We start from the raw sequence: 113,969 nt of genomic DNA on the forward strand, positions 1-113,969 counted from the left end.
AGGTCCTTGGCAATGGCTTCCTGTGCCTGGCCCAGCAGCTCACTCCGTTCGGCCTTGTCGGTGGTGACCAGCTGCTTATTGACAACCTCTGTCACGGCCGGGTTTTCGTAGTGGTTGCCGAGGAAGTTCCCGGGGATGAAGAACGGCGTGAGGTAGTTGTCCGCATCTGAGTAGTCAGGGAACCAGCCGAGCTGGTAGACGGGGTAGGCATCTGCCCGGCGTTCCTTGGTGTAGGTGGTCCACTCCGTGGACTTGAGGTCAACCGTGAAAAGCCCCGATTTCTCGAGCTGTTCCTTAACCAGGGCATACTCGTCCGCGGCGGAAGTGCCGTACCGGTCGGTGTACTGCAGCTTCAGGTCCACCACGGACGTCACTCCGGCGTCGGTGAGAACTTTCTTGGCCTTGTCCAGGCTGGGTTTGCCGCTGCCGTCGCCGTAGAGGCTTTTCAGCGGCTCGGTTGCACCTTCGAATTCCTTTGGCACGTAGGAGTAGACCGGGGTGTACGTGTTCTTGAAGACCTGCGACGCGATGACGTCCCGGTCCACCAGGTGCGCAATGGCCTGCCGGACAGCCAGTGCCTTGGCGGGATCAGCGTCGGGCGTTTTGGCGCCGAACGGCATGGTGTCGAAGTTGAACACCATGTAGCGGAGTTCTCCGCCGGGACCCTTGTGGACCTTCACCTTGCTGTCCGATTCAAGGTCAGCCACGTCGGTGGCGGTCAGGATCCGGCCGGCAACGTCAATGTTGCCTTGCTGGACATCGAGCTTGAGGTTGTTCGGGTCGGCGTAGTGCTTGAGAGTAGCGCCATCGTTGGCTGCTTTGCCCAGCAGGCCCTGGTAGTCGGGGTTGGGTTTGAAGCTGACCAGTTCGTTCTTCTTGTAGCTATCGATGGTGTACTGCCCGGCGAAGGGCTTTGCTGCGACGATGGCGTCGTCGTCCAGGATCTTGTCCGCGGGAAAGACTTCCTCGTCCACGATGGGGCCCGGGTTGGAGGCCAACACTCCTGGAAAGACCTGGTCGTTGCCGGCTTTCAACGTGAAGACCACGGTGCCGGGGTCGGTGGCCTCGATCTTTTCCATGTTGGCCAGCAGCGACGCGGGGCCGTTGGGGTCGTCGATCTTCTTGACCCGGTTGAAGGAGAAGACGACGTCGGAGGAGTCCAGTGTGTGGCCGTTGGCGAACTTCAGGTCCGGCTTCAGCTTCACCGTGTATTCGGTGGGGCTGGTGAAGGAGGCCGACTCTGCAATGTCCGGGGTGGCGTCGGCGGTTCCCGGAGCGTAGTTGAGCAGGAAGGGGTAGATCTGGTTCATCACCATGAAGGATCCGCCGTCGTAGGAGCCGGCGGGGTCGAGCGTGACCACTTTGTCAGTCGTTCCATAGGTGATGGCGCCGCCGCCGGCGCCCTCGGTTGCCGTTCCGCCACCGCCGGAAGGACCCGTGCAGGCCGTCAGTGCGAGGGCGGAGATGCCTGCCAGCGCGATGGCGCCGTGCAGAGCTTTGTTGCTCTTCGTCATCTGTGAACTTTCTGTTCGATGAGTACGCGCCCGCCGACGATGGGGGTGCCTCTGCTCAGGCGGGCAGCGCGTTACTGATGGGTAGATTCAATCAGAGAGTCAACCCTTGGTACGGCCCATTCTGTGAGTTGAGACACAAAATTTACCTGGCGCATCCGCAGCCCCGGTTCCAGAGGCAGTCCGCAAACAGGGAGACAGACAAAACGCCGCCCCGGGATACCGGGGCGGCGTTAGGAAAAAGTGTTCAGTTACAGCGCGGCGCGCTGCAGGGACCGGGCAACGTCGATGGTTGCCTGGCCGAGGACGCGGCTGCCTTGGTAGAGGACAACCGTCTGGCCGGGCGCCACGCCGCGCAGGGGGTCGGTCAGCCTGATGACCAGCTGGCCGGCGGCGCCGCCTTCTCCTGCTTCCATCCGGGCAGTCGCCGGCACGGGGTCGCCGTGCGCTCGCACCTGCGCGTAGCAGTCGAATTCCGCACCGGACTCCACCTCCGCGATCGGCAGGCCCGCCCAGGAGACCTTGATGCCCCGGATCTCGTCGATGGCCAGGAGCGCCTCCGGTCCCACCACCACCTTGTTTTCCTTCGGCCGGATCTCCAGGACGAAGCGCGGTTTTCCGTCGGCGGCCGGTGTGCCGAGCTTCAGGCCGCGGCGCTGGCCGACGGTGAACGCGTTGGCGCCGGGATGCTCACCTACTTTGGTGCCTGTTTCGTCCACGATGTCGCCGGTGGTCATGTCGATCTTTTCCGCGAGCCACCCGGCGGTGTCGCCGTCGGGAATGAAGCAGATGTCGTGGCTGTCGGGCTTGTTGGCCACCGAAAGTCCGCGGCGCTCGGCCTCGGCCCGGACCTCGGCCTTGGACGGGGTGTCGGCGAGCGGGAACATGGAGTGCTTGAGCTGTTCATGGGTCAGGACGCCGAGGACGTAGCTTTGGTCCTTGGCCCAGTCCGCGGCGCGGTGCAGCTCACGGTTCCCGTCGGCGTCTTCGATCACCTTGGCGTAGTGTCCAGTGCACACGGCGTCGAAGCCCAGGGCAATGGCCTTTTCCAGCAGGGCCGCGAACTTGATCCGCTCGTTGCAGCGCATGCAGGGGTTGGGCGTACGGCCGGCTGCGTACTCGTCGATGAAGTCCTGGACGACGTCTTCCTTGAAGCGCTCGGAGAAGTCCCACACGTAGTAGGGGATGCCCAGGACGTCACACGCGCGCCAGGCGTCGCGGGAATCCTCGATGGTGCAGCAGCCGCGGCTGCCGGTACGCAGGGTGCCTGGCATCCGCGACAGCGCGAGGTGGACCCCGACGACGTCATGGCCCGCCTCAACGGCGCGGGCGGCGGCTACGGCGGAGTCAACTCCGCCGCTCATGGCTGCTAGAACTCGCATGCTGGCTTTCTGTCGGGGAAGGCTGCGGCCCCATGGCCGGGACCGTGCGGACCGCCGGGCAGGGTCCCGGATACGATCGTCGCCTATCTATTCTACGGCCTCGTGTAAAGGAGCCCGGTGCGGCAGCGTGGTCAGCTGGCAGCCCGTCCCTGCCGGGCGATGGTGCCTGCAGTCTGGATGGAGGACTCGTGACCGGCCATACCCGCTTGCCGGGCACGTGCATAGGCGTCCGGAAGGGCATTCAGCAAGGCATCGACGTCGGCGTCGGTGGAGGCATGGCCGAGAGTGAACCGCTGCGCGCCCCGCGCCGTTGCCTCGTCAAGTCCCATGGCCAGCAGGACGTGGGACGGACGCGGCACACCGGCCGTACACGCCGACCCTGTGGATGACTCCACCCCGGCAAGGTCCAAAAGGAAAAGGAGGGAGTCCCCTTCGCAGCCCGGGAAGGTAAAATGCGCATTGCCCGGGAGCCGCCCGATGCCTGGCGCTCCGCGCAGGACGGCCTCCGGAACCCGCTCGAGCACCCCTTTGATCAGGCGGTCGCGGAGGGCCGTGATCCGGGCGGCTTCCCGGGGCAGCGCCGCAGCAGCAGCCTCCGCCGCCGCTGCGAAACCTGCAATCGACGCCGTATCCAAGGTGCCGGAGCGGACGTCCCGTTCCTGCCCGCCTCCGTGCTGGACGGGGGTCAGCTTGACTGCCCGCCCCAGCAGGAGGGCCCCCACACCCACCGGTCCCCCGATCTTGTGCCCGGAGATGGACATGGCATCCAGGCCGGACGCCTTGAAATCAACGGGGAGCGAACCGAACGCCTGCACGGCATCCGAGTGCACGGGAACGCGGGCGGCGTGGGCCAGTTCAACGATCCGGTGGACCGGCTGGATGGTGCCCACCTCGTTGTTGGCCCACATGACGGTGACCAGCGCGATGGTGTCCGGATCCCGGGACAGCTCACCTTCAAGGAACTCGAGGTCCACCACGCCGTCCCCGTCCACCGGCAGCCACGTCACGTCGGCGCCCTCGTGCCGCTCCAGCCACTCCACGGTATCCAGGACCGCGTGATGTTCGACGGCGGAACAGAGGATGCGCCGCCGCGCGGGGTTCTCTGCCACCCGGGCCCAATACAGGCCCTTGACAGCCAGGTTGTCCGATTCGGTGCCGCCGGACGTAAAGATCACCTCTGATGGATGGGCGCCGGCGGCAGCGGCGACGGCCTCCCGGGCATCCTCGACTGCCCTGCGTGCCCTTCGGCCGGAACCATGCAGCGAGGAGGGGTTTCCGGTGCGGGCAAGTTCACGCGTCAGGGCAGCCAGAGCCTCAGCCGATAGCGGGGTGGTGGCAGCATGATCGAGGTAGACGGGCACCTTGCAATTCTAGCCCTTGGGCCGGTTGCCGCCCGGTGCCGGAGGCCCTGCCACCTGATCTGCCGGGACAATCCGGGCACAGCAGTAATCCGGCATATCCGCTCCCGCCACGCGCTCCTCCGAGGTGCCGGAACCCACCGCCGCGCCCCGCAGGAACGCGCCGTTCATGGAGCACACCACGCCGGTGTGCGTCCGGGAAAGCCGGTGGAAGGGGCAGTTCGGCAGCAGGAACCCGCCCTCGCCGTCCGGTTCCGGCCGATATCCGGTTGCGGCGAGGAACCGCTCCAGGGATTCGGCTCCCTCGGCCAACTCCCGGCCTTTGTGGAAGGCGATGTCCCGGAGTGCCTCTCCTGCCGGTTTGCCGGTCTCCTGGGACCTCTCGATGGCGGCGGGCAGGAGCTCGCCTGCAAGGTCGTAATTCCGGTCAGGCACCGAGGCGCCGATTTCGCCCGCTGTGCTCCGGTACAGTGCGCACTGACTACAGCAGAAAAGACCTGCCGGCAGCTGGCTCTCCAGCGGCCGGCTCTTCCTTTTGAATGCCCAGGAAGCTGGATGCCCAGGAAGCTACTTCGACGGCGGCAGCACCGGCAGGAACGAGGCCACGTCTGCCCGCGCTGCGGCGAGCGATGCCGCATCGCGGCAGGACACGGAGACATAGACGGACGAACCGGCGGTGGCGAAGAGCCGGGCCAGGACGACTACTGCCTTCCCGCCCCCCGGTGCAGCCTGCTCCAAGGCCAGGACTTCCACCCGGCGCTCCGGCGCTTCCCGGTCATTTCCCCAGCGCAGGGTGTCTGCCTTCAGGGTGCCCGGCAGCAGGGTCGAATCGAGGTATTCGAAGAGCGCCACCGTTGATTCACGGTCATCGCCCCGGGCAAGGGCGCCTTGATTGCTGCGGACTTTGGCAGCCACGAGGCACCCGTCCGCTTTTGCGTACTGGCTCTCGCCGGCGACATTGTCCTTAACCTGCTTCCAGCCGGGCGCATCCTTCAACCCATCCGATATCCCCACGGGGACGTCGCGGGCAAGGGTCCCGCCGGCTGCGAAGGGAAGATCCTGCCCGGCCACGGCGTCAGCGTCATGGCCGGGCGTAATGGTGGGGGTAGCCAGGACCGGAGTGCTTTCCACCACCTCGGGTGCCGCCGGATCCCGCACATCCACGCTGCATCCGCTCAAAAGGACGGCGCCCAGGGCGCCTGCCAGCGCCGCCCCCAGCCACTTCCCGCCGGCCGCCCGTACCGTCGTCGGCATTGTCATGTCCCCCGCTGCTTCATGCCACGGCCCCGCCGGCCGTGCATCCACGAGTCTAGACTGCAGCTCCCGCCGGGAACCTGCACAGCCCAAGCACTCGTTGTCAGGACAGGGCGGGCCGCCGTGCTGGCTAGACTGGGCTGGCTTGGCTCCCCCGTGGGCCGGCCATACAGAAAAGGATGAGTGCTTGACCGAGAGCAGCAGCTCCCACTACCAGGTCCTTCAGGTAGCCGTTACCGCCACTGAGAAGGAAATCAAGGTGGCTTACCGCCGTGCTGCCCGCACCGCCCATCCCGACCATGGCGGTGATGCTGCCGCGTTCCGCCGGGTGACGGCCGCATATGAAACCCTCATTGATCCCCAGCGCCGTAAAGCCTACGACCGCTCGTATGCGGCGGGCCCTGTCCGGGGCAGTGCTGCCGATGATGAGCCGCACTTTGATGCTCCCCCCGCCGGCAGCCGGGCGTCGGCCACAGTCCACCGGCCCGGCAGCACCCGCAACACCGCGGGGGATCCGCCTGTGTACGTGCCACCGTTCACGCCCGGCACTGTTCCGCTGATTCCACCGGCTCAGGCCAGCCAGCAGGTGCACGGGATGCCCCGCAAACGCGGCATTTTTGGAGCCGAAGCACGGATCCAGCGGGAGATGCGCACCGTCCAGCTCCTGACTCGGCAGGTGTTGCCCGCCATCCCCGCCGCCCGGCTCATCAACGGCCTGCAGTCGCCGGCGGACAACAGCCACATCGACCATGCCGTGCTGTCGGGCTACCGGCTCGCCCTGATTAACTCCATGCTCCTGCCCAAGGGCGCGTACGCCTGGGACGGCAGGACCCTGAACCATGGGACGCGCACCATCGCGCCGCCGCAGCTGGCCCACCTTGTACGGGCGATGCAGGACATCTTCCCGGAACTGAACGTCACCGGCTGGACAGTGGTTTTGAGCCCCAGCGGGAACCTGCACGAGCCGGTCATCGACCATCACCGCCGCCCCGCAGGTGCACTCGAAACAGTCCAGATCGTCAACGGAGCCGGCATGGTGCGCGGGCTCAAGGAATTCCTTGCCTCCGGGCCGGCGCCCAATACCGTGAACGTGCCCGTCCTGGCCCGGCTGCTGCGCGGCATGCACTGACAGCGGTCGCTAGGATGGGAATGTGTTCCGCATCCTCTTCCACGCCCCTGAAATTCCCGGCAATACAGGTAACGCCATCCGGCTTGCCGCCATCACCGGGGCTGAACTGCATCTCGTGGAACCACTGGGTTTCGATTTTTCAGACGCCAAGCTGCGCCGCGCCGGGCTCGATTACCACGACCTCGCCGTGGTCACCGTGCACAAGACCATCGAGGACGCCTGGCAGCACCTGCAACCCGAACGCGTCTATGCGTTTACTTCCGATGGAGCGGCGAGCTATACGGACATTGCGTACCAGCCGGGCGACGTCCTGATGTTCGGGCGGGAGTCCGTGGGCCTCCCGGAGGAACTGAAAACGGACTCCCACGTCACCGCCACGGTGCGGCTGCCCATGCTGCCTGCCCTGCGTTCCCTGAACCTGGCCAACGCCGCTTCCATTGCCGTCTACGAGGCGTGGCGGCAGCAGGGGTTTGCCGGCGCGCGGATCTGAGGCCTTGCCTATGGCGGCCGGAGGAACCTGAAAAATTTTCCGGCGCCGCCCATCCACCCATGCAGCAGCCCCGAATCACTCCTGAGAACATTCCACGGGATCGAGGAGCGGCAGGTGACACTTCTGGAAGCAGGGTCCAGGACCAAACGCCGCAGCCGTACGGGCACTGCTGAGGATTCACCGCCGGGAGACTTATGCTTGGAAGTAATGGAAACTCCCAACGCGCCACATTCCGAGGCTCCTGCCGCGGTGACCGATCCGCCGGCTGACCTCAGCCAACGCCTTGTAATTCTTTTGGAAGGCATAGCCCGTGGGGACCAGGCGGCCTTTGCGGAGTTCTACCGGCTCACGTCCCGGAGGGTGTTCGGCATGGCCCGCCGGGTGCTGATTGACCCTGAGCTTAGCGAGGACACTACCCAGGAGGTCTTCCTGCAGGTGTGGCAGAACGCGGCGAAGTTCGACCGCCAGGCAGGGAGCCCGTTGTCCTGGTTGATGACTATTTCGCACCGGCGCGCGGTGGACAAGGTCAGGTCCTCGCAGTCCTCCACGGACCGGGAAGCGAAGTACGGTGCCAGCACGCAGGACATCGATCATGACAGCGTTTCCGATGAAGTTGGAAGCAGGCTGGAAGCTGAAGCCGTGGCCCGCTGCCTCGGAACATTGACCGAAACACAACAGGAGTCCGTACGCCTCGCATACTACGGCGGGCTCACCTACCGGGAGGTCGCAGAACGGCTGAACGCGGCAGTACCCACCATAAAGTCCCGCATCCGCGATGGACTGATCCGATTGAAGACCTGTCTGGGGGTGAGTTGAGATGACAGAAATGAACCATGGGCGCAACGGCCGCTCGGGCTCGTTCGGCGATACCGTTGCCATGGACCTCGCGTCCGGCAGGGCCGTTGACCTGGCTGAGCTGTATGCCCTGGACGCCGTGACGGATCACGAACGGCAAGCCATTGAGGATTACATCTCCACCGCCCCGGAAGCGGAACGGCTCGCATTCCAGGAGCGGGTGCGGCAGGCGCGCGAAACGCTCGCCAGGACTTTCCACGTTGAAGAGGAACCTCCGGCCGATCTGTTCAACCGGATTGTGGCCCAATTGCCGCGCCAGGACGACTTGCTGCCGGACGCCCAAACCGGCGCCGGAGCTGCCGTTCCCCCCGTTGCCGTGCCCGTAGCCGGCGACGAGCTCGCCAAGGCCCGCCAGCGCAGGGAAGAACGGCGCCGGCCCGGTGCCCGCCGATGGCTTGCGGGAGTGGCAGCAGCTGCGGCGATCGCATTGGGCGGCGTCGGAGTGGGGTCATACCTCGCGGACCAGAACGACCCCCTGAACCAGGTGGTCCGTGCCGGCGACCTTCGCGAGGCATCGGTGGATGTGTCCGGGGGCGGCACCGCCACCCTCCTCATCTCCTCCTCCGAGGACGCCGCCGTGGTGAAGATGAATGGCGTCCCCGCTCCGCCTGAGGGCAAGGTCTACCAGATGTGGCTGATTCCCAAGGACGGCTCTGCGCCCGTGTCACAGGGGTTGATGGACGAGGAAGCCCTGTCCAAGCCTGCTGTTGTGCAGGGCATTTCCTCCGCGGCTGCGTTGGGGATAACCGTCGAACCAGTGGGCGGATCCCAGTCGCCCACCCTGCCCACGGTCGCCGCTGCACCCTTGGGAGCGTAGCCGGAAAACGGCAGCATGCTGAAGAACGCCCCGTTTCCGGCCAGGAAACGGGGCGTTCCTGTTACAGAAACAAATCCTAGAAGCCGGCGATGGTTCCGGGACCGTTGACGGCAACAACGTGGAACGCCTCCGCGCTGCGGCCCTCCGGAAGTCCGGCCCGGGCCGCATTTGCCCGCATCCCCTGCCGGACAGTTGCCTCCATGGCTTCCACATCGGGGTGCTGGCTGACGTGGACATGGATTGCCTTCAGCTTCGCTTCCACCTGGCCGGTGACATCCACGAAGTGGTTCTCCCGCTCCTCCGGCCCGGCGTACAGCCAGAGCCACGGCAGCTTGTAGGCTTCAAGCCCTGATTCGGCGAGGTCAGGGTAGGCGAAGGGGTTTTCCAGCGCAGGGTACACGGCCCGGGTGACGGCCTCGCCCACCGCCAGGTGGTCGGGGTGGCTCTTCTGGATGCGCCGCCAGTTCCGTTCCGGATGCATGGACAGTACGATGTCGGGACGGATTTCCCGGATCAGCTTCACCACGCCCCGCATCACCTCGTGCGAGGGTTCGAGGTATCCGTCCCGCTGGTGAAGGTAGTGGATGTCGGTGACTCCCACCAGCCCGGCGGCACGGCGCTGTTCGGCGTCCCGCATGGCGATGATGTTGGCCCGGTGTGCCGGGTCGAAGCCCCCGGCATCGCCGTCGGTCATGATGCAGTAGCTGACCTGCACCCCCGCCGCCGTCCAGGCGGCGATGGTGCCGGCGGCACCAAAGTCGATGTCGTCCGGGTGGGCCGCAAAACAGAGCACCCGCCCAACCCGGTCCGTAACCGGGTTGAACGGGCTCTGTGCCTGCTCGTTGGAGGCAGTCAAGGAATCAGCCTTTTCGCTTCTTGATCTCTTCCGTAGCCTGCGGCAGCACATCGAAGACGTCCCCGATGATGCCGAAATCGGCAATCTCGAAGACCGGCGACTCCGCGTCCTTGTTGACGGCAACGATGACCTTGGAGGTCTGCATCCCGGCCTTCTGCTGGATGGCTCCGGAGATGCCGGCTGAGATGTAGAGCTGGGGGGACACGGTCTTGCCGGTCTGGCCAACCTGTGCGTCGTGGCTGATCCAGCCTGCGTCCGTGGCTGCGCGTGACGCTCCCACGGCTGCACCCAGGGCATCGGCCAGCTCTTCGACGGGTCCAAAGTCGCCGTCAAGGCCGCGTCCGCCGGCCACAACGATCCGGGCGTCGGTGAGGTCCGGCCGTCCGCTGGCCACCTTCTGCTCCCGGGCGCTGATCCGGGCAGCTGCTGCCGCGGCCGGCACCTCTACGGTGACGGTTTCCGGCGTGGAGGGGGCACTGGCAGGCCCGGCGGTGATGTTGTTGGCCTTTACGGTCACTACTGACACGGAAGTGGTGGCCTTGCAGGAAGTGTTGTAGGAGCCAGCCAGGACGGACTTGTGCGCGGTTCCATCCGCGTCCACGGCTATGGCGTCGGTGATAACGCCGGCGTTCAGCCGGATCGCCACGCGGGCAGCAATTTCCTTGCCCTCCGGCGAGTTGTCCAGCAGGACGATGCCCGCGCCGGTGGTTTCCGCGGCCGCGGCGACGTAGGCAGCCTTCGGGGCAACCAGGAAGTCGTCGAGGTCCGGGGCAGAGGGGCGCACCACCGTGCTGACGCCGTATTCCGCGAAGGCAGCCGCAACGCCGTCGGAAAGCTCCCCGTTGAGGGCCACAGCGCTCTCCCCCAGTGAACGTGCCAGTGTCAGCAGCTCAAGGTAGCTCTTTTTGACGGCAGCGCCCGGGTTGTCAATGAATACAAGTACTTTTGCCATGTCTGTGATCCCTCTTAGAGCAGCTTCTGGGCGGCCAGGAAGTCAACCAGCTTGATGCCGGCATCGCCTTCGTCGGTGATGATGGTGCCCGCGGTCCGGGGCGGGCGTTCCTCTGCACTGATGATGCTGGTCCAGGACCCGGCGAAGCCCACCTGTGCCGGGTCAACGCCAATGTCCGCGAGCGACAGTGTGGTGATGCTCTTGCGCTTGGCGGCGATGATGCCCTTGAAGTTGGGGTACCGGGGCTCATTGATCTGATCCGTCACGGACACAACGGCGGGCAGGGATGCTTCCACCGTTTCGGAGAAGGTATCGGCATCGCGCCGCGCCGTCAGTTGGCCACCGCTGACCTCCAGCGACGAGGCAAAGGTGACCTGCGGCAGGCCAAGCCTCTCCGCCAGCTGGGCCGGAACCAGGGAGGTTTCGCCGTCGGTGGAAGCCATGCCGGTGATAACCAGGTCCACCGGTGCGGACTGGCCCAGGTACCGGACAGTGGCCGCCAACGCGAGGGATGTAGCCGCGGCGTCGGAACCGGCCAGCGCATCATCGGTGAGGTGGACCCCCTCGGTCGCCCCGATCTGGAGTGCCTTCTTGATGGCATTGACTGCCCCGGCAGGACCCATGCTCAGGGCGATGACCTGGTTGCCCGCCTTGCTGCCGCCGCGTGCCTCGGCGAGCTGCAGTGCCGCCTCGAGTGCGTATTCGTCGAGCTCGGAGAGGATGCTCTCATCGCGGTCCGTCGTGTACCCCTCCCCATTGAGGTGACGGTCGAACTGGGCGTCCGGTACATGCTTGACCAGGACGATGATCTTCAATGTATCTTCCACTGTATTGACAGCAGCCTTCCATGCTTGTGGACAGCCAGCCGGGTGAGGTCGTGGCCGCGGAATGCCCGGCATACGGGTAGCTCCTAGCTAACCATATAGGCCCGCTCCTGCGCCCTCTTCCGTTAACGCCTGTGTCAGCACTCCCTTGACGCCGGTGCTCGCCTTCCACGCAGAGGGGAAACAACGACGGCGGCGCCCCCCGCCCGAAGGTGGGGACGCCGCCGTCGTACTGCTACTGCGAGATTGGCGCCGCGTACGGCAGTTAGCCCGCTGCGGTGCCCAGCGTGACGTCGAACGTCTGTTCCTGGCCGTTGCGCAGTACGCTGATCTTCACTTTGGAACCGCCGGGCTGCTCACGGACAGCCGCGGTCAGTTGCTCAGGTTCACCGACTGCAAGGTCGTTGAACCTCGTGATCACGTCACCCACCCTGATCCCTGCCTTGGCGGCTGCCGAGTCCGGTTCCACGGTGGCGACGTCCGCGCCTACGGAGAACTCCGAGGACGCGCTCGTGCCCTTCGGCTTGACGCTGACACCCAACTGCCCGTGCGAAGCCTTGCCGGTCTTGATGATTTCCTGGGCAACGCGCTTGGCGTGGTTGATGGGGATGCTGAAGCCGACGCCGATGTTTCCACTCGTGGAGGATGCGCTTGAGCCCGCCGACGCGATGGCCACGTTGACGCCGATAATCTCACCGTTGCTGTTGACCAGGGCGCCGCCTGAGTTGCCCGGGTTGATGGCAGCGTCCGTCTGGATGACGTTGATGGATATCTGGCCCTGTTCTGCAGTCTGCTGGCTCTGTCCACCGCCCGGAGGCGCGAACTGGAAGCCGCCCTCGTCGTCGCCCTCCGCGTTGTCCCCCTCTTCGGGGGCAGCTGCCGACGCCACACTGATGGTCCTGTTGAGGGTGGAGACGATTCCGTCGGTGACGGTTCCGGTGAGACCCAGCGGAGAGCCGATGGCGATGGCAGTGTCTCCCACGTTCAGCTTCCCGGAATCACCAAGGGTGGCCGGGCTGAGGCCCGAGCCGGCGTCCACCTTGATGACGGCGAGGTCCGACAACGGATCCGTGCCCACCAGTTTCGCAGGGATGACCCGGCCGTCACTGGAGCGGACCTCAAGGTTCGCATTCGCCGTCTGGCCGTCGAGGGTGACCACGTGGGTGTTGGTGAGGATGTGCCCCTGGTCGTCCAGCACGATGCCCGAACCGGTGCCGCCCGCACTGCCGGTGGAAGCACTGATGGTTACCACGCTGGGTGAAGCTTTCACTGCTGCTGCGGTGATCTCGTTGACCGAGTCCTGGTTGTTGACGATGACGGTGCCCGGCTGGGCGTTGCTGCTGGTGCTGGCCGGGGCTCCGGTGGTACCGAACCATTCAGCGGAGCCCACCGTGGCCACGCCGCCGCCCACCAGGCCCGCAGCGAGGATGCTGGCCACCAGCGTGCCGACGCCAAAGCTGGCTTTCCGCCGGGGGGCATCCTTGGGATTCGGCGCGACGCCCACCGCTCCGCCCTGGAATTCATGCCCACCATGGGCCTGCTGGCCGTTGTGCTGGTGACCGATGTCCTGATGGCCGTTGTGCTGGTGGCCCTGGGGACTGTGCTGGGGGTACTGCTGCGTATGCTGCTGACCCTGCCCGTAGTACCCGGCCTGGCCGTAGAAAGGCTGGCGCTGGGGATAGTCGGGGCGGGGGGCTCCGGGGAGTTCCTGCGTCGGGTTCGCCCGCTGCGGCTGGTCCAGCCTTTCGGTGGGGTACTGCTGAGGAGCCGGGGCGTGTCCATCCGGCTGGTCTCCTGCTGCCAGGCGTTGGCTTGCCGCGTCCTCCGCACCGCGGGCTTCCGCATGCTGAGCCTCCGCGGAGCCCTCCCCCGGCTGCGGGTGCTGCTGCCAGGGATTCCGGTTGCCCGGACGGTTATCCTCGGCGCCCTGTCCGGGAGTGTGGTTCTCAGTCATGGGACTTCCTTTCATCCTCGTCTGCATTAACTATGAACTCATTGGCTGGAACAAGCTCGGATGTTTGCTGAGAGCTTCCTGATGGCCGCCTCCCGCTTGTTCGCCGTGCCCGTGGGCGTTTCGCTGGTGGCATATTCACTCCGATGGACGGGCTGTGGGGTGCACCATAGAATCAAGATGAATTGCCACAGCGACCTGCGGCTTCACACCAAGCGTGGGGGCGCTGCTGGATTCTGAGACGACTGATTCGTCCCGAATCGGTGTCAGGCGTGCTGAAGGGTTGCACATGCGGTCAAAGTTCAAACGTATACTCGCCGTCGTCGGCCTCACCGGCCTGCTGGCGGTACCCGCCGGCGCGGCCTGGGCAGAGGACCCGGTGACACTGGATCCAGCGACCAAGATCGTCGATTCCGCCGGCGTCCTTGGCGGTGACAAATCCGAGGTCGAGGCCGCCATCAAAAAGCTGGGCACCGATCACGCCACCGTGCTCCACGTGGTCACCGTCAAAAAGTTCGAAAACCCCACTGATCGTGAAGCGTGGACGGATGAGGTAGCCAAGAAGGCCGGCCTGGGACCCAACGCATTGATCCTTGCGGTTGCTACCGACACCAGGCAATACATCCTGAATAAGGGTGGAAGCAAGATCACCACGGCCCAGGTCGAAAACATCAAGAGCAGCGCCATCGGCCCTCAGCTGGCTAACGGCGACTACGCCCAGGCAGCCGTGAATGCCGCCGAGGCAATTGGCGACGCAGCCGGGGGCGGAAGCGGCAAGCTCCCCTCCGGTGATGGCGCCGGCACTGCCGTCCTCGTTGGCACGGGCGTTGTGGCAGCCGGTGGCGCAGGCGCCTACCTGTACTTCCGCAACAAGCGCAAGAAGGCCGCCAGCCAGGCAGCGACCGGCAGCTATGGGCCGCAGGGCGCCGAGCTCGATCCGCTGGCCTCGCTCAGCGTAGAGGAACTGCGCCGCAAGAGCGGCTCCCTCCTGATCGAAGCTGACGACGCCATCAAGTCCAGCGAGCAGGAGCTGATGTTCGCGCAGGCACAGTACGGTGATTCCGCCGTCGGCAACTTCACCAAGGCCCTGGACGAAGCCAAGGGCCACATGACGGAATCGTTCAAGCTGCAGCAGCAGTTGGACGACCACATTCCTGATACGGAAGAGCAGCAGCGCACGTGGCTTGGCGAGATCATCCGCCGTTCGGAAGCCGCCCTGGCATCCCTGCAGGAACAGAAGGCCGATTTCGATTCCCTGCGGGAGCTCGAGAAGAACGCCCCGCAGGCACTCGCAGCCGTCAATGCAGGAGCCCGTGAGGCAGATGCAAAGATTGCCAGCGCGGAGCAGTCCCTCAGCACCCTGCGTGCCAAGTACGCCGAGAGCGCCCTGACCCAGGTTTCGGACAACATCCTGCAGGCCAAGGAACGCCTTGCCTTCGTCCAGAACGCCACCGCCACCGCACAGCAAAAGCTGGGCGAGGGCGAAGGCAGCCTGGCAGCCGTGGCCGTCCGGGCAGCAGAGGAAAGCCTGCACCAGACCAACGTCCTCCTGGACGCCATTTCCAAGGTCTCGTCCAACCTGGACGAAGCCAGGAACAGCCTCGAGGCAGCAGTGGCTGACACCTCACAGGACCTTGCCCAGGCACGGGCCATAATCCAGTCCGGCGCCCACCCCGAGCTGGCCGGTCCAGTGGCCGGTGTGGAAGCGGCACTGGGGCAGGTGAAAGCGGAGATCCAGGGCGGAAAGATCGATCCGATCGCCACACTCCAGCGCGTTGAGACCGCCCACCAGTCCCTCGACCAGGCGCTGACCGGCATCCGGGACCAGCAGGAGCAGGCGCGCCGTGCGCAGGCATCCCTCCAGCAGACCATCATGTCTGCCCAGGCCCAAATCAGTGCGACGTCCGACTACATCACCGCCCGGCGCGGTGGCGTGGGCACCGAGGCGCGCACCCGGCTGGCAGAGTCGCAGCGGAACCTCGACTATGCGCTGTCAATTGCCCGGACCGATCCGGTCACTGCACTGACCTACGCTCAACAGGCTCACGCGCTGGCTGCGCAGGCAGCCCAGCTGGCACAGGCTGACGTGGACCACTTCGACGGTTACGCCAACCAGGGCTACGGCCGGGGCGGCATGTTCGGCGGCGGCGGCGGAGGTGGCGGCCTCGGCGGCGCTATCCTGGGCGGCATCCTCATCAACTCCATCCTTAACGGAGGAGGCGGCGGAGGCTGGGGTGGCGGCCACAGCGACGGCGGAGGCTGGGGCGGTGACTCGGGAGGCTTCGGCGGCGACATGGGTGGCTGGGGCGGAGACTCCGGAGGCGGCGGCGACTTCTAGTACCGGTAGGACCAAGGCGCCCGCGTGAACCGCCGGGCGCCACGGGCGCAGTACACCCACTGTTCACGGATTTCAGTGGTCATCACAGAGCAGGACGAAAGGTAACACCATGGTTAAGCAGTCCATTTTCGGCCGTGTCGCACAGCTGGCAAAGGCGAACATCAACTCCTTGCTGGATAACGCTGAGGACCCGCAGAAGATGCTGGACCAGATGGTCCGGGACTACACCAACAACATCGCTGAGGCGGAGTCCGCCGTCGCGCAGACCATCGGCAACCTCCGCATGCTCGAGGACGACTACAACGAGGATGTCAAGAACTCGCGCGACTGGGGAAACAAGGCACTTGCCGCTTCCCGTAAGGCCGATGAATACCGCGCCAACGGCAATGTGACCGACGCCGAGAAGTTCGACAACCTGGCCAAGGTTGCCCTGCAGCGGCAGATGGCCGCCGAAAATGAGGCCAAGGGCGCCGAGCCGAGCATCGCCTCCCAGCGGGAAGTAGTGGACAAGCTGAAGACCGGCCTGGACCAGATGAAGGGCAAGCTCAACCAGCTGACCAGCAAGCGCAACGAACTGGTGGCCCGCTCCAAGACCGCGGCTGCGCAGTCGCAGGTCCACGACGCCATCAAGAGCATTGACATCATGGACCCCACCAGCGAGGTGGGCCGCTTCGAGGAGAAGATCCGCCGCGAAGAGGCGAAGGTCCGTGGGCAGCAGGAACTGGCGGCGTCAAGCCTCGATGCACAGTTCAACCAGCTCGAGGACCTTGGTGAGCAGGTGGAGATTGAAGCCCGCCTGGCCGCGCTGAAGTCGGGCGGCGCCAAGCCTGCCATCGGCGCAGCCGGCTCCGCCAACTCCGATGAGTCCACCACGACTGAAATCGACTACGACAAGCTCTGACGGATACCAGGAGCAGCCCTCGTGAAGGGCGTTGGGTAAGGGCCGGGGCCGGAAGCTCCGGCCCTTATCCATGCCCAGGTGTGTAGCGTGGTGGCATGGCTTCTTCCGATGTGACGTCCCTGGTGTGGCTGCGTGACGATCTTCGTTTGGACGACAACCCTGCGTTGTGCGAGGCTGCCGCACTCGGGCTCCCCCTGACGGTGGTGTACATCCTGGACGAGGAGTCCGAGGGAATCCGCCCTTTGGGAGGGGCGGCACGCTGGTGGCTGCACCATTCCCTGGCGGCGCTGTCCGTATCGCTTGAAGCCAAGGGCTCGCGCCTGCTTCTCCGCCGAGGGCCCGCGGCAGACGTCATCAGGGAACTGGCGTTTGAAACCGGCGCCGGCCATTTTTTCTGGAACCGTCGCTACGGCCTCCCGGAGCGCACCGTGGACGCCGCCGTCAAGGCCTGGGCAGCCGACAACGGGCTGGAAGCATCGAGTTACCAGGCAAACCTGCTGTTCGAGCCATGGACGGTGCGCACAGGTGCCGGTGGACCGTACAAGGTGTTTACGCCGTTCTGGCGTACCTGCCTGGCCGGCCATGAAGTCCGCGATCCCCTGGAGCCTCCCCGCAGCGTGCCGTCACCTGCCGCTCCGAAGGGCCGCCTGCCGCAGGGCGACGACCTGGACAGCTGGCAGCTGCTGCCCTCCTCCCCCGATTGGAGCGGCGGCCTGGCTGCCACCTGGGAGCCCGGCGAAGACGGCGCGCTGCACCGGCTGGAGGACTTCCTTGCCGGGCCAGCCGAAGACTATGGCACGGGGCGGAACATTCCCGGTGCCGAAGGGACCAGCCGGCTCTCGCCGCACCTGAGGTTCGGCGAAGTGAGTCCCTTCCGCGTGTGGCGGGAAATACGCCGGCGGTTCCCGCACAAGGTGCCGGCCGACGTCGGGATTTTCCGTTCGGAACTTGGCTGGCGGGAGTTCTGCTGGCACCTGCTGTATGCGAACCCGGACCTTGCCACCCGCAACTACCGCGCCGAGTTCGACCGGTTTGAGTGGCAGTCCCTCGGCAAGGAGGAACTGCAGGCGTGGCAGCAGGGGCGCACCGGCTATCCGCTCGTGGACGCCGGCATGCGCCAGCTCTGGCAGACCGGCTGGATGCACAACCGCGTCCGGATGGCCGCTGCCTCGTTCCTGGTCAAGAACCTGCTGGCTGACTGGCGCATCGGGGAGGAATGGTTCTGGGACACCCTGGTGGACGCAGATGCCGCCAGCAACCCTGCCAACTGGCAGTGGGTGGCAGGTTCGGGCGCCGATGCCTCGCCCTACTACCGGATCTTCAACCCGGTAACTCAGAGCAGGAAATTCGACGCAGCCGGGGCTTACCTCCGCGAGTTCGTCCCTGAGCTCGCCGGCCTTGACGCCAAGGCCATTCATGAACCGTGGAAGGCCGGTGTGCCGGAGTACCCGGACCCCCTCGTTGAATTGCCCGAATCGAGGGAGCGCGCCCTGGAGGCATACCAGAGGCTCAAGGATGCCTGAGCGGGTTAGCGGCTGACCTTGCCCATCAGGGAAGCAATAGGCCGCAGGAAAATCGGACGGGCCAGGAACCAGGCCGCCACCATGACCACGACCGAGGCGACGAAGACCCAGAAGCCGAACCAGCCGTCGTCGTCACGCACACCGTACATGTGGTTAAGGTTGCGCAGCGCGCCGGTGGCCAGCACCAGGAAGACGTGCACCACGATGAAGGCCACGAAGTAGATCATTACCGGGAAGTGGACGGCGCGGGCCCATTCGATGGGGAACGCCTTGTTGAGGCCCGCCGCCTTTTTGGGCCAGGCCGAGGACATGCGCAGGCCGGTGATGAAGGCGAGCGGCGCGGCGATGAATACCGTGACAAAGTAGGCCAGCAGCTGCAGCGCGTTGTAGTTGACCCAGCCGTTCTCCGTTGGCCAGTCGAGCGACGCGTACTGCAGGGCCGCCGAGAGGGCGTTCGGGAAAACGTCCCAGCTCGTGGGGACGATGCGCATCCACTGTCCGGTGGCGAAGAGCAGGACCGCGAACACCAGCCCGTTCAGGATCCACAGCGCGTCCAGGGTCAGGTGGAACCAGAGTTCCAGGCTGATCTTGGTGGGCGCGTTTTTAGTCCGGATCAGGCCCTTGTTGTTACGGGTCCAGTGCCCGCTGGGACGCGTGGTGGTGCGCACCTGCCAGCCGGTGCGGATGATCAGCACCAGGAAGAACGCATTCAGGAAGTGCTGCCAGGCCAACCAGGCCGGAAAACCCACCGGAGCATTGTCGGGAAGCTCCGAGTGGCCCGGGTAGTCCGCCACGAAGGAGGCAACAGCCGGCAGCCCCATCAGCAACTTGGCAAGCAGTACCACCAGGACCAGCGCCACGAGGACGGCGGGCACCCCCCAGTAGAGTCGGGACCGCTTACCCGCGGCGGTGCCGGGCTTCTTCGTGGGTGTGGACATCGAACAACATTCCTCTCGAGAATGACTGGCCAAGTACTCACTGCGCGTGAGGCTCTGCGAAAGAGAATACTAGGAACTACCCGTATCCAAGGAAAAAGAAGACCCCGTCCGGCATATCTGCCGTACGGGGTCTTCACATAGTTGCGGGGACAGGATTTGAACCTGTGACCTCTGGGTTATGAGCCCAGCGAGCTACCGAACTGCTCCACCCCGCGTCGCTGAAACAACACTACCCTATTTTCGCGGCAGGTTTTTCCACCCTGCATTCCGGCGCCGAAACGGGTCCGCGGAGGGACCCCTTCCGGCCGCTAAACCCTACCCCCGATCCGGCATCGGCGTTGGGGTTGGGACGTTCGTTTTGGGCTAAACAGAAAGGCCCGGACACTGTTTCCAGTGTCCGGGCCTTTCGCCAGTTGCGGGGACAGGATTTGAACCTGTGACCTCTGGGTTATGAGCCCAGCGAGCTACCGAACTGCTCCACCCCGCGTCGCAAGAACTACTTTACCGGCCGGTGAACATCGGGCCAAATCGAAGCGGCGTGATCTCCGTTACGCCGGCCCGGCACCCGCCCGCAAAGGGGCAGGTGCCGGGCCGCCGTCGTCGGATCTAGCTGCTCGCTGAAGGCGAGGGCGTAGCTTCAGGCGTGGCAGTGGCTGCCGGCGCCGGGGTGGCCTCCGGGGCTGCTACCGGGATCTTGGCCTCGGCGTCCACTGCCCTTTGCAGCGCAGCCTGGATCCGCTTCTGGGCCTCGCCGTAGGCGGCGAAGTCACCGGCGGCCAGTGCTGCCTGCCCTGCCTGGATCGCCGCGTTGGCTTCCTCCAGTGCCGCCTTCAGGTCCGCCTTGGCGTCCGCTCCCCCGGGAGGAGCAGCCGGAGCCCCGGGATCAGCCGGGGTCTGCCCGTTGTTGTCCGAGTCGCCGGCGGCAGCACCGGAGTCTCCGCCGAAGAGTTGCTTCAGCGCCTCATCCAGCGTGGGCGCGAAGCCCACCTTGTCGCCAAAGGCCACCAGGACGCGCTGCAGGGTGGGGTACGACGTCTCGCCGGTGGACTTGAGGTAGACCGGCTGGACGTACAGGATGCCGCCGCCCACAGGCAATGTCAGCAGGTTGCCGTTCAATACGTCCGATGCACCCTGGCGCAGCAGGTTGAGGGCCTGCGACACGGTGGGGTCGGAGTTGAACTTGTTCTGCGCCTGGCCCGGGCCGGGAACCTGGATCTCCGGCGGGATCTGCAGCAGCCGGAGCTTGCCGTAGCTATCGGCCTTGACGCCTGCCTGGTTGCCGGCATCCGAGTCCGCTGCCAGGAAGCCGTAGAGGACGTTGCGTGCGTTGCCGTTGACGATCTGCGGAATGAAGGAGGACGTCAGCTGGAACGCGGGCTTGTCCTGGTCCGGCATCTGCAGCGACATGTAGAACGGCGGCTGCTTGACGTCCGTGTCCACGGTGGGATCCGCGGGAACACTCCAGGCGTCGTTGGTCTTGTAGAAGCTGGAGGGATCGGTGACGTGGTACTCGCCCAGAAGCTGGCGCTGGACTTTGAACAGGTCCTCCGGATAGCGGACGTGGCTCATAACGTCGCCCGACATCTCCGAATAAGGCTTCAGTGAAGTGGGGAACACCTTCTGCCAGGCCTTCAGCAGCGGGTCCTGGTCATCCCAGGCGTACAGGGTTACGGAGCCGTCATAGGCGTCCACCGTGGCCTTAACCGAGTTCCGGATGTAGTTGACCGTGCTGTTGGGCAGGGCAACCGCCCGGCCTGACGTGGTCTGGGAGTCCGCGGTGGCGTCCGACAGCTGTTCCTGCTGCGAGTACGGGTAGTACTGGCTGGTGGTGTAGCCGTCCACGATCCACTTGACGCGGCCGTCCACAACTGCCGGGTAGGCGTTGCCGTCAACTGTCAGGTAGGGCGCAACCTTCTCGACACGATCGCGCGGGTTGCGGTCGTACAGGATCTGCGACTCGGGGTTCACGCCGTCCGAGAGCAGCAGGTCCGACGACTGGAACTTAACGGAGTACAGGACCTTGTTGAAGAAGCTGCCCACGTTGGGCCCGCCATTGCCTTCAAAGGTGTACTGGGTTTCCCCTTCGCCCTCGCGCCCGGACGGCCTGTCCTGCTCACGGGCGGGGGCACCGTCCGGGGCACCTACGATCGAGTAGTCCGGGGACGATTCGCCGAAGTAGATCCGGGGCTCGTAGCTTGAATCATCACCGAGCACGCCCGTGGACGGGATGCCGGACTGGAGGAACTCGGGCTTGCCGTCCACGGTGAACTTGTTGCCCTTTGCGGCCACGACGCCGTAGCCGTGCGTGTACACCACGTGCTGGTTGAGCCAGCCCTGCTGGTTCGTGGCAACGTTCGTGGGGTTCAGCTCGCGGACCGCGATCACGGTGTCCTGGATCTTGCCGTCCACTTCGTAGCGGTCAACGTTCAGCGCTTCCGGGAACTGGTAGTACGGGCGGTACTGCTCGAGCTGGGAGAACGCGTCGGAGATCAGGTTCGGGTCCAGCAGTCGGATGTTCGCGGTGGTCTGGGCGTCCGGCGCGAGGGCTCCGGTGCTTGCGGTGTTGGTGGCGTCGTAGCGGCTCACCTGGATGGTGTCCAGGCCGTAGGCGCTGCGGGTGTTGTCGATGTTGCGCTGAATGAATTCCTTTTCCAGCGTTTCCTCGGAGGGCCGCACCTGGAACTGCTGGATGACCCAGGGGTAGACGCCGCCGGCGAGAATGGAGGTGATCACCAGCATGGCTGTGCCGATAACAGGCAGGCGCCAGCGTCCGATGACGGCCGCGACGACAAACAGGATGGCAACGAGTACGGCGGCCACGGCCAGGATGGCTTTGGTGGGGATCACCGCGTTGACGTCCGTATAAAGGGCACCGGCCCAGCGGCCGTTGTTGCTCTGCACCGCGGAGAAACGGTCCAGCCAGAAGTTCACGCCCAGCAGCACCAGGAAGGCGGCACCGGTGACGGCGATGTGGATCTGGGCTGCGCGGCTCGTGAACACGCCGCGTTCCATCAGGCGGATGCTGCCGTAGAGGTAGTGCGTGAGGATGCCAGCGATGCCTGCGATGACCACAACGCTGATCAGGAAGCCGGTGACGAACCCAAGGAACGGCAGGACCATCAGATAGAAGCTGATGTCCATTCCGAATTCGGGGTCCTGCTTGCCGAAGCCCTCCTGGTTGAAGAAGAGCAGGACCTTCTGCCACTGGCTTGCGGCGGCGCTGCCCGCGAAGAGTCCGAAGAGGACGGGCAGGCCCACCATGACTACCCGGCGGACGGGTTCCAGCTGGGCCTGGTAACGGTTGAGGTTGTCCCGGATGTCGGAGTCCGGGGCGTAGACCGGCCGGGCGTGGTAGGCGATGCGTATCGCGAAGAACACGGCGGCGAACATCATGGCGAATCCGGCAGCGAAGATGCCGATCCTGGCCAGGTTCTCGGTGACGAAGACTTCAATGAAGCCCAGCTGCCGATACCAGAGGACATCGGTCCAGACATTGGCGAAGAAGATGAAGCCCACAACCACGAGGGCAACGACGATCAGGGTGGGCGTCAGTGCGCCGCGCCGTGATGGGGGTCTGCCTGTGGACATGGTGCTGGCGGGACGGGACAAACTGGGTACCTCATAGCTGGTCGTCAGATATTCGAAGCGTGCGTGCGAGCGACGAACTCCACCGGTCAAACGGCTGGTTTTGCCCGTCATAATTGCCACGAGTGGCGGTAAAGCTTAGTTCCTGTCGAGTCTAGTTGCGCCCAGTCTAGTTGTTTGCGCAGCCCGGCAGGCCGGATGTGTCCTGGCCGCTGCCGGCGCGTTCGACGGCGGCCCTGGCCTCTGCCAGGTTCTCGACCCGTACCACCTGCAGGCCGTCGGGGATGTGGCCTGCCACCTGCTCGCAGTTGGCAGCGGGCGCCAGGAACAGGGTGGCTCCCCCGGCGCGTGCAGCCTGCATCTTCTGTCCGATCCCGCCGATGGGTCCCACCGCCCCGTCCGGTGTAATGGTGCCGGTCCCCGCGATGTGCTTGCCGCCGGTCAGGTCACCGGGGGTGACGGTGTCGATAATGCCGAGCGAGAACATCAGGCCGGCGGACGGACCGCCTACCTTCTCCAGGGAGATCTCCACGTCAAAGGGGAAAGTGAACAGGTACTTGAGCATGACACCGAGGATGAACCGGCCCTGGCCGTTGTCCTTCGGGGTGATGGTTTCGGTGACCGGCTGCCCTTCGCGCTCCAGGACGACGGCGGCGGGGGCGCCGTTGCCCGCGGCCAGTTCCTCCTGGATGACGGACAGCGCGGTGATGTCCTTGCCGTTGATGGATTTCAGGATGTCCCCGGGCTGAATCTTGCCCGCCGACGCTGATCCTTCGGAAAGGTTCGCTGCCTGAAGCTGCTGGCCGAAAGGGATATCCAGCTCGTTGAGTGCCGAGGCCACGGCGTTCTCCTGCGAGGTGGTCATGGCCACGGCGCTTTGCTCCTCGGCTTCCTGCCGGGTGGTCCCCGTGGGATAGAGGAGCTCCACCGGGTGGACAGCCTTGGTCCGGTCCAGCCAGGCTGAAAAGGCACCGATAATGCTGACTGGCCCGTTGGGGCCGCCGGCGACGTACACGGTGGTCAGGTCGAGGTTCCCCGCAGCGGGGTACGATTCCCGGCCGGTGACTTTGATGACCGGGGTTCCCTGGCTTTGCCCCAGCGTGTTGTACGTGGGGCCGGGTGATTCCACAACATACGGGACGGGAATCGTGGCGACGCCGATTCCAAGGCCCAGCGCGGCCATGCCTGCCAGCATCATGGTGGACACCCGCGGGTCCCGCGGCGGTGTGCCGGCCTCTTCAGGTGCGGTCCCGCCGTCGGCCGTTATGCCTGCCTCTTTTTCCCAGGAAAAGCCATCGTGGGGAAGCTCAGGGGCGTGGTCCTCGGAGGGGTAGCCGCCACGGGTTGTAGTCACCCCACCAACACTACGCGGTGGCAGACAGGGACAGCTCTTTGCCTACAGCGAACGACAACGCAGTGCGGCAGACAGCCGACCATGGCCGGGGTACGGTGAAGGTTGATCAACAGTCACACCGACGATCGGCGGGATCATGACCTCCAATCCACTTAATCCGTCCAACGGCGACGATACCCCCAAGGATCCGTTGACCGAGATGCTGCAGAACCTGATGGGCGGCAAGGGGATGGAAAATTTCGACCCCGCCGAACTCGCCAAGGCTGCCGGCCTGCCGAACGACCCCAATCTGCTGGCGCACATGTTCTCCCAGGTGCAGGCCATGATGAGTGCCCCGTCCGAGGGGCCAGTCAACTGGACCCTGGCGCACGACAATGCACGGCGCGTCGCAGCAAGCAGCTCGGACCCATCGGTGACCTCCCAGCAGTCGCGTGATGTGGACGAGGCCCTCCGCCTGGCCGAACTGTGGCTGGACCCTGTCACGGATCTGCCGGCCACCGGCCTGATCGGCCGGGCCTGGTCCCGCGCGGAATGGGTCGAGGCCACGCTGGGCACCTGGAAGAGGCTGACGGAACCCGTGGCCAACAGCATCGCCAACGCGCTTTCATCCGCCATGACGGAGCAGATGCCCGAGGAGATGAAGTCCATGATGGGCGGCGCTTCCTCCATGCTCCAGAACATGGGCGGAGCCATCTTCGGCATGCAGCTGGGGCAGGCCATCGGCGCCCTCTCCGCCGACGTGGTCAGTTCCACGGATATCGGCGTGCCCCTTGCCGACCTTGAAATGGCGCTGCTGCCGGCGAACGTTGCCGCGTTCGGTGAGGGCCTGTCCCTGCCTGAAAACGACATCCGGCTCTTCCTCGCCGTCCGCGAAGCGGCCCATGCCCGTCTTTTCGTCCAGGTTCCCTGGCTGCGGGGGCATCTGCTCGGCGCTATCGAAGCCTATGCGCGCGGCATCCACATCGACACCTCGCGCATCGAGGAATTGGCCCGGGACCTGGACCCGAGCAACCCCGAAGGGATCCAGGAGGCCCTGTCCCAGGGCGTCTTTATGCCCCAGCGGACCCCTGCCCAGGAACAGGCCCTCGAGAAGCTGGAAACCGCGCTCGCCCTCGTGGAGGGCTGGGTGGACGAACTGACGGCCGCGGCGACCGAAAAGATGTTGCCCTCCGCCGGCGCCCTGCGCGAAACCGTCCGGCGCCGCCGCGCCACGGGCGGCCCGGCCGAGCACGCCTTCGCGTCACTGGTGGGCCTTGAGCTGCGTCCCCGGCGGCTGCGTGACGCCGCCACGCTGTGGGCCACCCTGAAGGAAGAGCGCGGCATCGAGGGCCGCGACGCCATCTGGCACCACCCGGACCTGCTGCCCACCGCCGAGGACCTGGACGATCCCAAGGGCTTCAGCGGGCGCCGCAAACTGGCCGAAGCCAGCGACAGCGAAGTGGATGATGCCCTGCAGAAACTGCTCAGCGGCGGCTTCGACGAGGCGCCGGGCTCGGATGCCGGGAAAGACGCCGGGCCGGACAAAGACGAAGATTCACAGGACGACGACGGCGGGGACAAGCAGCCGAAGAGCTGAGGCCTGCGGTGGCCGCCGGGGTGGGGCCTAGTCGGCGTCGTCCGGCCAGGGTTCCTGCTCCGGCACGCCGCCTCCCCCTCCGTTGTCCGTGAGGCCGCGTGCGGTGGCGAAGGAGACGCCTTCAAGGAACGCCTTGGCGCGTTGGGTCTCCGGGTAGGCCTCCAGCAGCTTCCAGAAAGCGGCATTGTGTGCGGCCACCAGGAGGTGGGCGAGTTCGTGGAGCAGCACATAGTCGATGACCCATTGCGGCATGGGGCGGAGCTTGTCCGAGAGGCGGATGGTCCCATCCGCAGGGGTGGCTGACCCCCACCGCGAGTTTTGGTTGCTGACCCAGCGCACTGACGTGGGGACAGCGCGTCCGCCCAGGTAGTGCGCCGAGAGGTGCGCGGCGTGCGCCGCGAGGGCTGCGTCCGAGGCGGGCCGTTTCCTGCCTGATGCGGCGCGCCGCTCCCCCTGGCGCTGAAGCTTTGCCAGCATGCGGTGCACCCACTCTCTTTCCTGTGCTGCCGTGAAGCGGGCCGGGATGGCAACAACGGCGGTCCCGTTTTCCCAGAAGGCTGCCACGGTGCGCGTGCGGCGGGCGGAACGCCTGACCTCCACGGGAGCACCGTCAGCCGTGGTAAGGGCGGCGCCAGCGGCCCCGTCACGCCGGTTCCGCGGCCCGGGAGACCGGGTCATAGGGACGTGCTTTCCGTAAGGACCCGAAGGATGTCTTCCCCGTACTTTTCCAGCTTGGAGGGGCCCACCCCGGCAAGTCCTGCGAGTTCTTCCAGGGACGCAGGCCGGGCCTCGGCGATGGCTGTGAGCGTTGCATCGGTGAAGACCACGAAGGCCGGGACCTCGGCGGACAGTGCCACTTCGCGGCGCCAGGTCCTTAGCGCGTCAAAGGTCTGTTCCTCGTATGTAGGCGGGCAGGCATTGCAGCGTCCCACCTTGCGTTCCGCCCCGGTTGCGAGCATGCTTCCGCAGACCCTGCACATGGCGGGGGCCGCTGCTTTCCGGCGGGGTGCCGCGCCTTTGCCGCGCGTGTGTGAGCTCACCACGGAATCCGGCCGCAGGCCGTCGAGGAACCGGGACGGCTTACGGTTGGCGCGGCCGCCGGGCGTGCGGGCCGTGCTCCAGGACAGCGACAGGTGCTCGCGCGCCCGGGTGATCCCGACGTACAGGAGCCGGCGTTCCTCGTCGACGGACTCGGGCGAGTCGGCGAAGGAGATAGGCATCAGGCCTTCACTGAGCCCCACCAGGAAAACCGCATCCCATTCCAGGCCCTTGGCGGCGTGCAGGGATGCCAGCGTCACCCCCTGGACAGTGGGCGCATGCTGGGCCAGTGAACGTTCCTGGAGTTCGTTGACGAAATCCGCCAGTCCGAACTGTGCGCCCCGGACCTGCACGAGTTCATCGGCAAGGGCCACGAGTGCCGCCAGGGATTCCCAGCGCTCCCGCAGCGCCCCGCCGCTGTGGGGAGCGGAATCCGTGTAGCCGAGGGAGGAGACAATATCGCGGACAAGCTGGCCAAGGGGCTCCGGCGAATCGGTCTCCGTGACTGCCCTGGTTGCCGCCCTCAGCTGGAGGATGGCGTCCCGGACCTCTTTACGCGCGAAGAAGCGTTCCCCTCCGCGCAGCTGGTACCCGATCCCTGCTGCGGCGAGGGCCTGCTCGTAGGCCTCGGACTGGCCGTTGGTGCGGAACAGGATCGCCACCTCGCTGGCGGGAGTGCCGGCGTCGAGAAGGACCTTGATCTTCTGGGCGACGGTAGCGGCCTCCGCTTCGTCATCTGAGCACTCGGTGAAGTGGGGTGCCGGCCCGGCAGGCCGCTGCGCCACGAGCTGCAGGGGCGTTGCCCAGGCGGCATCGGCGGCCGGTCCGCCGCTTCGCCGGCCTGCCAGCAGATCGTTCGCCAGCTTTACCACCTGCGGTGTGGAGCGGTAGTCCCTGATCAGCTTGACCACGTTGGCCTGTGGGTAGCGGGCCTTGAAGTCGAGAAGATGCCGGGGCGACGCTCCGGTGAAGGAGTAGATGGTCTGGCTGGCGTCGCCCACGACGCACAGTTCGTCGCGGCCGCCCAGCCACAGTTCCAGGAGCCGCTGCTGCAGCGGGGACACGTCCTGGTACTCATCAACCACAAAATGCCGGTACTGCTCGCGGACGGTGGCAGCTACCTTCTCATCCTCCTGGAGGATCCCGACGGTAATCAGCAGCACGTCCTCGAAGTCGATGACGTTGCGGTCCGTCTTGACGTCCTCGTAGGCCTGGAACACCCGGGCCACCGCGGTGAGGTCAAAACCGCCCGGGGTTCCCCTGCCCTGCGCGTTTTCCAGGTAGTTGGCCGGGGTCAGCATGGAGACCTTGGCCCACTCGATCTCGGACGCGAGATCCCGGATGGACGCCCGGTCCGTACTGAGCCGCAAGCGCCTGGCCGCCTCGGCTAGCATCTGCGCTTTGTGGTCCAGGAGGTTGGGCAGCGTGCCGCCAACAGCCTGCGGCCAAAAGAACTGGAGCTGGCGCAGGGCGGCAGCGTGGAAGGTGCGGGCCTGGACGTTGCCGGCCCCGAGGTCCCGCAGCCGGCTGCGCATCTCGGCGGCGGCCCGCGCCGTAAATGTCACGGCCAGCAGCCGTTGCGGGGAGTAGACGCCGGAATGCACGCCATAGGCGATGCGGTGGGTGATGGCGCGGGTTTTCCCCGTCCCGGCGCCGGCGAGAACGCACAGCGGGCCGTTCAGGGTGCTGGCCACCTCGCGCTGTTCGGCGTCCAATCCGCCCAGGATGCGGTCCTCGAGCGAGGCTGCTCCGTCAATATGCTCTGTAGTCACTTCTGCTGCTTTTGTGTCTCGACTACCGAATGCTTGGAGTCTGGTGGATATGGGGTGTCAGGCGGCGGGGCGGTCCTCGATCCGCCCGCCGAACCAGTGCTCAATGAGCGCCCGCGCGATGGAGAGCCTGCTGGAAATGGTGATCTCACCGCTGAGCACGGCGTCCTGGAGTTCCTCCCGGCTGAACCAGCGCGCCCTGGTGACCTCCACGCCGTCGGGCGTTGCCTCGGCATCTTCGGTGACGGCGGTAAATCCAAGCATAAGGGAGGCGGGGAAGGGCCAGGACTGCGAACCGAGGTATTGGCAGGCAGTGACACGCACTCCCACTTCCTCAAGGACTTCCCTCACCACTGCCTGCTCCAGTGATTCTCCGGGCTCAACGAACCCAGCCAGGGTTGAGTAGTTTTTTGCGTCGGGGGCACCGCCGCCGCCCAGCAGCACCCGGCCATCCGGGCCCACCACGGTGACGATGATGGCAGGGTCCGTACGCGGATAATGTTCCGACGAATCCGCGGGGCACCGGCGTACCCAACCTCCTGCTTCAACCAGCGTGGGCGTCCCGCAGCGCGGGCAGTGGGTGTGGCCGGCGTGCCAGTTGGTGATGGCGCTTGCCTCTACGAACAACGCAGTGTCCGTTGTGCTCAGGCCGGCCGCCACATCACGGAACCCGGCCCATGCCGCATCGGCGGGGATGCCCGCGGTGCCCGGCTTAACAGCCTCCGGAAGGACAAACAGCAGCAGCTCGGTGCCGGCAGGAAGGTCCGCGCCCGGCAGGGCTGAGCCCAGGTAGACCACAAGCTCCGGAGTCACCGCGGCCGCTGACAGGCCCTCCAGCATCGCCTTGGCGCCGGCAGTGAAAAGGCCGCTGCCCTGCACCAGTCCCTGCCGGCCGGAAAGGACAATGGCCAGGGTTTCAGTCCGTGCCAGGAGCTCCTCCACCATGCCGGGCCTGGCCCGCACAACAGATCCCCGGTCTACCAAGGCTGGCGGGACGGGAAGCAGGGTGTCCCGGAGGTGGTTCGCCGGCAACAGTGCCGGCACCCCCTGATGGACCGGTGTGGCAAACTCCGCATGGCTCATGAGTCCACCGTACTGACTGGGACCGACAATGCACATTTCCGGACGGGCCGCGGACCTCCTCCGGGGGTACCCGGATTTGGATGTATGGGTACCCGGATTTGCATGTATCTGAAGACTCGCCGCCGTCAGACCGGTGTCTTGGACGGCGGGCAATCTACCGTGGAACGGTGAGAAGAAAACCGATTGAACTGGCAGCCGTCGCAACCGCGGCAGTCCCCGGACTGACCCCAACGGCCGTTAGCTCTGCCCCGGATGATCCCGCGGACTTCGACTCAGCCCTGCTCCTGGATTCCGAGGGCAAGCGCTGGCGGGTGCGGTCGCCGCGGCATGCGGAGGCCAGTGCCAGGCTGGAGACCGAGTTCCTGGTGCTGCGGGCATTCGCCCCTGGCATCCGTGCCGAACTTCCCTTCCTGATGCCCACGGTGGCCGGCAGCGTCCGGCTGGGAACCCTGAGCACGTTTGTCTACTCGCACCTTGCCGGGAGCACCCGCAGTGTTGAGGAACTCACCGCGGGCCCGGAGACCCTGGCCCGGGAAATCGGGGTGGCCCTGGCCGCTATCCACGACCTGCCCCGCGCTTTGGTCAGCAACGCAGACCTGCCCAGCTACACCCCCAACGAGTTCCGCCAGCGCCGGCTGAATGAACTGGACCAGGCAGCCACTACCGGAAAGATTCCGCCGGCCCTGCTCCTGCGCTGGGAACACGCCCTTGAGGACGTGTCCCTGTGGCGCTTCAATCCGTGTGTGGTCCACGGCGACCTGCACGAGGACAACCTTCTGGTGGAAGGCCAGCGCGTCACGGCCGTCACCGGGTGGACCGATCTTCGCATCGGCGACCCCGCGGACGACTTTGCCTGGCTGGTGGCGTCCAACGAGCAGGACTTCGTGGACGCGGTCCTGGCCGGCTACACAGCCAGCCGCCGGGACACCCCGGACAACCATCTGCTGCGCAGGGCCGCGCTTTCTGCCGAATTCGCCTTGGCCCAGTACCTGGTGAAGGGGATCGCCGCCGGAGATCCCGGCATGGTTGCCGAGGCTGAAAGCATGCTCGAAACCCTGGCCAGCGATATCGCAGAGCACGGCGGGCAGCCCATCAGCGTGGAGCCCCTGCCCTCCCCCGCGGTTGCCGCGGGGACCGCAACGCCGCTGGCGGGATCCTCCACCGTGGCCGGGTCCACTGCGGGCGCTTCCGGGGTCGGCCCGTCCGACGGCGGTCCCCTGACCGGGGCGCCGGCCGTTACGGTTGTTCCCGTGCCGGCCGAGCCCGCCGTTAAGGTTCCCGTGCCGGTGCAGCCTGCCGTGCACGTAACCCCCATTCCGGTTGAGCCGCAGCCTGGCGCAGGCAACGACTTGGATGCGAAGGGTTCGGACGACACCTCCACCGCCGCGATCTCCATCGTCAACGCCAAGCAGACGTAGCGGGACGCAAGCCTTTCGGCGCCGGCCTCCGGGGCGACCGTCACGGCGAGCGAAGCGCGGCCGCGACGATTTCCTCCAGCTGAGCCGCCGTCCCAAGGTCATGGGGCCGCACAACCTCATTGTCGGCAACGTAGAAGAAGGCGGCCCGCACATCGTCCAGGGGAACGTTCTTCAGCCGTGCCCAGGCCAGCCGGTACACGGCGAGCTGCACCGACCGTGCCCTCAGCTGGGTACCGGAGGGCCGCCGCCCGGTCTTCCAGTCCACCAGGTCCCAGCGGCCGTCAGCGTCCTGGAAGACAGCATCGATGCGTCCGCGCACCACCACTTCCCCAACCCTGGTCTCCACCGGCACCTCCACGAAGGCCGGCGACCTCTCAGCCCATGGTGATGCCCGGAAAGTGGCAACCATGGAATCGAGGTCGTAGGCGGCGTCGATGTGGTCGTCTGAGCCGGGGGCTTCCCCGAGGTCCAGCATGCCGGCTGTACCGAAGTATTCCTCCACCCAGGCGTGGAATGCGGTTCCCTTCCGCGCTGACATTCCGGGTTCCCGCGGGACGGGCCGGCGGAGCCTGGCCAGGACGTCTGCCGGGTCCTGGCCCAGGTCCACCAGGGTTGAAGCGGAAATATGGCTGGGCAGGTGGACGTCCTGGCCATTGGACCTCCGGGCCCGCCGTTCCAGCAGCAGGGCCGCTTCCCTGGCCCATCCGGCCGCGGTTCCCGTCAACCCCGTGGCATCGCCGGGCACAGGTTCGCGTTCTGCTTCCGGGAACGCAGACTGCGGATCACCGGTACCGGACTCGAGGGCGGCAAGCACGCGGGCAGCGGCCATTTCCATGGTGTTCCGGCGTCCGCGGGCAAGGCGGAGCCGTTCCCCTGTCCGGGGGTCCACAGGACCCTCCAGCGGATCATATGGCCAGCCGGCGACCTCCGTTTCGGCGGTGAGCGGGCTGTTCTCCGGCAACTGGGCTTCTTCCAGTGACCGGGGATGGATTGTGGCCCGGGCAGGCGATACGCCGCCGGTGCTGAGGAGCGCCTCCAGTTCGGTAAGGAACGGCGACATCTCTGCGCGTCCCGCCCGGGAACCCACCCACGCCGCGCTGGACACCCACAGGACATGTTTTGCCCTGGTATAGGCAACGTAGGCGAGCCGCCGCTCCTCGGATTCCCCGTGGGCCTGGACGGCTGCTTTGAAGTCTTTCTCTGCGTCCAGCCAGCCTTTTTGGTCAGGCTGGTCCAGGTCCCACTGCGGCAGGTCGGCGCGGTCTCCGCGCAGTGGCCACGGCAATGCCGCCGCCCCGCTGCTCCAGCGGGAGTCCTTGTCCGTGGGAAACGCGCCGGCGTTCAATCCCGGGACAAAGACGACATCCCATTCCAGGCCCTTGGACGCATGGACGGTAAGGAGTTGGACCGCTTCCCGGTTCACGTCGCCGGGAGGCGCCTCAAGGCCGTTCTCTTCCGTCGCGGCGGCTTCCAGCCACGCCAGGAAGGCGAGGATGTCCACTCGTTGTGACGTCCGGAGGAACCCCGCCGCGGCGTCCTGGAAGGCGTCAAGGTTGCGGCGAGCCTGGTGGATGCTGACGCCGGGACGGGCTGCCACCTCGATGTCCAGGAGCATGGCCCTTTCCACTTCCCCCAGGAGGGTTGTGAGGTCGTCCCCGAGGTAGCCGCGCAAGTGCCGCAGCTCTGCCGAAAGCCGGAGCAGCCTGCTGCGGGCTTCGGCGCTGAGGGACCTGCCGCTGGAGGATGTCCATTCCTCCCGGGGAAGCCAGTCCAACGCCTCCACCAGGCTCGCGCCGTCAGTCAGGTCTCCCTCGAGGACCGGCGCATCCGCTTCCGCCGGTTCGTCCGCGGACTCCGCGTCACTGGACTTGTCCGGGGCATGACCGCGCCTGCGTGCCAGCTGGCTGGACCAGTCCCGCAACGCCATCAGGTCGGCGGGTCCTATCCGCCATCTGGCCCCCGCCAGCAGCCGCATGAGCGCGTCCGAGCGCCCGGGATCGGCCAGGACACGGAGGGTAGCGACGAGGTCAACCACTTCCGGGGTATCCAGGAGGCCGCCCAGGCCCACGATCTCGTAGGCGATGCCGCGTGCCTCGAACTGTCGACGTATGGTCTCCATCTGTGCCCGTCGGCGGCACAGGACGGCGATGGCCGGCGGCACCGGAGAGCCGTCGGGCTTCAGCTCGAAGTCCGTCATCTGATACTTCAGAACATCGTCCGCGAGCGCGGAGGCTTCCTCGGCATCGCTTCCGAAGCGGCCCAGTACCACGGCGCCCTCGACGGCATGCGGGCTGGGCTGCAGCGGCGGCACCTCCGCGCGGGCAGCTCCCCCGCCACCTGCCGGTGCCCGCTGCGCTTCGGCCTTACTGAGCGAATCCGACATGACGTTGGCCGCCGCCAGGATTGACCGCCCGTTCCGCCAGGCCGTCGTCAGGTAGGACGTGGGTGCAGGTGCCCAGCTTCCGGGCTCTGCCGCCGGCCCGTTGCGGACAGGGAATTCGCGGACGAAGTGGAACAGCTGACCGGCTGAGGCCCCGCGGAAGCCGTAGATGGACTGGTTGGGGTCGCCGACGGCCGTGACTGCATGTCCGCCGCCGAACAGGCGCGAGAACAGGACCAGCTGGGCGTGGGACGTGTCCTGGAACTCATCGAGCAGCACCACCTTGTAGCGCTGCCTCTCCATCTGGGCAGCCAGTGGAACGTCCCGGGAGACTTTGGCTGCAAGTGCCACCAGGTCACCAAAATCAAGCGCGCCGCGGGCCCGCTTGGCCGCCGCATACCTGCCGACCATGTCCGCCACGCTGGCCCTGGTCCGGAGCATGCCGGCGAGCTCGGCCGCTGCCTGCGGAGGGTTCTTTTTCTTGTCGGCCAGGTAGGGCAGCGCTTCAAAGTCCGAGAGCCGTGCCATCAGCCAGGCTTCGACGTCCTCCGGCTCCTGGAGGTGCTCGGCACATTCACCGGCAAGCTGGATGACTGCCTTCACCAGGGTGGACTTTGCGGCACGGAAGTGCGCGTACTCGCCGTCGTACGCTTCCACCACCTCGCTGGCGAGCTGCCACGCCTGCGCGCCGCCGAGGAGGACAACATCGCGTTCCACCCCCAGGCGCAGCCCGTAGTCGGACACGATGCCGCTGGCGAATGAGTGGTAGGTGGACACCTTCGGTTCCAGCGCGTCGCTGCTGATCAGGCCCTTGGGGAAAACCTTGTTTGCGGTGTCCGCGGAAACCAGCCGCTGCAGGGCCACCAGCTTTGCCCGGATCCGGGACGCCAGTTCGCCGGCCGCCTTCCGCGTGAAGGTCACCCCGAGGACTTCTTCGGGCCGGACCCAGCCGTTGGCGACGAGCCAGACTACCCGGTCCGCCATGGTGGCGGTCTTTCCCGACCCGGCCCCGGCAATGACCAGCCGCGGAGACAGCGGTGAGGAGATGATGGCGGACTGTTCCGGGGTGGGCACGTTCTTTTCGCCGAGCAGCCCGGACAGCTCCTCGGGGCTGAACCGTACCTCCGGCGGCTGTAAGGGCCCGCCGGGAAGCGCTGCAGCAGGCGGCAATTCGAGGTCTTGAAGCACCTGGAGGTCCTGGCTCATTCAGTCACTTGCCTTCCGCGCGCACACAACGGGCACACTTCAGGAAGTTTGCAGCCATGGCCGCCATGGCTTCCCTTTGCCGGATCATGCCGTGCCTCAAACCCGCTGCCACCCATCACTTGTGCTGCATCCTTCACCATGTCCAGGGCCCAGTTTTCCTGCGGGTCAAGCGCATCCTGCTGCTGGATTGCCGGGCTTTTCGCGCCTGTTCCAAGCTGGGCCAGCACTGCTCCGCCGGGAAGGCCGGCATCCTGGCTGTTTCCGCTGCCCGTGAAGCCGCCCGCCAGGACTGCCGCCTGGTAGGCGCCCAGCTGGGGGTGCCTGGACAGCTCACTTTTGCCCGGCTGCCGCTTTCCTGTTTTGAGGTCCACGATGACCAGCCTGCCTTCGCCGTCGATCTCCAGGCGGTCCACCTGGCCGCGGAGGATGGCTTCCCGCGGCAGGCCATCGTCCACCCTCACTTCGCCGAGGGGCACCTCGAAATCCTGTTCCACTCCTACGAGGCTGCGTCCCTCGCTCCTCATCACCACAAGGTACTGCGCGAGCTTGCGCACCATCGATTCGGCGCGCTGGAAATCAAGCCTGCCCTCCCAGTTGTCCTTCATGCCCAAGGCGGGCCAGCGGCGGACCAGTTCCGCAACGTACTCGGTGCCGGACGCATCCGGCATCTCCTGGGCGATGGCATGGACCAGTGTTCCCAGACTGCGGGCAAAGTCCGTCGCCGCTTCGCCGCCTGCTGCCTGCACAAACCAGTCCAGCGGCGACTTTTGCACGGTTTCGACTTTCGACGGCGACACGGACACGATTCCGCCGGGCGGCACCACGGGTGCGTCGGACGTGAGAGGGGCGAGCCCCCACCAGCTGGCGGGGTGGGCACCGGGAACCGGCGGCTTGGCGGCCGCGAGATGGGCAAGTACCCTCGCCGCCTCATGGGCCTCTGCCGCCCCGCTTCCGTCCAGTTGTGCATGTTGGCGGAGTTCGGCAACGAGGGCCCGCAGCGTCATGGGGCGTTCCACCGTAGTGAAACCCCTGCTTTCCTGGTCCCGCTCCAAGGGGGCGATGTAATCAAGGAACGACGACGGCTGGTCGTCCTCCGATGAGACGGCGGTGCAGATCAGCAGCTCCCGGGACCGTGACACCGCGGTGGAAAAGCTCCGAAGTTCGTCGTAGCGGATGTCGCGCAGCCGGCTCAGGGGATCGCGTTGCAGCGCGTACTGGACACCATGCTCCACGGCGTCGGCGTAGAGGGTGCTGCCCAGGAGCTCACCGCGAAGCCGGGTGTTGGGCCATACTCCTTCCTGGAGGCCGGCGACAATGACCACAGGCCATTCCCGTCCGGCTGCGCTGGCGGGGGTCATCAGCTCCACGGCATCGTCAACCTGGGCCCGCGCGGCAAGGGTATCCATGGGCAGTTCCTGGTTCAACAGGTACTCCAGGAACTGCTCAGGCCCGGCGCCCGGCATTTGGTCCACGTAACGCTCCGCGGTGTGGAACAGTGCCATCATCGCGTCGAGGTCGCGGTCAGCCCTGGCACCGTGCGGGCCGCCGGTCAGTGCGGTTTCCGTCCAACCGTCGGCGAGACCGGTGGCGCTCCACAGCGCCCAGAGCACAGACTCGGCGTTGGCGCCTGGCTGGCATGCTGCTTCCCGGCCAGCCTGGATCATCCGGGCTGTGCGGCGGGCGGCGCGTCCCTCGATGCCGAGCGTGGCGAGCGCACCGGGCTGCAGAAGCGCTTCGACGAGGAGCGAATCGCTGGCGCGCCCGCCGCCGCCCAAAAGCTCTTCGCGGCGCAGCGACTGCCTAAGGCGGCGGAGTTCAATGGAGGTGGCACCACCGATGCGTGAGGTGAGAAGGGATACCGCGGCCTCAGGAGTCAGGAGCGTGGGGTCCAGGGCGACCGCAAATGCGTCCAGGAGCGGGCGTACGGCAACCTCGTCCCTGACGGCGGATTCCGCCACCGGCACCCGTACCGGGATTCCCTGCCCGGAAAGGTAGCGCTGCAGCTCGCTGACCTGCCCTCCGTTGCGCACAATCACCGCCATGTCCGTCAAATCACGGCCGTGATTGATGTGCTGGTCGAGGATCCGCTGGGCCACGTAACGGAGTTCATGCACGGCCGACGGAACCAGATGCGCCTCAACCGACCCTTGCGGCACGTTTCCCTCCGGATGGTGGAGCCGCCGCGCCAGCTGGCCGCCGGCCCGCTGCGAGATCCGCCCGGCAACGTCGAGCCAGGCATCGGCCAAGGCGGGAGCCAGCCGGTGGGAATGCGAAAGCGGGCGCTCCAGGACCGGGGCTTCCGGCGACAGCAGCCGGGGCAGCTCAGCCACCAGGTCCGGCCGCGCTCCGCGGAAGCCCTGAACCACGGTGTCAGGCGAGGACGCCACGAAACAGTCCCGTCCCCCGGCGATATCCGCCAGCAGCTCGAATACTGCCGGGTTTGCTTCCTGGATGTCATCCACCAGGATCAGTTGCAGCCGTGCGCGTTCTGCAGCCAGGAACTCAGGAACATCCTGGAATATCTGGCGTGCCGCGGTGATGATTCCGGCGGGATCGAACGCCTCCGGCATCCGCAGGTCCAGGACGTCCCGGTACTCGCTGTAGAGGGCAGCGGCCGCAACCCAGTCAGGCCTGCTGCACTCGAGGCCGAGCTGCTCGAGGTCCCCGGCAGTCCGCCCGGACTCGATGATCCGGTCGAAAAGTTGCCGCACCTCGTGGCGGAACCCCCGGGTTTCCAGCGCGCCGTCCAGGTCACGGGGCCAGGGCAGTTCGAGTCCCGGCAGGCTGTGGCCTTCCAGGAGTTCCTTAATGATGAGGTCCTGCTCAGGGCCGGACAGGAGGCGCGGCGGCCTTGACAGCGGAATGACGCCCTCGGCCTTGGCGCGCCGGATCACGTCAAAGGCGTACGATGCCCAGGTCCGCGCCGGCGTGGTACTGAGGCTCCTGTCCAGCCGGGCTGTGAAACGGTCCCGCAGGAAATCCGCCGCCAGCCGGCTCGGCGCCAGGATCAGCATCCGTTCGGGATCGACGCCGTCCCGCAGGACGCGCTTGACGGCAGCCTCGATAAGGACCGTGGTCTTGCCCGTCCCAGGCGCCCCCGGGACCAGTACGGGCCCGGCCCCCTGGGGAACATCAACTGCCGCCTGCTGATCGGACGTCAGTGACGGCGCCGCGGCGTGCAGGTGGCGCGGCGGCAGCAGGCGCAGGGAGGCCGCTGAAGGGGCCCTGTCCTGGACGCCGTTGGCGGTGCCGGAAGCTACGGCGTAGCCGGACTCCGGGCCTTGCCCTTGCTCATCGCGTGGTTCCGTGAAGGGAAGAGTTACTGTCACACCGACATTCCATCATCAGCCACTGACAATCGATGAAGCCGCCGCTCCAGTTGTTCGGCAATGGCGTCCATTCGGTCAAAGTCCGCATCAGTTGGCGTCCACCGGGCGGCCGGAAGATCCACCCGCCAGCGGCCTTCCCGGGTGCGCAGGAACGACTCGTGGTCACCGGCAAGCGGGGTTCCTTCTTCAAGGTAATGCCGCAGGGCTTCGGACTCGTGCCCTTCCGGGGCGTGTCCGCTCGCTTTGAGGACCCGCCACCAGGGAACGCCGCTTCCATAATGGCTCATGACTGAGCCCACTTGGCGGGGTCCGCCCGAGCCGAGCAGTTCGGAGACGTCCCCGTACGAGACAGCGGACCCCGGCGGTACCAGCTCCACTATCGCCAGCACCGCCTCCACGTACTCAATCCGCATTGATCCAATGTAGCCGCAGTGGCGCTCCCGGGAATTGTCGGAGGTGCCCGTTAGCGTTGAAACATGAGCACCTGGAACACCCTCCCCCGAGCAGCTTTCGACCTTGAGACCACCGGACGCAATTCGCGTGCCGCGCGGATTGTCACGGCCTCGGTGACCGTTGTGGACCACAAGGGAGATGTCATCGACGAGCATGAGTGGCTGGCGGACCCGGGCGTCGAGATACCCACCGAGGCCAGCGATGTGCACGGGATCACCACCGAACAGGCCCGGCGGGACGGGCGGCCTGCCCACGAGGTCACCAGGGAACTGGCAGCTGTCCTGCAGGATCTTTTCGACGCCGGCGTCCCGGTCATCGCCTTCAACGCCAGCTACGACTTTACGGTGCTGGCCGCGGAGTCCGCCCGGTATGGCGTGCCCCAGCTCACCCGGTTCCCCGTCCTGGACCCGTACATCATGAACAAGCAGGTTGACCGCTACCGCAAGGGCAAGCGGACCCTGACGGCGCTGTGCGAGGAGTACGGGGTAGTCCTGGACAACGCGCACACATCGGCCGCTGATGCCTTGGCCACGCTGAAGGTCCTGGACGCCATGGCGGGTAAGTTTCCCAAGCTGATGATGCCGGCCAGCCAGCTTCACCAGCTGCAGGTGGACTGGGCCGTCAGCCAGGCAGCAGACTTCCAGGGCTACCTCCGCAAGACCAAGCCGGCCGCAGTGATCGAAGGCGACTGGCCGGTCCTCCCTCCCCAGGACGCCAGCATCGGCGGATTCTAGGCGGACCACCGCCCATGGTGCGAGGCAAGTCACATCCCCCGCGCCGCCCCTCCGTACACGCTCGTGGCTTCTGCTATTCGCTGACTGCGCTTGAATGCGGTGTTCCCTACGCTGCTAGCGTGCCCCAGCCGAATGTTCTTCGGCCTTGGCCGTGTGCAGCTCTTCCTTATTCAACCCGGCGCACTGAAGCGGGGAAGTGAGAGAATAAAGTTTTGCGGTCACCCCTGCCCTGGACGTGCTTGACCAGCACCGGGCAGGTGCCAGGCGCCACCAGCGCAGCCTTGCGGCCCGGTTGACTTATGACTCAATGAAAGTGACAACCTGATGAAAATCAAAGCGATGAAGTGGCTCACTACCGCGCCCGTTGCACTCGCCCTCGCTGTTTCCTTGGCAGCCTGCGGCTCAGGATCCTCGCAGCCCAGCGGTACCCCGACTGACGCCCTCGCCGGCAGTGACCAGCAAACGCTGGACAAGTACACCACTGACGACGTCACCCCGATCGACCAGATCGATAAGACCAAGCTCGGCCTCAACACCGAAGGTAAGCTCGAGGTGGGCACCCTCTCGGATGCCCCCCCGAACATCTTCATTGATCCCTCCGGCAAGTTCACGGGCTACGACAACGAACTGCTGCGCGCTATTGCCGGTAAGCTCGGCCTCGAGGTCGAATTCGTTGCCACTGACTTCTCGGCCCTGCTCTCCCAGGTTTCCACCCGGCAGTTTGACGTCGGGTCCTCCTCCATCTCCACCACGGAAGCCCGCCGCCAGAATGTCGGCTTCACCAACGGCTACGACTTCGGCTTCATGGCCGTTGTGGCCAAGACCGATGGCGACGTCAAGAGTTTTGACGACCTGACGGAGGATCTGCGCATCGGCGTTGTCCAGGGCACGGTCCAGGACGACTACGTCACCAACACCTTGAACATGGAGCCGATCCGCTTCCCGGATTACGCCACCGTGTACGCCAACGTCCGCAACGGCCAGGTGGATGCCTGGGTGGCACCTTCCCAGCAGGCTGAGGGCCAGGTCAAGGAAGGCGACGGCACCGCCATCGTCGAGTCCAAGATCAATACCGAGAACTTCACTGCCTATGCTGTCGCCAAGGACAACCAGCCCCTGATTGATGCGCTGAACTCCGGCCTTGACGCTGTGGTTGAAGACGGGACCTGGTCCAAGCTGACCAAGGAGTGGTACCCGGACCGCGAAATGCCGACTGACTGGAAGCCGGGCAGCAAGGCCGCCACGGTTCCCCAGAGCTGATTGAGCCGGGACGTTTATGGATCTCCTGGACCAGCTTGCTGACACCTTCTTCAATTGGGAGGAAATGGCGAAAGTCATTCCGGCCCTGCTCATGGTGGGTTTGCCCAACACCCTGATTCTGGCTGTGGCCTCGGGCGTTCTCGGTTCCCTGCTGGGGCTGCTGCTGGCCATGATGGGGATCTCCCGCAACGCGGGAGCCCGCTGGGTGGCACGTATCTACACCGATATTTTCCGCGGCCTCCCGGCCATTCTCGTGATCCTGGTCATCGGTATCGGACTGAGCCCGATCGCCCGTGAGATCACAGGATCACGAAACCCTTATCCGCTGGGCATCCTGGCCCTGACCCTGATCGCAGCCGCCTACATCGGCGAGATCTTCCGGTCCGGCATCCAGAGTGTTGAAAAGGGACAGTTGGAGGCTTCCAGGGCGCTCGGATTCAGCTATGGCAGCTCCATGCGACTGGTGGTGGTGCCGCAGGGCATCCGCCGGGTCCTTCCGGCCCTGGTGAACCAGTTCATCTCGCTGCTGAAGGATTCCTCGCTGGTGTTCATGCTGGGCCTGGCCGCCTCCGACCGGGAAATCTTCCGGATCGGAAACGACGCCATGGCTAACACGGGAAACCTTTCACCGCTGGTTGCGGCCGGTGTGCTGTACCTGATCCTGACCGTCCCGCTCACCCACTTCGTGAACTTCATCGACCACCGGCTGCGTACCGGCAAGCCGGAGAAGAAGGAACCGGATGAGCTGGCAGCACCTATCGGCAAGGGGGCACAGGCATGACGGAATTCGCTTCCGGAACCCTGACCGGCAAGAACCTGCACCTCTCATTCGGCCACAACCATGTTCTCCGCGGCATTGACCTGCACGTGGAGAAGGGCACCACGGCGTCGGTGATCGGCCCTTCCGGGTCCGGTAAATCCACGCTGCTGCGGGTCATGAACCGGCTGATCGAGCCGGACCAGGGCGACATCCTGCTGGATGGCCGGTCGGTCCTGAAGGACAACCCTGACGAGCTCCGGCAGCGGATCGGCATGGTGTTCCAGCAGTTCAACCTGTTCCCGCACAAGACCGTGGTGGACAACGTTTCGCTGGCGCTCCGCAAGCTCCGGAAGCTGCCCGCGGACCAGGCGCGCGCCGAAGCCCTTGAGCAGCTGGACCTGGTGGGCCTGAAGCATAAGGCTGACGCCCGCCCGGCCAACCTCTCCGGCGGCCAGCAGCAGCGCGTCGCGATTGCCCGTGCGCTGGCCATGAAGCCGGAAGTCATGTTCTTCGACGAGGCCACTTCGGCCCTGGACCCTGAGCTGGTGAAGGGTGTCCTGGCGCTGATGACGGACCTTGCGAAGGGCGGCATGACCATGGTGGTGGTCACCCACGAGATGGGCTTCTCCCGCAACGTGTCGGACACCGTGACGTTTATGGATGCAGGCGTTGTGGTGGAGTCCGGGCCTCCGGAACAGCTCTTCACCGCGCCCCGTACGGACCGGCTCAGGGGCTTCCTCTCGGACGTCCTGTAACGCCTGAAGCACAAAAGAAATCCCCGGTTGCGCCGCAACCGGGGATTTCTTTGTTGTGCCGAGATGGCACTTAACGGCAGTTCCACGCGCCGGGATTGCCGCGAAGTGCCATCTCGCGGGGAGTTAAGCGGCCGACGGCGGGACTAGCCCTGGGCGGCCGCCGCGGCCTTTGCTGCTGCCGGAAGGGCGTCGTAGATCCGGTTCATGGCGGCGTCGTCGTGCGCTGCCGAGAGGAACCAGGCTTCGAAGACCGACGGCGGCAGGTAGACGCCCGATTCCAGCATCGAGTGGAAGAACGGTGCGTAGCGGAAGGTCTCCTGGGCCTGGGCGTCGGCGTAATTATGGACGCCGTGGGCCGACGTGCCGAAGGCCACGGAGAACAGGTTCCCGGCGAACTGGATGGAGTGGTCCACCCCTGCTGCGTCAAGGGCGGTGGACACGGCTGAGGAGAGCTCCAGGGAGCGGACGTCGATGAACGAGTACACGTCCCGGGTGGCGTGGGTCAGGGTGGCCACACCCGCCGCCATCGCCACAGGGTTACCCGACAGGGTTCCCGCCTGGTAGACCGGACCGGTGGGCGCCAGGTGGTCCATGACGTCGGCACGCCCGCCGAGGGCCGCCGTCGGCATTCCTCCGCCGATGACCTTGCCGAAGGTGAGCAGGTCCGGGGTCCAGGGTTCGGCAGCGTCCGGCGCTCCGCCGGTGAGGCCCCAATATCCGGAGTAGCCGGTGCGGAAGCCGGTCAGGACCTCGTCCACGATGAGCAGCGCGCCGTGCTCGCGGGTGATGCGCGACAGCCCCAGGTTGAAGCCTTCCTCAGGAGTGACCACGCCCATGTTGGCCGGGGCGGCCTCGGTGATGACGGCCGCGATGTTCTGCCCGTGGGTGGCAAAGGCTTCCTTGACGGCCGCGAGGTCGTTGTACGGGAGCACCAGGGTCTCGGCCGTGGTGGCTTCGGTGACACCGGCCGAGCCGGGAAGGGCGAGCGTTGCCACGCCCGAGCCGGCCGATGCCAGGAGGCTGTCAAGGTGCCCGTGGTAGCAGCCGGCGAACTTGACGATCAGGTTCCGGCCGGTGACGCCGCGGGCCAGGCGGACGGCGGTCATGGTGGCTTCGGTGCCCGTGGACACCATGCGGAGGCGTTCTACGGCGGGCACGCGTTCCTGGACGATGGCGGCCAGGTTCGCCTCATCGGGGGTGGATGCGCCGAAGGACAGCCCGCGGTCCACGGCGGCGTGGACGGCGTCCAGCACGGCCGGGTGAGCGTGGCCCAGCAGGGCGGGGCCCCAGGAGCACACCAGGTCCACGTATTCCTTGCCGTCGGCGTCCGTCAGGTACGGCCCTTTGGCGGCGACCATGAAGCGCGGGGTCCCGCCCACGGATCCGAAGGCGCGGACCGGCGAGTTGACGCCGCCCGGCATCAGCTGGCGGGCGCGGTCGAAGAGTGCCTCGTTGCGAGGATTGCTGGAAGTCATGGTTCCTATTCTCTCAGTTAGCCGGCGCGTCAGGTGCCGAGCAGTTCAGCCACCCGGGACGCCACTGCCGTGCCCAGGAGTTCGATGGACCGCATCATGGCCGCGTGCGGCAATGGCCCGCTGCTGTACTTCAGGTCGAAGCGGTCCACCCCAAGGTTCTGCTTCAGCAGGACGATTTTCCGGGCCACAGTCTCCGGTGACCCGACGTATAGGGCACCCTCGGGAGCGCACATCGCGTCGAACTCAGACCGTCCGGCGGGACCCCAGCCGCGTTCGGCTCCGATCCTGTTCCGCAGTGTCAGCCAGTGCGGGAAGAATTCCTCCCTGGCCTCTTCGTCGGTGGGGGCAACGTGCCCCGGCGAATGCGTGGCCACCTGCTGCATCGGGTGCCCGTACTTGGACATGGCTTCGCGGTAGAGGTCAGCCAGCTGCCGGAAGGCCCGCGGCTGGCCGCCGATGATGGCAAAGATGATGGGATAGCCGTACTGTGCGCAGCGGAGCACCGATTCGGGTGTTCCGCCAACGCCGATCCAGGTGGGCAGCAGATGGTGTTCCAGGGGCGGGTAGACGCTGAGGCCGTGCAGGGCCGGCCGGGTGCGGCCTTCCCAGTGCACAGGCTTCTGCGCCCGCACCTTGCTGAACAGTTCCAGCTTCTCCTCGAACAGGAGTTCGTAGTCGGCCAGATCCAATCCAAAGAGCGGAAAGGATTCAACGAAGGACCCGCGGCCCAGCATCACCTCGGCCCGGCCATTCGAGATGGCGTCCACGGTGGAGAACCGCTGGAACACGCGGATGGGATCATCCGAGCTGAGGACCGTGACCGCGGAGCCGAGCCGGATCTGGTGCGTCCGGGCGGCTGCCGCCGCCAGGAAGACTTCCGGGGCGGACACCGCGAAGTCCTTGCGGTGGTGCTCCCCCACGCCAAAGGCGTGGAGTCCGACGGCGTCTGCCAGCTCTGCCTGTTCCAGCAGCTGCCGCAGGACTTCCGCATGCGGCAACGGGCTGCCGTCGGGCTTCACGCCGACGTCGCCGAACGTATTGAGGCCGAGCAGGATCCGGTCATCGCCCACGGGCGCGGTCGGGTTCTGCCCACTGGGTCCCGGCGAAGCTGTGAACCCGGAGGAAACAGCCTCGCTCACCGGGATTCCTTGAGCCAGCCGGCCAGTTCGGCCGCCCAGTACGTCAGCACCATGTGGGCACCGGCCCGGCGGATTCCCAGCACGGACTCGGTGATGGCCGCCCGCCGGTCGATCCAGCCGTTGGCCGAGGCCGCTTCGATCATGGCGTACTCGCCGGAGATCTGGTAGGCAGCCACCGGCACGGGGCTCATGGCGGCGACGTCGGCCACGATGTCCAGGTAGCTCATGGCCGGCTTCACCATCACGATGTCGGCACCCTCCGCCAGGTCGAGCTCCACCTCACGCAGGGCCTCGGTGCGGTTGCCGGCGTCCATCTGGTACGTCCTGCGGTCACCCTTCAGCTGCGAATCAACGGCCTCCCGGAACGGGCCGTAGAAAGCGGAGGCGTACTTCGCGGCATAGGCAATGACTGAGGTGTTGATGTGGCCGGCCTCGTCAAGGGCGGCACGGATCGCGGCGATCTGTCCGTCCATCATGCCGGAGGGGCCCAGCATGTGCGCTCCGGCATCGGCCTGTGCCACGGCCATCCGGGCGTAGATCTCCACGGTCCGGTCGTTGTCCACGTACCCGTCGTCGTCGAGCACGCCGCAGTGCCCATGGTCGGTGAACTCGTCCAGGCACACGTCGCTCATGATCACCAGATCGTCACCCACCTCAGCCCGGACGTCCCGGATGGCCTTGTTCAGCACACCCTCGGGGTCCAGGGAAGCCGAGCCCTCGGCATCGCGGACTTCGGGGATGCCGAACAGCATGATCCCGCCGAGTCCCAGCTCAACAGCCTCGGCGGCGGCACGCTTGAGGGTATCTGTGGTGTGCTGGACAACGCCCGGCATGGACGTGATGGGATTGGGTTCGGCCAGCCCCTCCCTGATGAAGGCCGGAAGGATGAGCTCGGCCGGCGCCAGGCGCGTTTCAGCGGTCAGCCGGCGCATGGCAGGCGTGGTGCGGAGGCGGCGGGGGCGTTGGCTGGGAAATGTCATGTCCTGTCCTTCACGTTGATTCAGGTTGGTACCCAAGGGCGGCTTCGACGGCGGCAACAAGGCCTTCCGGCGTGGGCTCAGCCGCCACCGCGGCCACCGGCAGGCCAAGCGCGGCCGCCTGCTCCGCCGTCGAACGCCCGATCACCACCAGGCGGCAGCGGTGCAGCGGTGTGAGATCAGCGATGCGCCGCACGGCGCTGGGTGAGGCCGCGACCACCGCGTGAATGCTTCCGTCCGCGATCCCGGCAGCGGCTGCTGCCGGTGACAGCAGTGAGTACGACGGCGGCGCCTGGCCCGCTCCCCCGTCTTCCACCGGGACGGCGAGCCTTCGCTCTGCTGACGCCGGGTATTCGACGGTCCGGTAGGCGGTGACCACAGTAACGTTGCTGCCCGCCGCGAGCAGTCCTTCAGCCAGCCGGGGTGCAGCGATGTCGGCCTGCGGCAGCAGGACCCTGCCTCCGCCCGGCCACACCTCGAGCATCCCGGCGGCGGACTGCTCGCCCGAAGGCGTCAGGTGCACCACCAGCCCGTTTGCTTCCAGCAGCCCGCGCGTCGCCGGACCGATGGCAGCGATACGGGTGCCGGCGGGGATCCACTGGCTCAGCGCCACGCCGCGGTCCTGCGCCTTCGCCAGGAGCACGTGGACTGTGGTGGCACTCGTGACCACCAGCCAGTCGAAGGCACCGGCGCCCAGGGCATCGCAGGCTACCTCAAGGGAATGCTGGTCTGCCGCGCGTTCGAAGTCGATGAGCGGCAGGAGGACGGCGCTGGCTCCGGCCTCTTCCAGTGCAGCCACGAGCGAGAGCGAGCGTTCCGGGCTGCGCGTGACCAGGACCCGGGCTCCGCTGAGCGGCTTGCCCGGACCGGATGCACGGGAAGGCGATCCCATGGCCAGGTCAGGAAGCCTGCAGGTCTGCGATGTCGGCGGCCCCGCCGGCAAGGAGGACTTCGGCCAGTTCGATGCCCAGCAGGGTGGCCCCCACTTCGGTCAGCCCGTCGGTCGCGCGCTTGTCCCGGACCGAGGCTGTGCCGTCCACGGCACACACCACGGCCTCCAGGTGAAGCATGCTGCCCTTGCGGTAGGCGTAGGCGCCCACCGGAGCCGCGCACCCTGCCTCAAGCCGGGCCAGCAGGGCACGCTCCGCGGTGACGGCGAGCCGGGTGTCAGGATCATCAAGCGCGGCCAGCGCCTGGGCCAGCACTTGCCGGGACCCTTCGGTTGAACCGGGCCTCGCAGGTGCATCGGCAGTGCGGCATTCGATCGCCAGGGAACCCTGCCCCGCGGCGGGGAGCATAACATCCGTCTCGAGGTATTCGCTGACAGCGTCCAGCCTGTTGATGCGCTCCAACCCGGCTGCCGCCAGCACAACGGCGTCAAGGTCGCAGGACTTGCCCGGAACAACCTGGTCCGTGGTGTTGCCGGGGAGTCCGGAGACCCTGCCGAGGCGGGTGTCCACGTTGCCGCGGATGTCCAGGATTTCCAGGTCCGGCCGGGCAGCGCGGAGCTGGGCGGCCCGGCGGGGCGAACCCGTCCCCACCGTGGCACCCGTGGGAAGATCTGCGAGCTTCAGCCCGTCCCGTGCGCAGAGGACGTCACGGACATCCACACGCCGCGGCGTCGCTGCAAGGCTAAGGCCCACTGCCGCCCCGGTGGGCAGGTCTTTCAGCGAATGGACGGCGACGTCGCACTCGTTCCGGAGCAGCGCGTCGCGCAGGGCGGCCACGAAAACGCCGGTGCCGCCCATTTGCGACAGCGATCCGGTGAGGACGTCGCCGTCGGTCCTGATGTGGACGAGCTCCACGGGGAAGCCTCCAACGGCGGCAAGCTGGTCCGCGGTTTGCTGCGTCTGGGTCAGGGCCAGCTTGCTGGCCCTGGTTCCGATCCGGACAGTCACTGCTGTGCTGCTCCCTGGGTTGCGTCCCGGCCGGCCGGTGCCGCGGGATAGGGGTCATGGCCGGTGCCCACCGTGGTGTCCGCCCCGGCGATGGTGGGCTTTTCGCCCCGGAAGTTTGCGCAGCACCCGGGCCGGCATACGTCGTACCAGGGGCCCAGGTCCGTCACCGCAGGGCGGTCGCTGATGTTGTTTGCCGCCGTGCGTTCGGAGATCAGGTCCACCAGGCCGTTGACGAACTTACGGTGCGTTCCGGGCGTGGGCACGCGGGTGGCGGCCAGGCCCAGGTTGGCGCAGGTTTCCAGGGCCTCGGTATCGAGGTCCCAGACAACTTCCATGTGGTCGCTGACGAAGCCCAGGGGCACGATGACGATGCCCTTGATGCCCTGGCCGGCCAGCTCCTCGATGGCATCGTTGATGTCAGGCTCAAGCCACGGCACGTGCGGGGCGCCGGAGCGGGACTGGTACACCAGTGACCAGGGTGCGGTCAGGCCGGATTCTTCCTGGACCCGCCCGATGACGGCCGCGGCAGTGGCGAGGTGCTGAGCCACGTAGGCTGAGCCTTCCTCGAATTCGCGCGGTTCGCCCTCGGACCTTCCCGCTGCGTCGGCGTCCCGGGTGGGGATGGAGTGGGTGGCGAAGAGGATCTGGATGGGCGCGTCCGGGGTTCCGGCTTCTGCCAGCTTGGCACGGACGTCGGCGAGTCCGGCGGCGGTGCCTTCCACGAACGGCTCCACGAAGCCGGGGTGGTCGAAGTACTGGCGGACCTTGTCCACCTCCAGGCGGCCGTCCAGGCCGGTTTCGGTCAGGGCCATGCCGATGTCCTCGCGGTACTGGCGGCAGCTGGAGTAACAGGAGTAGGCACTGGTGGTGATCATCAGCACCCGGCGGTGGCCGGCGTCGTACGCGTCCTGCAGGGTCTGCGGGATATAGGGAGCCCAGTTGCGGTTGCCCCACAGCACCGGAAGTTCGATGCCCCGGGCGGCCAGTTCGGCTTCGAGTGCCGCCTTGAGCTCGCGGTTCTGCTGGTTGATGGGGCTGATGCCGCCGTTGGCACGGTAGTGATGCGAGACTTCCTCGAGCCGCTCGTCCGGGATCCCGCGGCCGCGGGTGACGTTGCGGAGGAAGGGGATGACGTCCTCCTGCCCTTCGGGGCCGCCGAAGGAGGCGAGGAGGACGGCGTCGTAGTCCTTGGGGGCCATCCGGCCGGACTCCGTGACGGGGTTGACGGCGGTGGTTCCCTGGGGATCAAGGGGACTCATGCGAGGACCTCGGCTACCTCTTCGGCGGAGATCCGGCGTCCTGTGTAGAACGGGATCTCCTCGCGGACGTGGTTGCGTGCTTCCGTGGCGCGCAGGTGGCGCATCAGGTCCACCAGGTCCACCAGGTCGGGAGCTTCCAGGCCGAGGATCCACTCCCAGTCACCCAGGGCGAAGGAGGAGACCGTGTTGGAGATGACCTGCGGGAAGTCGCGGCCCAGCAGGCCGTGGTCGCGAAGCATCTTTCCGCGCTCGGCCTCGGGAAGGATGTACCACTCGTAGGAGCGGACGAACGGGTAGACGCACAGCCATTCCGCCGGCGCCACCCCGCGGGAGTATGCGGGCGTGTGGTTCTTCGCGAACTCGGCCTCGCGGTGGACGCCCATGGCAGACCAGACGATCTCTGTTCCGGCGAAAAGGGTGCTGCGGCGGATATCGCGGATGGCCTGCTGCAGGGCTTCCGGCTTGGGGCCGTGGAGCCACACCATAATGTCGGCATCGGCGCGCATGGCCGAGACGTCGTAGCTGCCGCGGTGGGTTACGCCCGCTTCGGCAAGCCGTTCCAGCAGGGCCTCGAAGTCAGCGGCGGCATTGGCGCTGCGGACCACTGCCTCGGACCGCTTGAAGACCGTCCAAAGAGTGAAGAACTGCTCGGCAGTTTCTTCGGTTTTAGTGACAGATTCGGCAGAAGTGTGGCTCATGGTTACAAGTTTGCCCTTTAGTACCCGTCAAGTCGAAACCAATGAGTTCTACAACTCGTAGAAGTGAGCAAGGTCACATCCGTGCATGCTTGCAGGCACCGACAGGCTGCCGGCTTAGGGGTTGCGCAGGCGGAAAAGGACCAGCCCGGCGGCACCAGCCACGCCTACCAGCCCTGACCCCAGCCAGACCATGGCGCTGCGCGGCTCCGGCTGTGCAGCAAGCCGGGCGTTGCTGCGCGGCGCGCTGCCCGGTGTGCCCGTGGAGTATGGCGTCCATCCGGCGGCCTGCGGCGCGGCGTACGGCGAGGAATACAAGGGCGCTGCGGCGGCCTGGCGGTCCGTTGCAGCCGTCCCGGCAAAGGGTGCTGCCGGGGCGTCGGTTCCGGCTTGGCCCGCCGCTTGGCCATCCCCCGCTGCCGCAAGTTTGCCGGGCTCGGATGCAGGGGCTTCCAGGGTCGCCGCCGGTTCGCCTGCGGGGGCCGCGGCGGTTTCAGGAGTGTCCGAGACCGCGGCCTCCGGAGCCGGCGCTGAAGCAGGAGCCGGGGCGGCGGCGGATGTGGCCGGCGCAGTACGTGACGGTGCCGGAGCCGATGTCGCCGACGGCGTGGCAGGGGTCCGGCTGGCACCCGGCGCGCTGGGCGTCGGCGCGGTGGACGGTTTCGCACTGGGGGTGGGTGCGGCGGTTGCTGAAGGGCTCAGGGTGGCCGTTACCGCCGGGAGAAGCGCCGGTGGCACTGCAATCGCGGAGGCGCTTGCGGATGGGCTGGGGCTGGGAGCTTTGCCGGGATCGGCCTGCTTTCCCTTTCCGGTGCCATTTCCGTTGCCGCCGGATTCCTTGCCCTTGGCGTCTTTCCCGTCGCGGTTCTGGCCGGGGGCGTCCTGCCGGGCGGCCTCGGCCTGGCCCTGCAGGGAGGCTTCCAGGGGGAGGATCTTGTTTTGCTGGGTAATGGGTGCAGCCGGGTCGCCGGGGTCGGGCGTCACCTCGGCTGCTTGGGACGCAGAAACGCCGGTGGCTAGAACCAGTACCGCTCCGATTGCCGCAGCTGCTGAGCCGCGCCGGATTCCCCCATGGATACCGGTCCGGGACATTGAAAGCTCGGACCTGTTGTCAACCATAGTCACCGACCCTAACCAGATCGGCGGGGGAACTTAAAACCGAAAAAAGGGCAAACCGCCGCCCGGGAGAGTCAGGTGTTGGACTCGTGCGGCGCTGACCAGCGACGACGCTCAGCCAGCCACATTCCGAACTTGTGTCCGAGTGTCGGACACCACGGCAGCCAGCCCGTTGCCCGCTACCCAGCCACCCACCAATGCCAGGCCGCCAGCGGAGGTGCACGCTTCCCGAATCGCAGTGACCCGTGCGCGGTGGCCGACGGCCGCAAACGGCAGGGACCCGCGCCAGCGGACAACGTCCCAATCCACCAGGCTTTCCCTGCTGATGCCGACGCCCAGCAGCGCTGCTGCATCGCGCAGGGAAGCGGCCAGAAGGCTTTCATCGGTCTCAGGCCCGGCGGACGGTTCCCCTGCCCCGTCCGCCCTGCCGTAGGAGAGGCGCAGGACATGCCGGCCGGGGCCGGCCGCCTCTGCAAGCCAGTCCCACTTGCCGGTGGCATGGGTCAGCGCCTTTGCTTCGATCCCGGGCGTCTGCGGTGCCACCAGCACACCTGTGCCGCGGGGGCGGCTGTCCAGGCCTGGGTTGTCCAGCACCAGGGTGACAAGCTTGATGTCTGGTCCTGATGCCGGCTTCTTGCCGGCGATGGCGGGGACCGGCCCTTCCAGCAGATCGACCGCGGTGGGGCCGTCAACTGCCACCACCAGCACGCCGGCGTCGAACGTTCCGTTGACGGACTGTACGTGCCATCCCTCGAGTGAGCGGGCGACCGAGACGGCCGGGGTATCAGGCAAGAGCGTGACACCCCTCCCACGGAGATCTTCAACGAGCGCATCCACCAGGGTGTGCATGCCGCCTGCCAGGCCTGCGACGGCGGACCCGGCTTTGGCGGGCTGGCCGGAGGCGGCGGCGTCCGGCACTCCTGCCGCCTTGTGCCCCCCGCGCCGCTGGGCGGCGACGGCGGCGGCGAGGGAGCCGTGTTGCCGGAGCCTGGCGCGGAGTCCGGGAGCCACCATGTCGACGTCGAGCAGTGCAGGATCGGCCGAATGGACACCGCCCACCACCGGGGCTACGAGCCGTTCCAGCACCCGGGCGCCCATCCTGGCCTTGACGAGGGCGGCGACGCTGACCACGTCACGCCCGCTTCCTACCGAAGCGGGCAGGAACCGGTCCAGGGAAGCACGCAGGGAACCCGGGAGGCCAAGTGTCCGCCGGACCTCAGGGTCCCAGGGGTTGGCCGGGATGCCCAAAATCCCGGTTTTGGGAAGTTCGCGGGGGCCTTCGGGGAGCTGCACCCATGCCCCGCCGGGCCTGGGAGCCACGATGTTGCCCGCCAGGCCCAGTTCAGCGGCGAGGCCGGAGACGGCATCGGACCGCGTGGCGAAGGACTCGGCACCGCTGTCCAGGGTCAGGCCGGCCACCACATGGCTGCCCACGCAGCCGCCCCACCCGCTGCCGGCCTCCAGGAGGGTGACCTGGTACCCGGCGGCGGCCAACTCCCGCGCGGAGAGCAGCCCGGAGATGCCGCCGCCCAGCACCAACGCAGTTCCGGCGTCCAGCGGCGCACTGCCCACCGGTTACTCCGGGGAGATGGAGTGGATGAGTTCAACCACCCGGGTCAGGACTGCCGGGTCCGTCTCGGGCGGCACGCCGTGCCCAAGGTTGAGGACGTGCCCGGGGGCGGCGGATCCGGCGGCGATGACCTCGCGGACGTGCGCCTCAAGAACGTTCCAGGGCGCCGACAGCAGGGCAGGATCGATGTTTCCCTGCAACGGAACGGCGCCGCCCAGCCGGCGGTTTGCTTCATCCAGCGGCAGCCGGTAGTCCACGCCCACCACGTCGACGCCCACGTCCCGCATGGCAACGAGGAGCTCGGAAGTTCCCGTGCCGAAGTGGATGAGCGGCGCGCCGAGGTGCCGGACATGGTCCAGGGCGCGGGACGACGCCGGGGCAACAAAGCGGGTGTAATCGGCCAGTCCCAGCGACCCTGCCCAGGAGTCGAACAGCTGCGCGGCGGAGGCGCCGGCTTCCAGCTGCGCCTGGAGGAACATGCCGGAAGCGTCGGCGGCCCAGTTGGCCAGGGCGTTCCAGGTTTCCGGGTCGGCGTGCATCATGGTGCGCGGCCCGAGGTGGTCGCGGGAAGGCTTTCCTTCAACCATGTAGGCCGCCAGTGTGAAGGGTGCGCCGGCGAACCCGATCAGCGGGGTCTTGCCCAGTTCGGCCACCGTCAGCCGGACCGCTTCCCGGATGGGTTCCAGAGCTTCCCATGTCAGCTGGGGCAGCGCCGCCACGTCCGCGGCCGTGCGGACGGGCTTGTCGAGGACAGGGCCCACGCCCGGAACGATGTCCACGCCCACGCCGGCAAGCTTGAGCGGAATGACGATGTCCGAGAAGAAGATCCCCGCATCGACGTCGTGGCGGCGGACCGGCTGAAGAGTGATCTCGGATGCCAGTTCAGGCCGGAGACAGGAGTCCAGCATGGCGATGCCTTCGCGCACCTTGAGGTATTCGGGCAGGGAACGCCCTGCCTGCCGCATAAACCAGACGGGACGGCGGGACGGCTTGCCGCCGCGGTAGGCCGTTATCAGCGGGGAGTCCGCGGTGCGGCCGTCCAGCAGTGGATGGTCAGCGGCAAGTACGCCGGCAGCGGAGACGGCAGGGCTAGGAGTCATGCCATCGATTGTGCCGAAAATCAGCGCCAAAAGATAACGACAGGCTGTCTCCTGTTGGGGCACCGCGGCCGCCGTGGCGGGAATCACAAGCCCCTCCGGCCCTTGACGCGGCAGGTAGTTGTTCTACCGAGGAACGAAAAAGCTATGATTGATCCGTTGTGGTTCTTTTTTCATTGGTGGCTACACACGCCGACATCGATCTTGAGACCGTTGCCCAGTTGAGCAACGGTTCCTCCGGTATTGCCACATCCGCTCTCTCCGGATCACCGGCAGTTAAGGGTGCGGTTGTCCTTGCCACCTGCAACCGCTACGAAATCTACGGCGAAGCGCCGCACCCGGACGACGTCGAGGCCGCCCGCGCCGCCCTTGTAGCCCAGATCAGCGATGTCAGCGGACTCAGCGAATCGCTTGTCTCCCGTTCCTTCAGCACCCGCACCGGCCCTGAAGTAAGCCAGCACCTCTTCGCCGTCAGCGCCGGACTGGACTCCGCCGTCGTCGGTGAACGCGAAATCGCCGGACAGGTCAGGCGGGCACTGATCACCGCCCAGCACGAAGGCACCGCCAGCTCCGGACTGGTGCGGCTGTTCCAGGCCGCATCCAAGACCGCCAAGGACGTCGGCGCCCAAACAGCGCTCGGTTCGCGCGGCCTATCCATCGTGTCGGTGGCATTGGACCTGGCAACAGACCTTTCCGAGAACCAGGACTGGACCACCAAAAAAGTGGTGGTCTTCGGGACCGGTGCCTACGCCGGCGCAACCATGGCACTGCTGCGCGAACGGGGCTGCACGGACATCTCGGTCTTTTCTTCCTCCGGCCGTGCCGAGGGATTTGTCGCCACCCGTGGCGGCACCGCCCTCGACGCCGAATCACTGCATCCCGCAGTTGCCGCCGCGGACGTCATGATCGGGTGCAGCGGTTCCGACACCCGGGTGGAGGCCGATGAACTGGCCCAGGTCCGCGCCAATTCCCCGCAGCCGTTGATCGCCATTGACCTGGCATTGACGCATGATTTCGATCCCGCGGTGGGTGAGCTCGACGGCGTCGAACTCCTCACCTTGGAATCCGTGCGCCTCGCCGCGCCCCAGGAGCAGGCCGAATCGCTGACGCAGGCAAGCGGCATCGTCAACGGTGCTGCCAAGGCCTTTGAGCAGGAACGCGAAGCCCGGTCGGTGGATTCGGCCATTGTTGCCCTCCGCCGGCACACCATGAACGTCCTGGACGCAGAAATGGAAAAAGTCCGGGCCCGGCACGGCTGCACCGCCGCTGCCGAGGAAGTGGAATTCGCGCTTCGCCGCATGGTCAAGCAGCTGCTCCACGTGCCCACGGTCCGCGCCCGCGAGCTGGCGGCCAACGGCCAGCAGGACGAATACGTGGCGGCCCTGGAAGCCCTCTACGGCATCACCGTGGAGCAGCCCGCTAGCCCCACAGCCCAGGCCGAATGCCCGGTGGACCACCGGGGCCTCGAAAGCGCCTGACCCTCAACGACGATCTCTCACTTAACGTTGCTTAAACGACGACGCTCTCTCACTTCCTTTTAGAAAGTGAGAGAGCGTCGCAATTTCAAGGGCAATAAGTGAGAGAGCGTCGCTGAGGCGGCTTGTCAGTAGACGGGCTTCTGGGGTTCCACGTCACGCACCCACGCGAGGATGCCGCCGTCGAGATGGCTGATCCGCTCGTACCCCGCCTTCCGGGCCGCCGCAAGGACATTCGCCGAGCGCGCCCCGGACTTGCAGTGGAAGACAATGTCCTTGTCCTGTGGGATCTCCGCCCAGGCGTCGCCGGCCAGGATCCTGCCCTGCGGGATGAGGACCGCCCCGTCGATCCGCACGATGTCGTACTCGCCCGGCTCCCGGACGTCCACGAGCTCAAAGTCCTTGAGCCCCGCTTTCCGCGATGCCAGCATGGTGGCCAGCTGCGTGGCAGTCACCGTGTGTTCCGTGTCCGACTGGACTGCAGGCGTGATGCCGCAGAACGCCTCGTAATCCGTGAGTTCAGTGATGGGCTCCGCCGCAGGGTCCTTGGACACCCGGATTTCCCGCCAGCTGCCGCCCAGGGCGTCGAAGAGCGCCACACGGCCCAGCAGGGAACGTCCGACGCCGGTGATCAACTTGACTGCCTCCGTCACCATCAGCGATCCCACAGCTGCGCACAGCATGCCAAAGACGCCGCCCTCGCCGCAGGAGGGCACAGAGCCGGCCGGCGGGGCCTCAGGGTAGAGGTCGCGGTAGGTGGGTCCGTGCTTCTCCCAGAAAACGCTGACCTGGCCGTCGAACCGGAAGATTGAACCCCACACGTAGGGCTTGCCGAGGATGGCGGCGGCGTCGTTCACCAGGTAGCGGGTGGCAAAGTTGTCCGCCCCGTCAAGGATCAAGTCGTACCCGGCGAACAGCTCCAGGGCGTTGGAGGCGTCCAGGCGCACGTCGTGGAGCCGGACATCCACCAACGGGTTCAGCGCGGCAATCGCATCCCGCGCCGACTCGATCTTCGGCTTGCCGACGTCGGCCACGCCGTGAATGACCTGGCGCTGCAGGTTGCTGAGGTCCACCGTGTCGTCATCGATGATCCCGATTGTTCCGACGCCCGCTGCGGCGAGGTACAGCAGGGCCGGCGATCCGAGCCCGCCGGCGCCGATTACCAGGACCCTGGCGTTCTTGAGCCGACGCTGCCCCAGGGTACCGATCTCGGGAATAATGAGATGCCGCGAGTAGCGTTCCACCTCGGCGGGGGTGAGCTCACCTGCCGGTTCCACCAACGGATCCAGCGAAACAGTTGAAATATTTGCGGTGAAAGTCGAAGCCATACTTCAATGTAGGCCCCGGGATACCGCCCGGTCATATTACCCCGCAGTAAAGTGGAGGTAACTGCAATGGAAAGAAGGACAACCGTGGTCCCTGAAGCACGGGCTGAACGCCCGCCCGCCGCCGAACCGCAAACCTCCCCGCGTCCAGCAGGCCAGCGCTCCGCCCGGCTTCCCCGCGATGAGCGGCGCGCCCAGTTCCTTTCCGCCGCGCAGGAAGTCTTCGTAGCCAACGGCTACCACGGCGCCGCGATGGACGAGATCGCCGAAACGGCCCACGTCAGCAAACCGGTCCTGTACCAGCACTTCCCCTCCAAACGCGAGCTTTACCTTGCACTGCTGGAAAGCCACCTTGCGTCCCTGACCGAGCTGATGCTGGGCGCATTGGACTCCACCACGGACAACAAGGAGCGCGTGAAGGCCGTCATGCGCGCCTACTTCCGCTTTATTGCCAACGATGACCAGGCCCACCGGCTCGTGTTCGAGTCGGACCTCATCAATGATCCGGATGTCAGTTCACGCCTGGAGACCTTCAACCGGACCTTCGCCGACGCCATTGCCCGCGTCATTGCCGGGGACACCAAACTCCCCCACCTCGAGGCGGAGCTTTTGGGGCGCGGACTCGCCGGGATGGCGCAGGTCAGTGCCCGCTACTGGCTCGAAACCGACGGTAACCTTGACCTCGATGTGGCCAGTGACCTCATCTACCGTTTAGCTTGGCGCGGAATCTCTCGCTTCCCCAAAGAGTCCTAGACTACAAATAAGACATCACCAACGAACTTTGACTGGCTGGGAGGCCCCCTGTGGAAATTAAGATCGGCGTTCAGAATGTTGGCCGCGAGATTGTGCTCGAATCGGCACAGGACGCAGACACGGTGGCCAAGGTTGTGGGCGAAGCCATCAACGCCGGCAGCGAGCTGCGCCTGACGGATGACAAGGGACGCCTGATCATTGTTCCCGGAAATGCCCTGGCTTATGTGGAAATCGGCGCCGAAGAGGTCCGCCGCGTGGGGTTCGGCCAGTTCTAGCCCAGGCCCGCGCTGCCGCGAATCCCGAGGAGATCCGTTGCTTTCCCTGACCATCGTTGTGCTCGCCACCGTCGCCGCAGGTTTTATTGTCTGGGCGAATGACAGGCGGCATGCCAAGTACGGCGCCGGCCTGCCCGCCGGCGTAGCCGTGGGTGCAGGGGCCCTCACGTGGATCATCCTCATGGCCGCCGGCTTCGGCTACCGGCCTGGGCTGACCTGGCTTCCATGGGTCCTGCCCATCGCGCTGGGGGCTGCGGCCGCCGTCGTGGCTATTCTTTACCTGGGCCGCAGCCGCGCCCGGCAGGACACCCTCCGGCTTACCGCGATCCTTCGGCGCTGAGCGCCGGTTTCTGTTGCACCTTAAGTAAGTGGCCGCTGTCCCGTTGGGACGGCGGCCACTTGCTTAACGGCACAGCTGCTTGATGGCGCGGCTGCCTAATGGTCCGGCACGTATTTCGAAGGCTCGGCCACAGCCCCGGACGCTGCCGCGGCGTCGCTTGCCCCGGCGGCCGCAGTGAGGTCCCGCCTAGTCACCTGCCCTCCGGCGTCGTGGGAGGTGTACCGGATGAAGACGCGGTTGTAGCGCCAGTCGAGGTCCGGATGGTGGTTTTGTTCCTCGGCAAGGCGTCCGACGGCGGCAATCACCTCGAGTGCGGCAGCCGCCGTCGGCGTCTTGAAGACGGTGACCAGGCCGCCGTCGCTGAAACGCCAGTCCGGCAGTCCGGTGAGTGCTTCGTCGATGCGTTCCCGGGGAAGGGCGTCTTTGGCGGCCACTGCTGCTCCTTGCATCAGGGCGCCGGCCGGTCCGAAGGAGCAGGCCCTACAGGAACTCGGCCCGGCCCTCCATCGCCGACGACGCCAGCGCGTGCTCGCGGCGCGGTATCCGACCGGCCGCTTTCGCCAGCCTACCGGCGATGACAGCGTGTTTGAAGGCCTCCCCCATCATCGCCGGGTTCTGCGCCCGGGTCACCGCGGTGGCCAGCAGCACGGCGTCGCAGCCAAGCTCCATGGCAAGGGCGGCATCCGACGCCGTGCCGATGCCTGCATCGAGCACCACCGGGACGGAGGCGCGGGACACGATGAGCTCGATGTTGTGCGGGTTCAGGATCCCCAGCCCGGTGCCGATGGGTGATCCCAGGGGCATGACCGCGGTGGCTCCCAGGTTTTCCAGGCGAAGCGCCAGGACCGGATCGTCGTTGGTGTACGCGAACACCTTGAACCCGCGGTTAACCAGCTGTTCGGTGGCGTCCACCAGTTCCACGGCGTCCGGGAGGAGGGTGTGCTCATCTGCGATGACCTCAAGCTTCACCCAGTCGGTTTCCAGTGCCTCGCGGGCCAGTTCGGCGGTGAGGACCGCATCACGGGCCGTGAAACAGCCGGCGGTGTTGGGGAGGACCCGGATGCCGTGGTCTACGAGCAGCTGGAAAAGCGAGCCCGTTTCGGCCGTCGAATAGCGGCGCATTGCCACGGTGGTCAGTGCTGTCCCGGACGCCAGGAGCGCGGCTCCGAGGCCGTCCAGGCTTGGGGCGCCGCCGGTGCCCATGATGAGCCGCGATGCCAGGGGTACGCCGTCGATGACCAGTGTGTCGTCCATGCCGGAGGCGCCGGCCGGTGTGATGGTGGTGGTTTCGGTCATGGTCTCAGCCTCCCTGCACTGCCGTGACGAGCTCGACGTCGTCACCGTCGGCGAGCGCTGTTGCGAACCATTGGCTGCGGGGTACTACCTGCGCGTTGTGCGCCACCGCCACGCCGAGTTTGCCGCCGTCGCGGGCCTGGCCGTCAGCGGCGAGGGGGCGGCCGGTGACCTGGCTGACGAGCATGGTGATGGAGGCCCCGTCAGCCACCGTATGTTGTTGTCCGTTCAGGGTGATGTTCATGCTGTCTCCTTGATGTTGAAGATGGTGGCGGCCGGTTCGCCGCCGGAAAACCGCCCCGGGTTGAACGGTTGCCAGCGGACGTCCGCCGTGCCGTCCAGAAGGTCCCGGCAGATGGCCGCCGCTGCGGGGGCCAGGAGGACGCCGTGCCGGAAGAATCCGGTGGCAATGATCAGTCCCGCAACGTGTGCGGACTCCCCGGCTGCCGGATCGCCGGCCAGTGGCACCCGTCCCAGCAGCGGGGCGTTGTCCGGGGTGCCGGGCCGCGCCCGTGCCGTGCATTCCAACAGCTCGAGTTCGGCGACGGCGGGCACCAGGACCTGGGCATCGCGGAGGAGCTGGTAGACCCCGCCTGCCGATACGGCGCCCGCTGCGGCGCGGGCACCGGCCGCAGGTGCGTTATGTGTTGCGGCAAGGGCGTCCTCACGCTGGGTGGCTCCGATCACCACCGTCCCGTCCTGCCGCGGGACGATATACACGGGGACGCCGTGGACCAGCCCGCGGACGGTTGAGGTCACCAGCGGCTGGAGCTGCCGGGGCACTGCCAGGCGCAGGATATCCCCATACACCGGCCGCAGCGGCAGCTGCAGGCCGTCGGGCAGCCCCGCCAGGGCTGCAGCATCCAGGCCGTTGGCAACGATCGTTTCGCGGGCCAGGACCGTGCCGCCGCCCGCGAGCCGGGCCCCGGCCACTGCCCCGTCCGCCCAGACCAGCCCGGCGGCCCGGTCCGGCACGGCGTAGCCGTCGATGGCCCCCGCCACGTCTGTTCCATTACTTTCGACGGCGGGGCAATGCGCGGCGAGCGCGCGCCGCAGGCAGGACACCAGGCGCCGGGGATCCACCTGGTGGTCCGCGGGAGTGTCCAGTGCGCAGGCGATGGCAGGGCTGAGCAGCGGTTCCCGGCGCCGGGCCTCCCGGACAGTCAAAGGCTCCACGGACAGGCCGCTGGCCTGCTGCACCCCGCGCAAATCCATGAGGGCGCGGCGATCGGCGGCATCGGCACCCACGGCGAGCGTCGGCGTCGTGAGGTACCCGGGACTTTCGCCAGAAGCGGCGGCCAGTTCCGCGGCAAAGCCCGGCCACCGGGCGGAGGAGGCAAGCATGAGCTCCAGGAGGTCCTCCTCCTGGTAGTGCAGCTCGCTCACCGGGGCCAGCATTCCGGCGGCCGCCCAACTGGCCCCGGCTCCTGGCGCGTCATCGATCAGCACGACGGACCGCCCGGAACGCCTCGCCTCCCAGGCGATGGCATGCCCAACCACTCCGCCGCCGATCACGGCCACGTCGGCACGGATTGTGCCCGACGGAGCCCCGGGCGGGGCAACGTTTGGGGTGCTCATGTGTCTCCTTCCCTACGCCGGCATTAACCGGATCAGGTCAAGCGGTCGGCTCTGACGCCCTCTCAGCCCGGCGCTTTATGACAGCTGCCGCGGGCTCCCGCAGTACGAGGCCAGTGTAGAGGAACTAGGCTTGCAGCCATGAATGTGTCCCAGTCCCCTGCCCCCGCTGCCGCAGTCCCCGCAGCCGATGCCTTCACCCACGCCGAAGGCACTGCCGGCCTGAACAGCGCCCGCCTCTACCTCTGCACTGATGCCCGCCGGGACCGCGGGGACTTCGGGCAGTTCGTGGATGCTGCCTTTGCCGGCGGCGTGGACATCATCCAGTTGCGGGACAAGGCCATCGAGGCGGCGGAGGAGCTGGAGCTGCTGGCGGTTTTGAAGGAAGCGGCGCAGCGCCATGGCCGGCTGTGGGCTGTGAATGACCGGGCGGACATCGCCGTGTTGTCCGGTGCGCCGGTGTTCCACATCGGTCAGAAGGACCTTCCGTTGGATGCAGCCCGCACCCTGCTCAACGGCAACGCCGCCATCGGGCTATCCAGCCATGCCCCCGGGCAGGTGGACGCCGCCCTCGCTGCCGCAGCCGGACCGTCCGCGCTTGACTACTTCTGCGTCGGACCCGTCTGGGCCACGCCCACCAAACCCGGCAGGGCCGCCGTCGGGCTGGACCTCGTGAAGTACGCCGCCGCAGCCTCGGCCGACGCCGGGAACGGGGTGCCCTGGTTCGCCATCGGCGGCATCGACCACTCCAACGTGGACCAGGTTGTGGAAGCAGGAGCGAGCCGCATCGTTGTGGTGCGTGCCATCACGGAAGCTGATGACCCTGCCGCCGCTGCTGCCGCCCTTGTCGCTGCCTTGGACGGGGCCACACCCTAAGGCTGCCGCAACACGACGCAGCCCGCGCGGCGTCAATGCCATGCAAAACCGGGGCTCTTCGGGCTAGGCTGATTTTCGTGTCACATCATCGGCTGGCTCCCAACGTCCACGAGCACAACAATGCCCTCGAGGAAGCCCTGGGTGCGCTGCGGACCGAACTGGAACTGCCCGGCCCATACCCCATACACGCAGTCAGGGATGCCGAAGCCGCCGTCGCGGCCTTGCAGCTGCCGGCCTATGACCTGACCGGCATCGAATTCATCACCATCGATCCGGCATCGTCCACGGATTTGGACCAGGCCCTGTTCATCGAGGCCGACGGCGACGGGTACCACGTGCTGTACGCCATCGCCGATGTTCCCTCCTTCGTGACACCCGGCGGGCCCCTGGACGCCGAAACACGGCGGCGCGGCCAGACGTTTTATGCCCCGGACGGCCGGATTCCGCTGCATCCGGAAGTCATCAGCGAGGGAGCCGGGAGCCTGCTGCCGGGGCAGGACTGTTCCGCCTTTGTCTGGGATTTCCGGCTGGACAGCGCCGCCGAAGTCACCTCCGTCGCCGTGAAGCGGGCCCGCATGCGCAGCCGGGCCAAGCTCAGCTACAAGGGGGCGCAGGCTGAACTGGATTCGGGCAACGCATCCCCCGTCCTCCAGCTGCTCAAAGAGGTTGGCCTCAAGCGCGTGGAGCTGGAACGTGCCCGTGAAGGTGCCAGCCTGAACATGCCGGAACAGGAGATCGTCCAGCTTCCCGATGGCGGCTACCGCATCGCCGCCGCCCCGCAGCTTCCCGTGGAGGACTGGAACGCGCAGATTTCGCTGATGACCGGCATGGCCGCGGCGCAGCTCATGCTGGCCGGCAGAGTGGGTATCCTGCGCACCATGCCCGCGCCGGATGAGCGCTCCCTCAACCACTTCCGCCTGCAGACCGAAGTGCTGGGCAAACCATGGGACGGGGAGGTCAGCTACGGCGAATACCTGCGCACCCTGGACCCCACCGATCCCCGGCAGCTGGCCATCATGCATTCGGCGGGAATGCTGTTCAGGGGCGCCTCCTACACCGCCTTTGACGGTGTGGTCCCGGAAGACGCGGTGCAGTCGGCCATCGGTGCCGCCTACGCCCACACCACCGCTCCGCTGCGCCGGCTGGTGGACCGCTTCGTGCTGGTGATCTGCGAGGCCCTGAGCAACGGCGGCAACGTTCCCGCATGGGCCCGGGAGGCGCTGCCGTCGCTGCCGGACATCATGGCAGGCTCCGACCAACTGGCGTCCCGGATGGAGCGCATGGCCCTGGACACTGTGGAGGCGGCGCTGCTGGTCAACCACATCGGCCAGGAATTCGACGCAATCGTCATTTCCGGGTCCAAGCCGCAAAACGGAAACGGAAAAAACGGGAACGGCAGGAACGGGAACGGCAACGGCGGCTCCGGAATCATCCAGGTGTCCGAGCCCGCGGTGACCGCCCGCTGCGCCGGCGAACTGGAATCCGGCACCAAGGTGCTTGTGCGCCTGGTTTCCTCCGATATTGCCACCCGCGAGGTCCATTTCGAACTGGTGCAGTAGTCCCCTGTGGACAGCACGCTTGAGGCGCGGCAGGGCCGAAACCGGGATTTAGGCGGTGTACGGCTAGACTGGAGAAGTAGATATGGATGCCCGGTCGTTGATTTCCTTGATTTGAAACCAACAAGCCCGCCCCTACGCGATCTTGAGATTTGCCCGCTGGTCACCAGTGCCAGCATATAGATAGCCCGCGATCGGCTTCCACTGGAATTGCTTGCGCGCCCGAGCGTGCTCCGGATCAGCCTCCCCGGCCGGCCCGTTGAGCAGGCAGCGCCATTGCCCAAATGAATAAGGAAACTCCCTGTGAGTGAATTGCATACCCATCAGCTTCTGACGGACGACACCGGCACTGAGACCATCGAGCCCGAAGAAACCATCATCTCCGATGAGAAGCCGCACGAAATCGCGGAAAAGTCCTTCGCCGACTACAACGTCCGCGAAGACATCGTGGAATCGCTGGCCGACGCCGGGATTACCCACCCCTTCCCCATCCAGGCCATGACCCTGCCCGTGGCGCTGTCCGGCCACGACATCATCGGACAGGCCAAGACCGGTACCGGCAAGACCCTGGGCTTCGGCATCCCGGCGCTGCAGCGCGTCGTCGGGCAGGACGACCCCGGCTACGCGAAGCTGGCCGTTCCGGGCGCTCCGCAGGCCCTGGTCATCGTCCCCACGCGCGAACTCGCGGTGCAGGTGGCCAATGACCTGCAGACCGCCTCCCGCAAGCGCAATGCCCGCATCACCACCATCTACGGCGGCCGCGCCTACGAGCCGCAGGTGGAAGCCCTGAAGCAGGGCGTGGAGGTTGTGGTGGGCACGCCCGGCCGCCTGATCGACCTCTACAAGCAGAAGCACCTGAGCCTCAAGAACGTCAAGATCGTTGTGCTCGACGAAGCCGACGAGATGCTGGACCTGGGCTTCCTGCCGGACGTGGAAACCCTGATTGCCGGCACCCCTGCCGTCCGGCAGACCCTGCTGTTTTCCGCCACCATGCCCGGCCCGGTCATCGCCATGGCACGCCGGTACATGACTCAGCCGACGCACATCCGTGCGGCGGACCCCGAGGACGAGGGCCTGACCAAGCGGGACATCCGCCAGCTCATCTACCGTGCACACAGCATGGACAAGACCGAAGTGGTGGCCCGCATCCTGCAGGCCCGGGGGCGGGGACGCACCATCATCTTCACCAAGACCAAGCGCACCGCCGCGAAGGTTGCCGAGGAGCTGGTGGACCGCGGATTCGCCGCTGCCGCCATCCACGGCGACCTTGGCCAGGGTGCCCGTGAGCAGGCCCTGCGCGCCTTCCGCAACAACAAGGTGGACGTGCTCGTTGCGACGGACGTTGCTGCCCGCGGCATCGACGTCGAGGACGTCACCCACGTCATCAACTACCAGTGCGTGGAAGACGAGAAGATCTACCTGCACCGGGTGGGCCGCACCGGCCGCGCCGGCAACAAGGGCACAGCCGTCACGTTCGTGGACTGGGACGACATGCCGCGCTGGGGCCTCATCAACAAGGCCCTGGGGCTGAGCGTGCCCGAGCCCGTCGAAACGTACTCCTCCTCGCCGCACCTGTACACGGACCTGGACATCCCCGAGGGCACCAAGGGCCGGCTGCCGCGGGACAAGCGCACCTTGGCCGGCGTCGATGCCGAAGTCCTGGAGGACCTGGGCGAAACCGGCAAGAAGAACAGCCGCAGCCCCCGCAGCGGGGACGGCCGGGACCGTGACAGCCGTGGGCGCTCAGGCAAGACCGGTGGCCGTGAAGGTGGCCGCGGCGGCGATTCCGCCGCCCGCTCAGGCGAGCGCCGCCGTCGTTCTTCCGAGCCTGCCGCAGCCTCCGCATCCGCCGGCGAGTCCGCAACCGGAACCGACGGCGAGCAGCCTTCGCGTGCCCGGCGCACCCGCACCCGTACCCGCCGCCGCAACGGTGAAGTGGTTGCCGGCACGGACAAGGGCGCACAGCCTGGCAGCAGCGAGGGCTAACTGCCTTCATGACTGACACTGTTTGGGCGCCGGACGGCGGCAGCCTGGTGGTGCACGCGGACAACGCGGAGTACCTCCCCACCCTGCCGGCCGGCGCCTTCACACTGATTTACGTGGATCCGCCCTTCAACACGGGCAGGCCGCAGCTGCGCCAGGAAACCAGGATGGTGGCCAACGCCGAGGGCGGCGGGGACCGGGTGGGCTTCAAGGGCCGCTCCTACGACACCATCAAGGGTGCCCTGCACCGGTACGACGACGCGTTCAGCGACTACTGGTCCTTCCTGGAGCCGCGGCTCGTGGAGGCCTGGCGCCTGCTGGCCGAGGACGGCACCCTGTACCTGCACCTGGACTACCGCGAGGTGCACTACGCCAAGGTGATGCTGGATGCCATCTTTGGCCGGGAATGCTTTCTGAACGAGATCATTTGGGCCTATGACTATGGCGCCCGCGCCAAGAACCGCTGGCCCACCAAGCACGACAACATCCTGGTGTATGTCAAGAACCCCGCGAAGTACCACTTCGACAGCGCCGAGGTGGACCGGGAACCCTACATGGCCCCCGGCCTGGTGACCCCTGCCAAGCGTGAGTTGGGCAAGCTGCCCACGGATGTCTGGTGGCACACCATCGTCTCCCCCACCGGCAAGGAAAAAACCGGCTACCCCACCCAGAAGCCTGAGGGACTGGTCCGCCGGGTCGTGGCCGCCTCAAGCCGGCCCGGCGACTGGTGCCTGGACTTCTTCGCCGGTTCCGGGACCCTGGGCGCGGTGGCCGCCAAGCTGGGCCGCAGGTTCGTCTGCGTGGACCAGAACCAGCCGGCCGTGGACATCATGGCCAAGCGGCTGGGTGCCCACGCCACCTTCGTGACCCACCAGCCCAACTAGGTAGCGCTAACTGTCGTTCTGGGGCTCCTTAACGACAGATCGCGCTACTCAGTTGGGGAAGCCGGGCAGGATCAGGGGCGGACGACGGCGGTCCCCGTGCCCAGCTCCTCGATCCGGGCCAGGACGTCCGGTGCCGTCAGGTTCTCCCCCAGCAGGTTGGGCTTGCCCGTGCCGTGGTAGTCGGAGGAGCCCGTGATCAGCAGGTCATGCTTCTCCGCGAGCCGCCGCAGGAACGCGCGGCCTTCCTCCGGGTTGTCACGGTGGTCGATTTCCAGCCCTGCCAACCCGGCGTCGATCATCTCCTGGTAGACGCGCTCGCCCACAATCCTGCCCCTGGCGGACGCCACCGGATGGGCGAAGACCGGGACTCCGCCGGCTGCGCGGACCAGTTCGACGGCGGTGGCGGGGTCGGGTGCGTAGTGCTGGATGAAGTAGCGCGACCGCGAGGTGAGGATGGACGCGAACGCCTCGGAGCGGTCCTCCACAACCCCGGCCGCCACCAGGGCGTCGGCGATGTGCGGGCGGCCGAGCGTCGCACCCGGAGCGACATGGTGGATGACGTCATCCCACGTGAGCGGGTAGTCCTCGGCAAGGAGCGTGACCATGCGCTCGGCGCGGGTCAGGCGCGCATCCTTGGCTTTAGTAATCTCCTCCAGCAGCCCCGCATGCGCGGGATCGTGCAGGTAGCTCAGGAGATGGACACTGATCCCTTCGCCGGTCCGGCAGGAAACCTCCATGCCGGGCACCAGCGCCACCCCGTGCTCCGCAGCGGCGGCAGACGCTTCCGCCCAGCCGTCCGTGGAGTCATGGTCGGTCAGCGCCACCACGTCCAGGCCGGCGCGGGCAGCGGAGGCCATGACGTCGGCGGGTTTCTCCGTGCCGTCGGAGACATTCGAGTGGGCATGCAGGTCGATCCTCACCAGTCCAGCCTAGTAGACGGGCCGCCGGCCCGCGGGAAGCCCATTCGCATCGCCGGGAAGCTGGTGAGACGATGGTGCCGTGAACCATGCCGATAACACCCCGAACTCTGCTTCCCAGCCGCTGGAAGAGCGGGTCAACAACCGCTCGCAGCGGCCCAGTTCCGACGCTTTCAAGGCCTTCATGGCCAGCAATTGGGCGCCGTCAAACGAGGAGCTTCCCGGCCGCGACGCCGTGGCCGGCTACGCCGCAAACCGGCGCAAGGCCATCTCCTCCCAGTTCGCAGGCGAACGCCTGGTCATCCCCGCCGGTCCGCTGAAGGTCCGGTCCAACGACTGCGATTACCGGTTCCGCCCACACTCCGGCTTTGCGCACCTGACCGGCCTCGGCCTGGACCACGAGCCGGACGCCGTGCTGATCCTGGAGCCTGTCGAGGAAGGAAAGGGCGACGACGGCGGGCACCACCGTGCCACGCTCTACTTCCGGCCGCTGGCCGGCAGGGACACGGAGCAGTTCTACGCAGACGCGCGTTCCGGGGAGTTCTGGATCGGGGCCCGTCCCACCCTGGCCGAGTTCGAGGCCCGCCTGGGCCTGGCAACAGCCCACATCGACCAGCTGGAAACGGCCATCACCAAAAACGTGGGCGCGCCGGAGATCGGCGGCATTTCCATCAGGCTGGTCCGCAAGGTGGACGAAAACATCGATGCCCTGGTGGACACGGCCCGCTACAACACGGCGAAGGATCCGGACAACCTGGACCTGGGTGTCCTGGATGCCCTCGATGAAAAACTCAGCGAAGCCCTCTCCGAGCTGCGCCTGCTCAAGGATGACTGGGAAATCGAGCAGATGAAGTCCGCCGTGGCCGCCACCGTTGAAGGTTTCGAAGAAGTGGTTAAGGCCCTGCCGCGGGCACTGACCCACGCCCGGGGCGAACGGGTGGTTGAGGGCGCGTTCTTCGCCCGTGCACGCGAGGTGGGCAACGAGTTGGGCTACGACACCATAGCAGCGTCCGGCAACAACGCCACGGTCCTGCACTGGACCCGCAACACCGGAAAAATCAGTGCCGGCGAACTCCTGCTGCTCGACGCAGGCGTGGAAGTCGATTCCCTCTACACAGCTGACATCACCCGCACCCTTCCCGCCAGCGGGGTGTTCAGCGACGTCCAGCGCAAGGTCTACGAGGCAGTGCTCGACGCCGCAGACGCCGGCTTCGCCGCTGCGCGTCCCGGCACAAAGTTCCGGGACATCCACACGGCCGCCACCACCGTCCTGGCCGAGCGGCTCGCCGCATGGGGCCTCCTTCCCGTCAGCGTGGAGGAAGCCATCAGCCCCGAAGGCCAGCAGCACCGCCGCTGGATGCCGCACGGCACCAGCCACCATCTGGGACTGGACGTCCATGACTGCGCACAGGCGAAGCGGGAGCTTTACCTGGACGGCATCCTTACAGAAGGCATGGTGTTCACCATCGAGCCCGGCCTCTACTTCAAGGAAGAGGACCTGGCCATTCCCGAGGAATACCGCGGAATCGGCGTCCGGATCGAGGACGACATCCTGATGACCGCTGACGGCCCGGTCAACCTCAGTGCCGCCCTCCCGCGCAAGGCGGAAGACGTTGAGGACTGGATGGCCGGCATCTACCGCGAGGCTGACGCCGCCTCGTAGCCCGCCTTAGGCAGGCAGTGCGCCCGGCTTAGGGCATTCGGCAAACGAAAAAGCGGGACCCCCGGAAGTGTCCGGCGGTTCCGCTTTTTCGTGTTCTTGGAACGGCTACTGCCGCGGACCGCCGGGCCGCTGCTGGCCGTCTCCATCGCGATCGGCGTCCGTGGCGGGCACTGTGCCGCCGGGCACCTGGCTGGCACCGGGCTGGTCCACGTCCGGCTGGGCCTGCCCCGGAGCCGGTTCCTGGGGCAACCGGACGCCGTATTGGGGCCGGCCGTCCGGCAGGTCAGGGTAACGGACCGTGCGCACCGGCTCCTGGCGCGGGCCGCCGTCGTTATTCTGTCCGTCCTGCTGGACACCCTGCTGCTGGCTGCCGGCAGCAGGGTAGCTGCTGTCCTGGGCGGAGGATCCCGAGGACTGGCCGTAGGGGTCGTTCCAGCCCGACGGGCGGGCCGGGCCCTGGCCCGGCTGCTGGTAGTTCTGGTTCTGCTGGAACGGCTGGTTCTGGTAGTCGCGCTGCGTGTAGGGGCCGTTGCCTGTGGCCGCGTCCGAGCGGCTCATGGGCAGCTGCTGCAGGAGCCGCCGGGCCTCGTGCGCCGCCTCAGGCGACACCACGACGTCGTAGCTGGTGGCAACCACCTGGCTGGTGGAGGTGAAATCCCGCTTGCCCCGCTGCATGGCATAGGTGACGATGCCGAAGAGCATAAAGAACGCGGCGCCCATCAGCACCGACGTGAGGATGGAGAAGTACCCGGGCGAGGGCGCGAAGAACGAGAGCAGCACACCCACGAACAGGCCGAACCACATGCCGCTCAGTGCGCCGGAAAGGGCCACCCGGGGGTAGCTCAGCCGGCCCGTCACCCGCTCCACCATCTTCAGTTCGTTGCCCACGATGGATACCATGTGTACCGGGAACTGCTGGTCCGCGAGGTAATCCACCGCCTTCTGGGCATCCAGGTAAGAGGTATAGGAGCCGACGGTGTCGCCGGTGGGAACGGCCCTGGCGTCGTCCATGCCGTTGGGGCCACCTGCCTTGGGAGCACCAAAAATGTTTGCCATGGTCCCATTCTTGCCCATCCGTATGGATGCTGCCTGTGAATTCAGCTAAAAGAGAGCAGACTCGGTAGCCTGTAGGGGTGAGCACAACACCTACCCGCGTCTTCGTGGCCCGCCTGCTGGGCCTCGACGTCTTCGACCCGCTGGGCGACCGGCTGGGCCGGCTGCGCGATGTTGTTGTGCTGTCCCGCGGAACCCAGGGCGCGCCCCACGTGGTGGGCATCGTGGTGGAAGTACCGGGAAAAAAGCGCGTCTTTGTGCCCATGACACGCATCACCTCCATCGACCAGACCCAGATCATTTGCACGGGGCTGGTCAATTTGCGCCGTTTCGAGCAGCGCGGCGCGGAGACGCTGGTGGTGGCCGAGATGTTCGACCGCCGCGTGACGCTGCGCGACGGCAGCGGCGACGCCACCATCGAAGATATCGCCATGGACCAGACACGCTCCCGCGACTGGTTCGTCAGCAAGCTCTTCGTCCGCCGCGGCCATTCCCTCTCTCCCCTCAGCCGGCTGCGCCGCAACGAAACCCTGATCATCGACTGGGCCGACGCCCTGCAGGGCCCGCGCACCGAGCCGCAGGCCGCCACCCAGTTCGTGGCCAACCACGAGGACCTCAAGCCCGCCGACTTTGCCGAGGCCCTCCAGGAAATGAGCGACAAACGCCGTTTCGAGGTTGCCAGCGAACTTCAGGACGAAAGGCTCGCCGACGTCCTCCAGGAGCTTCCGGAGGATGACCAGGTGGAGATCCTCTCCGCCTTGGACGTGCAGCGGGCCGCCGACGTCCTGGAGGAGATGGATCCGGACGACGCCGCCGACCTCCTTGGCGAGCTCCCCTCCGCCCAGGCGGAGGAGCTGCTCCAGCTGATGGAGCCGGAGGGTGCCGAGGACGTCCGGCGCCTCCTGGAATACGACGAGGACACCGCCGGCGGCCTTATGACGCCCGTCCCGGTGATCCTGCCTCCGGAAGCAACCGTGGCCGAGGCCCTGGCCCACGTGCGCCGTGAGGAACTGTCACCGGCCCTTGCCTCCTCCATCTTTATTGCCCGGCCCCCGCTGGAAACACCCACCGGGCGTTTCCTGGGCGTGGTGCACATCCAGCAGCTGTTGAGGTTCCCGCCCTTCGAGCCGCTGGGGAACCTGGTGGACAAGAACCTGGAGCCGCTGTCCGACCAGGCACACATCAGCGAGGTAGCCCGCACCCTGGCGACGTACAACCTCAATTCCCTGCCGGTGGTCAATGACACCGGCCGCCTTGTGGGGGCGGTGACTGTTGATGACGTCCTTGATCATCTGTTGCCGGATGACTGGCGCGCCCATGATGGCGAAGCCCCGATAAGAAAGCTCGGTGGCCGCATTGGCTGACAACACCGCTCCGAAGACCCCCAACCAGCGGATCCCGGGCAGGGCGGCCAAGAACAACATGGGCAGCCTGGACACGCCCCTGAGCGGCCGCCAGCGGATCCTGCCCAAGTTCTCCCCGGACCCGGATGCCTTCGGGCATGCCACGGAGGGTTTCGCGCGCTTCATGGGCACGCCGCAGTTCCTGGTGTACATGACGGTGTTCGTTGTGGTCTGGCTGGCGTGGAACACGTTTGCGCCGCTGGAGTGGCAGTTCGACTCCCGCGACCTCGGCTTTACGCTGCTGACCCTGATGCTCTCCCTGCAGGCCTCGTACGCGGCGCCGCTGCTGCTGCTGGCGCAGAACCGGCAGGATGACCGGGACCGCGTTTCGCTGCAGCAGGACCGCCAGCGCGCCGAACGCAACCTCTCGGACACCGAATACCTCACCCGGGAACTCGCTTCGCTGCGGATCGCGCTGCGCGAGGTGGCCACCCGCGACTACGTCCGGGCGGAGCTGCGGTCACTGCTGGAGGACATGCTGGAGGCCCAGGAAGAGCTGAGGACCCATGACCCTTCCGGCCCCGGCAGCCACGAGTCCCCGCGGGACAAGGTCAAGGACAAGCTCCGGGAACAGCGTGACCGGCAGCGGAACCCGCGCACGCAGCAGATTCCCCGGGTCAAGCCAGGCCACTCCACCCAAGACAGGTAACCCCAGGACCAGATAGTGAGCACACCCATCGCCAACTCCCAGCTGGCCGAGGCCATCAACAATGCCCTCGCGACTGTCATCGACCCTGAACTCCGGCGCCCCATCACCGAGTTGGGGATGGTGGACTCCGTCAGCGTGTCCGACGACGGCAGGGTCAGGCTGGCAGTGCTGCTCACCATTGCGGGCTGCCCGCTCCGCGACACCATCACCTCCGACTCCGAAAAGGCCCTCTTCGCCGTGCCGGGCGTCACCGCCGTCGACGTCGACCTGAAGGTGATGTCCCAGGCACAGCGGGACGCCCTCAAGGAGAAGCTCCGCGGCCCCGGCGGGCAGCGCGGCATCCCGTTCAACCAGCCCGACTCCTTGACCAAGGTCTTCGCCGTGGCAAGCGGCAAGGGCGGGGTGGGCAAGTCCTCGGTCACCGTCAATCTGGCGTGCGCCCTGGCCGCGCAGGGACTGCGGGTGGGCATAGTGGACGCCGACGTGTACGGCTTCTCCGTGCCGGGACTGATGGGCATCACCCAGGCGCCCACCCGCGTGGACGACATGATCCTGCCGCCCGTTGCCTACGGCGTAAAGGTCATCTCCATCGGGATGTTCGTCACCGGCAACCAGCCGGTGGCCTGGCGGGGACCCATGCTGCACCGGGCCCTTGAACAGTTCCTCACGGATGTCTACTTCGGCGACCTGGATGCCCTGTTCCTGGACCTTCCGCCGGGCACGGGGGACATTGCCATCTCGGTGGCCCAGCTGCTTCCCAAGGCCGAAATCCTGGTGGTCACCACGCCGCAGGCCGCGGCCGCGGACGTCGCCGAACGGGCAGGTGCCATCGCCACCCAGACAGGCCAGAAAGTGGCCGGCGTGATCGAGAACATGTCCTACCTGGAGATGCCCGACGGCGGCCGGATGGAACTGTTCGGAAGCGGCGGCGGGGCGGTACTCACCGAGAGGCTGACGGCAACCGTGGGCGCCGACGTTCCCCTGCTGGGACAGATCCCGCTGGATATCCAGCTCCGTGTAGGTGGGGATGCCGGGGTTCCGATTGTCATCGGGCAGCCGGGGACTCCCGCGGCCGAGTCGCTGGCAGGAATTGCAGCCCGGCTCGCAGCCGTGCCGCGCGGCCTGGCGGGAATGAAACTGGGGCTGCAGCCGCGCTGACCCGCCCCGCGCCGCTTCCTGGTGTGGTCAGGTGGCTTCGGTGTCGAACGGAGCGGCTTCGCCGGCGGGCAGGGACTGTACCACCCGCTGTGGCCTTGCCGGAGCCACGTCCGCGGCGGCAACGGCCGCTGCGCCGGAAACAGCTGCGACGGCGGCAGGCGCCCCTGCACTGACAGGCTTGGGATCGTCGTCGAGGAGCGCTTCCTTGATGATGCGCCTGGGATCGTACTGGCGGGGATCGTACTTCTTCCAGTCGACATCGTCGATGTCGATCCCCACTTCTTCCTTGATCTGCTCGCGGGCACCGGAGGCCATGCGCCGGACTTCCTTCACGAGGTTCGCAAGTTTCTGGGTGTATTCGGGCAGCCTCTGGGGGCCGATCACCAGGATGCCGATGAGCAGCAGAAGAAAGAACTCCGGGCCGTTGATTCCAAACACTTTAGGAAGATTACCCTCTCCGGGCTGCCAGTGACGATTCCCGTCACGCGCGGGCGGAAACCACCCTTATTACTGGGTAAAACGGGCCACAATCTTGTTGATTCCGCGCTGCAGCCGGGTGCCCAGTGGCTCCGGTGCACTGCTGCTCCTGCCCGTTCCGGCTGAGACACCCTCTCCCGCCTGGCTGGCCAGGCGCTGCAGGATGGGCAGGGCGTCGTCAGCGCGTTCAGCCGGCAGGTTGGACTCGTAGGTAAAGGTGCGGCCGGCGGTCCGGTAGGTGGCAGACCAGGGCGAGGAGCCCATGATCTGCAGGGGGTTGTCCTGCGGACCGGCAGCGTCCCGGGCATGCGGGTGCTGTTCTGTGACGGTGGCGTAGTGGGATCCGTCCGAGAGCCGAAGATGGACCGCGGGCTGGCCGTCAATGACCACCGCTTGTGCCGACTCGAGGTGGAACCCCATGGCTTCGAGTTCAGGGCAGGCCCACCCTTCCGAGCGGAGCATGCCGACCTGTTCGGCGCTCAAGGCCCGCCCGTCTGCCGGCGTCTGCGACGAAACGGGTGACAACGCCGCTGAGGCGTCCGTTCCGGTGAGTGGATCACCGGCTGCAGCAAAAGCGCCAACGGCCAGCACACCGGCGGCCGCTACCGTGCCGCCGGCCGTCAGGGCCAAGACACGGACCGCTGCGCGGGGCCGCGCGGGGTGGACGGCAGCAGGCCGAGGCTCTGCCGCCAGCTCCGATGTGCGCGCCAGGAGCCGGGCGGTCAGGTCGTCACTGGCGGGCGGGATGGGTGCGTCCCGGAGCCGTTCCAGGTACTGGCGCTCCCGGCGCACGGCGGAAGCGCATTCATGGCACGTGGCAAGATGGCCGGAGGTTCGCTGGTGCCTGCCGCCAAGGGGAAACGGGGACCTCATGCGCCGTTCAGAGGATGCCCGCGATGCGCGGCATGGAAAGCTTGCGGCGCGCCTGCTGCGGACGTGGATCCCTGTGGGCGAGCTTCTCCCGAAGCATGGTCCGTCCACGGTGGATGCGTGAGCGGACGGTTCCGAGCTTAACGCCCAGCGCCTCTGCCACCTCATCGTAGGACAACCCTTCCAGGTCGCACAGGACGACGGCGGCCCGGAAGTCCGGCGGGAGTTCCTCCAGTGCTGCCTGGACATCCAGGTCCAGGTTGTTCAGCTCGAAGCTCTGCTCGGGGCCGGGTTCGCGTCCGGGGAGGCGGGATTCCGCGTCCTCGGCCAAGGCATCGAACCGGATCCGCGTTTTGCGCCGCGCCTGGTCCAGGAACAGGTTGGTGGTGATGCGGTGCAGCCAGCCGTCCAGGGTACCGGGCTTGAAGTTTTCGAGCGAGCGGAAGACGCGGACGAACACCTCCTGGGTGAGGTCCTCGGCGTCGTACTTGTTACCGGTCAGGCGGTATGCCAGCCGGTACACTTTCGCCGAATGGTTGGTGACCACTTCTTCCCAGGTAGGACGGACCCACTCAGCGTCGGGATTATGTACTGCAGGGACAGGTGCCACAACTGAAGATGACATCGTCCACTCCCCTCGTGGAATTGCTAACGCCCGGATACTGTTGACATCTCTGATTCGGCGCCGATCACCTTTTGGATGAGCGGATAATAATCATTTCAAACTTGGCTGGGAATTTCCTGACTGCGGGAAAGTTCAGCCGTGGGCGCAACAGCCCGCCTCCGCTGCCCGCTCCCCCGGACACAGTAGGCTGTAGAAGACATTCCCCCTCCCGCCCAGAAAGCGAAAATTCATGAGCGCCGACAAGTCCATCAGCTGGTCCTATGCAGAAGATCTGCCCGCTGAGGATGAGGTCATGCTTCGGGCCCGGGAGCGTTCCTTCGAACTGGGAGTGACCCCCATCGGACCGGGCGTAGGAGCCGTGCTAACGGTCCTGGCTGCCGCGTCCAAGGCGCAGACCGCCGTCGAGATTGGAACGGGGGCGGGAGTGTCCGGCGTGTGCCTCCTCCGCGGGCTGGGCCCGCAGGCAGTCCTCACCACCATCGACGTCGATGTGGAACACCTGAAGGCCGCGCGGGAGGCCTTCTCTGAGGCCGGCAGCCCGGCCAACCGTACCCGTACGATTTCCGGCCGCGCAGGCGATGTCCTGCCGCGCCTCACGGATGCTGCCTACGACCTGGTGTTCATCGACGCCGACAAGCCCGGCCTGCCCGGCTACGTGGAGCAAGCCATCAGGCTCCTGAAGCGGGCCGGCCTGCTGATCATCAATGACGCCCTGGACAAGGACAAAGTGGCAAACCCTGCCGGCCGCGAGGCCACCACGGTTGTCCTTCGCCAGGTTGGCAAGGCGATCCGTGACGACGACAGGCTCGCTTCAGCGATGCTTCCCACCGGAGATGGCCTGCTCGTCGCCGTCAAGAAGTAGCCGCACCGCGGCAGCAAGATAAAGGACAGGGTCCGCAGCACGGCTGCGGACCCTGTCCTTTCACGATTATTCGGTAACGCCGACGAGGCATTCCTTGAGGTTTGCCGCTTCGGCAGCGTTCAGTTCGACCACAAGACGCCCGCCGCCTTCGAGCGGGACGCGCATGATCAGGCTGCGGCCCTCCTTGGTGACTTCCATTGGGCCGTCGCCGGTGCGTGGTTTCATAGCCGCCATGAGGAATTCCCCTCCATTTTGTCCCAGGACTGATCAGCCCGGGCGGGCTGTGTCCGCATGTCGATCAAGCCGCTATGGCGGCGGTAGTTTCCACCGCCAAGGCTGCGCGTATTCTGAATGCTTTTTGTCCTTGCTTACTTACCATTATCGCGGAATTACCCGCACGTAGCTAATCGATGGACATTTTCGGCGGGCCGGTATTCCTGTGCTGACCTGCACCGAAGTCCGAAAAAACTAAGGCGGGTAATCGCCGCCGCCCGGCAATTGCGCCCAGGCCCACAACCACACAATCCATACGATCTGCAGCAGCAGGAACATGGTCACCACCGTGCCCCGGTAGGCCCGCGAACGGGACAGCAGCACGGCTCCCAGTGCCAGCGGAAACAGCGGCAGCAGCATGCGGAACGTACTGGTCTGCGGATGCAGGAACGCCAGGAGGTACCCCATGTAGCAGGCGCACCACAGGCGGAGTTCGACGCCGAGCCGCACCACAGGCGGCAGGAACAGCATCAGGCCGAAAAGCGCTAGAAAGACGAACGGCGCAAGCAGTCCCAACACCGGACCGAAAAGGTCGACGCCGGTATCGAACCACGGCTTGAACGGCACCAGGTCATGCCCCCGCCACACTGTTTCGGTCTTGGTGTACGCCTGGAAATCGCCGGTAGCGGCCCACGCTGCAGCGGGCCACGCCAGCGCCGAAAGGCCTGCGACGGCGGTCAGGCCGGCAAGTGCCGCCAAGTCGCCAAAGGAGTGGTCCCCCGCTGTCAGGCCTGCCGCGCCACCGCTGCGAAAGCGTTCCAGCAGGCGATACACCAGGACGAGCCCGAGCATGGCGGCGAAAGGGACACCGACGGGACGCGAGAGGCACAGGAGCACCACCACCGGTATGGCCCACAGGTAATGCCGGCGCACCACCAGGAGCAGCGCCGCCGCCAGCAGCAGGAGCGACAGTGACTCTGCGTAGGGGACCTGCAGTATGGCCGAGACCGGGAAAGTTGCGAAGAAGGCAACGCCCCACAGCGCCGGGATGTGGGACACCCTGTGCCTGAAGAGGGTGTAAACCACCAGCGCCGCTCCCCAACCGGCCAGCATCGCGAGGAGGGTGAGTGAGGCGGCAGGAACCAGTCCCGTCAGCCTGCTGAGGCCTCCCGCCAGGGCTGGAAACAGGGGGTAGAAGGCCCAGGCGTTTTCCTGGACGTTGCCGGCAGCGTCTGTGGGGAGCACTGACGGGTATCCGTTGGCGATGACCTCGCCGTACCAGCGCGCATCCCAGATGTTGATGAAGCTCCAGTAGTCGGGCCTGGCCGGGAACCAGGGATTGGGGCCCTGGTGGAGTGCGGCGGCCATGAAGATGCAGGCGCTGACCAGCCGGGCCGCGGCGTAGATGACCGTGACCTGGGCCCACCAGGGCCAGCTGCGATAGGCGGAAGCGGCCTGCCCAAACCAGGCCTGGGCGGCAGAAGCAAAGCCCGTCCGGCGGCGCGCCACCGTACTCACTGCCCGCTCTTCCCTGGTACCGCATTCCCGCCGTCGCGTGCCACGGCGGTTCCGTCGTCGCGCGTTCCGCCGGGGCTGCCCTGGTTCGGCTTCTCAGCGGCCAGCAGCCGGGCGCGCAGCTCGTCCACTTCCTGCTGCCTGGCAGCAAGCTGGTCCCTCAGCTCATCAAGGACCTGGTCCACCTGGTCCATCCGGTAGCCGCGCAGTCCCAAAGAGAAGCGGACGCGGTCCACGTCCTCCGCAGCTGCGTTGGCCGGAAGCAGCACCGGGGGAAGGTTGGCCGGCGGCTGCTCAAAGCCACCGTCCAGCAGGGACGGCAACGGGCGGTGGCCCGACTTCCGGGGGCGCCGCCCCAGGCTGGCCCACAAAACCGCCCCTACCAGCACGATGGCGAGGAAAACCAGAAAAAAGCTCACTGCTCCATCGTGCCAGACCGGGCGCTGCCGCTACTCCGGACGCTGCTCCCCGTTCAGGGACGGGGTGATGGCCCCGTGGAGGACGCGGTCCACCGCTTCGGCTGGATCGTCAACCACCTGGATCAGGTCCAGGTCCTTTTCGGAGACCATCCCCTCGGCTACCAGCGTTCCCCTGATCCAGTCGATCATGGGGCCCCAGAAGTCGACGCCGAGAAGCACGATGGGGAACGACGTGACCTTCCGGGTCTGCACGAGCACCATGGCCTCGAAGAGCTCATCAAGCGTGCCCAGTCCGCCGGGGAGCACGATGAATCCCTGGGCGTACTTGACGAACATGGTTTTGCGGGCGAAGAAGTACCGGAAGTTGATGCCCAGGTCCACCCACTGGTTCAGTCCCTGTTCAAAGGGAAGCTCGATGCCCAAACCAACGGACATGCCGTTCCCCTCCACAGCGCCGCGGTTGGCTGCCTCCATGGAGCCGGGTCCGCCACCGGTAATGATTGCGACACCGGCCTCCGCCAGTTTCCGTCCCACCTCGACGCCCATTTCGTAATAGGGGCTGCCGGGCTTGGTGCGGGCGGAACCGAAAACGCTGACAGCCTTGCCGATGTCTGCCAGCGCGCCGAAGCCTTCGACGAATTCGCTCTGGATCCGCAGTACGCGCCACGGATCGGTATGGACGAACTGGCCGGGGCCCTTGGTATCGAGCAGATGCTGATCGGACATTTCCACGGCTGCCTGTTTGCGGCGCAGTTCAAGGGGCCCCTTACGGCGCGGCTGGGAATTTTTGGCCGGATCTGCATTGATGCTCATTCACCTAGGCTAACCTCCCGCGGCAGGTATCTCTTGAATCACGATCCGCAGGAACTTGGGGTGATTCCCGTCATAGCCGCCCGCAGTTCGCTAGATTCTTCCTATGACTACTCATGTGCCCGGCGATACCCTCGTCTCTTTGAACGCCGTAAATAAGCACTACGGCCAGCTGCACGTTCTGAAGGACATCAATCTGCAGGTCCGCAAGGGCGAGGTTGTTGTGGTCATCGGGCCTTCCGGCTCCGGTAAGTCCACCCTGTGCCGCGCCATCAACCGCTTGGAAACCATCGAGGGCGGAACCATCAGCATCGACGGGAAGGTGCTTCCGGAGGAAGGCAAGGAACTCGCCCAGCTCCGTGCCGACGTCGGAATGGTCTTCCAGTCATTCAACCTTTTCGCGCACAAAACCATCCTGGAAAACGTCACGCTCGGCCCCATCAAGGTCAAGGGCGTGGCCAAGGCCGCCGCGGACAAGGACGCCATGGCGCTGCTCGAACGGGTGGGCGTGGGCCACCAGGCGCCCAAGCTGCCGGCCCAGCTCTCGGGTGGCCAGCAGCAGCGTGTCGCGATCGCCCGCGCCCTGGCAATGAAGCCCAAGGTGATGCTCTTCGACGAGCCAACCTCCGCGCTCGACCCCGAAATGATCAACGAGGTCCTGGACGTGATGATCCAGCTCGCCAAGGAAGGCATGACCATGATCGTGGTCACCCACGAGATGGGCTTTGCCCGCAAAGCCGCGGACCGCGTGGTCTTCATGGCGGACGGCCAGATCGTCGAGGACGCCACCCCGGAGGAGTTCTTCACCAACCCGAAGAGCGAGCGGGCCAAGGACTTCCTGTCCAAGCTCCTCACCCACTGATGCACCACTTTCACTGATTTACCGAACAACCACACTTCAGTTCGCACCCAGGCCGTGACCCACGGCCACCAATGAAAGGAATGTCATGAAGGCATTTATGACCCGGCGGAAGTCATTCTTCGTGGCGGCTACCGCTGCCATCGCCCTGTCCCTGAGCGCCTGTGGCGGTGGCGGCACCGACACCGGCAGCGACCCCACTGTTGAAGCAACACCCACCTTCGCCGCCGGCAGCACCATGGAGAAGCTCTCCTCCGCCGGGACCATCAAGATCGGCACCAAGTTCGACCAGCCGCTGTTCGGCCAGGTAGGTCTTGACGGCAAGCCCGTAGGCTTCGACGTCGAAATCGGCAAGCTGATCGCAGCGAAGCTGGGAATTTCCGCCGACAAGATCGAATGGTCAGAGACGGTCTCGGCCAACCGCGAACCCTTCATCGAACAGGGCAAGGTTGACCTGGTCATCGCCACGTACACCATCAACGACAAGCGCAAGCAGGTTGTCAGCTTTGCCGGCCCGTACTACGAAGCCGGCCAGGCCCTGATGGTTAACAAGGACAACGACGCCATCAAGACGCCCGAGGACGTCAAGGGCAAGAAGGTCTGCTCCGTCACCGGTTCAACCCCTGCCGCCACCATCGTGGAGAAGTACGGAGCAGAGCTGGTCCCGGCCGCCACCTACTCAGCCTGCCTGGAGCCGCTGCGCAACAAGCAGGTGGAGGCTGTCACCACTGACAACGTGATCCTCGCCGGCTTTGTGGACAAGGAGCCGGACGCCTTCAAGCTGGCCTCCGATGAAACCTTCACCAAGGAGCCCTACGGCATCGGCCTGAAGAAGGACGACACCGAATTCCGCACCTGGATCAACGACCAGCTGGAGGCATTCGAAGAGGACGGGTCCTACAAGAAGGCCTGGGAAGCCACTGCAGGTTCGGTCATCAAGACTGCACCCGAGCTCCCCGAGATTGACCGCTACTAAGTGAGTCCGGAGCTGCCGGGGCCGGTAGGCCGGCCCCGGCAGCTTTCAGCCTTTAAATCCGTCCACGCCCAAAGCCAAAGGATCCTATGGACGTCATCATTGAAAACCTCCCCCTGTATTGGAACGGTTTTCTCCGCACCCTCTTCCTGTCAGCCGTCTCCGGGATCATCGCACTGGTCCTTGGCACGCTGCTGGCAGCCGCCAGGGTGTCCCCGGTAGCAGCCCTGCGCGGCTTCAGCACCGTGTACGTGGAGGTTCTCCGGAACACCCCGTTGACCATTGCTTTCTTCTTCGCGGCGATCGTCCTCCCCCGGCTCGGGGTCAAGTTTGAGCAGTTCGAAGTTGCCGCGATCATCGCCCTCAGCACGTACACCGCAGCGTTCATCGCCGAAGCTGTCCGCTCAGGTGTCAACAGTGTTCCCGTGGGGCAGGCAGAGGCCGCGCGCAGCATCGGCATGAACTTCGGCCAGGTCCTTAACCTCATCATCCTCCCCCAGGCCCTGCGGACGGTGGTCCCGCCGCTGATCAACATCCTGATCGCCCTGGTGAAGAACTCTTCCGTCGCCGGCGCCTTCTTTGTCCTCGAACTGTTCGGCTACGGCCGCCAGCTGGCCAACGCCAACGGTGATGCCGTCATCGCCGTACTGCTGGGTACCGCGTTCTTTTATCTGCTCCTCACCGTTCCGCTGGGCATCCTGGCCAGCACGGTGGAACGAAAGGTGGCGATTGCCCGATGAGCTCAGTCCTTTACGACGTTCCGGGACCCAAAGCCCGGCGGATCTCCCTGATCGGCTCGATCGTAGGTTCCGTGCTGATCCTGGGTTTGCTGGCATGGATTGTCATGACCCTCGCCCAGCAGGGGATTTTCGAAGGCCGACGCTGGCAGATCTTCACCCGCGCCGATGTCTGGATGCTCCTGGGCAACGGCTTGAGCGCCACCCTGTCTGCTGCTGCCCTGGCAGCCGTCATCGCGTTCCCGCTGGGGCTGCTGCTGTGCCTGCTCCGCATCTCCGATGCGGCCATTATCCGGATCCCCACCCGGGTGGTCCTGGAGTTCCTCCGCGGGATGCCCGTGGTCCTGATGATGCTGTTCGTCCTGTTGGGCTTCGGCACGTCACCGTTCATTGCTGTTGTCACCGGCCTGGTGCTCTACAACTCGGCAGTTTTCGCCGAGATCATCCGGGCAGGCATCCAGTCGCTGCCCCGCGGGCAGCGGGAAGCAGGCCTTGCCATTGGCCTGACCAGCTTCAAGTCCCGGATGCTCATCGAACTTCCGCAGGCAATCCGCCGCATGATGCCGTCCTTGGTGGCGCAGATGGTAGTGCTCCTGAAGGACACCTCGCTGGGCTACATCGTGGCGTATGGCGAGCTGCTGCGCGCCGTCCAGGTGATGGCGGACTTCCTGGGCACGCAGTTCCTGTTCCCCATCTTCTTCGTTGCTGCTGCGATCTACATCGCCATCAACATCCTCGTTTCCAGGCTTGCGGTCTGGATTGAGCGCCGGGGGTCGAAGAAGGCAGCCGGAGGTGTGGCCAAGGCCGAGCCCGAAAAGGCAGAGGCCCCGGTTCCCTAGGCAGTTCCTACGCGAACGGCCCGGACCACCAGGTCCGGGCCGTTCTGCATTTAAGCACGGACAAAGTGCTCCTGGCCTAGCACTCCTGGCTCAGCCCGCCAGCCAGTCCTGCAGCGCGCGGAGGCAGGTGCGGATGGCATCCGCGTGGACGTGCTCGTTGTCCTTGTGCGCCAGAAGTGCGTCACCCGGTCCGAAATTCACCGCCGGTATACCCAGTTCGCTGAAACGCGCGACGTCGGTCCAGCCGTATTTGGGTTTCGGGTCGCCTCCCACAGCGGCAACGAAGGAAGCGGCAGCCGGATGCTGGAGGCCGGGCCGGGCGCCGGCTGCAGCGTCGGTGCGGACCACGTCGAACCCCTCAAGGAGTTCCCGCACCACGGCTTCGGCCTGGTCCGGTGTCTTGTCCGGGGCGAAGCGGTAGTTGATCTCCACCACGCAGCGGTCCGGGATGACGTTGCCGGCGGTCCCGCCGTTGATTTTCACGGCGTTGAGGCTTTCACGGTAGTCCAGGCCGTCCACGGTGACGGTTTGCGGTTCGTAGGCTGCGAGCCTTGCCAGGATGGGGGCTGCGGCGTGGATGGCATTGCTGCCCATCCACGCCCGAGCCGAGTGCGCGGCCTCGCCCACGGTTGTTGCTTCAAACCGGCTGGTGCCGTTGCACCCGCCCTCCACGATGCCGTCCGTAGGTTCCAGAAGGATGGCGAAGTCCCCGTGCAGCAGGTGGCCGTGGTTGCGGACCAGGCGACCCAGGCCGCTTTTCACCGCTTCCACTTCCTCATGGTCGTAGAAGACGAACGTGACGTCCCGCCTGGGCTGTGCGCCGCCGTCGAACAGGGTGGCCGCCAGCGCAAGCTGCACTGCCACACCGCCCTTCATGTCGGTGGCGCCGCGGCCGTACAGGATGCCTTCCCCCGGGACGCCCGACTCCCAGCTGGAAGGCACCGTTCCCTTCGAGCCCTCGCTCAGCGGCAGCGGCACGGTGTCCAGGTGCCCTGCCAGGATGACGCGTTCGGGGTGCCCCAGTTCCGTGCGGGCGATGATCGAATCCCCGTCGCGGACCACTGTCAGCTCCGGGAGACCCAGCAGCGCCGTTTCCACGGCGTCGGCCAGTTCCTTTTCGTTTCCGGACACGCTGTTGATGTCCATGATGGCGGCGGTCAGCAGCGCAACGTCCTGCCGCAGGTCCAGCCGCGCAGGCGCGGAATCCTGGCCGGATTCCTGGCTGGACAGGACGGATGCGGGGTCTGGAGCGGTTTCGGCAGTCACGAAGCCAGTCTAGTTCGAACCCGGTGCCCGGCCCTCGATAGACTGGAACACATGACTGAGACCGCTTCTTCCGCCGTGCCCGAAACCCTGAACGCAACCACCGACGAACGCTCTGCCTACGGTTTTGGCGTGGCCACCATCGCCACCGCCAACGGCAACGCCACCGTTTTGGACGTCTGGTTCCCCGCACCGGCCCTCGGTGTTGCCGCCGAGCACCTGCGTGCCGTGGATAACGCTGACGATTCCCTGACGCAGATCGCAGAGAACGGCACCGATGAGGACCGCGGCACCGAGCAGAAGGTGGTGTTCGTCCAGATCAACCTTGACGAGGCCCCGGCTGACACCGCCGACGCCTACCTCCGCCTGCACCTGCTCTCGCACCGCCTCGTGAAGCCCAACACCATCAACCTGGACGGCATCTTCGGGAAGCTGCCCAACGTCGTCTGGACCAATTTCGGTCCCGCCGCCGTGGAGGGCTTCGAACTTACCCGCGCCAAGCTCCGCCGCCGTGGCGCCGTCACCGTTTACGGCATCGATAAGTTCCCGCGCATGGTGGACTACGTTGTGCCCTCCGGCGTGCGGATCGCCGACGCCGACCGGGTGCGCCTGGGTGCGCACCTGGCCGAAGGCACCACCGTCATGCACGAAGGCTTCGTGAACTTCAACGCCGGCACGCTGGGCACCTCCATGGTGGAAGGCCGTATTTCCGCAGGTGTTGTGACCGGTGATGGCAGCGACGTGGGCGGCGGCGCGTCCATCATGGGCACCCTCTCCGGCGGCGGCAAGGAAAAGATCACCATCGGCGAGCGGGTCCTGCTGGGCGCCAACTCCGGCGTAGGCATCAGCATCGGGGACGACTCCGTGGTGGAAGCCGGCCTGTACGTCACGGCCGGCACCCGCGTCCGCGTGCCCGGGCCCAAGGACGAGGTGGGCGAGGACACCACCAAGATCGTCAAAGCTGCCGAGCTGTCCGGCGTGTCCAACCTGCTGTTCCGCCGCAATTCCACCACGGGTGCCGTGGAGGTCCTCCCCCGGGCCGGCCAGACCGTGGAACTGAACGACGCCCTGCACGCCAACTAATCTATGGCGCGACGACGCGGCCTGCGCCGCCTGGCAGTACTGCTGCTGGCCCTTGCCCTGGTGGCCGGCGGCTTCTATTCAGCGGTGTTCTTCGTGCAGCGTTCCGAAACCCTCGTTTCGGAACGCTGCACCGCTGTTGTCGGCGACAGGACAGCCGAACTGGCACCCGACCAGGCGGTCTACGCCTCGCTGATCACCGCCGTCGCAGTCCAGCGCGGGCTGCCTCCCCGGGCCGCGAGCATTGCCCTGGCCACGGCCATGCAGGAGTCCAAACTCCGGAACATCGCCCACGGCGACCAGGCCGGACCGGACTCGCGGGGGCTGTTCCAGCAGCGGCCTTCGCAGGGGTGGGGCACCGAGGAACAGGTCATGGACCCCTACTACGCCGTCAACGCGTTCTACGATGCGCTGGTGAAGGTCCCGGACTACGAAACCCTGGACATCACCGACGCCGCACAGCGCGTCCAGCGGTCCGCGTACCCCAGCGCCTACGCGCAGCACGAGGATATGGGGCGGTCCTTCGCCTCCGGGTTGTCCGGCCAGACACCCGAAGCCGTGCAGTGCACGCTGCGTTCGTCGGGCTCCGCCGGAGACGCCGCGGCGGTGGCCGCCGAACTTAGCACGGCGTACGGAGCGCTGGACGCTTCCGTGGAGGGGCCGACCGTGGTGGTAAATGCCAGCGGCAGCCAGGCCTGGTCCGTGGCCCAGTGGGCGGTGGCGAATGCCAAAGGCCTCGAAGTGACGCGGGTGGAGGTGGCGGGCCGCAGCTGGGACCGTGCGGAACGGAACGGCTGGCAGGAATCGGCGGCGCCGGACGGACAGGTCCGGATTACGGTGGCCCCGCAAAGCACCCAGGCGGGTGTGGGCTAATGACTCAAACGAGGATCTCCACGACCGGCTGCACGTAGCTGCGGAAAAGCTCCGGCTGGCCCATCAGCTGGTGGCTCATGATGATCTTGTCCGGCTCCAGGTACCAGGCCCGCTGCTCATTCAGGGGCAGTTCGATGATGGTCAGCGTGAAGTCACGGGAATCCCGCCCGACTTCCATCAGCCTGTCGTCCACCAGTTCCTCCAGGAGCTGGTCCGTGCCGCTGGCCAGGCGTTCCGCCTCCAGCCGGGCGTACTCGCTCCTTCGCTCCCGCGCCCAGGTCAGGGCAGCGCCGAAGTGGGCCTGCAGGACCCGCTGCAGGGCGGGCGAGTTGCCGAATGCGCCAAACTCCGGCGGCGACAGTTCCGGCGAGGTCTGCGGATGGGCTTTGACCAGTTGTTCCCACCAGGCTTCCCACTCGGTCTTGAGCGCGCTTAGCCCGCCGACGTCGGCTGTCAGGTGGGTGTGGTCCGCCGGGCGGATCTTGGGAACGGCATGGGACAGCGCCGGGTGGCCTGCGCCGTTTAGCCCGACCGTGTCGCGGACGTAGAGTGCGATCATCATGGGTCCGGACGTGTCCGTAGTGATCTGCCACCGTGAACCGCTTGCCTGATGCATCCGAAGTCCTTCCCTGGCGTGCTCCTGCCGGGTCTGCTGATCCAGTTTCGCGCCCCCGGCTATCAGTCTATTCCCGCTCCCTGCCCACGGTAACGCCCCTCAGCGACTCAAGCCGTCAAGATGGCGTTCCAGCACGTCGGAGCACATTTGTGCGGTCATCCACCCGGGTTGCAGCAGGGCATGCATGCACAGTCCGTCCAGTGTGGCCAGGAGGCGTTCCGCCTCCACCACCAGGTTCTCCTGCGGTTCGTCCTGCGGCATCAGCGCGGCCACCACCTGCCCGGCGATCGCTGCGACCTCCCGGTGGCTGCTGTCGGCAACCGCGGCGAGGAAAGGGCGGATCCTGGCCGCGTTCTTGAATGCCATCCAGGCGCAGGCTTCTACCGCCCGGGACTCATCCAGGGGCAGCAGGCCACCCACAAGGGTTAATACCGCTGCACGCTGCTCAGGGCTGCGCGGCGCTGCGGCGGCGACACCGGGCAGCGCCGCCTTGAGCCGGCGGACAATCCGGTCCACCACCGTGGCAAAGGAATAGGTCAGAAGTTCGTCGCTGCCGGCAAAGTAGTGCCGGACGGATCCGACGGCGAGTCCGGCCTCATCCGCCACCTCACGCAGCGAGGCGCGTTCCAGTCCGTCCACCGCGATGATCCTGAGGACCGCTTCCACAACGTCCTGGCGGCGGGCTTCGGCATCTACAATTTTGGGCACTGCTCCTTTTTAGCACGGTTGTGCTCCATCGCTTGCCGCGCCTGCCGTCCCTGCCCGGCATCCGGAACATGGCGGCGGCACCGCGGCCCGGTGGGATAGCGTTGAGGCATGAAAATTCTGGTTACAGGGGGCACCGGTTACATCGGTTCCCACACTGTTCTTTCCCTGCAGGAAGCCGGCCACGATGTTGTTGTCGTCGACAACCTCATCAACTCCAGCGAGGAGTCACTGCGCCGGGTTGCCGAGCTCAGCGGCAAAACGGCTGAGTTCCATAACGTGGACCTGGTGGACGAAGCCGCGGTTGAAAAAGTCTTCGCCGGCAGCGCGATCGACGCCGTCATCCACTTCGCCGGCCTGAAGGCCGTCGGGGAATCCGTGCAGGAGCCGCTGAAGTACTACTACAACAACCTCGTGGGCACCCTGAACCTGATCCGCGTGATGGACCGGCACAACGTGCGGTCTTTTGTGTTCAGCTCGTCAGCGACGGTCTACGGCGAACACAACCCCATCCCCTACGTGGAAAAGATGGAGATCGGGGCCAACAACCCCTATGGCCGGACCAAGGAGCAGATCGAGGACATCCTTTCCGACCTTGGCGCGGCTGACGACCGCTGGCATATAGCCCTGCTGCGCTACTTCAACCCGGTCGGCGCCCACCCGTCCGGACGCATCGGTGAAGATCCGCAGGGCATCCCCAACAACCTGGTTCCGTTCATCGCGCAGGTGGCCGTTGGCCGGCGCGAAAAGCTCATGGTTTTCGGCGGCGACTACGACACCCCGGACGGCACGTGCCTGCGGGACTACATCCACGTGGTGGACCTTGCAGAAGGCCACGTGGCCGCCCTGAACCACGTTGCGGACCGGGCCGGGGTGTTCCGCTGGAACCTCGGCTCCGGCAAGGGCTCCTCGGTGCTGGAGGTCCTGCGCTCCTTCGAAAAGGCCGTTGGCAAGCCCATCCCCTACGAGATCACCGGCCGCCGTGCGGGCGACCTTCCTGCTTTCTGGGCTGATGCCACCTCGGCGCTGGCAGACCTGAGCTGGTCCACCACCAAGACCGTGGACCAGATGTGCGAGGACCACTGGCGGTGGCAGAAGAACAACCCCCAGGGTTACGCGTCCTGACAGCAACGCGGGGTCACTAAGCGCCCCTCAGGGACACTTTATTGGGCGTTTGATGACCCCGCGTTGCCTGTAGTTGGTGATTAACGACGACGGCCGCCCACCTCCTGGAGGTGGGCGGCCGTCGTCGTAAGGGATATTAGCGGGCGGGGTAGTCCCTGGCCGGCTCGCCGATGTACAGCTGGCGCGGGCGGCCGATCTTGGTGTTCGGGTCGCTGATCATTTCACGCCACTGCGCAATCCAGCCGGGGAGGCGGCCGATGGCGAACAGGACGGTGAACATCTTCTCCGGGAAGCCCATGGCCTTGTAGATCAGGCCGGTGTAGAAGTCCACGTTCGGGTAGAGCTTGCGCTGGATGAAGTAGTCATCGTTCAGCGCCTTCTCTTCCAGGCGCAGGGCGATGTCCAGCAGTTCGTCGTTGCCGCCGAGCTTGGTGAGGATCTCGTGGGCAGTGGCCTTGACGATCTTGGCACGCGGATCGTAGTTCTTGTAGACACGGTGTCCGAAGCCCATCAGTCGGACGCCGTCTTCCTTGTTCTTGACCTTCTCCATGTAGTCCTCGGGCTTGGTGCCCTCGGCCTGGATCTGGCGCAGCATCTTGAGCACGGCTTCGTTGGCGCCGCCGTGGGCGGGTCCGAAGAGTGCGTTGATACCGGCGGAAACGGAGGCGAACAGGTTGGCATTGGAGGAACCCACCAGGCGCACCGTGGACGTGGAGCAGTTCTGCTCGTGGTCCGCGTGCAGGATGAGGAGCAGGTCCAGGGCCTTGGCGACGACGGGGTCAACCTCGTACTGCTCGGCCGGCAGGCCGAAGCTGAGGCGCAGGAAGTTCTCCACCAGGTTGTGGGAGTTGTCCGGGTACAGCATGGGCTGGCCGATGGACTTCTTGTGCGCGTAGGCGGCGATGACGGGCAGCTTGGCCATCAGGCGGATGGTGGAAACTTCCACCTGCTCGGCGTTGAACGGATCCAGCGAGTCCTGGTAGAAGGTGGACAGCGCGGAGACGGCCGAGGACAGGACGGGCATGGGGTGTGCGTCGCGGGGGAAGCCGCCGAAGAAGCCCTTCAGCTCCTCGTGGAGCAGCGTGTGGCGCCGGATCTTCTGGTCGAACTCGTCCAGCTCGGTGGGCGTGGGCAGGTTGCCGTAGATCAGCAGGTAGGACACCTCGAGGAAGCTGGAGTGCTGCGCCAGCTGCTCGATGGGGTATCCGCGGTACCGCAGGATGCCCGCATCGCCGTCGATGTAGGTGATAGCCGAGGTGGTTGCTGCGGTGTTCATGAAGCCGGGGTCAAAGGTGACTGCGCCCGTCTGCTTCAGCAGCTTGGAAACGTCGTATCCTTCGTTTCCTTCAATAACCTGGATGCGCGGGAGCTTGAGCTCGCCTCCTGCGTGAAGCAGGGTAGCCGCGTTGTTGGTCTCAGTCATGGAGTCCCCTTCATGAGGCTCTCTGGGCCTCTGTCGAAAGCTTGATCCAACATCAGGTGAGCCGCGCACTGACCCTGAGAACACAGGTTCCAACACCCGGGCTGCCTTCTTGTAGAAAGCCACCATTGATAGTCACTTAAAAAGTACCGCTCCTTGGCGGGTGTCACTAATCCGAGACGGCCTAAAGTCCCCTAAAATGCGGGCGGTGTGGCGCGAGTCACACGATTGTTACGCGGCTTTTTGTTACCGCGCTTCCCTCAGCCGTGCCACTGCAGCGTCGATCCGCTCATCGGTTCCGGTGAGGGCGACCCTGACGTAACCGTTGCCGGCCTCGCCGTAGAAGACTCCCGGCCCCACCACGATGCCCCGTTCTGCCAGGCGCGCCACCGTGTCCCAGGTGCTTTCGCCTGCCGTGGACCACAGGTACAGGCCTGCGTCTGAATCCTTGATTTCCAGGCCGAAGTCCAGCAATGCCGGAACCAGCCGCTCCCGCCGGCCACGGTAGAGGTCCTTCTGGGCCTCGACGTGCGCATCGTCGCCGAGCGCCACGCGCATGGCTTCCTGCACGGGGTAGGGAACGATCATGCCGGCGTGTTTGCGGCTGTTGACCAGGTTGGGCATCAGGTCCGGGTCGCCGGCTACGAAGGCGGCACGGTAGCCGGCGAGGTTGGACTGCTTGCTCAATGAGTACACGGAGAGCAGGCCCTGGTGCGATCCGCCCGCCACCCGCGGGTCCAGGATGCTGGGGACGGACTGGCCGCCGCGCTGGACGTCCCAGGTTCCCCAGCCGAGTTCTGCGTAGCATTCGTCCGAGGCCACCACGGCCCCCAGCTCCCGGGCCTGCTCTACGAGCGCTTTCAAAAAGTCTGCGTCGCGGACGCTGCCGGTCGGGTTGCCCGGGGAATTGACCCAGATGAGCCGGACACGGGCACGGGTGGCGTCGTCGAGTTCGTCCAGGTTGTCGGTGGCAACGGAGGTGACGCCTGCCAGCGTGGCGCCGATATCGTACGTGGGGTAGGCGACCTTGGGACGTACGACGACGTCACCCGGCTTCAGCCCGAGCAGCAGCGGCAGCCACGCCACAAGTTCCTTGGAACCCACCGTGGGCATGATGTTGCGGGGATCCAGTCCGGCCACACCGCGGCGGCGTTCGAACCAGCCGGCGATGGCTTCCCGAAGCGCCGGCGTACCGTGCACAGTGGGGTAGCCCGGTGCGTCGGCAGCAGCCTTCAGGGCATCCTGGACCAGGGCCGGGGTGGGGTCCACGGGTGTACCGATCGACAGGTTGACGGCACCGCCCGGGTGCTCCGATGCCTTCGCAAGATACGGCGCCATGGCCTCCCACGGGTAATCGGGCAGGTCAAGGCCAAACGTATTCACTGCTGCGGTCACCTTTTCTGCGTCAGTGGTCTTGGTTCTGCGGGGGCAGTGCGGCGATCATCGGGTGGTCCTTGCCGGTGTTGCCGATCTTGGCAGCGCCCCCGGGTGAACCGAGGTCGTCAAAGAACTCCACGTTGGCCTTGTAGTAGTCGGCCCACTCGTCGGGAGTGTCATCCTCGTAGTAGATGGCTTCGACCGGGCAAACGGGCTCGCAGGCGCCGCAGTCGACGCATTCGTCCGGATGGATGTACAGCGAACGCTCACCCTCATAGATGCAGTCGACGGGGCATTCCTCGATACATGCCTTGTCCTTGACATCTACACACGGCTGCGCGATTACGTACGTCACGTCCCTGGCCTCTCCACGTTGGTTCCGGCAACCCGCCGGTTCTTGCATCCGGCAGCTCTGGCCGGACTCTTGACATCTGAGCCTATTATCTCCCAGGCCGTTCCCGCGAACCTAGCCGGGACGCCTAGTATGAACTGGTGAGTCAGCCCCCTACCCCCGCAGCGTTCCTTTCCGCCGCCGCACCCGGGACACGGGTGGTGGTGCGGTACCGAATCGAGGACGGCCTGACCGATGCGCTCGGCCACCTGGTCTCGTGCGACGCCGGTGCGTGCACCGTCCGCACCCGGCAGGCCGACGTCGTCATTCCCCTTGACCTTGTGGTGGCGGCCAAGCAGGTCCCGCCGGCGCCGGAGCGCCGCCGCCCCGCGGCACAGTAAAGCGCGCCGCCACTGCGCCGGGACTGCCGCTGCGGACCGAACCCGCACTTCACTGCGCACTCCGGTACAAAATGGCAAAACAAAAGCTGCCGGCACGACGGCGGGAATCCCGTCCGCCGTACCGGCAGCTTTCCAAGAGGTACTGAAGGACTAGGCCTTGGCGCGGGCGCGGTTGGCCTTGGCACGCTCGTTGGTGTCCAGGATGACCTTGCGGATGCGGATGGCTTCCGGGGTCACCTCGACGCACTCGTCCTCGCGGGCGAATTCGAGGGACTCTTCGAGGGTCAGGTCGCGCGGCGGCGTCAGGTTCTCGAAGGTGTCGGAGGAAGCGGCACGCATGTTGGTGAGCTTCTTTTCCTTGGTGATGTTAACGTCCATGTCGTCGGCGCGGGAGTTCTCGCCCACGATCATGCCCTCGTAAACCTCGGAGGTGGGCTTGACGAAGAACGAGCCGCGCTCCTGCAGGTTGATCATGGCGAACGGGGTCACAACACCGGCGCGGTCGGCAATCATCGAACCGTTGGTGCGGTACTCGATGGGGCCTGCCCACGGCTCGTAGCCCTCGGAGATCGACGCTGCGATGCCGGCGCCGCGGGTGTCCGTGAGGAACTTGGTGCGGAACCCGATCAGGCCACGGGCGGGAACGATGAATTCCATGCGGCACCAGCCGGTACCGTGGTTGGCCATGTTGGTCATGCGGCCCTTGCGTGCGGCCATCAGCTGCGTGACGGCACCGAGGTATTCTTCGGGCACGTCGATGGTCATGTGTTCCATCGGCTCGTGGATCTTGCCGTCGATGGTCTTGGTGACAACCTGCGGCTTGCCCACGGTCAGCTCGAAGCCTTCGCGGCGCATCTGCTCAACGAGGATGGCCAGCGCGAGCTCTCCACGGCCCTGGACTTCCCAGGCGTCGGGACGCTCGGTGGGGAGCACCTTGATGGAGACGTTACCGATCAGTTCCTTGTCCAGGCGGTCCTTCACCTGGCGGGCGGTAACCTTGGCGCCCTTGACCTTGCCGGCCAGCGGCGAGGTGTTGATACCGATGGTCATGGAGATGGCGGGATCGTCCACGGTGATCAGCGGCAGCGGCTGGGGGTTCTCGACGTCGGTGAGGGTTTCACCGATGGTGATGTCCTCGATGCCGGCGACGGCGACGATCTCACCCGGTCCGGCAGACTCGGCGGGAACGCGGTCCAGTGCCTTGGTGGCGAGGAGCTCAGTGATCTTCACGGTCTTCAGCTCGCCGTTGGCCCGGGCCCAGGCAACCTGCTGGCCCTTGCGCAGGGTGCCGTTGTAGATGCGGAGCAGCGCGAGGCGGCCCAGGAACGGGGAGGCGTCCAGGTTGGTGACGTGCGCCTGCAGGACACCCTCGGGGTTGTACGTGGGGGCCGGGATGTGGTCGATGATGGTCTTGAACAGCGGCTCAAGGTCCTCATTGTCCGGGGCGGAGCCGTTGGCGGGCTGCTCCAGGGAGGCGCGTCCAACCTTGGCGGCCGCGTAGACGACGGGAACCTCGAGGACCTTGTCCAGGTCCAGGTCCGGAACTTCGTCCGCGAGGTCGGAAGCCAGGCCCAGGAGCAGGTCCATGGACTCGTGCACCACTTCGTCGATGCGGGCGTCGGGGCGGTCGGTCTTGTTGACCAGGAGGATGACCGGCAGGTGCGCGGCAAGGGCCTTGCGGAGCACGAAGCGGGTCTGGGGCAGCGGGCCCTCGGAAGAGTCAACCAGCAGCACGACGCCGTCCACCATGGACAGGCCGCGCTCCACCTCGCCGCCGAAGTCGGCGTGGCCGGGGGTGTCAATGACATTGATGGTGATGGTCTCGCCATTGGAGGACGGACCGTTGTAGGCCACCGTGGTGTTCTTGGCCAGGATGGTGATGCCCTTTTCGCGCTCCAGGTCACCGGAGTCCATCACGCGGTCTTCGAGGTGGTTGTGCTCGGCAAAGGAGTTGGTCTGCTTGAGCATGGCATCGACCAGGGTGGTCTTGCCGTGGTCAACGTGGGCCACAATCGCGACGTTGCGGAGGTCACTGCGTGATGCAGTGGCTACCGCGGTGTTGGTGGTGGTTTCAGACATGCGTAATGGCTCGATTCAGTGGTGAAAGTCAGCTGTTGTATCGCGACATTTCCAACTGGAACGCACGACGGACAAGGCCCTTAGCACAGGGCACCTTCCCCCAGTCTACCGGCAGTGGCATTTATTGGCCTAAATTTCTGGCGGCCGGGGTAGGGAGTGCACGCGCAGGGCCAGCGCCACGCCAAAAAAATGTGATGAAAATCACTGGCCTATCAGGCCTGCATGCCACATGATTGCTCTGACGCATCACGCACGCCGTATTAAGCAAGCCCGGAGACACCACATGACAAAGGCCTCGGCCCGCACCCGCATCGGCGCATCCAGGGCCGCAGCCATTCTGGCAGTGTCTTCCCTGATGGCCTTGTCCGGGTGCGGCGTCGCCGCATACTCCCCCGAGGCACCCTCCGCGCAGGCGGCTGCCGCTGCGGGCCATCCCCAGGCCGGCGGGCAGCCCAACTTGGTGGCTGCCGGCGCCAAGGTGCGGAATCCGGCTAACGGTCGGCTGGAAGCGGTTGTCCCCGAGATCACCAGAACAGTCCTCCTGATTGGCGACTCGCAGTCCGAACCGGCCGACGGCTGGCCCCGCCAGGCACTTGCGGCAGCGGGGTACAAGGTCTACTTCTGCGGGCGCGGGGGCACAGGATTCGCCTCCTCCAACGGCAGCACCGGCAACTATGTGGATGCCCTCCTGGAAGGGGACTGGCTGCTCCCATCGGGGACCCCCGCCCTGATCGTCATCCAAGGCGGCGGCAATGACGCCGCCAGCGGGGCAAGCGACCGGCAGATCGCCCGTAACGCGGAGAAGCTGATCGCTGAACTTCAGGCCCGTTACCCCGGCACCCGGACGGCCATGATCGGTACACTGGCGCGCAGCGCGGACGACGGCGGGGGGCGCCGCAGTGCAGTCGATGCCTTGCTGGGCAAGGTGGCAGGCGCCCACGGGCTGCCGTTTGTGTCCGTGGGCGACTGGCTCACCCGGTACGGCCTGGCAAAGGATCTTGCCGACGCAGTCCACATGAATGCCGCGGGCCGCCAGTCGCTTGGAGCGCTGCTGGAGCGCCGGCTGCGTGAACTTGGCCTGGACCGAAAGGCCACGCCTGACACGGCACCGCTGCTGGCCGCGGGTACGGGCGCCACAGGTGCAGTCCAGGATTAGGTGGCAAACAGCGCCACATACGAAAACGGCTGGAGCCGGGCCCAAGGGTTCCGGCTCCAGCCGTTCGTTTCTATAAGTGCTGCTACGCCACTTCGGGCGGAAGCATCAGCTTCGCGCCGGGGATGGCGTTGAGCAGTGCCTTTGTGTACTCCTGCCGTGGCGATTCGAAGACTTCATCCGTGGAGCCGGTCTCCACCAGGCGCCCCTTCTCCATGACACATACGTGGTCCGCAATCTGCCGGACCACCGCAAGGTCGTGGGTGATGAAGAGATAAGTCAGCCCAAGGTTCGCCTGGAGATCGGCCAGCAGGTTGAGGACCTGCGCCTGGACCAGCACGTCCAAAGCGGACACGGCTTCGTCACAGATGATCACCTCGGGATCCAGTGCCAGCGCGCGGGCAATGGCAACGCGCTGCCGCTGCCCGCCGGAGAGCTCGTTCGGGTAACGCTGCATGGCGGACTGGGGCAGCGCCACCTGGTCCAGCAGCTCCCGGACCTTCTTTTCGCGGCTGGCCTGGTTGCCGATCTTGTGGACCCGCAAGGGCTCTTCGATAGTGCGGAAGATGTTGTACATCGGATCGAGGGAGCCGTAGGGATCCTGGAAAATCGGCTGCACGCGCCGCCGGAATTTGAACAGCTCCTGCGCCTTAAGAAGCGAGGTGTCCACGCCATCGAACAGGATCCTGCCGTCCGTGGGCTTCTCAAGCTGGAGCACCATCTTGGCCACCGTGGATTTGCCCGAACCGGACTCCCCCACAATCGCCGTCGTGGTTCCGCGCTGGACGTCGAAGCTCACGCCGTCCACCGCCGCGAAGTCCGTCGCTTTCCCGAAGCCCTGGCGGAGCTTGTACACCTTCCGCAGGTCCTGGATCTGCAGGACGTTATCCGCGGCGGCAGTCTCGGCAACGGGAGCCAGCAGGTCCGCAGTCTCCACACCCTGCTCCTTGGCGGCCTGGATGCGGCGGCTTGCCAGGGACGGCGCCGACTCGACAAGCCTCCTGGTGTACGGGTGCTGCGGGTTTCGGAGCAGGTCCAGCGAGGGTCCTGCCTCCACCACCCGGCCTTGGTACATCACCACCACCTTGTCGGCACGTTCTGCCGCCAGCCCCAGGTCGTGGGTGATGAGCAGCACCGAGGTGCCCAGGTCCGTGGTCATGGTGTCCAGGTGGTCCAGGATCTGCCGCTGCACCGTCACGTCCAGGGCCGAGGTCGGCTCATCAGCGATGAGCAGCCGCGGCTGGCATGAAAGGCCGATGGCGATCAGGGCACGCTGGCGCATGCCGCCCGAGAACTCATGCGGGTACTGGTTGGCACGGCGTTTGGCGTCCGGCAGGCCTGCCTCGGACAGCACCCTGGCGATGTCCTCCGGTCCGCTGGGCCGCCCGTTGGCACGCAGGGTTTCCCGGACCTGGTAGCCGATCTTCCATACCGGGTTCAGGTTGGACATGGGGTCCTGGGGCACCATGCCGATGGTGTTTCCGCGCAGTTCGATCATGCGCTGCTCGCTGGCGTGGGCGATGTCCTCGCCGTCGAGCAGGATCTGCCCGCCGGACACCCTGCCATTGTTGGGAAGCAGGCCGATGGCCGCCAGTGCAGTGGTGGATTTACCGGAGCCCGACTCCCCCACAATCGCCACCGTTTCGCCGGGCATGATGCTCAGGTGAGCATTGCGGACCGCCTGGACATCGCCTCCGCCGGTCTTGAACGTGATGGCGAGGTCGCGGATTTCCAGCAGCGGCCTGACGCCGGTGGTGCCGGCTTCATCGATGCGGACTTCTGGAGTTGTCATCTCTTTATCTCTCATCGCTGACGGCTCTTGGGGTCGAGGGCGTCACGGACCGCGTCGCCCAGCATGATGAAGCTCAACACCGTAATGGACAGTGCAGCAGCGGGGTACAGCATGATCTCCGGGCTGGTCCTGATGGACGCCTGCGCACCGGCGATGTCATTGCCCCAGGACATGATGCTCTGCGGCAGGCCGATGCCCAGGAAGGACAGGGTTGCCTCGGCCACGATGAAGACACCCAGTTCCAGGGTGGCCAGCACGATGATCGGGGCGAGGGCATTCGGCAGCACGTGGCGCACCAGCGCCCCGAATTTGGAGACACCGAGCGCACGCGCAGCGGTGACGAAGTCCGCGTTGCGCACTTCGATCACGGCGCCGCGGGTAATCCGCGCCATCTGCGGCCAGGCCAGGAGCGAGATGACAAACACCACTGTCCATACGCTCTTGTTCTCGCGGAACAGGGGAAGCTGCGTGATCACCAGCGCGCCCAGGATCAGCGGCAGGGCAAAGAAGATGTCACCCAGGCGGGCGAGGACCGCATCGATCCAGCCGCCGTAGTAGCCGGCCAGTGCCCCGATGGTTACGCCGATCACCAGCACGCACAGCACTGAGAGCACACCCACGGACATGGATGCCTGGGTGCCGTGGATCACCCGTGAGTAGACGTCGCAGCCCTGGAACGTGAAGCCAAACGGATGGCCGGCTGTGGGTCCGCCTTCCGAGTTCGCCAGTTCGCAGCCGGCATTGGGAGCAACCGAGGTGAAAAGTCCGGGGAACAGTGCCACCACGGTGAGGGCAAGGATGAGCAGCGCCGAGATGATGAACAGCGGACGACGGCGGAGCTTGCGCCATGCGTCGGACCACAGGCTGAGCGGTGCCTCGTCAGTCTTGACGGCGTCCGTAGCAAGCAGCGGGGTTTCGTCAATGGGTGCCACGAAGTGGATGTTGTTACTGGTCATAGCGGATCCTCGGGTCAAGCCAGGCGTACAGGAGATCGACGAGCAGGTTGGCCACCACGAACACCAGCACCAGGACGCTGACGATGGAAACGATGGTGGGTCCCTCGCTGCGGAGGACGGCCTGGTAGAGCTTGTTGCCGACGCCCGGCACGTTGAAAATGCCTTCGGTCACGATCGCGCCGCCCATCAGTCCGCCAAGGTTGGCGCCCAGGTAGGTCACCACCGGAATCAGCGAGTTGCGCAGGATATGGGCCAGGACCACCCGGGGCCGGGACAGGCCCTTGGCCGTTGCGGTCCGGACGTAGTCGGCATTCATGTTTTCGCTGACCGAGGCGCGGGTCAGGCGAAGCACGTACGCAAAAGACACCAGCCCCAGGACCACCGCCGGCAGCAGGAGGCTGCCCCAATCCGCGTTGGCACCCACGGTGGGTTTGGCCCACCCGAGCTGGACACCGAAGACGAGCTGGAATACGAAGCCAAGGACGAACGTGGGGACGGCGATCACCACGAGGGACGCCACCAGGACGGTGGAGTCGAACCAGCCGCCGCGGCGCAGCCCGGCGAAAACGCCGAAGGCAACACCGAAAATGGCCTGGATGGCCAGGGCTTCTATGGCCAGCATCGCAGTTACGGGGAACACTCGGGCAAGGCTCGCGGCGATAGGCTGCCCGGTGAAATCGTTGCCGAGGTTAAAGGTGAACAGGTTCTGCAGGAAGAGGCCGTACTGGACCCAGAACGGCTCGTCCAGGTGGTACTGGCTGCGCAGGGTATCGATGACGGCTTGGGGTGGCTGCCGGTCGCCGAAGAGCGCCGCAATGGGGTCGCCGGGCAGGGCGAACACCATGTAATAGACCAGAAGCGTGGTGCCGATGAAGACGGGGATCACCTGGAGCAGTCGGCGCAGGATAAAGCGGACCACGGGATCACCAACCTTCCGGATGGGAAGTAAACAGGTTCATGGGTGCCTTCCTGCCGTTGCAAGCCAATGGGGGCCCGGCCGTGACCGGACCCCCATCTGCCTGGCGGCAAGTTAGATCTGGGACTACTTTGCCGTGATGTCGAAGTAGCGGATGCCGCCGTTCCAGCCGGTTTCGGCCTTCACAACGTTGTTGCTCCACACAATCGGACGCGTCTGGTCCCAGAGCGGCAGACCCGGAAGGTCCTCAAAGAGGATCTCCTGTGCCTGGTTGAACTTCTCGTTGGCTTCTTCGGTGGTCTTGGCGGCAAGGCCTTCCTGGAGCAGCTTGTCGAACTCAGGGTTCGTGTACTTCTCGTAGTTGGAAGGCGCCCCTGTAGCCCAGACCGGTCCGAGGAAGTTGTACAGCGACGGGTAGTCGCCCTGCCAGCCGGCGCGGCTGAGTCCCGGCAGCGACTGGGACTTGCGAAGCTCCAGTGCCTCAGCGAACTTGGCAAAGGGCTGGATTTCAGCTTCGATGCCGAGGTTGTTCTTGAAGCCGTTGGCTACGGCGTCGATCCATTCCTTGTTGCCACCATCGGTGTTGGAGGCAATCTGGAGGGGCTTGGAGTCGTCGTACGGCTGGAGCTTTTCAGCCTGCTCCCACAGGTCCTTCGCCTTGGCGGCATCGAACTTCAGGACCTCGTTACCCGGAATGTCTTCCTTGAAGCCGTCGATCACCGGCGGAACAAAGCCTGTGGCCGGGGTCCGGGTTCCGTTGAAGACAACCTTGGCGATTTCCTCGCGGTTGATGGCGTGGGAGAGCGCCTGGCGGCGCAGCTTGCCGGCTTCGCCCTGGAAGTTCGGGTTGTAGCCCGGGATGTTCAGGGTGGAGTTGCTGGCAACCGGCTTCGCGGCGTTGCGGTCCTGGAAATCAGTGGTGTAGGTCTTCAACGCATTGGACGGCAGAACGTCGGTGACGTCCAGGTTGTCAGACTGCAGGTCGGTGTAGGCCGGGCCCGGATCCGTGTAGAACTTGAAGGTGACACCACCGTTTTTCGCTTCACGCGGTCCGCTGTAGTCGGGGTTCTTGACCAGCGAGATGGACTGGTCGTGGACCCACGCACCCTCTTTTTCCATCTTGTACGGACCGTTACCCACCGGGTTCTCGCCAAAGGCAGTTGGATCAGCCAATGCGGCCGACGGCATCGGGAAGAAAGCCGAGTAACCAAGGCGCAGCGACCAGTCAGCCTCAGGCTGTGCCAGCTTCACCGTGATGGTGGAATCATCAGTGGCAGCCAGGCCGGACATGGTCTCGGCCGTGGGAGCAGGCGTTGTGGTGGTCTTGCCGTCGGCCGACTTTTCAGTGGTTACAGCCGAAACTTCGGAGTACCCGGCAATGGATTCAAAGAAGAACCCATTCTGCTGCAGGTTCTTGGAGTTTGCGGCGAAGTTCCAGGAGTCCACGAACGTCTTGGCCGTGATCTCTTCACCGTTGGTGAACTTCTGCCCCTGCTTCACCTTGATGGTCCAGTTCTGGGCGTCGGAGGACTCGATGGACTCCGCGAGGGCGTTGACAGGCTTGCCGCTGGCGTCGTACGTCCGCAGACCTTCGAAGAGAAGCTCGACCACGCGGCCGCCGTATACCTCGCCCGTGTTGGCCGGCAGCAACGGGTTCTGTGGTTCGTTGCTGTAGGCGGTGATGACCTTGTTGGGATCGCCTGCAGAGTCGCTGGCCCCATCGGTGGTGCCGCCTCCAGCGCCGCACCCGGTCAGGGCCAGCGCGGCGATTGCCACGATGCCCAGTGCTTTGGAAGTGCGCGTGAAACGCATTCCGCCTCCTATGAGTTGTGGGAGATATGAGGGGAATCTTGTGCTTCCCCGTAAGCCCGGCACAGCGTTTTACTGTGACGCAACTTACATATAACGAGTAGCCTAACCGCACGGAGTCCAAATACTGGTACTCCGTTGCCAAACCGTGACCGGGTCACTCCGACGTGATAGCCGGTAAACGGAAGTTGTGCAAGTCACATGCTACTCGCCGGTAGCTCCGACGGCGAATCGGGGTGGGGAAGCTCACAAAGCACACCAAAGGAGGCTGCTGGAGGCCACGGCCACTAGGAGGCCAGGCGCCACTCCCACACGTTCCACCAGACACCGAGGGGTCCGGAGCTCGATTTCACCCCGGTGATCCGGGGGCCAAATGCGGTGGTGCCAAGGGTTTGGTACAGCGGGAGTCCGTAGGCGTTCTCCCAGATCCGACGGTCGATCTCGGCAAGGAGTTCGTCCTGTTTGCCAAGGTCCGTGGTCCGGGCCAACTGTTCCATGGCCTCGTCCGCGTCGGCGTCCGAAAATCCGTTGAAGTTGCTGCCCGACCCGGTGCGGAAGATCTGGGGAACCCGGCTGACTCCGGCCCCGGTTCCGATCCAGCCCAGCAGCGCGGCGTCATAACCTGACCCGCCCAGGGACTTTGCCCAGTCAGCACTGCTTTGCCCGCCGTCGACTACCTGGAACCCGGCCTGGGCAGCGGAGTCCCTGATCAGGGCAAAGGCTTCAGCGCGGTTGGGATTGTCCCTGTTGTAAAGGATCCTGACCGTGGGGGTGTCGCCGTCCAGGAGTGCCCTGGCAGCCTCGATGTCCACCTCAGCGAAGTCAGAGGATCCGTTGTTCTTCACCGTGTCCGGGTATTTAGGCTGCGCCGGAAGGAAGACGTGGGAATCCAGCGGTTTGGCGTCGGGAAGCAGGTCTCCCACGACGGCGTCAACGATGGCCTGGCGGGGAACGGTTTTCAGGAAAGCCTCGCGGACGTCTTCCTCGGCAAAGGGGCCGGAGAAATTGAGGTCCAGGTGGTCGTAGCCGGACTGGTTGTACCGCTCCAGGGTGTTGCCCTGCTCGATGAGGCCAGCGAAAAGATCCTCCGTGCCGGCGGACGGCTGCGGCGAGATGATGTCCACCTGACCGTTCCGGAGGGCGTCAACCGCAGCAGGGAGGGCGCCCGTGAAACGGATGGTGATTTCATCGAGCCAGGGTTCGGCTCCCCAGACGTAATCGCGGTTGCGGACGAGCCTCATGGAAACCTCCGGAACAATGTCCCTCACAATGTAGGGGCCGCTGGAGAGGTAAAGGGCCGGATCATCGGGGAGGGACTTCGTGTCGAAGCCGGAGTTCCAGAAATCGGCCACCCTCTTCAGCCCAGCGTTGACGGCAGGCTTTTCGGGGTCGCCCCGGGGTGAGTCCTGGATCAGGTCAATCAGGTCCTCTTCATCATTCAGCCCGCTCTTCGCGGCAACGACGTGCGCCGGCAGCCCGACGTCGAAAGCGACTTCCCAGTCGGCGTACGGCGTGGCGTATTCCAGGGTGATGGACCGCCGGTCGTCCCCGAGTTCGGGCAAGACCGTGCCGGCCAGGCCGCTGGTGTCCGAGGCAACGGAGAAGTACTTGGTCCCTGCTCCGGTCATGGGATCGGCATCGTCAAAATAGCCCGAACCGGCCGCCCAGCTCAGGAGGAGGTCCCCGGCGTCGATCGCTTCACCGTCGGACCATTTGACGCCCTCATTAACGGTGTACTTCACCTTCAACGGCTCGTCGGAGACCTTCTCGAACCGCCCGAACTTGTCGTTGCGCACCACGGCGGCGCTGTCATCCAGGTAATAGAAGCCGGAGTGGGTGATGTATCCGACCTTGGAGTTGATGTCGGTGTTGCCGTCGGCGCTGTAAGGGTTGAAGGACGAGAACGCGTTGACCTCGGCAACAGTGGCGACGCCGCCCCGCTTGGCCTCCCCCACCACAACGGGCGTACTGCCTCCGGCGCCGGAGCAGCCGGAAAGAACCAGCGCAGCCGTCACCGCCGCGGTGATGTAGTGCATCAGACGCCTGACCGGCATGCCGCCTCCTCGTGTTTTCCCTCCGGGAGGGGGACCTGGAGTTGCCAGGATCACGCCCTTCATAGTCAGGATAAGGTGTCCGCCCAGTCCGACGGTGAACCGGCTCAGACGTTGAAGCGGAACTCCACCACGTCGCCGTCGGCCATGACGTATTCCTTGCCTTCGATCCGGACCTTGCCCCGTGACTTTGCTTCAGCCATGGAGCCTGCATCCACGAGGTCTTCGAAGGAAACCACTTCGGCCTTGATGAAGCCGCGCTGGAAATCGGAGTGGATCACGCCGGCGGCCTGCGGAGCCGTGTCGCCCTGGTGGATGGTCCAGGCCCGTGCTTCCTTGGGCCCTGCGGTGAGGTAGGTCTGCAGCCCGAGGGTGTGGAACCCGACGCGTGCCAACTGGTCCAGCCCTGATTCGTCCTGGCCGTTCATCTCCAGCATTTCGCGGGCTTCTTCCTCGTCCAGTTCCACGAGGTCGGATTCGAGCTTGGCGTCAAGGAAGATGCAGTCAGCCGGGGCCACCATGGCCCGCAGTTCCTCCTGCTTTTCCGGGCTGCCCAGGATTCCTTCGTCCGCGTTGAACACGTAGATGAAGGGCTTGGCCGTGAGCAGGCTGAGCTCCTTGAGGTGCTCCATCTCCAGCTTGTCGCTCTTGATGGAGGAGTAGATGGTGTCGCCGCGTTCCAGCACCGCTTGGGCAGCCTTGATGGCGGCAAGCTCGGCGGCTTCCCGCTTCTTGATCTTGACCTCTTTTTCGATCCGGGGGATAGCCTTCTCGATGGTCTGCAGGTCGGCGAGGATCAGCTCGGTGTTGATGGTTTCCATGTCCGAGCGGGGGTCGACCTTGCCGTCAACGTGGATCACATCGGGGTCGTCGAACACCCGCACCACTTCGGCGATGGCTTCGGCCTCACGGATATTGGCCAGGAACTGGTTGCCCAGCCCTTCACCCTCGGATGCGCCCTTGACGATGCCGGCGATGTCCACGAAGGAGACCGCGGCCGGCAGCACGCGCTGCGATCCGAAGATGCCGGCCAGCTTGTCCAGCCGCGGGTCCGGCAGGTTCACGACGCCCACATTCGGTTCGATGGTGGCGAACGGATAGTTCGCGGCCAGGACCTGGTTGCGGGTCAGCGCGTTGAAGAGAGTTGATTTGCCGACGTTGGGCAGTCCGACGATGCCAATAGTAAGAGCCACGAGCATTGATTCTACCCGCAGGCCACCCGCGGCCTGTACCGGCGGATGTCATTGCCCCGGATTGTCAGAGCCCCATGCAACAGTGAGGGCATGGATGTTTTTGCGTTGATTCTTGCCTTGTTCATGCTGCTTCTGGGTGCCTTGGCCGGTGCTGCAGCCACGTATTTTGCACTGCGGAAGAACTCGCATGCCCTTGAGGCGGATTTCGACGCCGTCTCGTCGCGGCTGTCCGAAGTCAGCGCCCAGTTCGCCGCGGCCGACGCCGAGCGCCGGCTTTTGGCCGCACAGAACCGGGAGCTGGGCGAGGCACGGACGCAGGACGGCAGTGTGCTCCGTGCCCTTGCACCCGTTGCGGAAAAGCTCTCCGCGGTGCAGCAGCAGGTGGCGCTGCTGGAGCGCGACCGGGTGGAACAGTACGGCCAGCTTGCGCAGCAGCTCCAGGAAGCCAGGCTCTCGGACGAACAGCTGATCAGGTCCACGCACGCACTGGAGTCCGCCCTGCGCTCCAACAGTGCACGCGGCCAGTGGGGCGAGGTGCAGCTGCGGCGCGTGGTGGAAGCCTCCGGGATGCTGCGGCATGTTGATTTCGTGGAACAGGTCCACAGCGCCGGTGGTGATTCCACGGTCCGCCCCGACCTTGTGGTCCAGCTCCCCGGCGACAAGCAGCTGGTGGTCGATGCCAAGGTTCCGTTGTCGTCCTATTTGGAGGCCCAGGAGCTGGGGGCGGCCGACGCCCGGCACGGGCAGCAGGGCATGACCACCGCAATCGACCGCCGAAACCAGCAGTCGCTGCTCGCAGCGCACGCGAAAGCGCTCCGGGCCCACGTGGACTCGCTCAGCAACAAGAAGTACTGGGATATCCCCGGCAACTCCCCCGAACTGGTGATCTGCTTCATCCCGGCCGAGTCCATCCTGGCCGCGGCGCTGACGGCGGATGCGGAACTCCTGGACCACGCCCTGTCCAGGAACGTGGTCCTCGCCTCACCCAGCACCCTGCTGGCCGTCCTGAAGTCGGTCGCCTTTACGTGGCGGCAGGACGTGCTGACGGACAGCGCCCGGGAACTGTTCGACCTGGCGAGGCAGCTCTACGACCGCATGGGAACACTGGGCGAGAACGTCACCAAGCTGGGGTCATCGCTGAAAACCTCGGTAGACCGCTACAACGCCATGGTCGGCACGCTGGAAGCACGGGTCCTGCCGACGGCCCGGAAGCTGAACACACTCGAAGAGTCAGGTTTGACCGCGCCGCCGGCCGTGGAGGTCACGCCACGCGCTCTCGCCGCCCCGGAACTCCAGCACGATGAGGCAGCCGCCTAGGCCGATACGCCTGGGACGGGGGCGCCGCTGCCGGGATGAACCCGGCGGCGGACGGCGTCAGCTGCGCGGCCTGCGCCCGCCGAGCGCGCGGCTGACGTCACCGGCCTGCTTCAGGGTTGCGCGGAGCTCCTTGGGCAGCGAGAAGAGAAGGTCTTCCTCCGCTGTGACCACTTCCTCGACGGTGCCGTAACCGTAATCGGACAGCAGCCGCAGCACGTCCTGCACCAGCACCTCCGGCACCGACGCCCCGGACGTCACGCCCACGGTGGCCACGCCTTCGAACCAGGCTTCATCCACTTCGTTGGCGAAGTCCACCCGGTAGGAAGCCTTGGCCCCGTATTCTAGGGCCACTTCCACGAGCCTGACGGAGTTGGACGAGTTCGCCGAGCCAACCACGATCACCAGGTCCGCCTGGGGCGAGATCTTCTTGATGGCCACCTGCCGGTTCGTGGTGGCGTAGCAGATGTCGTCGCTGGGCGGATCCTGGAGGGTGGGGAACCGTTCCTTGAGCAGCCGTACGGTCTCCATGGTCTCGTCAACACTCAGGGTGGTCTGCGAAAGCCAGATGACCTTTTCGGGATCGCGGACCGTGACCTTGTCCACCTCGTGGGGGCCGTTGATGATCTGGATGTGCTCGGGCGCTTCGCCTGCTGTCCCTTCGACCTCTTCATGGCCATCGTGGCCGATGAGGAGGATGTCGAAGTCGTCCTTGGCGAACCGGACTGCTTCCTTGTGGACCTTGGTCACCAGCGGGCAGGTGGCATCGATGGTGCGCAGACCCCGTTCCTCGGCTGATTCCACCACGGCAGGAGAAACGCCGTGGGCGGAAAAGATGACCAGGGCGCCCTCGGGCACTTCGTCAGTCTCGTCCACGAAGATTGCGCCTTTTTCCTCCAAGGACGTAACCACGTGGACGTTGTGCACAATCTGCTTCCGCACGTACACCGGAGGACCATAGTGCTCCAGCGCCTTCTCAACGGCGATCACCGCGCGGTCAACACCGGCGCAATAGCCGCGCGGAGCGGCCAGCAGCACTTTCTTGGTTCCTGCGACGGGGGCTGCCGCTGCTACTTCCTCAGGGGAGCGGCGCCTACGCGGGATGGTGGGCATCGAAAGGGAAACAGCTGAGGAGGTCATTTCTCCATGCTACCGGGTTGCCCGCGGCCGCCTTCGCGATGAGATTCCGGCCACAATGCCCAGGAGCAGCAGCAGCCCGCCGGTGATGGCCGCGCCCGCCGTCCAGGCCGTGAAGTCGGCGTTGGCGGCGGCCACGAACTCATTCCGGAACACGTTGGCAACCTCATTTCCGGTGTCCACGGCCAGTGCCTGGGCCGCACCCACCTGAGCACCCACCGCCCAGAGGCCCGCAAGCAGCGCCCCGCCAATTCCGGCGCCCACCAGCACGGTCCAACGCCGTCGTGCCGCCACGAGGGCCAGGAGGAAGGCGATACCTGAACCGCCAGCAAGCATGTAGCCCATGGGGGCATAAGTGGCCAGCCGCTCGGTCCACTCCCGTTGTTCGGGCTGGCCAACGTTGATCAGCGTTTCCCCCGGCGGATCGAGCGGAAGGCCGGTGGCCCGGGAGATTTCCCCGGCACCCAGCGCCACCAGCGGGGCCACGTCAAGAGTCAGCGAGGAGACGGAACCGGATGGGTCAGGCTCCGCCGCGGCCTCCGGGAAGCTGAGGCGGTGGCTTTTGCGCAATGTTTCCTCCCACGCGGCGGGGTATCCCGGGAGCCCCGACAGCGACGTGGCCGCATCCTCCAGCACTGGCTGGACCAGATCGGACAGGAACCCCGGAACTGCGCTGGTGTCGATGGTTCCCACGGCCGCAGCGGCCAGCTGCTGCTGGAATTCGGAGCTTCGCCCCAGCGGCGCCGCCAGCCCCACGAAGCCGTCCTCCTGGACGATGCTGCGGTCAAGCCAGATGGCCGGAACAGCCACGGCGGCCAGCAGGACACCCAGCACGGTGGCGACGGCGGAAACAAAAGTGCGCACAGCAGATCCTTTGGGTTGATGGCGGTAGACCCATCCTAGGCAGGGATCCTGGCCGGGCGCTGTCAGTCCCGCGTGCTACAGCTTATGGATAAGGTTGAATAACCGCCGCACAACAGACGAAGGACCCCATGCCCGCAGCTCCAGCCCCGCAAGGGCGTTTGCATGTCTGACCAGGCTTCCCTTCCCGGCACCGCGCCCTCCACACTGCCCGCCACCGCCGCTGAAACCACCCCGGATAACCCGTGGCCGCTTCAGTTGCTCTCGCAAAAGCTCAAAGCCCACATCGACAGGACACCCTCGGCGTGGGTGGAAGGCCAGGTCATTGAACTGAACCGCCGCGGCAGCAACGCCTACCTGACGCTCCGGGATGTTGATGCCGAAGTGTCCCTGCCGGCTTCGGTCTGGACCAAAGTACTGGAGCGCCAGAACCTCCCCCTGGAACGCGGATCACGCGTGGTGGCCCTGTTGAAGCCCGAGTTCTGGATGAAGACCGGACGGTTGAACATGCTGGTCAGGGACATCCGGCCGGTGGGCCTGGGTGACCTCCTCGCCCGGATTGAGAGGCTGCGGCAGGCCTTGTCCGCGGAGGGACTTTTCGCCGATTCCCGCAAGAAGCCACTCCCCCTGCTGCCGCACCGCATCGGCCTCATCACCGGCCGGGATTCCGACGCCAAGAAGGACGTCCTGCGGAACGCGGCCCTGCGTTGGCCTGCGGTGGAGTTCGAAATCCGTGAAGTGGCTGTCCAGGGAAACACTGCCGTGTCCCAGATTGTCCGTGCCCTGCGGGAGCTCGACGCGCATCCCGTAGTGGACGTCATTGTCATCGCCCGCGGCGGAGGCGCACTTGAAGACCTGTTGCCCTTCAACAGCGAAGAGCTGGTCCGCGCCGTGGCGGCAGCAGCCACCCCTGTGGTGAGCGCCATCGGGCACGAAGCCGACCGGCCGCTGCTGGACGACGTTGCAGATTTGCGGGCGTCCACCCCCACCGACGCCGCGAAGCGGATTGTTCCGGAGGTTTCCGAGGAACTGGCGGGCGTCCGGCAGGCGCGGGAACAGCTGAGGCGCTGCATGGAGCGCATGGTGGACCGGGAAACGGACCGGCTCGCGTCGCTTCATTCCCGGCCGGTCCTGGCGTCACCGGAGGCACTGGTGACCGTCCGCAGCGAGGAAATTGAGCGGCTGCTGAGGCGGTCTTCCGCTGCCGTGAACTCCACGGTGGTGCGCGCCGCCGATCAGCTGGAACACCTCAAGGCACAGGTGCGCGCGCTGTCGCCGCAGAAGACGCTGGACCGGGGGTACGCCGTCGTCGAACTCGCCGGTCAGCAGGCAGGGCCGGCAGCGGTCGCGGGGCACGCCGTGGTCCGCCGCCCGGCTGACGCGCCGGCCGGTTCGCCCCTGTCCATCAGGGTGGCGGAGGGCCGCTTCGGTGCAACCTCCACCGGCGCAGGCGCGTTCACGGATTCTGGTCAGGACAATTCAAGCAACGGGAGAACCGCATGAGTGAGCAAAAGCCGGACGCCGGCATCGCAAGCCTGAGCTACGAGGAGGCCCGTGAACAGCTCATCGCCGTCGTGGGCAGGCTCGAGGCCGGAGGCGCCAGCCTCGAAGAGTCGCTGGCGCTGTGGGAACGCGGTGAAGCCCTGGCCGCACGCTGCGAGGAGTGGCTCGAGGGGGCACGTAAGCGGCTGGCCGCCGCCCGCGACCAGCCGCTGTAAACGGGAGCCGGCCCGGGTAACCCGTAACCAGCCCTGCAACCCGTAACCGGCCGGCGGGGCTCAGGACCGAAGAATCAGCTCCCGCTCGGTGGAGACGTCAAACTCCGCTTTGGGCCATTCCAGGTTCAGTTCCTCAAGGGCACCCAGCAGCAGCTGCTGCACGGCGATCCGGGCGTACCACTTCTTGTTGGCCGGAACCACGTGCCATGGCGCGTCCCTGGTGCTGGTTTCGTCAATGGCGTCCTGGTAGGCATTCATGTAGTCCTCCCAGAACGCGCGCTCGTCGAGGTCGCCCCGGTTGTACTTCCAGTGCTTGGCGGGATTGTCCAGCCGGGCCAGGAGCCTGGCCTTCTGCTCCTCGCCGCTGATGTAGAGCATCACCTTCACCACTTTCGTCCCCGAGTCGGTGAGGCGCGTCTCGAATTCGTTGATGGCCACATAGCGGCGCTTGATCTCGTCGGGGCTGGCCCAGCCGTGCACCCGGTGGATCAGGACATCCTCGTAGTGGGACCGGTCGAAGACCCCCACCATGCCGGCCGCCGGCACTTCCTTCTCGATCCGCCAGAGGAAGTCGTAGGACTTCTCCTCGTCCGTGGGCGCCTTGAAGGCCTTGAACTGGACGCCCTGCGGATCCATGGCGGCCATGACGTGCTTGACGATCCCGCCCTTGCCGGCGGTATCCATGGCCTGGAGGATCAGCAGGATCCGCTTGCGGCCGCCGAAACGGGACTCGGCGAACAGCTTCTCCTGCAGTTCAGTGAGCTCGTCGTCCATGTCGGCCAGCAGCAGCCTGCCGTCCTCCTTGGAGCCGCTGTAGCCGGGAGTGGAATCCGGATCGACGCCGGACAAGGAGAACCCGTCCCCTACCCGAAGGGTTTCAGAAGGATGCTGATCGAAACGAATGACGCCGGCCATGGGAATTCCTTTCCGCGAAGTGCCACGGGACTCAAGCGCCCGTGAGCACAGGCTAGTTCCCCTGGTACCTGCTCAGGAAGTCCCCCATCCGGCCCACTGCCTCTTCGATGTCCTTAACGTTGGGCAGCGTGACCATGCGGAAGTGGTCCGGACGGACCCAGTTGAAGGCCCGGCCATGGGAAACCAGGATTTTCTGCTCCCTGAGGAGGTCCAGGACGAATTTCTCGTCATCGCGGATGTGGTAGACCTCAGGGTCAAGCTTCGGGAAGAGGTACAGGGCACCGCGGGCCTGCTGGGTGCTGACACCGGGGAGGGCGTTCAGCATGTCGTAGGCCTTGTTGCGCTGTTCCAGGAGGCGGCCGCCGGGCAGGATCAGGTCGTTGATGCTCTGGTATCCGCCAAGGGCCGTCTGGATGGCGTGCTGGGCCGGTACGTTGGCGCACAGGCGCATGTTGGCCAGCAGGCTGATGCCCTCCAGGTAGTCGGCCGCGTCCTTCTTGGGTCCGGAGATGGCCATCCATCCGGCGCGGTAACCGCACACCCGGTATGCCTTCGACAGTCCGCTGAAGGTCAGGCAGAGGACGTGGTCACCGGTGAGTTTGGCCAGGTTTACGTGGACCGCATCCTCGTAGAGGATCTTTTCGTAGATCTCGTCAGCGAAGAGCACCAGGCCATGTTTCTCGGCAAGGGCCACGATGCGCTTCAGCGTCTCTTCGGGATACACGGCGCCGGTGGGGTTGTTCGGGTTGATCACCACGATGCCCTTGGTCCGCGGCGTGATCTTGGCTTCGAGGTCTTCCAGGTCGGGCTGCCAGCCGGATTCCTCGTCGCAGAGGTAGTGCACCGGCTTTCCGCTGGCCAGCGCCACCGAGGCCGTCCACAGCGGATAGTCGGGGGTGGGGATCAGGACTTCGTCGCCGTCGTCAAGCAGGGCCATCAGGGACATCGTGATGAGTTCGCTGACGCCGTTGCCCAGGTAGATGTCGTCCACGTGGATGTTCTGGATGCCGCGGGTCTGGTAGTACTGCGAGACGGCAGTGCGGGCGGAGAAGATGCCCCGCGAGTCACTGTAGCCCTGGGCGTGGGGAAGGTGGCGGATCATGTCCACCAGGATGGCGTCAGGCGCTTCGAACCCAAACGGCGCGGGGTTGCCGATGTTCAGCTTGAGGATCCGGTGCCCCTCTGCCTCCATCTGCTGGGCCGCCTGGAGGATCGGTCCACGAATGTCGTAAAGGACGTTGTTGAGCTTCGTGGACTGCCTGAATTCTGCCATCCCTCAAATATGCCACAGGAAGGATGTGTCACCCGTGAGACCTCGCCCACACACGCACGACGGCGGCTGCCGGACTTTTCGAAGTCCGGCAGCCGCCGTCGTCATTGCCTCGAACAGAACGCCGCTAACGCGGCGGACGGCCTACTTCAGGATGCCCTTTTCCTTCAGCCACGCTTCGGCTGCTTCCTTGGCGCCCTGCTTCTGGCTGCCGCTGACCGCACGGTTGAGGTTGATCAGGTCCTCCGTGGTGAGGATCCTGGACACCGAGTTCAGGGCTTCCTTCGCCTTGTCCGTCATCTTGGCCTCGTTGTACAGCGGGATGACCTGCTGGGCGATGAAGTTGTTCTTGGGATCCTCCAGGACCACCAGGTCGTTGTCCGCGATGGACGGAGTGGTGGTGTAGATGTCCGCCACCTGGACCTGGTCTTCCAGCAGCGCCTTGAGGGTCACCGGACCGCCGCCGTCGCTGAAGGGCTCCAGCTTCTTGGGCTCGCAGTTGTAGTTCTCCTTCAGGCCAGGCAGCCCGTAGGCACGCTCGGCAAAAGTTGCCGGAGCACCCACCACAATCTCACTGCAGACCTTGGCCAGGTCCTCGATGGACTTCAGCTGGTACTTTTCCGCCGTTGCCTTGGTGACAACCATGGCGTCCTTGTTCTCCGCCTTGGAAGCTTCCGCAACCGCAAGGCCTTCGGGCAGCTTGTCCGGCAGCGCACCGGCGATGTCGTCCGCCGATTCCTCGGTGGCTTCCTTGTCCACGTGCAGCAGCAGGTTTCCGGTGTAGTCCGGAACCACATCCACCGAACCGTCCTGGACAGCCTTGAAGTACACCTCGCGGGAGCCGATATTCGGCTTGGTGGTGGCCGTGAGTCCTGCCGCGTTCAGCGCGCCGGCGTACAGTTCGGCCACGATCTGGCTTTCCGGGAAGTCCGCCGAGCCCACCACCAGGGACGTTGCCTCGCCGGAACCGCCTGTGCTGGTGGCTGGAGGATTGCTCAGGGGATCGGAACCACCGCAGGCGGACAGCGCCAGTGCCACGCCAAGGCCGGCGGCCAGCCCGCCCAGGGCCCGCCTGCCAAAGAGTTGGGGACGGCTTTCATTCATGATTTACCTCCTTGTACAACAGCCTCCGCGATTACGGGGTCTGTGAGATCGACCGCAGCCTGCTGGCTGCGGCGTGACTGCTTCGAGGCTCCCGATGCGAGGAAGAGCCTCTGGAAGAGGGACAGGACGAGGTCGACGGCGATGGCCAGGGCCGCGATCAGCAGTGAACCACCCAGCATCTGCGGGAAGTCGCTGAGGACAAGGCCGTCGAAGAGGTAGCGGCCAAGGCCGCCCAGGTTGATGTAGGCAACGACGGAGACCGTGGCGATGACCTGCAGCACCCCCGTGCGGAAGCCACCGAACATCACGGCCAGCGCGTTGGGCAACTCAGCCCGGAACAGGACCTGGAGTTCGGTCATTCCCATGGCCCGGGCGGCGTCCACCACGTTGCGGTCCACGCTCGAAATTCCGGCATAGGTGCCCGCGAGGAGCGGCGGTACGGTGAGGATGACCAGTGCCCAGACCGGGGGCATCAGGCCGATGCCGGCAAGCAGGACGAAGAGCGTCAGCAACCCGAGGGTGGGCAGGGCGCGCAGGGCCCCCGCGAGGGCAACGATGGCCACCCTCCCCCGGCCGGTGTGGCCGACGTACAGGCCAATGGGCACGGCGATCGCGGCGGCAATGAGCATCACCAGGCCGGTGTACTGCAGGTGCTCGGCGAGCCGGGCGGGAATGCCGGCGCTGCCGGTCCAGTGCTCCGGGTCGGCGAGCCATGCGAAGGTGTCGGTGAAGACGCTCATGCGTTGCCGCCTCCCGTTTTCGGTGCGGAAAGACGACGGGCGGCAGGTTCCTCTGGTACGTTGCCGCCGGCCGGTTGCGGGGTGCGGCGCTTCCCGGCGCGCTCCCACGGCGTGAGGATCCGCTCCAGGACTACCAGGAGGGCGTCCATCAGCAGTGCCAGGACCAGGATGGCGATGATTCCCACCACAATTTCGGTAACAAAATCCCTCTGCAGGCCGGATGTAAAGAGCATCCCCAGGTTCCCGATGCCCAGCAGGGCTGCCACGCTGACCAGGGAGATGTTGCTGACGGACACCACCCGAAGGCCGGCGAACAGGACAGGGAGGGACAGCGGCAGATCCACGTGCAGGAACCGTGCCAGGGGCCTGTAGCCCATGGCGACCGCAGCCTGGCTGACATCCTCATTCACGGAGTCGAAGGCGTCCAGGGCTGCACGGACCAGCAGGGCCACGGCGTAAATGGTCAGTGCCACCACTACGTTGAGCGGGTCGAGGATCCGGGTGCCGAGGATGGTGGGCAGGATGATGAACAACGCCAGCGACGGGATGGTGTACAGGAGCGAGGAGGCCGTCAGCACCACTGAGCGGAGCGTGCGGTTCTGCCGGGCCAGCTGCGCCAACGGGATGGAGATCAGCAGTCCCAAAACCATGGGGACAAGGGCGAGCAGCATGTGCTGGCCCGCGCGTTCCAGGACCATGCCGCTGTTCGCCAGGAACCACTCCATCAGAGCGCAGCCTGCCGTATCTGGCGTGCCTCTTCAATCAGGGCCAGGACTTCGCCCCCGCGGACCACGCCCAGGACTTTGCCCTCGGAATCCACTGCCACGCCAAGGCCCGACGGCGACGACAGGGCTGCGTCCAGCGCCCGGCGCAGGCTCTCGCCCGGCCGGAACAGCGAGCCGCCGGGGATAATGCCGGTGTCGGTGCCAGGTGTCGCCCAGCCCAGGGGGCGCATGTCGGCATCCACTACAAGCTGCCAGCCGCCGGCGGCTGCGGGGTCGGACTCGTGGCCGGAGGGACCGCGGACAACGGTCGGCACCGGGTGGAGCGTGACGCCGTCGGACGGGGTGAACCCGAGGTGGCGGAAACCGCGGTCGCGCCCCACGAAGGAGGCCACGAAGTCGTTGGCCGGGGCACGCAGGATCTCCTCCGGCGTGGCGTACTGCGCGAGCCGTCCGCCCACCGCGAAGACAGCGACTTTATCCCCCAGGACGGTGGCCTCATCGATGTCATGGGTAACGAAGACAATGGTCTTGGCGAGGTCCTTCTGGAGCCGCAGCAGTTCCTGCTGGAGTTCGTCGCGGACAACAGGGTCCACAGCACTGAAGGGCTCATCCATGAGGAGGACGGGTGGATCCGCGGCGAGGGCGCGTGCGACGCCCACACGCTGCTGCTGCCCGCCGGAAAGTTGTGCGGGGTACCGCTTGCCCAGATGGCGGGCCAGCCCCACCACATCCAGGAGTTCCTCGGCCCGTCTGCGGGCATCGGACTTAGATACGCCGTTCAGGCGGGGGACGGTGGCGATGTTGTCCACCACTGAGCGGTGCGGCAGCAATCCGGCGGACTGCATCACATATCCCATGGACCGCCGCAGCTCTGCTGCCGGTACCGAGGTGACGTCCTTGCCGCCAACAGTGATGGTGCCGGACGTGGGTTCGACCATCCGGTTGATCATGCGCAGCGATGTTGTCTTGCCGCAGCCTGAGGGCCCTACAAAGACCGTGATAGAGCCCTTCCCAATGGACATGGAGAGGTCATCCACGGCCGGCTGCCCGCCCTGGTACTGCTTGGTCACGCTCTGAAACTCGATCATCGCCTGGTCCATGGTGCGGACTTACCTGTTCTGCTCGGACGGCGCTCAAAGCACCGCCACATTGTCATCAGCACGCTGATAGTTACCGTAGCCCAAACCGCGCCCGGCATCACCGGTAGCGGCACCTAATCCGGGCAAAGGAATCCCTACTGTAACCATTCGGAGCGGCGGGAGGCCCGGATGGGACGCCGTCCGGGGACGCGGGACCGGCAGGGCCGGGAAGCACTGAGCCGTCCGGGGCACACGGGCCTAAAGTGGGAGCGTGACCAACTTGGAGATATCACCCCAGCAGGAAGTCTGTCCGCCGGCGAGTGCCGAGGGAAGCCCCGGGCCGTGCCTGCAGTTGTGGCCGGAACGGGAAGTGCCGCTGGGCGGCGTGCGTGCCATGAATGTCCAGCGGACGCTGCCCCAGCGCGGCCTTCCCACCATCGGCGCCTGGTGCTTCCTGGACAGCTTCGGGCCGGACCGGACGGCCATGTCTGTCCTGCCGCACCCGCATATCGGCCTGCAGACGGTGACCTGGCCTTTGGCCGGCCACATCCGCCACCGGGACAGCGTGGGCAGCGATGTGGTGG

General features: G+C 66.0%; 102 protein-coding genes, 2 tRNA genes and 1 riboswitch (2 of these 105 cut by a window edge). Of the genes, 39 read left to right on the forward strand and 65 right to left on the reverse strand.

Annotated elements, in window-relative coordinates:
- From ACZ9BC_RS11350 to ACZ9BC_RS11370, 5 genes are all read right to left on the reverse strand, one after another.
- Positions 1-1,514: the 5' portion of an ABC transporter substrate-binding protein gene (locus ACZ9BC_RS11350; protein WP_476246037.1), read on the reverse strand. The gene continues 118 nt to the left of window position 1, outside the view; the window shows 1,514 of its 1,632 coding nt (coding positions 1-1,514); the start codon lies at positions 1,512-1,514; the stop codon falls past the left edge of the window.
- Between the two features lie 248 nt (positions 1,515-1,762).
- The gene (mnmA, locus tag ACZ9BC_RS11355; protein ID WP_079597266.1) at positions 1,763-2,893 is read right to left on the reverse strand and encodes a tRNA 2-thiouridine(34) synthase MnmA; all 1,131 of its coding nucleotides are present in this window, start codon (positions 2,891-2,893) and stop codon (positions 1,763-1,765) included.
- Between the two features lie 131 nt (positions 2,894-3,024).
- On the reverse strand, positions 3,025-4,254 hold the full coding sequence (locus ACZ9BC_RS11360) for a cysteine desulfurase family protein (RefSeq protein ID WP_476246038.1): 1,230 nt from the start codon (positions 4,252-4,254) through the stop codon (positions 3,025-3,027).
- Between the two features lie 9 nt (positions 4,255-4,263).
- Complete coding sequence (locus tag ACZ9BC_RS11365) at positions 4,264-4,686, reverse strand: hypothetical protein (protein WP_476246039.1); 423 nt, start codon at positions 4,684-4,686, stop codon at positions 4,264-4,266.
- Between the two features lie 132 nt (positions 4,687-4,818).
- Positions 4,819-5,511, reverse strand: a complete 693-nt coding sequence (locus tag ACZ9BC_RS11370; protein ID WP_476246040.1) for a hypothetical protein — start codon at positions 5,509-5,511, stop codon at positions 4,819-4,821.
- 181 nt (positions 5,512-5,692) lie between these two features.
- Between ACZ9BC_RS11370 and ACZ9BC_RS11375 the strand changes: the two genes are divergently transcribed.
- From ACZ9BC_RS11375 to ACZ9BC_RS11390, 4 genes are all read left to right on the forward strand, one after another.
- Complete coding sequence (locus tag ACZ9BC_RS11375) at positions 5,693-6,634, forward strand: J domain-containing protein (RefSeq protein WP_476246041.1); 942 nt, start codon at positions 5,693-5,695, stop codon at positions 6,632-6,634.
- Between the two features lie 22 nt (positions 6,635-6,656).
- Positions 6,657-7,124 carry a tRNA (cytidine(34)-2'-O)-methyltransferase gene (locus tag ACZ9BC_RS11380; protein ID WP_476246042.1) on the forward strand — a complete coding sequence of 156 codons (468 nt, stop codon included), beginning with the start codon at positions 6,657-6,659 and terminating at the stop codon, positions 7,122-7,124.
- 207 nt (positions 7,125-7,331) lie between these two features.
- Positions 7,332-7,940, forward strand: a complete 609-nt coding sequence (gene sigK / locus ACZ9BC_RS11385) for an ECF RNA polymerase sigma factor SigK (protein WP_079597272.1) — start codon at positions 7,332-7,334, stop codon at positions 7,938-7,940.
- A 10-nt stretch (positions 7,941-7,950) separates the two neighbouring features.
- The gene (locus ACZ9BC_RS11390) at positions 7,951-8,796 is read left to right on the forward strand and encodes an anti-sigma factor (protein WP_476246481.1); all 846 of its coding nucleotides are present in this window, start codon (positions 7,951-7,953) and stop codon (positions 8,794-8,796) included.
- Between the two features lie 76 nt (positions 8,797-8,872).
- On the opposite strand, the gene ACZ9BC_RS11395 is transcribed toward ACZ9BC_RS11390, so the two are convergent.
- The 4 genes from ACZ9BC_RS11395 to ACZ9BC_RS11410 form a co-directional block, all read right to left on the reverse strand.
- On the reverse strand, positions 8,873-9,652 hold the full coding sequence (locus tag ACZ9BC_RS11395; protein WP_476246043.1) for a PIG-L deacetylase family protein: 780 nt from the start codon (positions 9,650-9,652) through the stop codon (positions 8,873-8,875).
- Between the two features lie 4 nt (positions 9,653-9,656).
- Positions 9,657-10,604, reverse strand: a complete 948-nt coding sequence (locus ACZ9BC_RS11400; protein ID WP_476246044.1) for an electron transfer flavoprotein subunit alpha/FixB family protein — start codon at positions 10,602-10,604, stop codon at positions 9,657-9,659.
- A 14-nt stretch (positions 10,605-10,618) separates the two neighbouring features.
- Complete coding sequence (locus ACZ9BC_RS11405) at positions 10,619-11,419, reverse strand: electron transfer flavoprotein subunit beta/FixA family protein (protein ID WP_476246482.1); 801 nt, start codon at positions 11,417-11,419, stop codon at positions 10,619-10,621.
- Between the two features lie 274 nt (positions 11,420-11,693).
- Complete coding sequence (locus ACZ9BC_RS11410) at positions 11,694-13,382, reverse strand: S1C family serine protease (RefSeq protein ID WP_476246045.1); 1,689 nt, start codon at positions 13,380-13,382, stop codon at positions 11,694-11,696.
- Between the two features lie 286 nt (positions 13,383-13,668).
- On the opposite strand from ACZ9BC_RS11410, the gene ACZ9BC_RS11415 reads away from it, so the two are divergent.
- From ACZ9BC_RS11415 to ACZ9BC_RS11425, 3 genes are all read left to right on the forward strand, one after another.
- Positions 13,669-15,717 carry a TPM domain-containing protein gene (locus ACZ9BC_RS11415; RefSeq protein WP_476246046.1) on the forward strand — a complete coding sequence of 683 codons (2,049 nt, stop codon included), beginning with the start codon at positions 13,669-13,671 and terminating at the stop codon, positions 15,715-15,717.
- 109 nt (positions 15,718-15,826) lie between these two features.
- Positions 15,827-16,618 carry a PspA/IM30 family protein gene (locus tag ACZ9BC_RS11420; RefSeq protein WP_476246047.1) on the forward strand — a complete coding sequence of 264 codons (792 nt, stop codon included), beginning with the start codon at positions 15,827-15,829 and terminating at the stop codon, positions 16,616-16,618.
- 95 nt (positions 16,619-16,713) lie between these two features.
- Positions 16,714-18,141, forward strand: a complete 1,428-nt coding sequence (locus tag ACZ9BC_RS11425) for a cryptochrome/photolyase family protein (protein WP_476246048.1) — start codon at positions 16,714-16,716, stop codon at positions 18,139-18,141.
- A 5-nt stretch (positions 18,142-18,146) separates the two neighbouring features.
- On the opposite strand, the gene ACZ9BC_RS11430 is transcribed toward ACZ9BC_RS11425, so the two are convergent.
- The 5 genes from ACZ9BC_RS11430 to ACZ9BC_RS11450 all read right to left on the reverse strand — a co-directional run bounded on the left by ACZ9BC_RS11430 (position 18,147) and on the right by ACZ9BC_RS11450 (position 24,018).
- Positions 18,147-19,079: a cytochrome b/b6 domain-containing protein gene (locus ACZ9BC_RS11430; RefSeq protein WP_476246049.1), complete on the reverse strand. Its 933-nt coding sequence runs from the start codon at positions 19,077-19,079 to the stop codon at positions 18,147-18,149.
- 141 nt (positions 19,080-19,220) lie between these two features.
- Positions 19,221-19,294 (reverse strand) — tRNA-Met (locus ACZ9BC_RS11435).
- A 198-nt stretch (positions 19,295-19,492) separates the two neighbouring features.
- Positions 19,493-19,566, reverse strand: a tRNA-Met gene (locus ACZ9BC_RS11440).
- A gap of 119 nt (positions 19,567-19,685) precedes the next feature.
- Positions 19,686-22,667, reverse strand: a complete 2,982-nt coding sequence (locus tag ACZ9BC_RS11445) for a UPF0182 family membrane protein (RefSeq protein WP_476246050.1) — start codon at positions 22,665-22,667, stop codon at positions 19,686-19,688.
- 166 nt (positions 22,668-22,833) lie between these two features.
- On the reverse strand, positions 22,834-24,018 hold the full coding sequence (locus ACZ9BC_RS11450) for a YlbL family protein (protein ID WP_476246051.1): 1,185 nt from the start codon (positions 24,016-24,018) through the stop codon (positions 22,834-22,836).
- A gap of 136 nt (positions 24,019-24,154) precedes the next feature.
- On the opposite strand from ACZ9BC_RS11450, the gene ACZ9BC_RS11455 reads away from it, so the two are divergent.
- The gene (locus ACZ9BC_RS11455) at positions 24,155-25,594 is read left to right on the forward strand and encodes a zinc-dependent metalloprotease (protein WP_476246052.1); all 1,440 of its coding nucleotides are present in this window, start codon (positions 24,155-24,157) and stop codon (positions 25,592-25,594) included.
- A 27-nt stretch (positions 25,595-25,621) separates the two neighbouring features.
- Here the strand turns inward: ACZ9BC_RS11455 and ACZ9BC_RS11460 are convergent, their stop codons facing one another.
- From ACZ9BC_RS11460 to nudC, 3 genes are read right to left on the reverse strand one after another with little or no spacing between them, the layout of a single operon-like run.
- On the reverse strand, positions 25,622-26,272 hold the full coding sequence (locus tag ACZ9BC_RS11460) for a M48 metallopeptidase family protein (RefSeq protein ID WP_476246053.1): 651 nt from the start codon (positions 26,270-26,272) through the stop codon (positions 25,622-25,624).
- Entirely contained in the window at positions 26,269-28,404 is a 2,136-nt protein-coding gene (locus tag ACZ9BC_RS11465; RefSeq protein WP_476246054.1) for an ATP-dependent DNA helicase UvrD2, read from the reverse strand. The genes ACZ9BC_RS11460 and ACZ9BC_RS11465 overlap by 4 nt, the downstream gene beginning before the upstream one ends.
- A gap of 57 nt (positions 28,405-28,461) precedes the next feature.
- Entirely contained in the window at positions 28,462-29,484 is a 1,023-nt protein-coding gene (gene nudC, locus ACZ9BC_RS11470; RefSeq protein ID WP_476246055.1) for an NAD(+) diphosphatase, read from the reverse strand.
- A 167-nt stretch (positions 29,485-29,651) separates the two neighbouring features.
- On the opposite strand from nudC, the gene ACZ9BC_RS11475 reads away from it, so the two are divergent.
- Entirely contained in the window at positions 29,652-30,902 is a 1,251-nt protein-coding gene (locus tag ACZ9BC_RS11475; RefSeq protein WP_476246056.1) for a macrolide 2'-phosphotransferase, read from the forward strand.
- 40 nt (positions 30,903-30,942) lie between these two features.
- Here ACZ9BC_RS11475 and ACZ9BC_RS11480 read toward each other — a convergent pair whose 3' ends face one another.
- The 3 genes from ACZ9BC_RS11480 to ACZ9BC_RS11490 form a co-directional block, all read right to left on the reverse strand.
- Complete coding sequence (locus tag ACZ9BC_RS11480) at positions 30,943-34,488, reverse strand: ATP-dependent helicase (RefSeq protein ID WP_476246057.1); 3,546 nt, start codon at positions 34,486-34,488, stop codon at positions 30,943-30,945.
- Entirely contained in the window at positions 34,485-37,694 is a 3,210-nt protein-coding gene (locus ACZ9BC_RS11485) for an ATP-dependent helicase (protein WP_476246483.1), read from the reverse strand. The genes ACZ9BC_RS11480 and ACZ9BC_RS11485 overlap by 4 nt, the downstream gene beginning before the upstream one ends.
- Before the next feature lie 119 nt (positions 37,695-37,813).
- Entirely contained in the window at positions 37,814-38,230 is a 417-nt protein-coding gene (locus ACZ9BC_RS11490) for an MGMT family protein (protein ID WP_476246058.1), read from the reverse strand.
- A 63-nt stretch (positions 38,231-38,293) separates the two neighbouring features.
- Here ACZ9BC_RS11490 and ACZ9BC_RS11495 point away from each other — a divergent pair, with 63 nt between their 5' ends.
- From ACZ9BC_RS11495 to ACZ9BC_RS11510, 4 genes are all read left to right on the forward strand, one after another.
- On the forward strand, positions 38,294-39,004 hold the full coding sequence (locus tag ACZ9BC_RS11495) for a 3'-5' exonuclease (RefSeq protein WP_079597290.1): 711 nt from the start codon (positions 38,294-38,296) through the stop codon (positions 39,002-39,004).
- Positions 39,005-39,328: 324 nt separating this feature from the next.
- Positions 39,329-40,264: a substrate-binding periplasmic protein gene (locus ACZ9BC_RS11500; protein ID WP_050054486.1), complete on the forward strand. Its 936-nt coding sequence runs from the start codon at positions 39,329-39,331 to the stop codon at positions 40,262-40,264.
- A 16-nt stretch (positions 40,265-40,280) separates the two neighbouring features.
- The gene (locus tag ACZ9BC_RS11505; protein ID WP_050054485.1) at positions 40,281-41,045 is read left to right on the forward strand and encodes an amino acid ABC transporter permease; all 765 of its coding nucleotides are present in this window, start codon (positions 40,281-40,283) and stop codon (positions 41,043-41,045) included.
- Positions 41,042-41,779: an amino acid ABC transporter ATP-binding protein gene (locus ACZ9BC_RS11510; RefSeq protein ID WP_476246059.1), complete on the forward strand. Its 738-nt coding sequence runs from the start codon at positions 41,042-41,044 to the stop codon at positions 41,777-41,779. Before ACZ9BC_RS11505 ends, ACZ9BC_RS11510 begins: the two co-directional genes overlap by 4 nt.
- A 143-nt stretch (positions 41,780-41,922) precedes the next feature.
- Here ACZ9BC_RS11510 and hemL read toward each other — a convergent pair whose 3' ends face one another.
- From hemL to hemE, 10 genes are all read right to left on the reverse strand, one after another.
- The gene (gene hemL, locus ACZ9BC_RS11515; RefSeq protein WP_079597293.1) at positions 41,923-43,254 is read right to left on the reverse strand and encodes a glutamate-1-semialdehyde 2,1-aminomutase; all 1,332 of its coding nucleotides are present in this window, start codon (positions 43,252-43,254) and stop codon (positions 41,923-41,925) included.
- 29 nt (positions 43,255-43,283) lie between these two features.
- Positions 43,284-44,393: an LLM class flavin-dependent oxidoreductase gene (locus ACZ9BC_RS11520; RefSeq protein WP_476246060.1), complete on the reverse strand. Its 1,110-nt coding sequence runs from the start codon at positions 44,391-44,393 to the stop codon at positions 43,284-43,286.
- Positions 44,390-45,373 (reverse strand): porphobilinogen synthase, encoded by a 984-nt coding sequence (gene hemB, locus ACZ9BC_RS11525; protein WP_476246061.1) that lies wholly within the window; start codon positions 45,371-45,373, stop codon positions 44,390-44,392. Before hemB ends, ACZ9BC_RS11520 begins: the two co-directional genes overlap by 4 nt.
- 10 nt (positions 45,374-45,383) lie before the next feature.
- Complete coding sequence (locus ACZ9BC_RS11530) at positions 45,384-46,262, reverse strand: uroporphyrinogen-III synthase (protein WP_476246062.1); 879 nt, start codon at positions 46,260-46,262, stop codon at positions 45,384-45,386.
- A gap of 7 nt (positions 46,263-46,269) precedes the next feature.
- Entirely contained in the window at positions 46,270-47,268 is a 999-nt protein-coding gene (gene hemC, locus ACZ9BC_RS11535; protein ID WP_476246063.1) for a hydroxymethylbilane synthase, read from the reverse strand.
- On the reverse strand, positions 47,265-48,527 hold the full coding sequence (locus ACZ9BC_RS11540; protein WP_476246064.1) for a ferrochelatase: 1,263 nt from the start codon (positions 48,525-48,527) through the stop codon (positions 47,265-47,267). The genes hemC and ACZ9BC_RS11540 overlap by 4 nt, the downstream gene beginning before the upstream one ends.
- A complete protein-coding gene (gene hemQ, locus ACZ9BC_RS11545) occupies positions 48,524-49,225 on the reverse strand; it encodes a hydrogen peroxide-dependent heme synthase (protein WP_476246065.1) in 702 nt (233 codons plus the stop codon). The genes ACZ9BC_RS11540 and hemQ overlap by 4 nt, the downstream gene beginning before the upstream one ends.
- Positions 49,226-49,339: 114 nt before the next feature.
- Positions 49,340-50,341, reverse strand: a complete 1,002-nt coding sequence (locus tag ACZ9BC_RS11550) for a hypothetical protein (RefSeq protein ID WP_476246066.1) — start codon at positions 50,339-50,341, stop codon at positions 49,340-49,342.
- Between the two features lie 111 nt (positions 50,342-50,452).
- On the reverse strand, positions 50,453-51,910 hold the full coding sequence (gene hemG, locus ACZ9BC_RS11555; protein ID WP_476246067.1) for a protoporphyrinogen oxidase: 1,458 nt from the start codon (positions 51,908-51,910) through the stop codon (positions 50,453-50,455).
- 3 nt (positions 51,911-51,913) lie between these two features.
- Positions 51,914-53,008: a uroporphyrinogen decarboxylase gene (gene hemE, locus ACZ9BC_RS11560; protein WP_476246068.1), complete on the reverse strand. Its 1,095-nt coding sequence runs from the start codon at positions 53,006-53,008 to the stop codon at positions 51,914-51,916.
- A gap of 158 nt (positions 53,009-53,166) precedes the next feature.
- Between hemE and ACZ9BC_RS11565 the strand changes: the two genes are divergently transcribed.
- Complete coding sequence (locus tag ACZ9BC_RS11565; RefSeq protein WP_476246069.1) at positions 53,167-54,483, forward strand: glutamyl-tRNA reductase; 1,317 nt, start codon at positions 53,167-53,169, stop codon at positions 54,481-54,483.
- A 125-nt stretch (positions 54,484-54,608) separates the two neighbouring features.
- Here ACZ9BC_RS11565 and moeB read toward each other — a convergent pair whose 3' ends face one another.
- Complete coding sequence (gene moeB, locus ACZ9BC_RS11570; protein ID WP_476246070.1) at positions 54,609-55,808, reverse strand: molybdopterin-synthase adenylyltransferase MoeB; 1,200 nt, start codon at positions 55,806-55,808, stop codon at positions 54,609-54,611.
- Positions 55,809-55,892: 84 nt separating this feature from the next.
- Between moeB and ACZ9BC_RS11575 the strand changes: the two genes are divergently transcribed.
- From ACZ9BC_RS11575 to ACZ9BC_RS11585, 3 genes are read left to right on the forward strand one after another with little or no spacing between them, the layout of a single operon-like run.
- Entirely contained in the window at positions 55,893-56,558 is a 666-nt protein-coding gene (locus ACZ9BC_RS11575) for a TetR/AcrR family transcriptional regulator (RefSeq protein WP_476246484.1), read from the forward strand.
- 50 nt (positions 56,559-56,608) lie between these two features.
- Positions 56,609-56,833, forward strand: a complete 225-nt coding sequence (locus tag ACZ9BC_RS11580; RefSeq protein WP_079597304.1) for a DUF3107 domain-containing protein — start codon at positions 56,609-56,611, stop codon at positions 56,831-56,833.
- 37 nt (positions 56,834-56,870) lie between these two features.
- Positions 56,871-57,173, forward strand: a complete 303-nt coding sequence (locus ACZ9BC_RS11585) for a hypothetical protein (RefSeq protein WP_476246071.1) — start codon at positions 56,871-56,873, stop codon at positions 57,171-57,173.
- 95 nt (positions 57,174-57,268) lie between these two features.
- On the opposite strand, the gene ACZ9BC_RS11590 is transcribed toward ACZ9BC_RS11585, so the two are convergent.
- The 4 genes from ACZ9BC_RS11590 to thiO all read right to left on the reverse strand — a co-directional run bounded on the left by ACZ9BC_RS11590 (position 57,269) and on the right by thiO (position 60,044).
- Positions 57,269-57,607, reverse strand: coding sequence for a 4a-hydroxytetrahydrobiopterin dehydratase (locus ACZ9BC_RS11590; RefSeq protein WP_476246072.1), 339 nt, complete (start codon positions 57,605-57,607; stop codon positions 57,269-57,271).
- 46 nt (positions 57,608-57,653) lie between these two features.
- The gene (locus ACZ9BC_RS11595) at positions 57,654-58,469 is read right to left on the reverse strand and encodes a thiazole synthase (RefSeq protein WP_476246073.1); all 816 of its coding nucleotides are present in this window, start codon (positions 58,467-58,469) and stop codon (positions 57,654-57,656) included.
- Positions 58,470-58,473: 4 nt separating this feature from the next.
- Positions 58,474-58,710, reverse strand: coding sequence for a sulfur carrier protein ThiS (gene thiS / locus ACZ9BC_RS11600; RefSeq protein WP_079597308.1), 237 nt, complete (start codon positions 58,708-58,710; stop codon positions 58,474-58,476).
- Complete coding sequence (gene thiO, locus ACZ9BC_RS11605) at positions 58,707-60,044, reverse strand: glycine oxidase ThiO (protein ID WP_476246074.1); 1,338 nt, start codon at positions 60,042-60,044, stop codon at positions 58,707-58,709. The genes thiS and thiO overlap by 4 nt, the downstream gene beginning before the upstream one ends.
- Positions 60,037-60,155: riboswitch (TPP riboswitch) on the reverse strand. Its footprint overlaps the gene before it by 8 nt.
- A 27-nt stretch (positions 60,156-60,182) precedes the next feature.
- Between thiO and thiE the strand changes: the two genes are divergently transcribed.
- The 4 genes from thiE to ACZ9BC_RS11625 all read left to right on the forward strand — a co-directional run bounded on the left by thiE (position 60,183) and on the right by ACZ9BC_RS11625 (position 65,340).
- On the forward strand, positions 60,183-60,917 hold the full coding sequence (gene thiE, locus ACZ9BC_RS11610) for a thiamine phosphate synthase (RefSeq protein ID WP_476246075.1): 735 nt from the start codon (positions 60,183-60,185) through the stop codon (positions 60,915-60,917).
- Between the two features lie 77 nt (positions 60,918-60,994).
- Positions 60,995-62,476: an RNB domain-containing ribonuclease gene (locus tag ACZ9BC_RS11615; protein ID WP_476246076.1), complete on the forward strand. Its 1,482-nt coding sequence runs from the start codon at positions 60,995-60,997 to the stop codon at positions 62,474-62,476.
- Positions 62,477-62,776: 300 nt separating this feature from the next.
- Entirely contained in the window at positions 62,777-64,459 is a 1,683-nt protein-coding gene (locus ACZ9BC_RS11620) for a DEAD/DEAH box helicase (RefSeq protein ID WP_476246077.1), read from the forward strand.
- An 8-nt stretch (positions 64,460-64,467) separates the two neighbouring features.
- A complete protein-coding gene (locus ACZ9BC_RS11625) occupies positions 64,468-65,340 on the forward strand; it encodes a DNA-methyltransferase (RefSeq protein ID WP_476246078.1) in 873 nt (290 codons plus the stop codon).
- 71 nt (positions 65,341-65,411) lie between these two features.
- Here ACZ9BC_RS11625 and ACZ9BC_RS11630 read toward each other — a convergent pair whose 3' ends face one another.
- Positions 65,412-66,260, reverse strand: a complete 849-nt coding sequence (locus ACZ9BC_RS11630; RefSeq protein ID WP_476246079.1) for a PHP domain-containing protein — start codon at positions 66,258-66,260, stop codon at positions 65,412-65,414.
- A 79-nt stretch (positions 66,261-66,339) separates the two neighbouring features.
- On the opposite strand from ACZ9BC_RS11630, the gene ACZ9BC_RS11635 reads away from it, so the two are divergent.
- Positions 66,340-67,920, forward strand: coding sequence for an aminopeptidase P family protein (locus ACZ9BC_RS11635; protein ID WP_476246080.1), 1,581 nt, complete (start codon positions 66,340-66,342; stop codon positions 67,918-67,920).
- A 105-nt stretch (positions 67,921-68,025) separates the two neighbouring features.
- Here the strand turns inward: ACZ9BC_RS11635 and ACZ9BC_RS11640 are convergent, their stop codons facing one another.
- Positions 68,026-68,976: a YflT domain-containing protein gene (locus ACZ9BC_RS11640; protein WP_476246081.1), complete on the reverse strand. Its 951-nt coding sequence runs from the start codon at positions 68,974-68,976 to the stop codon at positions 68,026-68,028.
- A gap of 77 nt (positions 68,977-69,053) precedes the next feature.
- Between ACZ9BC_RS11640 and ACZ9BC_RS11645 the strand changes: the two genes are divergently transcribed.
- The 3 genes from ACZ9BC_RS11645 to ACZ9BC_RS11655 are packed head-to-tail and all read left to right on the forward strand — an operon-like array spanning position 69,054 to position 72,183.
- Positions 69,054-70,337, forward strand: a complete 1,284-nt coding sequence (locus ACZ9BC_RS11645) for a magnesium transporter MgtE N-terminal domain-containing protein (protein ID WP_079597317.1) — start codon at positions 69,054-69,056, stop codon at positions 70,335-70,337.
- On the forward strand, positions 70,321-71,025 hold the full coding sequence (locus ACZ9BC_RS11650; RefSeq protein ID WP_104443484.1) for a DUF1003 domain-containing protein: 705 nt from the start codon (positions 70,321-70,323) through the stop codon (positions 71,023-71,025). Before ACZ9BC_RS11645 ends, ACZ9BC_RS11650 begins: the two co-directional genes overlap by 17 nt.
- Positions 71,026-71,040: 15 nt before the next feature.
- Positions 71,041-72,183 (forward strand): Mrp/NBP35 family ATP-binding protein, encoded by a 1,143-nt coding sequence (locus ACZ9BC_RS11655; RefSeq protein ID WP_476246082.1) that lies wholly within the window; start codon positions 71,041-71,043, stop codon positions 72,181-72,183.
- A 27-nt stretch (positions 72,184-72,210) separates the two neighbouring features.
- On the opposite strand, the gene ACZ9BC_RS11660 is transcribed toward ACZ9BC_RS11655, so the two are convergent.
- From ACZ9BC_RS11660 to sigE, 3 genes are all read right to left on the reverse strand, one after another.
- Positions 72,211-72,621 (reverse strand): twin-arginine translocase TatA/TatE family subunit, encoded by a 411-nt coding sequence (locus ACZ9BC_RS11660; protein ID WP_476246083.1) that lies wholly within the window; start codon positions 72,619-72,621, stop codon positions 72,211-72,213.
- 69 nt (positions 72,622-72,690) lie between these two features.
- Positions 72,691-73,533, reverse strand: a complete 843-nt coding sequence (locus ACZ9BC_RS11665; protein WP_476246084.1) for an anti-sigma factor — start codon at positions 73,531-73,533, stop codon at positions 72,691-72,693.
- 7 nt (positions 73,534-73,540) lie between these two features.
- Positions 73,541-74,155, reverse strand: a complete 615-nt coding sequence (gene sigE / locus ACZ9BC_RS11670; RefSeq protein WP_079597321.1) for an RNA polymerase sigma factor SigE — start codon at positions 74,153-74,155, stop codon at positions 73,541-73,543.
- A 229-nt stretch (positions 74,156-74,384) separates the two neighbouring features.
- Here sigE and ACZ9BC_RS11675 point away from each other — a divergent pair, with 229 nt between their 5' ends.
- The gene (locus ACZ9BC_RS11675) at positions 74,385-75,017 is read left to right on the forward strand and encodes an O-methyltransferase (RefSeq protein ID WP_079597322.1); all 633 of its coding nucleotides are present in this window, start codon (positions 74,385-74,387) and stop codon (positions 75,015-75,017) included.
- A gap of 66 nt (positions 75,018-75,083) precedes the next feature.
- Here ACZ9BC_RS11675 and ACZ9BC_RS11680 read toward each other — a convergent pair whose 3' ends face one another.
- The 4 genes from ACZ9BC_RS11680 to ACZ9BC_RS11695 all read right to left on the reverse strand — a co-directional run bounded on the left by ACZ9BC_RS11680 (position 75,084) and on the right by ACZ9BC_RS11695 (position 77,977).
- Positions 75,084-75,251 carry a DUF3117 domain-containing protein gene (locus ACZ9BC_RS11680; RefSeq protein ID WP_009357720.1) on the reverse strand — a complete coding sequence of 56 codons (168 nt, stop codon included), beginning with the start codon at positions 75,249-75,251 and terminating at the stop codon, positions 75,084-75,086.
- A 234-nt stretch (positions 75,252-75,485) separates the two neighbouring features.
- Entirely contained in the window at positions 75,486-76,748 is a 1,263-nt protein-coding gene (locus tag ACZ9BC_RS11685; protein ID WP_476246085.1) for a hypothetical protein, read from the reverse strand.
- Entirely contained in the window at positions 76,745-77,164 is a 420-nt protein-coding gene (locus ACZ9BC_RS11690) for a DivIVA domain-containing protein (protein WP_476246086.1), read from the reverse strand. Before ACZ9BC_RS11690 ends, ACZ9BC_RS11685 begins: the two co-directional genes overlap by 4 nt.
- A gap of 30 nt (positions 77,165-77,194) precedes the next feature.
- Positions 77,195-77,977, reverse strand: coding sequence for an LOG family protein (locus tag ACZ9BC_RS11695; RefSeq protein WP_476246087.1), 783 nt, complete (start codon positions 77,975-77,977; stop codon positions 77,195-77,197).
- Between the two features lie 103 nt (positions 77,978-78,080).
- Between ACZ9BC_RS11695 and ACZ9BC_RS11700 the strand changes: the two genes are divergently transcribed.
- From ACZ9BC_RS11700 to ACZ9BC_RS11715, 4 genes are all read left to right on the forward strand, one after another.
- The gene (locus ACZ9BC_RS11700) at positions 78,081-78,836 is read left to right on the forward strand and encodes an amino acid ABC transporter ATP-binding protein (RefSeq protein ID WP_476246088.1); all 756 of its coding nucleotides are present in this window, start codon (positions 78,081-78,083) and stop codon (positions 78,834-78,836) included.
- An 85-nt stretch (positions 78,837-78,921) separates the two neighbouring features.
- Positions 78,922-79,809 carry a glutamate ABC transporter substrate-binding protein gene (locus ACZ9BC_RS11705; RefSeq protein WP_476246089.1) on the forward strand — a complete coding sequence of 296 codons (888 nt, stop codon included), beginning with the start codon at positions 78,922-78,924 and terminating at the stop codon, positions 79,807-79,809.
- Positions 79,810-79,895: 86 nt separating this feature from the next.
- On the forward strand, positions 79,896-80,546 hold the full coding sequence (locus ACZ9BC_RS11710) for an amino acid ABC transporter permease (protein ID WP_476246090.1): 651 nt from the start codon (positions 79,896-79,898) through the stop codon (positions 80,544-80,546).
- On the forward strand, positions 80,543-81,382 hold the full coding sequence (locus ACZ9BC_RS11715) for an amino acid ABC transporter permease (RefSeq protein ID WP_476246091.1): 840 nt from the start codon (positions 80,543-80,545) through the stop codon (positions 81,380-81,382). Before ACZ9BC_RS11710 ends, ACZ9BC_RS11715 begins: the two co-directional genes overlap by 4 nt.
- Positions 81,383-81,472: 90 nt before the next feature.
- Here the strand turns inward: ACZ9BC_RS11715 and dapE are convergent, their stop codons facing one another.
- On the reverse strand, positions 81,473-82,612 hold the full coding sequence (gene dapE, locus ACZ9BC_RS11720) for a succinyl-diaminopimelate desuccinylase (protein WP_476246485.1): 1,140 nt from the start codon (positions 82,610-82,612) through the stop codon (positions 81,473-81,475).
- Between the two features lie 87 nt (positions 82,613-82,699).
- Between dapE and dapD the strand changes: the two genes are divergently transcribed.
- Together dapD and ACZ9BC_RS11730 are read left to right on the forward strand one after the other, a co-directional pair.
- A complete protein-coding gene (gene dapD, locus ACZ9BC_RS11725; RefSeq protein WP_476246092.1) occupies positions 82,700-83,728 on the forward strand; it encodes a 2,3,4,5-tetrahydropyridine-2,6-dicarboxylate N-succinyltransferase in 1,029 nt (342 codons plus the stop codon).
- 3 nt (positions 83,729-83,731) lie between these two features.
- Entirely contained in the window at positions 83,732-84,598 is an 867-nt protein-coding gene (locus tag ACZ9BC_RS11730; RefSeq protein WP_476246093.1) for a transglycosylase SLT domain-containing protein, read from the forward strand.
- Between the two features lie 4 nt (positions 84,599-84,602).
- Here the strand turns inward: ACZ9BC_RS11730 and ACZ9BC_RS11735 are convergent, their stop codons facing one another.
- On the reverse strand, positions 84,603-85,214 hold the full coding sequence (locus tag ACZ9BC_RS11735) for a hypothetical protein (protein WP_079597333.1): 612 nt from the start codon (positions 85,212-85,214) through the stop codon (positions 84,603-84,605).
- A 99-nt stretch (positions 85,215-85,313) separates the two neighbouring features.
- The gene (locus ACZ9BC_RS11740; RefSeq protein ID WP_476246094.1) at positions 85,314-85,922 is read right to left on the reverse strand and encodes a TetR/AcrR family transcriptional regulator; all 609 of its coding nucleotides are present in this window, start codon (positions 85,920-85,922) and stop codon (positions 85,314-85,316) included.
- A gap of 108 nt (positions 85,923-86,030) precedes the next feature.
- Between ACZ9BC_RS11740 and galE the strand changes: the two genes are divergently transcribed.
- A complete protein-coding gene (gene galE, locus ACZ9BC_RS11745; protein WP_476246095.1) occupies positions 86,031-87,044 on the forward strand; it encodes a UDP-glucose 4-epimerase GalE in 1,014 nt (337 codons plus the stop codon).
- 136 nt (positions 87,045-87,180) lie between these two features.
- On the opposite strand, the gene ACZ9BC_RS11750 is transcribed toward galE, so the two are convergent.
- The 3 genes from ACZ9BC_RS11750 to fdxA form a co-directional block, all read right to left on the reverse strand.
- Entirely contained in the window at positions 87,181-88,467 is a 1,287-nt protein-coding gene (locus ACZ9BC_RS11750) for a citrate synthase (RefSeq protein WP_079597336.1), read from the reverse strand.
- 243 nt (positions 88,468-88,710) lie between these two features.
- Positions 88,711-89,859, reverse strand: coding sequence for a succinyldiaminopimelate transaminase (gene dapC / locus ACZ9BC_RS11755; RefSeq protein WP_476246096.1), 1,149 nt, complete (start codon positions 89,857-89,859; stop codon positions 88,711-88,713).
- A gap of 10 nt (positions 89,860-89,869) precedes the next feature.
- The gene (gene fdxA, locus ACZ9BC_RS11760) at positions 89,870-90,196 is read right to left on the reverse strand and encodes a ferredoxin (RefSeq protein ID WP_009356972.1); all 327 of its coding nucleotides are present in this window, start codon (positions 90,194-90,196) and stop codon (positions 89,870-89,872) included.
- Positions 90,197-90,333: 137 nt separating this feature from the next.
- On the opposite strand from fdxA, the gene ACZ9BC_RS11765 reads away from it, so the two are divergent.
- Positions 90,334-90,573 (forward strand): putative acetyltransferase, encoded by a 240-nt coding sequence (locus tag ACZ9BC_RS11765; RefSeq protein WP_476246097.1) that lies wholly within the window; start codon positions 90,334-90,336, stop codon positions 90,571-90,573.
- Between the two features lie 150 nt (positions 90,574-90,723).
- On the opposite strand, the gene typA is transcribed toward ACZ9BC_RS11765, so the two are convergent.
- Positions 90,724-92,652 carry a translational GTPase TypA gene (typA, locus tag ACZ9BC_RS11770; protein WP_476246098.1) on the reverse strand — a complete coding sequence of 643 codons (1,929 nt, stop codon included), beginning with the start codon at positions 92,650-92,652 and terminating at the stop codon, positions 90,724-90,726.
- A gap of 283 nt (positions 92,653-92,935) precedes the next feature.
- On the opposite strand from typA, the gene ACZ9BC_RS11775 reads away from it, so the two are divergent.
- Positions 92,936-93,808 (forward strand): SGNH/GDSL hydrolase family protein, encoded by an 873-nt coding sequence (locus ACZ9BC_RS11775; RefSeq protein ID WP_476246099.1) that lies wholly within the window; start codon positions 92,936-92,938, stop codon positions 93,806-93,808.
- Between the two features lie 82 nt (positions 93,809-93,890).
- Here ACZ9BC_RS11775 and ACZ9BC_RS11780 read toward each other — a convergent pair whose 3' ends face one another.
- The 6 genes from ACZ9BC_RS11780 to ychF all read right to left on the reverse strand — a co-directional run bounded on the left by ACZ9BC_RS11780 (position 93,891) and on the right by ychF (position 102,522).
- On the reverse strand, positions 93,891-95,597 hold the full coding sequence (locus tag ACZ9BC_RS11780; RefSeq protein WP_476246100.1) for a dipeptide ABC transporter ATP-binding protein: 1,707 nt from the start codon (positions 95,595-95,597) through the stop codon (positions 93,891-93,893).
- Between the two features lie 11 nt (positions 95,598-95,608).
- Positions 95,609-96,553 (reverse strand): ABC transporter permease, encoded by a 945-nt coding sequence (locus ACZ9BC_RS11785; protein ID WP_476246101.1) that lies wholly within the window; start codon positions 96,551-96,553, stop codon positions 95,609-95,611.
- On the reverse strand, positions 96,543-97,472 hold the full coding sequence (locus ACZ9BC_RS11790; RefSeq protein ID WP_275727720.1) for an ABC transporter permease: 930 nt from the start codon (positions 97,470-97,472) through the stop codon (positions 96,543-96,545). Before ACZ9BC_RS11790 ends, ACZ9BC_RS11785 begins: the two co-directional genes overlap by 11 nt.
- Positions 97,473-97,595: 123 nt before the next feature.
- Positions 97,596-99,281: a peptide ABC transporter substrate-binding protein gene (locus ACZ9BC_RS11795; protein WP_476246102.1), complete on the reverse strand. Its 1,686-nt coding sequence runs from the start codon at positions 99,279-99,281 to the stop codon at positions 97,596-97,598.
- Between the two features lie 284 nt (positions 99,282-99,565).
- Positions 99,566-101,332, reverse strand: a complete 1,767-nt coding sequence (locus ACZ9BC_RS11800; protein WP_476246103.1) for an ABC transporter family substrate-binding protein — start codon at positions 101,330-101,332, stop codon at positions 99,566-99,568.
- A gap of 104 nt (positions 101,333-101,436) precedes the next feature.
- Positions 101,437-102,522: a redox-regulated ATPase YchF gene (gene ychF / locus ACZ9BC_RS11805; RefSeq protein ID WP_079597431.1), complete on the reverse strand. Its 1,086-nt coding sequence runs from the start codon at positions 102,520-102,522 to the stop codon at positions 101,437-101,439.
- 90 nt (positions 102,523-102,612) lie between these two features.
- On the opposite strand from ychF, the gene ACZ9BC_RS11810 reads away from it, so the two are divergent.
- Complete coding sequence (locus tag ACZ9BC_RS11810) at positions 102,613-103,839, forward strand: DNA recombination protein RmuC (RefSeq protein WP_476246104.1); 1,227 nt, start codon at positions 102,613-102,615, stop codon at positions 103,837-103,839.
- Positions 103,840-103,896: 57 nt separating this feature from the next.
- On the opposite strand, the gene ACZ9BC_RS11815 is transcribed toward ACZ9BC_RS11810, so the two are convergent.
- Both ACZ9BC_RS11815 and ACZ9BC_RS11820 read right to left on the reverse strand, forming a co-directional pair.
- The gene (locus tag ACZ9BC_RS11815; RefSeq protein WP_476246105.1) at positions 103,897-104,976 is read right to left on the reverse strand and encodes a 4-hydroxy-3-methylbut-2-enyl diphosphate reductase; all 1,080 of its coding nucleotides are present in this window, start codon (positions 104,974-104,976) and stop codon (positions 103,897-103,899) included.
- Between the two features lie 9 nt (positions 104,977-104,985).
- Positions 104,986-105,837 carry a hypothetical protein gene (locus ACZ9BC_RS11820; protein WP_476246106.1) on the reverse strand — a complete coding sequence of 284 codons (852 nt, stop codon included), beginning with the start codon at positions 105,835-105,837 and terminating at the stop codon, positions 104,986-104,988.
- A 162-nt stretch (positions 105,838-105,999) separates the two neighbouring features.
- Between ACZ9BC_RS11820 and xseA the strand changes: the two genes are divergently transcribed.
- Complete coding sequence (xseA, locus tag ACZ9BC_RS11825) at positions 106,000-107,337, forward strand: exodeoxyribonuclease VII large subunit (protein ID WP_476246107.1); 1,338 nt, start codon at positions 106,000-106,002, stop codon at positions 107,335-107,337.
- Positions 107,334-107,552 (forward strand): exodeoxyribonuclease VII small subunit, encoded by a 219-nt coding sequence (locus ACZ9BC_RS11830; RefSeq protein WP_476246108.1) that lies wholly within the window; start codon positions 107,334-107,336, stop codon positions 107,550-107,552. Before xseA ends, ACZ9BC_RS11830 begins: the two co-directional genes overlap by 4 nt.
- 60 nt (positions 107,553-107,612) lie before the next feature.
- Here ACZ9BC_RS11830 and ACZ9BC_RS11835 read toward each other — a convergent pair whose 3' ends face one another.
- The 6 genes from ACZ9BC_RS11835 to ACZ9BC_RS11860 form a co-directional block, all read right to left on the reverse strand.
- Positions 107,613-108,467 carry a polyphosphate kinase 2 family protein gene (locus ACZ9BC_RS11835; protein WP_476246109.1) on the reverse strand — a complete coding sequence of 285 codons (855 nt, stop codon included), beginning with the start codon at positions 108,465-108,467 and terminating at the stop codon, positions 107,613-107,615.
- A 52-nt stretch (positions 108,468-108,519) separates the two neighbouring features.
- Positions 108,520-109,740, reverse strand: a complete 1,221-nt coding sequence (locus ACZ9BC_RS11840; protein WP_476246110.1) for a pyridoxal phosphate-dependent aminotransferase — start codon at positions 109,738-109,740, stop codon at positions 108,520-108,522.
- A gap of 141 nt (positions 109,741-109,881) precedes the next feature.
- A complete protein-coding gene (locus ACZ9BC_RS11845) occupies positions 109,882-110,841 on the reverse strand; it encodes an ABC transporter substrate-binding protein (protein WP_476246111.1) in 960 nt (319 codons plus the stop codon).
- Positions 110,838-111,581: an ABC transporter permease gene (locus ACZ9BC_RS11850; protein ID WP_476246112.1), complete on the reverse strand. Its 744-nt coding sequence runs from the start codon at positions 111,579-111,581 to the stop codon at positions 110,838-110,840. Before ACZ9BC_RS11850 ends, ACZ9BC_RS11845 begins: the two co-directional genes overlap by 4 nt.
- Complete coding sequence (locus ACZ9BC_RS11855) at positions 111,578-112,306, reverse strand: ABC transporter permease (RefSeq protein ID WP_476246113.1); 729 nt, start codon at positions 112,304-112,306, stop codon at positions 111,578-111,580. Before ACZ9BC_RS11855 ends, ACZ9BC_RS11850 begins: the two co-directional genes overlap by 4 nt.
- Complete coding sequence (locus tag ACZ9BC_RS11860) at positions 112,306-113,406, reverse strand: ABC transporter ATP-binding protein (RefSeq protein ID WP_476246114.1); 1,101 nt, start codon at positions 113,404-113,406, stop codon at positions 112,306-112,308. The genes ACZ9BC_RS11855 and ACZ9BC_RS11860 overlap by 1 nt, the downstream gene beginning before the upstream one ends.
- A gap of 250 nt (positions 113,407-113,656) precedes the next feature.
- On the opposite strand from ACZ9BC_RS11860, the gene ACZ9BC_RS11865 reads away from it, so the two are divergent.
- Positions 113,657-113,969, forward strand: partial view of a pirin family protein gene (locus ACZ9BC_RS11865; RefSeq protein ID WP_476246115.1) — the 5' portion only. 704 nt of this gene lie beyond the right edge of the window; only the first 313 of its 1,017 coding nucleotides appear in the window; the start codon lies at positions 113,657-113,659; the stop codon falls past the right edge of the window.

Source organism: Pseudarthrobacter sp. TE3704 (genome assembly GCF_056279405.1).

What these genes read in the sequence shown, in the direction of transcription:
- ACZ9BC_RS11680 (WP_009357720.1), bottom strand. Translation starts at nt 75,251, where the DNA reads ATGGCGGCTATGAAACCACGCACCGGCGACGGCCCAATGGAAGTCACC.
- ACZ9BC_RS11490 (WP_476246058.1), bottom strand. Translation starts at nt 38,230, where the DNA reads ATGCGGATTGAGTACGTGGAGGCGGTGCTGGCGATAGTGGAGCTGGTA.
- ACZ9BC_RS11715 (WP_476246091.1), top strand. Translation starts at nt 80,543, where the DNA reads ATGAGCTCAGTCCTTTACGACGTTCCGGGACCCAAAGCCCGGCGGATC.
- ACZ9BC_RS11845 (WP_476246111.1), bottom strand. Translation starts at nt 110,841, where the DNA reads ATGAATGAAAGCCGTCCCCAACTCTTTGGCAGGCGGGCCCTGGGCGGG.
- galE (WP_476246095.1), top strand. Translation starts at nt 86,031, where the DNA reads ATGAAAATTCTGGTTACAGGGGGCACCGGTTACATCGGTTCCCACACT.
- ACZ9BC_RS11675 (WP_079597322.1), top strand. Translation starts at nt 74,385, where the DNA reads ATGAGCGCCGACAAGTCCATCAGCTGGTCCTATGCAGAAGATCTGCCC.
- ACZ9BC_RS11445 (WP_476246050.1), bottom strand. Translation starts at nt 22,667, where the DNA reads ATGTCCACAGGCAGACCCCCATCACGGCGCGGCGCACTGACGCCCACC.
- thiS (WP_079597308.1), bottom strand. Translation starts at nt 58,710, where the DNA reads ATGAACATCACCCTGAACGGACAACAACATACGGTGGCTGACGGGGCC.
- ACZ9BC_RS11390 (WP_476246481.1), top strand. Translation starts at nt 7,951, where the DNA reads ATGAACCATGGGCGCAACGGCCGCTCGGGCTCGTTCGGCGATACCGTT.
- ACZ9BC_RS11775 (WP_476246099.1), top strand. Translation starts at nt 92,936, where the DNA reads ATGACAAAGGCCTCGGCCCGCACCCGCATCGGCGCATCCAGGGCCGCA.
- ACZ9BC_RS11795 (WP_476246102.1), bottom strand. Translation starts at nt 99,281, where the DNA reads ATGCGTTTCACGCGCACTTCCAAAGCACTGGGCATCGTGGCAATCGCC.
- ACZ9BC_RS11850 (WP_476246112.1), bottom strand. Translation starts at nt 111,581, where the DNA reads ATGAGCGTCTTCACCGACACCTTCGCATGGCTCGCCGACCCGGAGCAC.
- ACZ9BC_RS11665 (WP_476246084.1), bottom strand. Translation starts at nt 73,533, where the DNA reads ATGAGGTCCCCGTTTCCCCTTGGCGGCAGGCACCAGCGAACCTCCGGC.
- ACZ9BC_RS11695 (WP_476246087.1), bottom strand. Translation starts at nt 77,977, where the DNA reads ATGAGCATCAATGCAGATCCGGCCAAAAATTCCCAGCCGCGCCGTAAG.
- moeB (WP_476246070.1), bottom strand. Translation starts at nt 55,808, where the DNA reads ATGGCTTCGACTTTCACCGCAAATATTTCAACTGTTTCGCTGGATCCG.
- ACZ9BC_RS11415 (WP_476246046.1), top strand. Translation starts at nt 13,669, where the DNA reads ATGCGGTCAAAGTTCAAACGTATACTCGCCGTCGTCGGCCTCACCGGC.
- hemE (WP_476246068.1), bottom strand. Translation starts at nt 53,008, where the DNA reads ATGACTCCTAGCCCTGCCGTCTCCGCTGCCGGCGTACTTGCCGCTGAC.
- dapD (WP_476246092.1), top strand. Translation starts at nt 82,700, where the DNA reads ATGACTGAGACCGCTTCTTCCGCCGTGCCCGAAACCCTGAACGCAACC.
- ACZ9BC_RS11505 (WP_050054485.1), top strand. Translation starts at nt 40,281, where the DNA reads ATGGATCTCCTGGACCAGCTTGCTGACACCTTCTTCAATTGGGAGGAA.
- ACZ9BC_RS11370 (WP_476246040.1), bottom strand. Translation starts at nt 5,511, where the DNA reads ATGACAATGCCGACGACGGTACGGGCGGCCGGCGGGAAGTGGCTGGGG.
- ACZ9BC_RS11640 (WP_476246081.1), bottom strand. Translation starts at nt 68,976, where the DNA reads ATGGCAAACATTTTTGGTGCTCCCAAGGCAGGTGGCCCCAACGGCATG.
- ACZ9BC_RS11735 (WP_079597333.1), bottom strand. Translation starts at nt 85,214, where the DNA reads ATGCATCAGGCAAGCGGTTCACGGTGGCAGATCACTACGGACACGTCC.
- sigK (WP_079597272.1), top strand. Translation starts at nt 7,332, where the DNA reads ATGGAAACTCCCAACGCGCCACATTCCGAGGCTCCTGCCGCGGTGACC.
- hemL (WP_079597293.1), bottom strand. Translation starts at nt 43,254, where the DNA reads ATGACTTCCAGCAATCCTCGCAACGAGGCACTCTTCGACCGCGCCCGC.
- ACZ9BC_RS11835 (WP_476246109.1), bottom strand. Translation starts at nt 108,467, where the DNA reads ATGGCCGGCGTCATTCGTTTCGATCAGCATCCTTCTGAAACCCTTCGG.
- ACZ9BC_RS11540 (WP_476246064.1), bottom strand. Translation starts at nt 48,527, where the DNA reads ATGAGTCCCCTTGATCCCCAGGGAACCACCGCCGTCAACCCCGTCACG.
- ACZ9BC_RS11455 (WP_476246052.1), top strand. Translation starts at nt 24,155, where the DNA reads ATGACCTCCAATCCACTTAATCCGTCCAACGGCGACGATACCCCCAAG.
- ACZ9BC_RS11400 (WP_476246044.1), bottom strand. Translation starts at nt 10,604, where the DNA reads ATGGCAAAAGTACTTGTATTCATTGACAACCCGGGCGCTGCCGTCAAA.
- ACZ9BC_RS11495 (WP_079597290.1), top strand. Translation starts at nt 38,294, where the DNA reads ATGAGCACCTGGAACACCCTCCCCCGAGCAGCTTTCGACCTTGAGACC.
- ACZ9BC_RS11830 (WP_476246108.1), top strand. Translation starts at nt 107,334, where the DNA reads ATGAGTGAGCAAAAGCCGGACGCCGGCATCGCAAGCCTGAGCTACGAG.
- ACZ9BC_RS11840 (WP_476246110.1), bottom strand. Translation starts at nt 109,740, where the DNA reads ATGGCAGAATTCAGGCAGTCCACGAAGCTCAACAACGTCCTTTACGAC.
- ACZ9BC_RS11800 (WP_476246103.1), bottom strand. Translation starts at nt 101,332, where the DNA reads ATGCCGGTCAGGCGTCTGATGCACTACATCACCGCGGCGGTGACGGCT.
- ACZ9BC_RS11595 (WP_476246073.1), bottom strand. Translation starts at nt 58,469, where the DNA reads ATGACCGAAACCACCACCATCACACCGGCCGGCGCCTCCGGCATGGAC.
- ACZ9BC_RS11530 (WP_476246062.1), bottom strand. Translation starts at nt 46,262, where the DNA reads ATGGGATCGCCTTCCCGTGCATCCGGTCCGGGCAAGCCGCTCAGCGGA.
- ACZ9BC_RS11780 (WP_476246100.1), bottom strand. Translation starts at nt 95,597, where the DNA reads ATGACAACTCCAGAAGTCCGCATCGATGAAGCCGGCACCACCGGCGTC.
- ACZ9BC_RS11855 (WP_476246113.1), bottom strand. Translation starts at nt 112,306, where the DNA reads ATGGAGTGGTTCCTGGCGAACAGCGGCATGGTCCTGGAACGCGCGGGC.
- ACZ9BC_RS11810 (WP_476246104.1), top strand. Translation starts at nt 102,613, where the DNA reads ATGGATGTTTTTGCGTTGATTCTTGCCTTGTTCATGCTGCTTCTGGGT.
- ACZ9BC_RS11420 (WP_476246047.1), top strand. Translation starts at nt 15,827, where the DNA reads ATGGTTAAGCAGTCCATTTTCGGCCGTGTCGCACAGCTGGCAAAGGCG.
- ACZ9BC_RS11500 (WP_050054486.1), top strand. Translation starts at nt 39,329, where the DNA reads ATGAAAATCAAAGCGATGAAGTGGCTCACTACCGCGCCCGTTGCACTC.
- ACZ9BC_RS11550 (WP_476246066.1), bottom strand. Translation starts at nt 50,341, where the DNA reads ATGGTTGACAACAGGTCCGAGCTTTCAATGTCCCGGACCGGTATCCAT.
- ACZ9BC_RS11730 (WP_476246093.1), top strand. Translation starts at nt 83,732, where the DNA reads ATGGCGCGACGACGCGGCCTGCGCCGCCTGGCAGTACTGCTGCTGGCC.
- ACZ9BC_RS11710 (WP_476246090.1), top strand. Translation starts at nt 79,896, where the DNA reads ATGGACGTCATCATTGAAAACCTCCCCCTGTATTGGAACGGTTTTCTC.
- sigE (WP_079597321.1), bottom strand. Translation starts at nt 74,155, where the DNA reads ATGTCATCTTCAGTTGTGGCACCTGTCCCTGCAGTACATAATCCCGAC.
- nudC (WP_476246055.1), bottom strand. Translation starts at nt 29,484, where the DNA reads ATGAGCCATGCGGAGTTTGCCACACCGGTCCATCAGGGGGTGCCGGCA.
- ACZ9BC_RS11460 (WP_476246053.1), bottom strand. Translation starts at nt 26,272, where the DNA reads ATGACCCGGTCTCCCGGGCCGCGGAACCGGCGTGACGGGGCCGCTGGC.
- ACZ9BC_RS11860 (WP_476246114.1), bottom strand. Translation starts at nt 113,406, where the DNA reads ATGGACCAGGCGATGATCGAGTTTCAGAGCGTGACCAAGCAGTACCAG.
- ACZ9BC_RS11625 (WP_476246078.1), top strand. Translation starts at nt 64,468, where the DNA reads ATGACTGACACTGTTTGGGCGCCGGACGGCGGCAGCCTGGTGGTGCAC.
- xseA (WP_476246107.1), top strand. Translation starts at nt 106,000, where the DNA reads ATGTCTGACCAGGCTTCCCTTCCCGGCACCGCGCCCTCCACACTGCCC.
- ACZ9BC_RS11815 (WP_476246105.1), bottom strand. Translation starts at nt 104,976, where the DNA reads ATGACCTCCTCAGCTGTTTCCCTTTCGATGCCCACCATCCCGCGTAGG.
- ACZ9BC_RS11425 (WP_476246048.1), top strand. Translation starts at nt 16,714, where the DNA reads ATGGCTTCTTCCGATGTGACGTCCCTGGTGTGGCTGCGTGACGATCTT.
- hemQ (WP_476246065.1), bottom strand. Translation starts at nt 49,225, where the DNA reads ATGAGCCACACTTCTGCCGAATCTGTCACTAAAACCGAAGAAACTGCC.
- ACZ9BC_RS11750 (WP_079597336.1), bottom strand. Translation starts at nt 88,467, where the DNA reads ATGACTGAGACCAACAACGCGGCTACCCTGCTTCACGCAGGAGGCGAG.
- thiE (WP_476246075.1), top strand. Translation starts at nt 60,183, where the DNA reads ATGAATGTGTCCCAGTCCCCTGCCCCCGCTGCCGCAGTCCCCGCAGCC.
- ACZ9BC_RS11785 (WP_476246101.1), bottom strand. Translation starts at nt 96,553, where the DNA reads ATGACCAGTAACAACATCCACTTCGTGGCACCCATTGACGAAACCCCG.
- ACZ9BC_RS11480 (WP_476246057.1), bottom strand. Translation starts at nt 34,488, where the DNA reads ATGAGCCAGGACCTCCAGGTGCTTCAAGACCTCGAATTGCCGCCTGCT.
- typA (WP_476246098.1), bottom strand. Translation starts at nt 92,652, where the DNA reads ATGTCTGAAACCACCACCAACACCGCGGTAGCCACTGCATCACGCAGT.
- thiO (WP_476246074.1), bottom strand. Translation starts at nt 60,044, where the DNA reads ATGAGCACCCCAAACGTTGCCCCGCCCGGGGCTCCGTCGGGCACAATC.
- hemB (WP_476246061.1), bottom strand. Translation starts at nt 45,373, where the DNA reads ATGACATTTCCCAGCCAACGCCCCCGCCGCCTCCGCACCACGCCTGCC.
- ACZ9BC_RS11510 (WP_476246059.1), top strand. Translation starts at nt 41,042, where the DNA reads ATGACGGAATTCGCTTCCGGAACCCTGACCGGCAAGAACCTGCACCTC.
- ACZ9BC_RS11410 (WP_476246045.1), bottom strand. Translation starts at nt 13,382, where the DNA reads ATGACTGAGAACCACACTCCCGGACAGGGCGCCGAGGATAACCGTCCG.
- ACZ9BC_RS11430 (WP_476246049.1), bottom strand. Translation starts at nt 19,079, where the DNA reads ATGTCCACACCCACGAAGAAGCCCGGCACCGCCGCGGGTAAGCGGTCC.
- mnmA (WP_079597266.1), bottom strand. Translation starts at nt 2,893, where the DNA reads ATGCGAGTTCTAGCAGCCATGAGCGGCGGAGTTGACTCCGCCGTAGCC.
- ACZ9BC_RS11705 (WP_476246089.1), top strand. Translation starts at nt 78,922, where the DNA reads ATGAAGGCATTTATGACCCGGCGGAAGTCATTCTTCGTGGCGGCTACC.
- ACZ9BC_RS11700 (WP_476246088.1), top strand. Translation starts at nt 78,081, where the DNA reads ATGACTACTCATGTGCCCGGCGATACCCTCGTCTCTTTGAACGCCGTA.